This is a genomic window from Clostridium sp. CM74B_53 (assembly GCF_036318045.1).
Classification (GTDB): Bacteria; Bacillota; Clostridia; order Lachnospirales; family Lachnospiraceae; genus Pilosibacter.
Window position 1 is genome coordinate 1 of sequence record NZ_JAWQDE010000013.1, and the last position, 92,806, is coordinate 92,806.

The window sequence follows — 92,806 nt, forward strand, 5'->3', positions numbered from 1 at the left end:
CCAGGATCAAACTCTCATGTTAAAGTGTTTGTATCCAGGTTCAAAATTTAGCTTGGCTAATTTTTAAACCGTTCTACTGTTTTGTTAGGTTTTGTTCTGAATGTTCTCATTCATGGTCTAAACCAAAAGACCATTTTATAAGAATTTTCAGGGTTTTACATACTGTTCAGTTTTCAAGGAACTTTGTTTTTGTTGCTCTCTGTTCTTCAGCAGCAACTCATTCATTCTATCATACCGTTTCCGGTTTGTCAAGAACTTTTTTCATCTTTTTTTGAAATTCTTTTTTGAAGATTTTCAATCAGATGAACGGAGAAAGAGGGATTTGAACCCTCGCGCCGGTTTCCCGACCTACACCCTTAGCAGGGGCGCCTCTTCGGCCTCTTGAGTATTTCTCCTTATTACCGTAGCTAATTATCATTTATTAAGTTTGTCGGGCGAACTCGCCAGACGCAGGATTTATTATACAAGCTCTGTTTCTTTTTGTCAACAACTTTTTTCCATCTTTTTTATTATTTTTTACTGCATGTTTTTCCTGCGTTCTGTGTTCGCAGAGAATATTCTCAGATCAGCAGCTGCACAACTGATCTGAATGGGCTTGTACTCCTATATTATGTAAGTGCAGCCTGAAGCTTATTCATCTTCCAAACAGAAAGAAGCTCAGAAATTGATCCTGCACACAGCAATCTCCGGGAAAACTACCCGAAAATTCCCCTCTGCAGGATCATGCTGCAGTTCTGAGCTTCTGATCCATCTGCTATTTCATATTATTTCTGATATTCTTTGATCGCAGTCTCATACAGATTATTGCCCTGGGAGTCGATCACGACTACCACCGGGAAATCTTCCACTTCCAGTTTCCGGATTGCCTCGGTCCCGAGATCATCATAGGCGACTACCTCGGATTTTTTGATGCGCTGGGATAAAAGAGCCCCTGCGCCGCCGATCGCTGCGAAATAGACCGAACCATTTCTTACGATGGCGTCGATCACAGCCTGGCTTCTCTTTCCCTTTCCGATCATGGCGCCCAGACCAAGATCTAAAAGTTTCGGTGCGTACTTATCCATACGGCTTGCCGTTGTCGGTCCTGCAGATCCGATCGGCCGTCCCTCTCTTGCCGGGGATGGTCCCATATAGTAGATTACATTTCCCTGCATCTCGATCGGAAGACTTTCCCCCGCATCCAGAGCCTCCTGCATTCTTTTATGTGCCGCATCTCTCGCCGTGTAAATGGTTCCCGTAAGAGTCACGTAGTCTCCGGCCCGGAGAGACAATGCGTCTTCTTTCTTAATTGGTACACTGATCTGTCTGTCCATGGTTTCCTCCGATCCTCTTATTAAATAACGCGATGCGCATGCCTGTTCACATGACAGCAGATATTCACTGCCAAAGGAAGTCCTGCAATATGCGTCGGATATGTCTCGATATTGACGGCCATGGCAGTCACGCGGCCGCCAAGACCTCCCGGTCCGATCCCGAGACCGTTGATCTTCTCCAGCATCTCTTTTTCCAGGTCACGGACATAGGCCACCGGAGATTCTTCTTCCAGATTTCTCGTCAGGGCATGTTTCGCCATCAGGGCACACTTTTCAAACGTGCCGCCGATGCCGACTCCCACCACCATCGGAGGACAGGCATTCGGTCCTGCATCGCGGACAGCCTCCAGGATCTTCTCTTTTACTCCCTCAATGCCGTCCGCAGGCTTTAACATGAACACACGGCTCATATTTTCGCTTCCGAATCCTTTTGGTGCCACTGTAATATCCACCTGGTCCCCATCGACGATCTCATAATGAATGATCGCTGGTGTATTGTCTTTTGTATTCACGCGGTCGATCGGATCACGAACGACGGATTTTCTCAGATATCCGTCCACGTATCCCTGGCGGACGCCTTCATCGATGGCATCCGTCAGATTTCCCCCTTCAATATGTACTTCCTGGCCGACTTTGATGAAAACGACGGCCATCCCCGTATCCTGACAGATCGGGATCATGTCTCTCCCGGCAATCTCCAGATTCTCCTGAAGCTGGTTTAAGATCTGCTTTCCAAGAGGGGATTCTTCCCGCTTTACACTCTCATCAAATACTTTTTTCATGTCATCCGAAAGGAAATGATTCGCCTCAATGCACATTTCCCGGATATTTTTTGTGATCTCACTCGCCTGAACGGTCCTCATAGACGATTTTCCTCCCTATTACTTTTTTGGATTGATCGCCATCGGACGGATTCCTTCCGGGATCGGCGGAATATATCCCTCCGCGCCGACGCGTCTTCTTAATTCTTTTTTCGCCTCTTCGATAAGCTCCGGTTTTTCCAGCATGTCAATGACAGTTCCCGCCATGACCTTTCCGGCAAACTGCATGCCTTTGTGTGCAATGGAAGATTTGCCTTGGGAAACCATCTGCCAGGAATGGCCCGGTGTTCCTGCTGCCTCCGTCACAGCGTTGATCTGCGCCGTCGGGCATACCCAGCTCACGTCACCAACGTCTGTAGATCCCTTTAAACACTCCTCCGTATCCATAAGCGGAACGATGAAGTCGTTGAGCACATCATCCGCATGAGGTGCCAGGAACTGTTCCACAGCCGCTTTTCTCGATTTTTCATATCTTACAAGAACATCCTGGATGTCCACATGATTTCCGCCGAACGTCTCGCCGATCTTTCTCGCGAATTCGATCTCCTCAGCAGTGTACGGTTCTCTTTCGATCTCCTCCAGGTTCTTCTGCATGATCTCCTCCATGACCGTGTTGTCCACGAGATTTGAGCATGCTTTTACGAACTGGAGCTCCATTTTTGTTCCCGTCATGAGAGCCGCACCTCTCGCGATATCGTTGACGCGCTCGTAGATCTCCTTCACCTGGCTGTTCTTCGGCGCACGGATCAGATAGAGGACCTCACTGTACGGCTGAACGACATTCGGAGAATATCCGCCTGTGTTGGTGATCGCATAGTGAATGCGTGCTTCCTGGATGATATGCTCTCTTAAATACTGCACACCTGTGTTCATAAGCTCCACAGCGTCAAGTGCGCTTCTTCCAAGCTCCGGGCATGCCGCCGCATGGGATGCCTGTCCGTAGAAACGGTAGATGATCTGATAGTTCGCAAGGGAACTTCCGACAGAAACCACATTTTTATCGCCCGGATGCCATGTCACCGCAAAATCCAGGTTGTCAAACACGCCGTCTCTCGCCATAAAGCTCTTTCCGGATCCGCCTTCCTCGCCCGGACAGCCAAAGAAGATCACGGTTCCCTCTTTCCCGTTCTTCTCCAGATACTCTTTTACCGCGATTGCAGCCGCTACAGAGCCTGTTCCGAGAAGATTGTGGCCGCAGCCATGTCCCGGTGCGCCATCGACCAGTGCGGTCTTTTCCAGGCTCTCAGACTCCTGGCTGAGGCCTGACAGAGCGTCAAACTCACCGAGAATGCCCACTACCGGCTTTCCTGATCCGTAGGTACCGGAAAACGCGGTCGCGATCCCCGCAAGATTTCTCTCCACCCTGAATCCTTCTTTTTCAAGAAGTTCACACAATACGTCCGTGGAATGGAATTCCTGGAACGCAGTCTCCGGCTGGTCCCAGATCCTGTCACTGGCTTCACACACCGGTCCACGCTCTCTGTCAACTGCTTTTAATGCCTCTGCTTTTGTAATTCCCATCGCCGCATCCTCCTATGTTCATTGTTAAATAATGTTTAAAAAAATACAGGAACCCGGTATATCCAGATTCCTGTATCCAATCACTCCAGAGTCAGAAATCCTGCTTACGGCCGGGAAATGATCTCACAACCGTTTTTTCTATTCATGAGCATGATCACTCTGTGATTTCTCCGTCCTCATTTTCCTCAGATTCCGGATCTTCCACATTTTCGTCCTCCTCATCCTGGCGGCTGCTTTCACGCACTTTCGCGATGGAAGCAACGCGGACATTGGAGTCGGCATCAATGCTCATCAGTTTTACGCCGGATGTGTTTCTGCCGATCACGGAGATATCGTCAACACCCATGCGGATCAGAATTCCTTCATTGGTGATCAGCATGATGTCTCTTCCATCGTCGAGCAGTTTCATTCCGACAAGATTTCCTGTCTTTTCTGTCACATTATAGCAGAGAAGTCCCTTACCGCCGCGCAGCTGCAGCTTAAATTCAGAGATTCCCGTTCTCTTTCCGTATCCCTTTTCCGATACAACGAGCATGTACTCGCCCTGGCTTGCCATCTGCATGCCGACAACTTCATCGCCCTCATCGAGCTTCATGCCGATCACGCCATAGGAAACACGGCCGGTAATTCTCGCATCCGTTTCCTTGAAGCGGATGGACATACCGAATTTTGTAGCGAGGAAGATATCCTCGGTATTATCTGTCACTTTTACCTCGATCAGCTCATCACCTTCACGGAGCAGGATCGCCTGGAGACCCGTCTTTCTCATGTTGCTGTACTCGCGCATCGGGGTCTTCTTTACCATACCGTTCTTTGTGGCCATGAAGAGGTACTTGTCATCATCGATCTCACGCATCGGGATCGCCGCTGTGACCTTTTCTCCTGTCTGAAGCTGTAAAAGGTTTACGATCGCCGTTCCGCGGGCTGTTCTGCCTGCCTCGGGGATCTCGTACGCCTTGATCCGGTAGCAGCGTCCCATGTTCGTAAAGAACATGATGTAGTGATGGTTCGTGGTCATGAGAAGATCCTCGATGAAGTCCTCATCGATCGTCTGCATTCCCTTGATCCCCTTGCCGCCGCGGTTCTGGCTCTTGAAATTGTCCACGGACATTCTCTTGATGTAGCCGAGATTTGTCATGGCAATAACAGTGTCATCATCGGAGATCAGATCTTCCACGGACATATCATCGTCGAAGCCGATCTTTGTCCGTCTGTCATCCCCGTACTTCTCGGATATCACAAGGATCTCTTTTTTGATCACACCTAATAATTTATTTTCATCAGCCAGGATTGCGCGCAATTCCGCGATCTTTGCCTCCAGTTCTTTATATTCATTCTCAAGCTTCTCGCGTTCCAGACCTGTGAGAGCACGCAGACGCATGTCAACGATCGCCTGTGCCTGCGGGTCCGTGAGCTCAAAGCGCTCCATGAGTTCCCGCTTCGCCTCAGCGACATTCGCGGAACCGCGGATGATCTTTATCACTTCGTCAATGTGGTCCAGAGCCTTTAATAAGCCCTCTAAGATATGGGCACGCTCTTCCGCCTTATTTAAGTCGTACTTCGTTCTTCTGGTCACAACGTCCTTCTGGTGGTCCAGATAGTACTCCAGCATCTGAAGGAGGTTCAGGACCTTCGGCTCATTGTTTACCAGCGCCAGCATGATCACGCCGAAGGAATCCTGCAGCTGTGTATGCTTTAAGAGCTGGTTTAAGAGGACATTCGCATTTACATCTCTCCGAAGCTCGATGTTGATGCGGATTCCCTCACGGTTGGATTCATCGGTGATGCCGGTGATGCCGTCGATCTTCTTTGTCTTTACAAGCTCCGCCATCTTCTCGATCAGTCTTGCCTTATTGACAAGGTACGGAAGCTCTGTGACGATGATATGGCTCTTTCCGTTCGGTGCGGTCTCGATATTTGTCACGGCGCGGACTCTAATCTTTCCGCGTCCGGTCCGGTACGCCTCCTCGATTCCTCTTGTTCCGAGGATCTCAGCTCCTGTCGGGAAATCCGGTCCCTTGATGATCTGTAAGATCTCCTCCAGGGAGGTCTGTCTTCCTTCCTCCACCTGGTTGTCGATGATCTTTACTACTGCCGCAATGACTTCCCGAAGGTTGTGCGGCGGGATATTTGTCGCCATTCCGACTGCGATACCGGTTCCGCCGTTTACAAGAAGGTTCGGGAATCTGGACGGCAATACGGTCGGCTCTTTCTCGGTCTCATCGAAGTTCGGGATAAAGTCAACGGTATCTTTATAGATGTCCGCCAGCATCTCAACGGAGATCTTGCTGAGTCTCGCCTCGGTGTATCGCATGGCAGCGGCACCGTCGCCATCGATCGAACCAAAGTTTCCGTGTCCGTCTACGAGCATGTAGCGCATGGACCATTTCTGAGCCATGTTTACCAATGCTCCGTAGATGGAGCTGTCTCCGTGCGGATGATATTTACCCATGGTATCGCCGACGATACGGGCGCTCTTTCTGTGGGGCTTATCCGGACCGTTGTTCAATTCCGCCATGGAGTAGAGGACACGTCTCTGTACCGGTTTTAAGCCGTCACGGACATCCGGGAGCGCTCGCGACGCGATAACGCTCATGGCATAGTCGATGTACGACTTTTCCATGGTCTTCTTTAAGTCTATTTCATGAATCTTGTCAAAAATATTCGGTTCCATTCTTTCCTCCAATGCAGCCTGCGCTGCGCCTTAAACCTGCGTAAACTGCGCCGCCTGACGTTCCGGAAGGATTTTATCTCTTTCCGGAGCGCCCTGCTGCCGCATTAAATGTCAAGAGTTCCGTACTTCGCGTTCTGTTCGATGAACTCACGGCGCGGCTCTACCTGATCTCCCATGAGTGTCGTGAAGGTGAGATCGATCTCCGATGTCATCTCCTCGTTCATGGTCACACGTAAAAGAATTCGGTGTTCCGGATCCATGGTCGTCTCCCAGAGCTGCTCCGCGTCCATCTCACCAAGTCCTTTGTAACGCTGGATCTTGTTGTTCTGGTCACGTCCGATCTCTTTTAAGATGTTGTTTAACTCCTCATCGCTGTACGCATACCATACCCGCTTGTTTTTCTCGATCTTATAGAGCGGCGGCTGTGCCAGATAAACGTAGCCCTGTTTGATGAGCTCCGGCATGAACCGGTAGATAAAGGTTAAAAGCAGGGTGCTGATATGGGCACCGTCCACATCGGCATCAGTCATGATGATGATCTTGTGGTAGCGGAGCTTCGAGATATCGAAATCCTCATGAATTCCGGTACCGAACGCCGTGATCATGGATTTGATCTCCGCATTTCCGTAGATCCTGTCGAGTCTCGCCTTCTCCACGTTTAAGATCTTTCCGCGGAGCGGCAGGATCGCCTGGGTGCTCTTATTTCTCGCGTCCTTCGCGGAACCGCCGGCGGAATCTCCCTCAACGATGTAGATCTCGCATTCCTCCGGGTGTTTGCTGGAGCAGTCTGCAAGTTTTCCCGGAAGTGATAAACCGTCAAGAACGGTCTTTCTTCTCGTTAAATCTCTCGCTTTTCTCGCCGCTGCGCGCGCACGCTGGGCAAGAACGGATTTCTCGATGATCGTCTTTGCGACGGACGGATTCTGCTCAAGGAAGTAGGTGAGCTGTTCCGATACCACGCTGTCCACAGCGCCTCTCGCCTCACTGTTTCCGAGTTTCTGCTTCGTCTGTCCCTCAAACTGCGGCTCCTCGATCTTGACACTGATGATGGCCGTCAGACCTTCACGGATATCCTCACCGGTAAGAGCCGGCTCGCTGTCCTTAAGAAGCTTGTTCTTTCTTCCGTAGTCGTTGAATGTCTTGGTCAGGGCATTTCTGAAACCGGTCAGGTGGGTTCCGCCCTCCGGTGTGTTGATGTTGTTTACAAAGCTGTAGATATTCTCCGTGTAGGAATCGTTGTGCTGCATGGCAACCTCCACCAGCACGTTGTCCTTCTTGCCCTCGCAGTAGATGACCGTGTCATACAGCGGCACATTGCTGCGGTTTAAATAGCTGACAAATTCCTTGATCCCGCCTTCATAGTGGAATACCTTTTCCTTCTTGTCCTCGCGGTCATCCCGTAAAATGATCTTTAAGTTCTTTGTCAGGAATGCCGTCTCGCGGAGACGGATCTTTAAGGTGTCATAGTCATAGACCGTCTCCTCAAAGATCTCCTTGTCCGGGAGGAAGGAAACCTTGGTACCGTGTTTGTCAGCCGGACAGTCGCCAACGATCTTTAACGGATACATCGTTTTTCCGCGCTCATAGCGCTGCTTGTAGATCTTTCCTCCGTGGTAGACTTCAACCTCAAGCCACTCCGACAGCGCGTTTACAACGGATGCACCTACGCCGTGCAGACCGCCGGATACCTTGTATCCCCCGCCGCCGAACTTACCGCCGGCATGAAGGATCGTAAATACGACTTCAACTGCAGGCAGTCCTGCTTTTTTCTGGATATCGACCGGGATTCCACGTCCGTCATCAATGACCGTGATCGAATTATCCGCGTTGATCTGCACATCAATGGTGTCGCAGTATCCTGCCAGGGCCTCATCCACTGCGTTATCCACGATCTCATATACCAGATGGTGAAGTCCCCTCGAAGACGTACTTCCAATGTACATTCCCGGTCTTTTTCTTACAGCCTCAAGTCCCTCCAGAATCTGGATTTGATCTGCATTATATTCTGCGCTCATGAAGTTCCTCCTTTAGTCTTCGCTCTCTACCGTTCCTTCAACAATCTTAAAAATCTTGTCCATCCGGAATTTGCTGTTTACAAACTCATCCAACCCTGTACAGGTGATCAGGGTCTGGATGTGGGTAATTTCTGAAAGTAAATGTTCCTGTCTCTTGCTGTCAAGTTCAGAAAGGACATCATCCAGTAAAAGCACCGGGTAATCCTTTACGATCTTTTTCACCAGCTCGATCTCCGCAAGTTTTAAAGAAAGAGCTGCCGTTCTCTGCTGTCCCTGGGAGCCGAAACGTCTGATGTCTGTTCCGTTCACGATGAAATTCAGGTCATCGCGGTGCGGTCCTGTCAGGGTCTGCCTCTGTTTGATCTCCTGAAACTGGTTCTTTGCGAGCTGTTCCCTGAAATTCTCCGCCGTCACATTCGGCTCATAGGCGATGGAAAGTGTTTCCTTTCCGCCGGACAGTCCGGCATGGATCCCGGCGATCAGGGGATTCAGCTCTTTTATAAACTCGGAACGCATAATTATTAATTCGGCACCATACTTTAAGAGCTGCTCGTCCCACATGGGGAGCGTGTCTTTTAAAGACGTATTGTAGTCTATGTCTTTTAATAGTTTATTTCGTTGTATAACCGTTTTGTTATACTGTACCAAATTGTAGACATAGAGCTTATTCAGCTGGCAAAGTTCCAGGTCGACGAAGCGTCTCCGCTCGGCAGGTCCGTTCTTGATGATATTCAGATCTTCCGGTGAAAAGAAGATCACATTGACGATCCCGAAAAGTTCGCTTGCCTTTTTGATCGGAACGCCATTGACTGCGACCCCTTTTGCCTTATTTTTTTTCAGATGCATATCGATCCGGTAGGGAATTCCATCCCGGCGGACCATCATTTTGATATGGGATTCATCTGCACCGAACCTGATGATCTCTTTATCTTTGCTGCCCCGATGCGATTTTGTTGTGCTGCACACATAGACTGCCTCCAGGATATTCGTCTTTCCCTGGGCATTATCTCCATAAAGAACGTTCGTTCCTTTATGAAAATCGATATGTAAATGACTGTAATTTCTGTAATCTGACAGCTCGATGGATTCTATGAACATGAAAAAATCCTTACTTTTCTACCTTAAATGTCTTTCCGTCATAGGAAACAGTATCTCCAGGGTAAAGTTTTTTGCCGCGCTGGGTCTCAACTTCCCCATTTACTTTTACAAGTCCGTCCTGGATCACAAACTTTGCGTCCACTCCGGAGCCAACAAGACCGGCAAGTTTTAATGCCTGTCCCAGCTTGATAAATTCATCTTTTAAGTGAATACTTTCCATTTTTCTCCTTTTTTATTCCGGTTTTTTGAAAAACCAGCCCGAAACTCCGGATTTTTCCGGAATTTCGGGAAAATTTCATCTGTTTTTAGATCGCAGCCGCGTTAAAGTTTACCGGAAGGATCAGATAAATATAATTTTCTTCCTCATCTTTGATGAAACACGGAGATTTTGCGTTCATCATATAGAGAGTTACTTCCTCATCATCGATGATGCGGAGTGCATCACTTAAGAATTTCGGGTTGAATCCGATCATCAGATCCTGGCCTGTCTTATGGATCAGGATCTCCGCATTCATCGTACCGAAACTGGAATTTAATTTCAGGCTCATTTTTGAATCTTCGATGTTCAAAATGATCGGTTTTTTATCATTTTCGCGGATCAGAATGATGGCTCTCTCAATGCTGTCGAGAAAATCTTTCTTATTCAGAGTCACTTTTGTGGCATAATCACTGGAAAGCATCTGATCTACTTTGAAATATTCGCCCTCGATCAGGCGGGAAACAACGATCGTATCATCAAATTCGAAGAGAATATGGTTCGCTCCGAAGAAGATCTGGACCTCTTTTTCGTTGTCTCCGGTCAGAATTTTACTGATTTCATTCAAAGTTTTTCCCGGAACGATGACTTTTGTGCTTTCATATTCATCTTTTAATACAATTTTGCGAATTGCCATACGATGACCATCGAGAGAAACAACTCTTAATGTATCGCCGTTTACCTCAAAAAGCTCACCTGTCATCATCTTGTTGCTGTCATTGACAGAGATGGAGAAGATGGTCTGGCGGATCACTTCTTTTAAGGAAAACTGGGAGAGTGTAATGTTTTTATTTCTCTCAATATACGGAAGATAGGAGAATTCCTCACCATCTTTTCCCTGAATTTTGAATACAGAGTTCTCACAGGCGATCACAGTATTGAATTTTTCGTCAGATTCGATCGTTACAAGGGAATCTGAATCAGATAATTTTCTTGCAATTTCAGAAAAAAGCTTTGCATCCAGTGCAATTTTACCTTTTTCAAGGATATCACCTTCAACTTTTGTCTCAATGCCGAGCTCCATATCGTTAGCTGTCAGTTTGATCTCATCTGTAGATGCATCAATCAGGATGCACTCTAAGATCGGCATCGTTGTTTTTGACGGAACTGCCTTGAGAACAATATTGATACCGTTTAAAAGAGCGGTCTTCTGGAATGTCAGTTTCATAGTTGTTGATAACTTCCTTTCTTGAGAAACGTTCATAAGATAAAGAAATATATAAAAGATATTCGTCTTAACAGTAGTAGGGGGTGTGAATTTGTTAATAAGGGGAAAAAGCCCTGTGAAACACTGAAAAAAACGCTGTGAAAACCATTGTGGGTAACTAAAAAAATCCGGAAGGACAACCGAAGAGTTTTCCACAAGCAAAAATCCGGAAAAATTATCCGATTTTTATCCACAAATTTTCAACGGGATTTCCACGAAAAAATCCACAAAGCTGTTTTGCGCATTCAAAGTTACAGTTCACACGCCTACTGCGGGTTGATCTTTTTCTTTAAAATATCGATCGTATTCTTTAAATTCTCATCAGTCTTTAATTCACTGGCGATCTTTTTCGTTCCATGAATGATCGTCGTGTGATCACGACCGCCGAGAGCTTTTCCGATATTCTGGAGAGACTCATTTGTCATATCACCGCACAGATACATGACGATCTGGCGAGGAAATACGAGTTCCTTGCTTCGTTTCTGACCGATGAGATCGAGAGGAGTGATGCCGAAATGCTCAGAAACTACATTAATAATGAGCTGCGGCGTCACTTCACGGGCTGCATTCGGAGAGATCAGATCTTTCAATGCTTCCTCGGCAAGCTCAAGATTGATCTCCTTATTATTTAATTTGCTGGAAGCGACGATCTTTGTGAGCGCACCTTCCAGTTCACGGATGTTGGATTTTACATTGGTAGCGATATATTTGATGATCTCGTTGTCAATGTTGTATCCTTCCAGTTCTTCTTTTTTCCGAAGGATCGCCATCCGGGTCTCATAGTCCGGCGGCTGGATATCTACGGTAAGTCCCCATTCGAAACGGGAACGAAGACGGTCTTCGAGTGTTTCGATTTCTCTCGGAGGACGGTCGGAAGAAATAATGATCTGCTTTTTTGCCTCATAGAGGGCATTGAATGTATGGAAAAATTCTTCCTGGGTACTTTCTTTGCCGATGATGAACTGGATATCATCGATCAGAAGAACATCATTATTTCTGTATTTTTCACGGAATTCCGTGGTGGAAACATTGTTTTTGTTACGGATCGCGTCGATCAGTTCGTTCGTAAATTTTTCGGAAGTCACGTACAGGATCTTTGCGCTCGGGTTATTTTTTAAGATGAAATGGGCAACGGAATGCATTAAGTGTGTTTTTCCGAGTCCCACGCCTCCATAAATAAATAACGGGTTATAGATCTCGCCCGGAGATTCCGCAACAGCCAGGGATGCAGCATGGGCAAGATTGTTGTTTTTTCCGACTACGAAGGTATCAAATGTGTAGCGCGGATTTAAGTTTGCGTTCTGAAGAGCAAGCTGACTGACCGTATTATTGTTCACGTTGATCAGACGATTCTCTTTTTCCGGTTCCTTCACGTCAGATTTCAGTTTGAAATCCAGTTTACACTGAAAACCTGTGATCTCCTCGATCGTAATTGTCAACAGGAATTCATATTTCTTTTTCACATAGCTGATGAAGGCAGAATCCGGCACCAGGATCGTGAGGATATCTTTATCCACAGAATCCGGGATCAGCGGCAGCAGCCATGTGCGGTAGGACACCTCTGAAATATCGTGTTCTTCTTTGATATTTAAAAGGATTTCGTCCCATTTAGCTTTGATTTCTTCCAGCATATTCATACTCCTAAACATGTGTATAACGATGTGCATAGCTGTGGAAAAGGTGGGGACCTGTCCACAAAAGCACATAAACCCAATCTAATCTTATTCTAACGTAAAAGAGGATAATTTTCAATGTCAAATGTGAAAATCCACAACTTTTCCAATAAGTTATCCACAACTTATCCACGATTTGGGGATAAGTTGATAATTGCGGGTGGAAAACATGTGAATACCCACATAACAAGATGTACGCCAGGAACGGACACGAAAAATACAACAGGTTGTGTCCGCGAAGGATGGACAGGTCGGGCAGAGAGGCTGAAATCAGGCGGGCAGCAGGAGAGATGCTGAGAAAAATTTCTTTTGTGTATAGGAAGAAAAAATGCAGGGCACGGAATACCGGGAGAAGAAATCTGTAAAATGGAAAAATTGGAAAATGCAGGAAAACAGTTTGACTCTGAGACGATGACACGGTATAATGCAAGTCGTGACTATATTGCATTGTATCTCGCAAGAGAACAGTAGCAGGAGGAATTGAAAAATGAAAATTGAAAAGAAAGTTCTGGACATGTCCCTCGCCGGGATCTTTACCGCGATCATCATCGCCATGTCGGTCGTACCGTTTCTCGGTTACATCCCGTTAGGCTTTATGAATGCGACGATCATTCACGTCCCGGTCATCATCGGAGCGATCATTCTCGGACCGAAGTACGGCGCTTACTTAGGACTGGTATTTGGTGTGACCAGCCTCGTAAAAGCGACCATTACCCCTGGTGTGACCTCCTTCGTATTCAGTCCGTTCGTTACGATCGGCGGATACAGCGGAAACATGTGGAGCGCCGTGATCGCGATCGTGCCGCGTGTATGCATCGGCATCGTTGCTTATTATGTATATAAGCTGATCATGAAGGTCGCTCACGGGATCAAAGGCAGCCAGACCGTTGCCCTCTGGGTGGCTGGTATTGCAGGAGGTATGACAAACACACTGCTTGTCATGAATGGAATCTACATCTTCTTCGGACAGAGCTATGCCGCAGCGTCCAACAAAGCAGTCGAGCACATCTACGATGTGATCCTCGGGATCATCCTCGGATTTGGAGTTCCGGAGGCGATCGTTGCCGGTATTCTTACAACAGCGATCACGAAGGTCCTGTTTAAGATCATGAAAAACAACGGCTGATCGTGAGCCGGAAGAGTGTGCATCGCAGCAAATAGAGAGCTGCAGCTTCTATATAATAATGAAGAGATACTAAATATAGTGACATAAAATCGAAACATACATTTTATGGGGGATGGCGAAAAGCTGTCCCCCTTTTTGGATGACGGAGAGAGAAAGACGGGCGTTTGTATGAGGACTCTCCGGAAAGCCGGAATGTGGATAACAGGCGAAAAAATTACAAAGATATGAGTCGGAAATCCCCATGATTTAAGGATTTTTTTGAAATTTGGTCTTGACGAAGGACGGCAATTTTTATATAATCGATACGATGCTTCAATATGTCTTAGTTTATATGTACATGAGAAGGTACTTGAATTTATAGTAAGAGGAGGTGCCGGGTTTATGAAGATGACATTTCAGCCGAAGAACACTCAGAGAAAAAGAGTTCATGGTTTCAGAGCGAGAATGGCAACAGCAGGTGGCAGAAAAGTTTTAGCTGCCAGAAGAGCAAAAGGTAGAGCTAGATTATCTGCTTAATGAACCAAGAGAGTATCCGGAAGTTTAGGAAAACTTTTGGATACTCTTTTTTGTTATTCAGAGAGGTATTGAATGAAAAGGTTCAATTCGTTAAAGAAAAATCAGGACTTCCAGACGGTTTACCGCGGTGGAAAGTCCTACGCAAACAAATATCTGGTCATGTACGTGATGGATTCGGGACGGGAGGACACGAGGATCGGCATTTCCGCCAGCAAAAAGGTTGGAAACAGCGTCGTGAGACATCGGTTCGCGAGACTTGTCCGTGAAAGTTTCCGGTTAAATAAGGACATATTAGAAGACGGCAAAGACATCATCGTTGTCGCGCGGGTCGCGGCAAAAGACAAAAATTTCGACAAGATTGAGAGTGCATTTCTGCACTTATGCGGGCTTCATAACATTTTAAAAGAATCGAAGTGAGTGGTTTATGAAATGGGTACTGATTGGTCTGATCAAGATTTACAGGAAGTTTATCTCTCCCTGTATCGGCCCTCACTGTATTTATACGCCGACCTGCTCCCAGTACGCCATGGAAGCGATCAAGAAATACGGCGCTATAAAAGGTACTTATCTTGCTTGCAGGCGGATTCTGCGATGTCACCCGTTTGCAAAAGGCGGTTATGATCCAGTCCCGTAGAAAACCCCAGGAGGTAAGATATGGTTTTGACGAAGGCTGGTTCCATTCTGGGACCGATCGCGACTGTCCTTGGCTATGTCATGGACATCCTCTTCAGATTTACAAGCAGCTTCGGCGTGTTTAATGTAGGTCTGTGCATCATTCTGTTTACGATCGTAATGAAAACACTGATGATACCGCTGACGATCAAACAGCAGAAAACCACAAAACTCATGTCTGTCATGAATCCGGAGATCCAGGCGATCCAGAAGAAGTATAAAGGAAAGTCGGATCAGGAGTCCATGCAGCGTCAGAACGTGGAGATCCAGGCTGTTTACGAGAAGTACGGCACAAGCATGACAGGCGGATGCCTTCCGCTGCTGATCCAGATGCCGATCCTTCTTGCACTGTACCGTGTCATCTACAATATTCCGGCATACGTTCCGTCTGTCCGCGTTTATTTCGACAACGTTGTCACTCCGTTGATGGGACAGGCTGACTATGCTCAGAAGTTACAGGAAATCACAAATATCGCAACCGCCTGCGGCGGAAAATTAGACAAGTTTGATTTCACAAATGCAAACCGTCTTGTAGACATGCTCTATAAATTCTCCACATCCCAGTGGGGAGAGCTTCAGGCACTGTTCCCGGCAATCTCTGATGTGATCGGCCAGAATGCTGCTGTTGTCGAGAGAATGAACACGTTCCTCGGTTTAAATATGGCAGAGGCGCCGGGCTGGGTACCGTCCTTCGCATGGATCATCCCGGTTCTTGCGGCAGTGTCCCAGTGGTTCAGCACAAAGCTCATGAGCGGAAATCAGCCGTCCACATCCGCAGATGCAGAGAATCCGATGGCCCAGTCCATGAAGACTATGACAACGACAATGCCGTTATTCTCCGCGTTCATCTGTATCACGATGCCGGCAGGTCTTGGCATCTACTGGATCGCGACCAGCGTTGTTACAATTATCCAGCAGCTCATCGTCAACGCGTACATGGATAAAGTAAATATCGACGATATGATCGCAAAGAACCTGGAAAAGGTAAATAAGAAACGTGCAAAACAGGGACTTCCGCCGGCTAAGGTAACTCAGAACGCTACAGCATCCTTAAAGGCGATCAAGGCTGAGGAGGAGAAAGAGAAAGTAGCTGAGGAAGTTAAGAAGGAAAAGATCGCGAAACAGATCGAGGAGTCCAGCAAGTACTACAACACCAACGCGAAACCGGGAAGTCTCGCTTCCAAAGCAGCGATGGTCCAGAAGTACAATGAGGCACATGACAAGCGAAAATAATAAGGGGGTTCTGTTATGGAAATGATTACAGTGACTGCGAAAACTGTGGAAGATGCAATCACACAGGCATCCCTGCAGCTCGGTGTGAGCAGTGATCGGATTCAGTATGAGGTCGTTGAAAAAGGAAGTGCCGGAGTTCTTGGCGGACTCTTTGGTTCCAAGCCGGCAGTGATCCGCGCGAAGAAGATCGAGACCGTTGACGATAAGGCCGTAGATTTCCTGAATTCCGTTTTCGACGCAATGGGCCTTGCCGTTGATGTGGAAGTGAAAATGAATGAAGAGGAAAAGGAGATGGATGTCAACCTGACCGGCGAGGAGATGGGACTTCTCATCGGCAAGAGAGGACAGACACTCGATTCCCTTCAGTATATTGTAAGCCTTGTTGTAAATAAGGAATCTGAGGACTACTTAAGAGTCAAGCTGGATACCGAAAATTACAGAGAGAGAAGAAAAGAAACACTGGAGACTCTCGCAAAGAATATTGCTTACAAAGTAAAACGGACAAGACGTCCGGTTTCCTTAGAGCCGATGAACCCGTACGAAAGACGGATCATTCACTCTGCACTTCAGAACGATAAATACGTATTCACAAAGAGCGAAGGTGAGGATCCGTTCCGTCATGTTGTGATCGCATTAAAGAAGGAAGAGCGCAGGGAGAGAAGACCGAGATACGAGAGACGCGAGAGAACATCCGCTTACGAAAATACTCGTCGTGAGCAGGAATAAAACAAGCATATCGGAATGAAAGAGGGGTTGCCTATGGCAGCCCCTTTGTGCTATGATAGGGTGACAAATTGTGTGAATTCCCGTGCATTTTGGAAACCGAATTGCGGCAGGATCAGATGATAGAAGTTCTGCTTCCAAAATGTGCGGAACAGGAAAAATTGCGATGCTGTCTGTCTGGAATATGAAACAGGCAGCAGGAATATCAGGATGGAGATTATGGAATATACAGATACGATTGCAGCGATCGCGACGGCGATGGGAAATTCCGGGATCGGGATCGTGCGGATCAGCGGTGAGAATGCGGTGGAAATTGCGGAAAAAGTGTTCCGCGCCCCGGGAAAGAAGAAGCTCTCGGAAGCTGCGAGTCACACGATTCATTACGGATATGTTTATGATGGAGATGAGACGATCGATGAGGTCCTTCTGATGCTCATGAGAGGACCGAGAAGCTATACGGCGGAAGATACCGTTGAGATCGACTGTCATGGCGGAATGCTCGTCACAAGACGGATCCTGGAGACAGTCTTAAAGGCGGGAGCGAGACTTGCCGAGCCGGGAGAATTTACAAAACGCGCCTTCTTGAACGGCAGGATCGATCTCTCACAGGCGGAGGCCGTCATCGACGTGATCAACGCGAAAAATGAATATGCGCTGCAGTCGTCTGTCAGCCAGCTTCGCGGAAGCGTGTCGAAGGAGATCCATGAGATCCGGGATCAGATCATCTACGAGATCGCCTTTATCGAATCGGCGCTCGATGACCCGGAGCATATTTCCCTGGACGGATACGGGGAGAAGCTCCTCGGCGTGGTCCTTTCCGTGAAGAAAAAACTGGAAAAACTGATCCGCTCCTCCTCAAACGGACGTGTGGTCTCAGAGGGCGTGAAGACGGTTATCCTGGGGAAGCCGAATGCCGGAAAATCGTCGCTGATGAACGTTTTAGTCGGTGAGGACCGCGCGATCGTGACGGATGTGGCAGGAACCACGAGAGATATTCTGGAGGAACATATCTACCTTCAGGGGATCAGCTTAAATGTTGTGGATACGGCCGGGATCCGGGACACGGAGGATGTGGTCGAAAAGATCGGTGTCTCCCGCGCGATGGAAGAGGCAAAGAAGGCCGATCTGATCATCTACGTCGTGGATGGATCGAGAGAGCTGGATGAGAATGATTATCAGATCATGGACTTCATAAATGACCGGAAAGCCGTTGTCCTCTTAAATAAGAGCGACCTGGAACCGGTCGTGTCCGCGAAAGAAGTGGAAGAGCGGTCGGGACATAAGGTGATCGGGATCTCCGCAAAGGAGGAGACCGGAATTGACCTTCTGGAAGAGGAGATAAAGGCTTTATTCTATGAAGGTGAGATCGACTTCAACGACCAGGTCATGATCACGAATGTACGCCATGTGAGGGCTCTAAAGGATGCTTTTGATAGCATGTCCATGGTTGAGAAAAGTATTGAGAACGGCATGCCGGAGGATTTCTATTCGATCGATCTGATGGATGCGTATGAGAAGCTGGGACTCATCGTCGGGGAATCCGTGGAGGATGATCTGGTGAACGAGATCTTCAGCAAATTCTGTATGGGAAAATAGAAAAGAGGAAATAAAATGCCGGTAGTAGAGGAGACATATGATATTGTAGTTGTCGGTGCGGGCCATGCGGGATGCGAGGCGGCACTTGCGGCAGCGAGACTTGGATTTGAGACGATCATGTTCACGGTCAGCGTGGACAGCATCGCTCTGATGCCGTGCAACCCGAACGTCGGAGGAAGTTCCAAGGGACATCTTGTCCGTGAGCTGGATGCCCTCGGCGGAGAGATGGGAAAAAATATCGATAAAACATTTATCCAGTCAAAGATGTTAAACGAGTCAAAGGGGCCGGCGGTCCATTCCCTGCGCGCCCAGGCGGATAAGCAGGAGTATACGAGATCCATGCGCCGCGTCCTTGAAAACACGGACCACCTGACGATCCGCCAGGCCGAGGTGGCTGAGATCCTGACGGAGGAGATCCCGGGAGAATACGGGACCTTTAAAGAGGAACACGGAGAAAACGGGCAGCAGGAGAGCAGCTATCCGGTGAAAAAGAGGATCATCGGCGTGAAAACGTATTCCGGCGCGATCTATAAGTGCCGCGCGGTCGTTCTTGCAACCGGCGTATATCTCCGCGCGAGATGCATCTACGGGGATGTCAGCAATCCGACAGGACCGAACGGTCTGCAGGCGGCCAACCATCTGACAGACTCCTTAAAGGCAAACGGGATCGAGATGTACCGCTTTAAGACAGGAACTCCGGCGAGAGCAGATAAGAGAAGTATCGATTTTTCGAAGATGGAAGAGCAGTTCGGAGACAAGCGCGTCGTTCCGTTCTCCTTCTCCACGGATCCGGAGTCGGTGCAGAAAGACCAGATTTCCTGCTGGCTGACCTACACAAATGAGAAGACTCATGAGATCATCCGGAACAACCTGGACCGTTCGCCGTTATTCTCCGGTGCGATCGAAGGAACGGGACCGAGATACTGCCCGTCGATCGAGGATAAGGTTGTAAAATTCCCGGATAAGGAGCGCCATCAGGTGTTCGTAGAGCCGGAGGGACTCTACACGAACGAGATGTATCTCGGCGGAATGTCGAGTTCTCTTCCGGAGGATGTCCAGTATGCGATGTACCGGACTGTTCCGGGGCTTGAAAATGTCAAAATTGTTCGAAATGCATATGCAATTGAGTATGATTGCATCAACCCGAGACAGTTAAAAGCGTCTCTCGAATTTAAAAATATCGATGGATTATTCTCCGGCGGCCAGTTTAACGGAAGCTCCGGATACGAGGAAGCTGCCGTTCAGGGCTTCATGGCCGGCGTCAACGCGGCGAGAAAGCTGCAGGAGAAGAGTGCAGTGGTCCTTGACCGTTCCCAGGCGTATATCGGGGTTCTGATCGATGATCTTGTCACGAAAGAGAACCATGAGCCGTACCGTATGATGACATCGAGAGCAGAATATCGTCTGCTCCTTCGCCAGGACAATGCGGACCTCAGACTTCGTGGGATCGGACATGAGATCGGCCTTGTGTCGGATGAGCAGTATGAATACGTGGTATGGAAAGAAAAAGCCATCGAGGAGGAGATCGCCCGTCTGGAAAAGGCGACGATCGGAGCGAACGAGAAAGTTCAGAAGTTCCTTGAGGCACATGGAAGTACAACATTAAAATCCGGAAGCACACTCGCAGAACTCATTAAGAGACCGGAACTGAATTATGAGATGCTGGCGGAACTCGACGAGAAGAGACCGGAACTTCCGGCTGATGTGCGGGAACAAGTTGATATAAATCTGAAATATGACGGATATATCCGCAGACAGAAGCAGCAGGTAGCTCAGTTCAAGAAGCTGGAAGGAAGAAAAATCCCGGCGGATCTCGACTATACGACGGTGAACAGCCTTCGAAGAGAGGCAGTCCAGAAACTGAATCTCTACAAACCTGAGAATATCGGCCAGGCGTCCAGAATTTCCGGTGTGTCTCCGGCTGATATTTCCGTGCTGATGGTACATCTGGAGCAGATGGGGAGAAAGTAATAACATGACAGATGAATTTGTAAAATTATTGGATCAGGGCTGCGTGGATCTCGGAGTGACGCTTTCGGATCAGCAGAAAGAGCAGTTTTTCAAGTATTATGAGATGCTGATCGAGAAGAATAAAGTGATGAATCTCACGGCGATCACGGAGCTTTCAGATGTGATCACAAAGCATTTCGTGGACAGTCTGCTCCTTGTTCTTGCTGCACCTGAGCTTGGATTAAAACTGGATGCGTCATCGAAATACAGCTGTATCGATGTGGGAACCGGAGCGGGATTTCCGGGAATCCCGTTAAAGATCGCATTTCCTGGCCTTAAGATCACACTCTTGGATTCCTTAAATAAGAGAGTCGGATTCTTAAATGAAGTGATCGAGGCACTGGGACTTACTGATATCACAGCAGTCCACGGCCGCGCCGAGGATTACGGCCGCGACCCGAAATACAGGGAACAGTTTGATCTCTGCGTATCCCGCGCGGTTGCGAATATGTCCACACTTTCCGAATACTGCATTCCGTTCGTGAAAAAAGGCGGCTATTTTATTCCGTATAAATCGGGGAAAGCTGACGAGGAGATCGAACAGGCGAAATCTGCGGTAAAAAAACTCGGCGGAGAACTGAAAGAAGTGATCGTAAAAGTTCTTCCGGAGACAGATGTGGAACGCACCTTTGTCCCGGTCAAGAAGATGGCAGTCACTGCAAAGAAATATCCGAGAAAGGCGGGACTTCCGGGGAAGGAACCGTTGAAGTAACGATTATTGATAAAAAACAAGCGCTGATCCTGATTTACACAGGACCGGCGCTTTGTTTTTATTTATGGGCAGGAATGTTTCACGTGAAACATTTGGGATATTTTTGATAAATGTCATCAGTTGAAAAACATCTGAATGATCGAGCTGACCTCCTCTGGCTTTTCAATCTGCGGAAGATGTTTTGTGTTGGCAATCGTGCTGGACTCGATCGCTGGGTTGCACTTCGTATATTCTTTTGTGATCAGATCGATATCCGGCTCCGCTTCACCGCCGAGAATATAGATGCTGTTGTCGATCTTTTCCAGAGTTTTTGTGATGTTACATTTCGTGTAATTACACTGGACGCTGGCGTAGACAGACTTCGGAGAGTCGCCAAGATGGGCGGACTCATAATATTTGTCGAGGTTGTGCGGATTTACATCGTACGGATTGTAGAAGTAGTTCTCGGAGAATGTTTTGGAGATGATACTTCTCGCAGATGCAAAATTGTAGAGCAGAGTTCCGACGATCGGGAGATCGAGGATCAACTTGTAACATTTTGCAGATTTTCCCGGTATATGGCAGCAGGAGAGGAGTGAGTCCGGATTGATGAACATCATCTGCTCAAAGAGATCCGGATTGTATCCGCAGGCCATTGTTGCGATCGGAGCGGAGGCACCGGTAGCGACAATATTTGTGCGGCGACCGATCTCAGACTTCACGAAATCGTTTAACAACTGCACATAGAGGAAGTTTGTATAAGTCAGGTTCGGTTTTTCGGAACGGCCACAGCCTAAAAGGTCGATCGTGTAAATGGTGTAATGTTCTTTTAAAAGCGGGATCAAAGAATCCCATTCACAGCCGCTGGATGCATGAGTCAGATCATGAACGAGAAGAAGTGGTTTTCCTGTTCCAGTCTTTGTATAGTAAATATTGCCAAGTCTCCAGCGATAGCAGCGTGGCTCCGGCTGAGCCAGAAGATTTCTTGAAACCGCGGACATCTTGATGTATTTGTTGATCAGCGCTGTTCCGACAGCCGCACCGGCAGAGAGAAGAACAGCAGTGATGATTCTGTTTTTTACTTTCATAGTTCACCTCGAAATTGGATGATGGAATATCGAATAGAAACAGGAACTTTTGCGAGAGAAGAGCAGTGAATTCATACCGCTTTCCCGGGCTGTTCCATGGGTATATTATAATATAATTGGTGGGGAGATACAACAGGCGAAAGTATGAAATGTTTCTGAAGAAAATTGGCAGTTGTCTGAGAGAAAGATTTCAGATTAAAAGGCGGTAGTAGGAAGATTGGTGATATATTGGACTTAGGATAACAAGCGGGAATCCTCGGTTATTCAATTGCCGATGTAGTTCACAGAGGAATATCGAAATGAGGGAAAAAAGTTGTGCTTGATGGGAAATACATGGAAAGAAAATGGCGATGTTCCACGTGAAACATCAGAGCGAAAAAATCGGAAGAGCAGATTGTTTCACATGAAACATTTTAATAAAAAACGAGTTGAGAGCGAAATATAATGTTCCATGTGAAACATCTAAAAGAAAACGTATATGAACAAGAAAACCGGTTTATGTGAAAAACGGAAGATGGAAAGTGTTAGTAAACGTATATATAGAGCGGAAATGTTCCACGTGAAACATCTGAGAGAAAATGCACATGAAAAAGAAAATGGTTTACGGATAAGTACAAAAAGAAAACATTGATGGGAAGAAAAATTGTTCCACGTGAAACATTTAAGAAAAGACACTGAAGTTTTGTAAAAGTATGAAAGAAGCTTAGAAAAGTACTATAAGAGAAAAATGAAAGAAAAGCACTAAAAATAAATGGATAAGCCATGATACTTTATGTGAGACATGGAGCATCAAAAAGTAAACATAGAAATAAGATCTTGAACGCAGATAAGCATTCCCCCGCTTCAAGTGCGCGGAGCACTAAGCGGTGGGTGAGTGGGATGCTTATGTCAGTGGGAGTTGAAAGCTCCCACTGACAGATCGCGAAGCGACTGCGTTCAGAGCAAGTAGCGAAGCGGATTGCGAATGTCCGCTTTACAAGAAAAAGGAAAGCGAGCTGTAAATTGCAGTATATGTTTCACGTGAAACATATACTGCGATGGATACGTTATAAACATTGTATAACAAAGCACTAACGCACGATCAGAAGCTGTGCGGCTATGCCTTGTAGGAATTGCAAAAATGTTTCACGTGAAACATTTTTAATTTTATAGGGTAAATCAATAGGAAAATAGGGAAAATTGTGTTATACTAAGTTTCGCTAAAGTTTTGAATATAAATAGTAACGATAAAAATAGGTAGAGCTGACCTGCGGAAAGGATAGAGGTATGGGACGTATTATTGCAATTACAAATCAAAAGGGTGGTGTCGGAAAGACGACAACCGCGATCAATTTGTCGGCCTGCCTGGCTGAAGCAGGACAGAGAGTGCTGACTGTGGACTTTGATCCGCAGGGAAATACAACAAGCGGACTTGGATTGGAAAAAGGAAATATTGACAATACTGTATATGAACTCCTGATGGGAGAATGCACGGTGGAAGAGTGCATCAATCCGAGCGTTCAGGAACGTCTTGATGTAATGCCATCGGATGTGGATCTTGCAGGAGCGGAGATCGAACTCCTTGATATGGAGGAAAAGGAATGCATCCTGAAGAAAAATCTGGAGCTATTAAATGGTAAGTATGATTTTATCATTATCGACTGCCCGCCGTCTCTGAACCTTCTGACGATCAATGCGTTGACAGCAGCCAATACGGTACTTGTCCCGATCCAATGTGAATATTATGCACTGGAAGGATTAAGCCAGGTGTTGAAAACAGTAAATCTTGTTCAGAAAAAACTAAATCCGGCGCTGGAAGTAGAGGGCGTTGTATTTACGATGTATGACTCGAGAACAAATCTGTCTCTGGAAGTCGTAGAGAATGTAAAAGAACATCTGAATGAAAATATCTACAAGACGATCATTCCGAGAAACGTCAGACTGGCGGAGGCACCGAGCTATGGTATGCCGATCAATCTCTATGACAGCCGGTCATCAGGCGCGGAGAGCTACAGACTTTTAGCAGCGGAAGTCATCAGCAGAGGAGAAGAGATATAATGGCAAAGCGTGGATTAGGAAAGGGACTTGGCGCTTTTTTTGGAGAAGAGGTTGCAAATACGAAAGAAACTTCTGGAGAAAAAGTAAGCAGAAGTGAAAGAAAAGAACAGTTAATGGGAAAAACGGCTGAGAAAAAGCCGGAAAATACAGCTAAGAATACAGAAAAAAGAGGGATAGCCGGAAACAGAGAGGCGGGAAAGAGTAGCGTGGTGAAGGACCAGGAAAACCAGGGAAAGAATAAAAATGGTGTTTCCGGAAATGCGCCGTCCGCAAACGGACAGAAGGCAAATGAACCAATCATCATCGAAAAGATCGTAGAAAAACCGGTAGAAAAGATCGTTGAGAAGATCGTCGAGAAACCAGTCGAGAAGATCGTAGAAAAGATCGTCGAGAAGCCAGTTGAAAAAATCGTTGAGAAAGTGGTTGAAAAGCCGGTTGAGAAGATCGTAGAAAAACCTGTCGAGCAGACCTTAAAACTCAATCTGATCGAGCCGAACAGCGAGCAGCCGCGAAAGAATTTTGACGAAGAAAGTCTTCAGGAACTGGCTGATTCCATCAAACAGTATGGAATTCTACAGCCGCTGATCGTCCAGAAAAAGGGTAGTCACTACGAGATCATCGCCGGTGAGCGCCGCTGGCGCGCGGCAAAGCTTGCAGGGATCACGGATGTTCCGGTACTGATCCGCGAGTATGACAAACAGCAGACGATGGAGATCGCCCTGATCGAGAATGTCCAGCGTGCGGATTTAAACCCGATCGAGGAAGCACAGGCTTTCCAACAGCTGATCCAGGAGTTTCATCTGACTCAGGAGGAGATCGCGAATCGCGTTTCCAAGAACCGTGCGACGATCACAAACAGCATGCGTCTGTTGAAACTTGATTCCAGAGTGCAGGATATGCTGGCGGAAGGAAAAATTTCCAGCGGACATGCGAGAGCACTTTTAGGACTTGAGGACAGAGAACGTCAGTACCAGGTTGCAGTGAAGATCGTTGAAGAGAAATTAAGCGTCCGTGACGTGGAAAAACTTGTCAAGATGATGAACCGCCCGCCGAAGGAAAAGAAACCGGAAAAAGGACCGGATATTGATCTGATCTACCGTCAGGTTGAGGACAAATTAAAATCCATCATGGGAACCAAGGTTGTCATCAATCAGAAGGATAAAAATAAGGGAAGGATCGAGATCGAGTATTACTCCCAGGAAGAGCTAGAGAGACTGATCGAACTCATGGAATCTTTAAAATCATAAAAGCACAGACATAAACGGAAGGACAGAAAACAGAATATGGAAAACAGTATGTTATACAATCTTCCCATTGATCCAATGGCGCTGATCGTAGGATTTTCAATCCTGTCAGTGGCGTTGCTGATCGTGGTGATCATCTGTATTGTGAAGCTCAATAAACTGTACCGCAGATATGACATGTTCATGCGCGGAAAAGACGCGGAGACACTGGAAGATACGATCATGGACATCATGGACGAGATGGAAGAACTTCAGGAAAAAGACCGGGTGAGTCGGGATGCGATGAAGCAGCTTTCAAAGCAGATCAAGTCCTCATTCCAGAAATTCGGATACGTCAAGTACAACGCGTTTAAGGGCATGGGCGGAAATCTGAGCTTTGTCATCGCAATGCTGGATAACAACAACAGCGGTTTCGTACTGGACGTCGTTCACAGCCGTGAAGGCTGCTATATCTACTTAAAAGAGGTAGAGGAAGGAGCGACGGAAGTTCTCCTCGGCGGAGAGGAACAGGAGGCGCTGGAGCAGGCCCTGGGATATGTAAAACGTCCGACGATGGATGAACGGATCGCCCAGAAAGAGAAGGCTGCAGCCGGAAAGAAGAAAGAGAGAAAAGGTGGTTCCGGTGAGCAGGATATCGAGGTTCCGAGCAGCGAGCGGAAGAAGAGCGAGCGCATGAAAGAGCTGCGAAGACGTCAGGCAGAGCGCCGTGAAGATGAAGAAGAACGTGTAAAACGGTATGCGGACGCATACGATGTGGAAGAGGTCGAGATCCAGACAGATACCATCGAGGATTACGATGCACTGCCGGACGATCCCGATGGCGAGGATAAAGGAGATTATTGATCCATATGCATAAATTTTTACGTGCAGCTGGTTTCAGCATGTATACAAAGAAAAAAGATATTGAAAAGCTTCTGGATCTGCTGGAACGGCAGCCGTCGATGACGAAGTGTGTCCAGGTCGATGAGGACAGCAATGTCTGCGAAATGCGGACGGAAGTGGCCCCGGGACTTGGCATCTCGATCGTCGGGGAACTGAATGATGATGGAGACTTCGAGCGGGAATTTTACTTCCCGTATCTGGAGAGCAACATTGTCGGATCAACGGAAGAGTGTTCAGTCCAGCGGCATACGGAGAAAGAGACATACTCCGGAATGGTGGACGAGAATAAAGTCGGCATTACACTGATCTTTTATATCCAGAATTTCCTGGAATTCCGGGAAAAAATGCTGGATAAAGAGCATCACTCAAAGATCGGATCCGTCTGCTTTTCCGGTATGTCCATCGGAGGAAAGATCCTTCTTCCGATCAAAAAAAGTCAGAAACAGATCCAGAAGGCGAAGGTTGCAGCAAAAGACCGCAGCAGTCTGATCGAGGCAGCAAAGAACGGGGACGAGGAAGCGATGGAGACGCTGACGATCGAGGATATTGATCTCTACTCACAGATTTCCAGAAGAGCGATGAAAGAGGATCTCTACTCCATTATCGACTCCTGCTTTATGCCGTGCGGCGTGGAGTGTGATCAGTATTCTATTATTGGAGAAATTAAAGAAGTTGAGAAAATACGAAATATTTATACAAAAGAAGAAATTTATCGCATGAAGATCGAGAGCCACGACCTGGAGTTTGTGATCTGTATCAACAGTAAAGATCTCTTAGGCGAACCCCAACCCGGACGCCGGTTCAAAGGGCAGATCTGGATGCAGGGAACCTTAAAGCTGGAACCGTATCGTGCGAAACAGAGTCAAAAATAGGAAAGTTTTCTAGGCAGCAGAAAGAGCTTTGTATGACCTTATTTTAACTAACAACAGCAAGAATTCTCCCACCTCTATAGGTGGTAAGATGAATTGCCAATGGAAAACTTAATGGCAGTGGTGGGCGGAGAGAAATCGGTATCCCCCACTGACACGAAGCAAATCACAGTCAGTCTCCGTTAAATTACCGACTGTGGATTGAAACAATGAAATAAAACCTGAAGAAATATTTCTCTAAAAGTTGCGATTCCTTGACTTTCCGGCTTCTGTTTGGTAAGATATATATCGTAGTTTTTTAGACTGCATGTCTCTGTAGCTCAGTAGTATAGAGCGTTCGTCTCCTAAGGTTGCGTTACAACGGTCACCTCAAAAAAACTAAATAAGGGATTGCAGTTCGACCTTGGTCGGGCTATAATCATATATCAGACACGTCCATATAGCTCAGCTGGATAGAGCACACGCCTCCTAAGGTTGTGCTCTACCAGCTGCCTTACGGGGAAAAGTGATCGTTGCCAGTCTCAATTTAATATAAGTCTCTGTAGCTCAGCAGGATAGAGCGTTCGCCTCCTAAGCGAAAGGCCGTGGGTTCGAATCCCGCCAGGGACGCCAGCAAACACGCCGAAAACCTTTGATTTATCAGGGTTTTCGGCTTTTCTTATTTCTGCGGCTTTTGTGGCTTTTTTGCAAAAAACCTTGGTTTGCTAACATTTGCTAACGAGATTTGGCCTTTTGCTAAGAAAGGCGGTAAGTCAGAGGTTCGATTTTTACCAAAGGAACTTGCAAACATTTGTTAGCAGAAATTAGAGGAAGTTGCAAACAAAATCGCGAATTTGCTAACATCGCTCAAAAATGCTTTCAGAACCTTGCTAACAAAAAAAGTGTTTGGTCAACTGTGCAAAGTGGTTCAAACGAAGAAAACCTCTCACAAAGTGAGAGGCGTTCTTCTAAGGGAGGGACTTTATAAAGCTTTTGCCAGCTGCTTGAGCAGTGCGGCAGTTTCGGGATTTTTAAGCAGTTCCAGTATCTTCGCTGCATCACTTTCATCACTTTCAGTGACGGCAGTATCCGCAGTTTCTGGCTCTGTATCTTCAACGGGATCAGGAGTCTTAGAGGAATAAAATGCTTCCTCCAATCGCTGAGCGTTTATGCAGCGATCCTCGTCGATGATGTGAGAATAGACATCTGCAACCATTTTTACCTGAGCATGACCGGAGTCGCCCTGGACGGATTTCATATCGCCGCCATTGAGTTTCAGCTTGTAGGTGATGCTGGAGTGGCGGAGAGAATGGAATACAACATGAGGCAGTCCGTTTTCTTTGATAAGTTTATTGAAAGCACGGTTAATCACCTGGCTTTCCATCGGACGGCCATTGCTGGAGCAAAAGACCAGGTTATTGTCGATGTATTCGTCTCCAAACAGATCCATCAGCTCGTCGATTTCTTTTTTTCTCTCTACCAGCATATAGGCAACTGTTTTCGGCAGGTACACACGGCGAATACTGGTTTTGGTTTTAGGCTCTTTCAGGACCAGAGCAGTATGGGTACTGGCTATGCAAGGTGGAAACTTCTTAATAACACCTTTGTCGCTCAAATCGTCTAATGCACCTCGTGTAACCCGTTGCAGCTCTTTGTTGACGAATATATAAGCTGAACCATTTTCTATGCTCTGTGGTGCAATATCAATACAGTCCCAGGTAAGGCCCAGCATTTCGCCAATGCGTAAGGAGCAGGAGAACGCCAGATTTAAGGCAAGGGAGAGGATAGGATCATCACAGACTTCCATAGCCTTGCTCAGAGTTTCGGCAGTCCATATATCCCGTTCTTTATGTTCTTCTTTGGGAAGTGTCGCATTCAGGACAGGGTTACGGCTGATTAGTTCCCAACGCACCGCCTGATTAAAGGCACTGCGAAGTAGCTTGTGAATTTCTCTTACTGTATGCGGGGTCAGATATTCGCTTGTGGGTTTGCGGTTGTTGACGCTTACCGTTTTCACAGAGAGCAGATCGCGGTAATACTTATCCATCATCCTTGGAGTGATGTCGGATAGTAACATATCTCCGATAATAGGAGTTATGTAGTTTCTCGCCAGGCCACGGCGGCTTTCATATGTTGACATTGCCCAGGTATTTACACCATAGATGGACATATATTCATCGAGCAGATCGTTCAGGGTCTTTGCCGTAGGAATAAAGAAGGTTCCAGAGTCCTGCTCATACTCAATTTGCTTTTTTCGTTTTTTTGCTTCTGCATTTGTGCTGAAGGTTTCCCAACGCTGTCTGCGTTTTCCGTTTTCATCTGTGTAATCATACACCACAGAATATTTGCTTTTACGCTTCACGATAGATGCCATTTTCATTGCTCCTTTCTGAGATTTTCACATAATGAGTTTGCTTTTGATACCAGGCTTCAAAACTGCTGGTAATGATACGAATTCTTCGATCAATCAAGGTCGTCTCAAAATAGCCCCTTTTAACAAGGTCATAAGCTGTGCCAGATTTCAGCCCCAAAAGATCCGCCATTTCCGGTACTGACATCGTAGTATGCCGCCATTTCTCTCCGGGCGGTGTACCATCCACTTTTTTATAGTGGAACTGGCCGGCATACCAATCTTCAAAGCTATCCAGCATAACTCTCATTCGTCCGGCCACTTGAATTGTTTTGAAATAGTTCTTTTTAACCAACCAGTAGGATTCTACTTTACCAAGCCCAAGCATTTTGCCCATCTCTGGTACAGACATACTGGTCTTTACTCTTTGTTTCTGCATGGCTTTTGCCTCCTTTATAAAGTTTTTCTTGCTATGGCCTCATTGTAAGAGAAAGCAGAAAAAAAGTTAAGGATGTCGATTTGGAGATCGGCATCCTTGACAAATCATTCATCTGTGTGATCCAGCCAGTCATCAAAGCTCTTTTTGGAAATGCGGATATGACCGCCGACTCTGACGCTGTGGAATACACCTTGTTTTACCAGATTATATGCTGTGGGACGACTGATACCCAGAATGTCCTGAATCTCATCGACCGTATAGGTCCTTTTGTCATAGCTGACAGGATTTTGTTCATTAAAGCGGTTCAATTCCGCAATTCTTGCTTCAAACATAAAAACGCCTCCTTTATCCGGTAAGTGGCCTTATGGAGCCTCCATTTCCTCCGGAATATGAATATCTAAACTAACTTGCAGAGCATCATCAATCGCTCTCATTTCTTCGCGAGATACGCGCCCAATGTACGATAAAACACGCCTTTTATCAATCGTTTTGATTTGCTCCAGCAGAACAACAGATTTCAGTCCAAGCTCTGGAACGCTCTCCAGTGCATAGTGTGTGGGCAGCTCCTTTTTCTTAATCCATTTACTGGTGAGCGGAGCCACGATCAAAGTGGGGCAGAAAAAATTCCCCACATTGTTTTGAAGAACCAGGACAGGACGAGTGCCGCCTTGCTCTGAGCCAAAATAAGGGTTCAAATTGGCATAATATAAATCCCCACGCTTATAAATCCAATCTTCTTTCATGTTCATCCTCCTATGTTTTGAGATTTGATTATGTAAGAAGGAGGCCCTGCAAATTACAGAGTCTCCTTCAATTTAGCGCCTGTTTTATCCCTTACTTGTCCACGACACCCCAGGGATTTGGGTAATCATTAAGCCGCAGGTGGCTGGCCCGCTTCTCAGGAATTTCACCTCACTTCGTTTAGTCTTACCCATGGCCTGCGACGGTTATTATCACGCTCGGACTATGGCTATAAGAGAGCTCCCCTCTTTGTTATGCCATGACCGGATGCCATCCGATGTATTCCAGCCTGATATATTTCTGATAAACCGCAAAATCATCTATACAGCAAAATGGGTTGGCCTGTTATGTTAGTGGCAGCTCTCAGAAAATATACCGCTGATGTAGCGGCTATTACGCCCAAAGAGGATCAAACTTAATGATTCGTATATGAGGTTGTCAAGGTGCAAGTGAAAGGATTTCCCTCTCACTTGCTACTGCCATTTTTTTTAGAAATCTATAACCAACTTTTTTATTTTTTCTTCAATTTTTTTCAGACGCTTATGAGCTGCGGGCTGACTAATGCCATATCTTTTGGCTAATTGCAGTGTACTTGGCTTTTCCATGCCGTAATAATCCAAGATAAAAGAGCGTTCTTTCTGACTCAGCTTCTGCAAGGCACGGTGCAGATCGGCCATAAGAAGATTACAAATTGCTTGTTCCGCAGTATCAACAGATTCATCCACAAACAAATCTGTATCCTGATAACCTTCCTCTGTGCCGTCACGATCTCCCACATGGGAAGCTGGGAATATAGAGCGACTTTTCTCATGTTCCTGGAGATAGCGGCTGTGGCGGTCCTCCTGCTGGTATTTTTCAAAATCTTTGCGAGAACATTCCATGATAATGCGGTCATCTTCATCACGGAACATTTTGACTGTTTCAACAAAATAGCGCCCAGTAAAGCAACCATTGCGGCGTGCCTTACTGAACGCTGAAAAACTGATTTCCTCCCATTCCTGTGGGCTGCTATTTTTCCAAATGAATACTCTCGTCATATCCTTTCCTCCGTTCAAATTCTTGGTAGTCAGCGAATTTGAACGGTGTCATGGATATTTTGCTATGTACGCCTCCCAGCGCATACCGGCCTCCTAATACCGGGCAAAGAAAAAGGCCGGAAGTGTTTTCACCTCCAGCCAATGTTCCTGCCGCCATATTGCAGCAGGAATGAAAAAAGCCCGGTTAATGCCGGGCCTTATGTAAAAAAGTATTCAATTTAGCGCATTCCTGCCACTATACCAAGTATAGCAGGTCGGAAGTCGGAAGGGAGTAGGGATTAGGTCGGGGATTTGTCGGGATTTAGTCGGAATTTAGTCGGGGCAGCTCCTCCAGGACTTCTGGAATAGAATATCCAAACAAGCAAACAGAAAATAAATAGATGGCTTCTCGTTTTCGGTCATAAAAGACACTGCGCTCTATATTTAGTTCTTCCAGCAATTCTTTCTCTGTACTGTTGAACCGATAGATGAATTGCTTAGTCAATATTTCATAGTAAAGTTCACCTCGATCCGGATACCGTTTCAGACGAAGGAGTGCACGGTCAATAATATTGACCAGCATTTGATTTTGAACAAGGCAGCAAACTTTTTCTTCAAAGGCTTGCAGTTCAATATCTGGTGCAAAATTTTCAAGATAGCAGAGGCCAGACTCTATATCTTGTTCTCCCATAATCCAAGCAGTTTCTTGTAATTCTTCTGCCCGTTCACTCAGCACCCAGACTACATCACGGTAAATCTTTAGAATCAGCTTACTTCTATGAAACGCAGCGTCGCTGTTAAGCCCCAAAGCTGTTAGCCTGCTGTTACATTTTTGGATTGTTGTACTTTCTTTTCTCATGGAATATCCCTCCTTGTTCGCAATATTGCGAACATATTAGGCACAAAATAGCATAGCGGAGGAGAGTGAGAGAGGGCAGTGCCTCCCTCTATTTCTCCCTTTGGTTATATCAGGTTCCTGGATTTTAGACGAATCTGCATTGCTTGCTTGGAAACCTCAAAAATATTTGCCATTTCTGCAATGAGCTGTTCATCTGTCCGTCCTATTCTAAGCCGATAAAAACATTTTTTGATCTGCGGTAAAGGCATCAGCAGAGCAGAGGCCAGAGTGTCTGCCTGACGCTCAATTATGCCATGACTTTCGTCGGAAGAAACATTTCCGTTATACGCAGCAACATCTCCTGTACCGGAGTATAACTTCTTATGCAGTACCCAATGAGCCAGCTCATGGGCACAGGTAAAACGGAGCCGTCCCAATTTTGACGGATCACAAAGCCGTTCATCAATTAAGATTGTACCGGCTCTTACTGCAATCATTCGATACTGTCTCTGTATCTGGTCATATAAGACAACAGCACCGTCATCGAAAATGGTTTCCCCTAATATCTTTGGGTTTTTTCTTAGTGTATGAAACTCCAGGATTAGGTCAAACTTTGTCTCGATGATGGTTTCGATTGGCACAGGACATGGTTGCCCGGATAGCAGAGAGGGATCATATTCCATCAAGATTTTTCGCCCTACCGCTTCGATTGCTTCTGTACGGATTTGTGGAATTGACAAAGCTCTCCCCCCTATCGTTTACGCTCCTTTAGCATTTTCATAAATGTCTGCCATTCTTCATCGGTAGCGTCTACTTCTTTTGCCACACGCAAGGCTGCCCGAACAATATCTTTTTCCATGATATAGTCTGGCAAATCAGCAGATACTGTATTGCGTGATTTTGCGGCCAGATCCAAAAGCAACTCATGTTCTGATTTATCCAAATTCAGAAAGGCGGAGATGCGTTCCACAAAATCTCCATTGGGAGCAGGACGGCGGCTCTGTTCAATGTCACACAGATAGCCGTAAGCAATATTCAAATGCTTGGCTGTATCGCGTAAATTGAATTTGTGCGCCTTGCGTTTCTCGGCTATAAATGATCCAAAAGTTATATTGCCCACAGCATTCACCTCTCATTTGTTCGACGAACTGCGAACATCTTGCTTATATTGTATATCGAACAACTGTTCAGTTCAAGGGTAAAAATTGAATTTGAAAAGAGGTGTTAAAAATCAATAACACCTCTTTCATGCTATATAAATTGCCGAGCGATTTGCTGCATTTCTGTAATGCACTCTTTGGGGGATAGAATCTTTATTTTCCCCTTGAATTTGAATATCCAGCCATAAAAAGTTCCACTGGGGTTCACTTCAATTTTTGCTGTGAAGTGCGCGTCATCATATCTCTCAACAGGGGCATCTTCTCCATAATGATCTATGATTATACGCATCAGTTCGTTTTCACATAGCAGGGTTACTTCCTTCGATGACTCTGATGTAAACATATCCACCATTTTGTTTGTATAGGAGGCTACATCAAATCCCTCTATCGGCATAAAGCAAGTTTCAAGATTTTCTATGCTTGTTAGACGATCTACACGGAAGTGAGCAATTTTCTGATGCTTCAGAGAAAATCCAATCAGATAATAGTGGTCATTTTTCCATTCAAGCGCATAAGGATTTACGACATAATAATATCCATCATGCTTCAAGATTTTCTTTTTTTCCTGAGTATATTCATAGTATTGGAACCGAATTTGCTGATGGTTTCCAATCGCTGTTTGGATATTATCAATGATATAGTAAACCTTTTCATTATGCGGTTTGACACGGCTGGATAAAGCAGCAAATTTTTGAAGCTGCTCTGCCTGATGTGTGCTGGTCAGACGGCATAATTTCTGTACCAGTTCCTCGGATTTCTTGGCAGAAATGATCTTCGAGGAAGCTACTGCATCTGTCAGCATTTTCAGTTCTGGATACTCAAACAGGCGGCTTCCCATAAAATATTGGTTTTGGGTACTCTTGACCACCACAATATCAATCCCTGCATCAATCAGCGCATTGGTATCCGCGTAAACAGTCTGCCGCACTGCCTGAATTCCTTTTCCATTCAGATGGGCAATGATGTCAGATACTGTGGCGGGATGGTTTTCATCGGTCCGCTCATAGAGAAACCGGAGTAATTCCAGTATCCGTATATTTGTTGAATTCTGCATACTTCACCTCCTCAATTCTTAAAATGGCCTATTTTGTATGGTGTCCAGTCCCAAAAACCAGGAACAGGGCAACAGAACAGAGAAGCAGGCCAATCCAATTTCGATCCATAATCAGCTTGATTACCGTCAGAAACAACAGTCCGCCAATCAGAAGCACAACGCCGTTCATTTATCGGCCTCCGGAAGCGTAGTTTCCCATGTTAATGTCCAGCACCCCTCTGGGTGGCTGGATCAGGGCGTCCTCATACTGGCACTTCCACTGAATCTCCCGGCACATCTGGCCATCCGCCACGCCGTCTATGGTTTCCCCATCCTGAATGGGGTTATCATGCTCCAAAATATAGGACACCACATTGTAGGCGTGGTTTACCACCCAATTTGGGTTCATGTCGTGGAAGTGGTACTGGAGGTCGGGCAGGAACAGGGTGCTCATGCCCACCGTGTCGATGAGCATATCCTCAGTGCCCTCAATATTAAAGAAGCGGACATTGACGCCAAAGCGGATGAAACGATCCGAGCCTTCAATCTGGTGAGAACGCACATCCTCCGCCAGAAACAGTTTGCCGCAGCTCTGGAAATAGAATGCCTCACAGGTGGGGTACAGCTCCGCCAGAGCCTCCAGAAAGTCGGCGTCCAGGTTGGCACGCTCCAGCGCCGGAAGTGCCGCAGCCAGCATATCGGTGGCTACCACCTGATATTTGCACTCCCGGAAGATCCGCTCCCGGTTCTCCTGGCAGTCCCACATCTGGCTCATGAGAAAGGCGTCAAAGCCTTTTCCCTTGAACTTGTCGCATTTCATCACCATCAGCTGCACCGGGCATTTTCCGTCCTTGAATTCTGCAATATGCTCCTGTGCGGCAAAGCCGGCCATTTTCTTATCATAACAGAAGCACTCTGTTGATCCGATATGCTTCTCCATTACGGCAGTCATTTTTGCTTTATCCGGCATTTCTACCGGCTCTTTGAACAGCATCTGAATGAGATAGGGGCCACCGGGCTGGGGGCCTTTTTTGTCATCCAGGTTTTGCTGGAATACTTTATTGCTCATTTGGTTTCCACCTCCTGACAAATTCTCTTTAATAATCAAGCAGGATGGGCACCTGCTGTTCCTCGGCAAACCGCATGGCCCGCCAGAACATGGAGAAGGCGAACTTGGCAAGGGATTGGGTGTCATACTGGGTGTGTTCCGGTATGTCTGCCTTGCTATACTGTCCATCTGAGTCTACGGTTCCGTCTACCGGGTATCCCTCCGTGTCTGCCCAGCCAAGGATGGTATCCTCATCGGCCTGCCATGCCAGCTGGTTCAGCTTTTCCAGCTCCTTCCGCAGTCCGCCCAAGGTGGCGATAGCGACGGTGTCATCGGTGGGCAGAGGGCCTTGGAACAGAAAGCTGTCGGTGAGGGGAAGCCACCAAGTCACGCCCCGAAACAGGGACCACACCCGCTCCTCGTCCGATGCAAGACGGGCGACCAGAGGATGCTCCCCGAAGTTCCAGTCCTTCTCCACAGTGGAAGGCACCGGCTCATTGTATGTATGGCAGGCGGCCACCAGCAGCATAGCGCCGAAGGCATCCCAATCCGGCTTGTCGGTGTAATAGGGCTTCTCATTATCCTCCGGCCAGGGGGCGTAGGGGGGCTGATCTGGCTGAGAAATGGCGCTCAAGATCTGATCCCGCCAGTTCTCCACCGCTGCCTGGACCTCTGCCGTGGACATTTCTTCCTCTTTATCAGCAGGTTCTCCATCCGGCGTGATCCGGTTAAAGGCGTATCCGTTTTCCTCCGCCCACTGCTGAACAACAGTTTTCCAGTTGTGAGAATAGTACCGGGTCAATGTTCCGGCGTAGATGTCAAGTCCCATAAGTTTTTCTCCTTTTTTGTCTATATCATTTCATACAGCAGGGCAGCGTCGCCCTGCACCAGCTCCAGGTGGGAGCGCAGCGTTTCAAGTCCGCTTTGCACCGCCTCGGCGGGCAGATCCCAGTCAGGGGCAATTTCAGCGGCCAGCTTCGGGAGGTCCTGCTCGCGCAGAGCTGCCAGCACATTAGACGCCATCTCTCCCTCCAGCAGAGCGCAGTCCAGGGTGTCCTCCGTCTGGGGAGCAGGAAAACGGACATCCAGATCCAGCTCGCTCTCACACCAGTCCCAGATGGCCATATAGACCGCGCCGGAGCAGTCGCCGCCCGACAGTTCCTGCCGCTGGCCGTCTTTGAGAAGATAAAAGAATGCGATCTGTGACATGGTGATTCCTCCTCACCGAAATTATGTTTCCTCTAACGAATCGATTATTTCCTGTAATTCAAAAAGAGCATCTTCTGCCTGGCGTCCTGTTTCCTCGCTCCAATACCGATTTCCACCAGCCAGCTGGTCAATCAGATTGAACATAGCAACTGCATCGGGAATAGGGATCGCTCCTGTTGCCTTCCATGCTGGTTGATTTTCAAGAAGATAGGCTTTTATTTTTCCAAACAACTGCACCTGAAATGTGTTATTACAACGCAGTTCTACCAAAAAACCGTCTTCACCTTGGACAATATCCGAAAAATTCATGCTGCACAATTCTCCTAACCCTCGTTATTCTCTGTCCATCAGCCCTTCGGCCTGCAACCGGATCACATAGAAAGCCCGCACCCAGTCCAGTTCCTGCTCCATGGAGTCCTCCAAAGCCAGCAGGCGGCGCTTGCCAAGCCTGCGATCCAGAAGGGCAAAGATACGGACAAGGGGATTCTCGCTGACAAGGCTTTTCTCGATGCTCTGGTTGTCAAAGATCCCAAACGCCTCATAGAACACCTTTTGGTCAAAGGTGCCCTGCTCCAGCGCATAGGCATGAGCCTGATTGATGGCCTCTTTTGCGGAGTCGTGATCTTTCAGCGTGGTGGAGCGCAAGTGATGAAATTTCGTCCACACATTTTCAAAATAGGTGTAGTAGTTGCTCCGCAGCACTTCCACGCCGTCCACACGAATGGCGGCCCGGCCCTCATGGTCGGCGCTTTTGCTGTAACTGGTGGCAAAATACTGGATGTGGCCCCGGAGTGCCGAGCACAGGTAGTCATTCTCCAATTTGTTCCGGATTCCACTCCAAGTGGATACTCTACTGTTTGACATAGGTGTTGTTTCCTTTCTGCTGATTCCTACTGCTTTTGGAGATACTCCCGGAAGCATTCGATGAACTCCCGATTCCGCTTAGGGACATCGAACCCCTTCCGATGGGGGAAGAACCCCTCCTGTTCCACATCGTCCAGCAGCTTGGGCAGATTGGAAAACCGGGCAAAGAATGGTAGTGCATAGTCCTGGATCTGCCCGGAAATTTCCTGGATAGAGCGTTCCCGCTCCAGCAGAGTAGATACCTCATAGCGGGGGAAGTCATCATACCGGTGGGTCAGCCGGGCGATGGAGGTACCCACGATACCATCATAGGTTTCCTCCGTCCCTTCCTGCTCACTGCGCCACTGGGCAATCACCGAGGAACTCACATCGAAGAAGGCAGTAAAAGTGGTGGAGCCAAAGCGGATGGAGGGGGAAAAGTAAAAGGAGAACACAAAGATGCCGTCTTTTTTGTAGATGTCATTTTTGCTCTTGCGGTATTTGTAGCCCAGCGGGATCAAAGGCTCCGCGATCCGCTCACAGGTATAGACGAAGATCTCACGGGGCTTGGTTCCCTTGGGAAAATCCTTCTTCTCCATGTTGCCACCTCAATCAAAATCCATCCAGACCAGGTGCTTTCCACAGTGGAGGCACTGGAACAGATAGCATTGCAGATGCCCGCCATTGACGGATTCCCGGATCATTCCCTTCTGCTCCTCGTCCCACATTGGATCGTCCAGCACATCCTCCAGCACACCCAGCGTCCGCAGTTCTCTGGCACCCACATGGCCCAAATAGGCGCAATAGTCACCACAATGGGCGCGCCAGTATTCCTGCTGCCAGCCGGAGTAGCCGGGGGTGCGGTGGATCAGCTCGTCCAGCTTCTCCGGATCGTCTACACCATCGTCCACAGAGAAATCATCTTGAAAACTACCGTCATATTTCCGGGCTGCTTCGCCGTTGGCGATGCACTCTGGGCACAGATATGCAATATCCTCCACTGAAAAGAACGGATTGGTATAGAAAATATGGGTCGTCTTGCCACAGCAGTCGCAGACAACGCCGTCTGTGGATTCCTCAAAAGCCCCAGTTTCCAGAGGGTTTGGGTGATACCGGAAGGCGGGCAGGCCCAGCTGGGCCTGCCGTTCCTTCTCTTTCTGCTTTTCCTCCGGCGTTTTGGGCTTGGGGAGAGCATAATGATTGCCCCAGTTGTCCGCATAGTCCTTCAGCGTGCCCAGCCGCTTGAGGGTCTTTTTATCGGAACGATTTCCGATTTGGCAGAGCAGTTCATAGGCATCCTTTTTGAAGTCCAGTAGATCATACACATCCACCAGCACTTCTTTGGCCTGCTGATCCTCACTCTGCTCAAGTTCTTCCTTGAAGGTATATAGAGCGCGGACACTGTCCGGACCTTCATTGGTCGCAACAAACTGTTTTTTTAGTTCGATATAGGTTTTTTGATATTCTGTCATTGGTCGCACCTCCCATCAATCCCACCAGAAATACCAGACGGTGGACTGCCACAGAACATCTGCCAAGGAGCCAATGCTTCCATCCTCATTCTGATCCAGATCTGGGCAGAAACCATATTGCTCCACAGCCACCTCCATAGCTCTTTCCTTGGAAATCGGAGTTGGAAGTTCAAACTCCAATTCATCGTGGCTCATGGCGGCAGGGATGGCACCATGTTGCTCGAACCAGTATTTCGCCACTGCCATCAGGTCCGGTGTGTCGGGACACTCATTCCAATTTCCAAAGGGCAGGTAGGCGAAGATCTCCCAGGGGTTCTTTACCGGAATTTTAGCCAGAATGAGCGGATATGTCATTCCGGTATCATCGTTCCAATAGTTTGCGAAGCGGTCGTTGGGTTCTCCGCCCTCCATCTCGCCCAAGACTTCCTCATCCCAGTCCAGATCATCGTCCTCGGCTTCTTCCTTGCGCTGGCCGGTCAATTCCTCCAAAATCGCCTTTCCGTCCTTGATGGGAGCGGAGAGCAACTTCTTCCGGTACTCCGTTACGGTTTTGAGGTCAAATTCATAGAAGTCCGCATCATGCTCCGGGTCAGTGTTCATCACCAGACACTCCAACAGCGTTTCATCATCCGCCTGGATAAGCACGGGAACAAAGCCCTCCCGTACCCCCAGCCGCCGGGCGTAGCTGTATGCCGACATGATGGGGTCATCATCTGCCATGGATGGGAAATAGGTACACTCGCAGTCCAGATACTCCATGATGGCATGAGCCACTTCGGAAGGCTCCAGCGTGTCCTCGTCGAAGTCCTGTTCCTGCCAGTTGGCGAAGCGTTCCTCAATCACTTGAACCATGGCCTGATAGTATTTCTCATCAAATGGGATGAATAAGTATGCCTCCTGTTGAAATTCATTGGAGTGGTATCGGGACGGACCAAAATATTTCAGGGCATAGTCATCAATGTCGGCAGGATAATAGGGCGCATCATTTTCTCCATAGTAATAATGGGCAAAGGCACGGCCTTTCTGATTGAACAGAGCCGAGAATAGACAGCCGAACAGCTCCTCCCGGATGAATGTTCGTAGGTCTGTGTTGCCTGGATCGGCTTTGACCTGATTTACCACTTCGCCATGCTCCGCCAGGAATTTCCCGCCCATCAGGTCATGCTCCATGCACCAGCGCAAATAAATCGCCATGTGGTTGTAGGCGTTGATGGGGTCAATGGGAAGCTCCTTCTCCTCAATGCTCTCAATATGATAGGAAGCATCGTCCATCTCACCGTCAAAATCATCATTGGAAAGGGTGCCACGGGTGATTGCATCCTGGCGGGTGGGGTTCACCACAAAGCTGATCCCCGCCATCTTGTCCAGCAGAGCGTCTACATCATGTTCCAGTTTATAGTCCAACTCGTCCTCATAAAGCGGAATGACCTGATAGAAGTTGACCTCCTCGCCGCCCGGCAGAGTGCAGACCTCGCTGCCATCCTCCGTACCCTGGGGACCGATCAGGGTAGCAGTACACAGTTTGGTGTTGTCTGCAAATGGTTCCCGGTTCTCCACTGTATGACCATGCCCCAACCAGCTGTCACAGTTGATGGGCAGACGGGCCAAGGATTTCAGCAGGCGGATGGGCCAGTACCACTTTTCGTCTTTCATGGACTCCTGATCCAGCTTCCAGTCCGCAGGCAGCGCGATAGCCAGCTCCGCCCGCTCCAGCTTGTATTCCGCCAGTTCCTCCGGCACATTCATCCGGTGAGCGCCCATGCCCATGGTGACCAGGGTGTAATAGTCTCGCTCCTCAGTGGGCGGCACCATGCAGATGTCCACATGGATGTCCGGGGAAACGATCTCGTGGAATACATTCTCAAACTTGCCGAAATACTGCTGGATGTGTCCCTCGACGGCCTCCATCTCCTCCTCGGTGTAGACTTCGGGATTACTGAATTCTTCCTCATTCTGCGTGTCCTCATTGTCTGAGTGGTCGCAGCTGTCATCCTCCGGATCTCCCTTTATAGGCTCGTAACCGATCTTCAGGGTCATCTGTTCCTCTGGCAGAGAGACACCGGGGCTGCGGGTGATGGTGTGCTTATCGTCCGCAGAAAAACCGATGGTCTCGCCGTCTTGCAGCGTCACATCACACGCCAGCACATAGGAGGCAAGACTTGCCAAAAAGTCCCGTAGTTCCTCCGGCTCAGCGTCGGTGTTCAACACCTCCATTTCCTCCTTGCCAAACACATCCATGCCGTAGGTGTAGCCGTTTAGGCCCCCCTCGCTCCAGTACAGGCCGAACCAAACCCAGTTGAAGATGGGCAGTTCGTCCTTTTTGAGCATATCGGCAAGGCCCTCATAGAAACGAGGCTCAAATACCACGCCGCTGGTGTAGACACCGGTGGCGTATTTCTGCTTGCAGCACACTGCCATCGCCTTGGTGAACAGCTTACCTCGTTCCAGCAGTTTTTCCTCCTCGCCCAACACAGCCACCATGATATGGGCCTTGTGCGCTTTGGCCACTTCTACGGCCTCTGGCCACATATAGTTGTTTTCGGCGTTGATCTCTGCTTCATTGTCCGGGATGTGACCGTGGAATAGTGTCACAATCAGCATCATATTGCCGACCCGCATTACCACAGCGTCATCGCTGTTCTCAACATCTTCGTCGCCCTCATCCGGCTCCTCATCTACGATACCCCATTCTTCCCGCAGATCTCGAATCAACTGCTCCTTGTCCCACTCTGCTTTGGAGAGGAGCACAGATCCGGCAAAGGAACCCTTATGGTCGGTTTCCTCCTCGTCGGCGTCATCCTCAAGATCCTCTGCATCTTCATCCGGATCATAGAGGGATTCATGCTCCAGTCCGCGGATAAATTCCTCAAAGCTGTCTGCCAGATGGGTAATTTTATAGTCATTTTCCTGATCCACATGGACTACCGCAGGCTCTCCCTGAGGGCCGCAAGCCCGGTAGTCCAGGAAAATCATATCGTGTCCGGCGCTTGGACAGTCGCAGATGGCCACACCGATGGCAGGATACTCCCACTCAGCGATCATAAACTGGCTGCCCAGCTCTCCACAGAGGGAGCAGCTCTTTTCCCGTCCGATTCCGAAAATGCCGGTGATGGCCACATGATCATCTGACCAACAGGTAGGCTCATCGCAGGGATAGCAGGTGTTCACCGGAATGCCGCCGTTGTGCTGCTTCATCAGCCAAATGTAGGCGGCGGGCAGCTTGTAGCCCAGTTCCTCCTCCACGCTGGCAATCAGCTCATCGGAAGGCGGATCACTGACATATTCTTTCAGTGCATACCAATTATCATCCCAGAAGTTGGTGAGGTCAAAGCCCTCAAATGGAGTATCACCGGGCACGAATTTGGCCTTCTTCTTCCGGCTGCGCTGGCGTTTCCGAATCTCCGCCTTACACTCCCGAATTACCGCCGGAGCATTTTCATCCTCCGGGTCCAACTCTGCCCACCGCTGGGCGTAGGGAATGGCCTTTTCCTCCTGACCATAGAGATACTGATAGCCGTAGGCCATCCGCATATTCCACTCCGCCTTGTCCTGGCCTTCCTCCCGGACGGACTCCAGCACCTCGATGGCGCGGCACAGGGCCTTGTCTCCCTTATAGCGAGGGGTGCCCTCGTCATGGTCCCCGATAATGGCGTAGTTTTCCAGCGCCCGTGCCAAGGCGTAGGCGGTGCGATAGTTCCTCCAGTCCTCCGGGATGGCATTCAGTGCCTGGATACAGCGGGTGTACTCGTCTTCGTCGTTCCACTGCTCCAACTGAGCGAAGAATGCTTCGGCGTTCTGTTGGGTATAAGGAATATAGTCCATGCCCGTCAGCGCCTCGTCCAACTCGTCATCCTGATTCTCAGTTTCTGACCCAGCATCTTGTTGCTTTAGGGGTACAGAACCGGCTTCACGGCGGAAGGTGTGGAAGATGGCCCATGGGATGTCCGTGCCTTCAAAGAACTCTTTCGCCATGTTCAGCGCCTCTTGGATGTCCCAGGCGATGAAGTCCACATAGCCACAGTAGAGGCCGGTAGCCCCGCCGGTGAGAGTGAGCACTTCCGAACCATCCCCGCCGGTGAGCACTTCCTCCAGTTTGTCCCGGAAGTCGAAAATTTTCTGACTGCCTTCCTCCTCCCGCAGGGTATCCAGGGGATAGCAGAAGAAGCCCGCCACCGCGCCGTCGGCATGGAGATCGTCCATAAAATCATTGTCGGCATTCAGATAGCCGTTGATGAGCGGCACACAGCAGGTGGAACCGGCCATTACATCCAGCCGCCAATCGGCGTCCGGGTCCTGTTTGGGTTCCATTTTGTAACCAAGGTAGCTCTCCAGATAGGCTTCCGGGTCGGTGGAGAGCTCCAGGCCCTGCTCCCGCAGTTTGTCGGGCAGCTGGGACAGGAGGAAGGACGGCTCTGCCTTGGGTTCCTCCAGCACATCAAAGCTGTCTATGTATCTCATGTGGGAGATCTCGCCCAGCACTTGGTCGGTGAGGGTAGTGAGCATCCACCAGGCCCGGCCTTCTTCCTCTTGAAGCTTAGGCAGCAGCTTTTCACAGTAAGCGGAGATGGCAAAGCTGTTTTCACCCTGTTCCTCCAGCCAGATCTGCACATCATCCCCGGAAATCTCCCAGCCATCATTGGTTCGCAGACCGATGTTTTGAACAGGTTGACGGCCCACCAGGATGTTCCAGTGCTCCAGCACCTCTTTCGGAGCGTGCTTCTGGAAGTAGACCAGCTCAAACAGTTTGACTTTGTCGCCCTCTGGGGTGAGGATCAGTTCATGCTTTTCGCCGCCCACGCCCAGCTCAAAGGAGATTTCATCAAAGGCCAGATTCAGGGTTTCCTCCATTTGGGCCACGAGTTCTGCACCGCGGGTGTGATCCTTGTCGTCATCCATCATCTGGCGCAATTCTGCTTCCATCTCGGCAAAGGTTTCCCACCAGTTCTCTGTCCGATCCCGGAAGCACTCCCAGAACTGCGGCAGAGAAATACCCTGCTTGCACCGGTCGATAAACTCTTTGGTGTCATCGTCACCAGGGCGGACTTCCAATGCCTTTTCAAAATATCGCAGAGCCCGGCCCTCCTGATCCAGATAAAAGTAGGAGTAACCCATGCGGAAGTTCCAGTAATAATCGTCCTCGAAGTATTCCTCATGGGGCTTTAGCAGAGCGAGGGCCTTTTTGAGCATTTCTTTGCAAGTTGGCTTATGTGGGTCTGCCAGATTGTTATAGGCACGGGCTAACTCACTGTCCATCTCAGGGGTACGCTCCTCGGCGGGGATGGCCTCCAGCGCATCAATAATTTTATGTTGTTTGCTCTCCTCATGCCACTTCTGGCACTGCTTCAAAATGTCCATATCAGGGTCCTCCTCGTCCTCATCCGGTTTCCAGTCTTTGATCTGCTGGAACACACCGTTCTCATCCCGCTCAAAGGCGCAGGGGGCGGGGGTGTTCAGCAGAGAAATGATGTCGGGATCGTCGTTGCAAATTGTGTTCAGCTTGTAAATCCCGGCATTGTTGGGGTCGTCCATGTACTCATCGCTCTCGTCACCGGCAGTGAAGCGCCAGCCGCTGTCCCAGTTACCGTCTGGAATCTCACGATAGCAGTAACCCACCTTGCGGCCCTCCACCGTGATGCGGTTGGTGGCGATACAGCCATCGGCACCCTCCCAGTCAGCAAGCAGATGTTTCACATCCTCCGCTTTCACCTGGTAGTTGCGGTTGCGGCCAGCGGCCTCGTACAGTTCCTTCCGCAGCGCCTCCACATGATGTGCCATCTCCTGAATCTCCTCGTCGTCCATCATTTCATGGAGGTCATAGGTCAGGGGGGATTGGGCAAAGTCCGCCAGGGCCTTGTCCATGGCCTCGTGCTCCTCCGGCGTAGCAGTGATGCGGATACGGCGGATGGGGGTGTTGTACTCGTCCAGATCCTGAAGGTTTACACTGCCACTGACGCTGCACTCCAGCAGGATGGCGGCCAGGTCGGTGACCACATCAATGGCGAAGTGGAAGTCCATTTCCACGCCATCGGAATGTGTAAACTCCAGGTACTCCACGGTTTGGCGAAAGTCCCAGTTCTGCTTGTCCAGACCGATCTTGGCGAAAATCTCGCTGAGGGGGATCTCCTCCTTTTTCTGATCCTCTAAAAATGCCACAAGGTTCAGACTGTCATCGGAACCGCCAATAAAGTTGCCCCAGTATTTTTTGATATACATTTGTCGTGCCTCCTGTTCTGAATCCAGTCGATCAATGAGCTGATTCAAGTGTTCCAACCACGCAGGAGCGATCTCTCCGCTATCCTCGTTCTTCCAAAGATCCATAATCTCACGGATGCCGTCCTCGTCCGGCACCTCGTTTTTTATGTCGGTGAGCTGCCGCAGCAGGAAAGCAAGGGCTTCTTTGGATGCTGTGAAACCGGTGACTTTATCCCATATAGCTTCTTCATGATCGTAGTCCAGCTTGCCGTTATCCTTCCATTGGAAATACAGCTCCGCCAGAGCCATCGCAGTATTGTCAAAGAGGAAGTCGATTTGTGAAAAGTCAGATCCCAGCATGACTTCCTCTTTCATCAGTTCAATCATCTCGCCCAGATCCATTACCGGATGCTCCGGTACATATTCATTTTTGAGGATGTCCAGTACATCCAGCCCTTCGTCACGCTCTAATGCTTTTATGCCCCATACTCCCATGTCGGCACCTCTCTTTCTTTATTTCGTATCAAGCTTCTATTGTCAATCATGGTTCTCCACCCGGATAATGGGCCGGTAGAAGTCATAATCTCCGTTTAGTTCCTTGTCCTCCTGCACTTCCGGCTTACAGTGGGGCGAACAGGGTAGGAAACCGAGAAATGGGCCCAGCCCGCCGCAGATATTGCACCCGCCGTCACCGCCGCAGGTGGTAAGTCTATCAGCCTGCACCACTTCCCGCATATAGGGGTCGTAGGCGATGGACAGGCCGAAGAAGTTGGGTTCCTCCATATCATAGGGCCGGTTCTCATCCTCATCCATGTCCTCAAACCAGCGTAGACGCATGGAGTAGTCTAACCCATCTCCCCATGGGAACAGGGTCCGACATCCGCCGCCGCACAGGTAGGCCCACTCGTCCGCCGTGGGCAGCGAAAGCCCCTGCTTTTCCAGCCCGGTAAGAAGTTCATCGTAGTCTGTGCGGTTATAGATCCAGGTCTGAAATCCATCTTCCGTCCGTTCTATGCGGGCCGACTGGTGCAAGGTAAGACTGCTGCTGTCACTCCAGGCAAAGTCACGGAACTCCTTCAGCCAGTCAGGGTGGGCGGTCAGCCTGGGATCGTCCATCTTGACTGACTCCCAGCAGAGTTCCTCCAGCTCCCGGCCCACCAGCATGGGGCCAATGGCCGCTTGCCGGACGAGAGCCATGCTCTCTCCGATGAGTTCCGCCGGGTTCTGCTCCATTTCCCATTCTCGGAACAGATACTCCAATTCCTCCCGGCTCTCCTGATTCAGTCCCTCGGCAAACTGCTCCCAGCCCAGGGTGACGGTATCGCCGGGGACAAAGACGAACTCCCGACCATCTTTCTTGAAGATGCCGGTGGTGCAGTTCTGGCCCCAGCGGTCAAAGGTATGTAGACCGAGAAAGGTCATATCATAACGAGCAGCCAGGCTCTCCATCAGCACCTGCTTCTCGATGTTTTCCATTTGATTGAATTGGGTGCGGAATAGTCTTTTGTTCATAACAAGTCCTCCTACAGCCTATCCAGGTTTTCCTGTAAATCGCCCTGCATCAAGTGCTGGGCAATGGCTTGGTTCAGTGCCTTATGGGGGTGATAGGCTGCCTGCTCTACATCGTGCAGGCACTCCTCCATCAATGCCTCCGGAGAAATGCCTTCCCGTTTGCCATAAAGATGGCCGAAGGCATAGCACACGGACTTGAGAAAGTCGAAAATATAGTCGTGATTTCCACGCATACTGGGCAGGTCGTTGAACGAGCCCATACCTCCGTATGCCCGAAGATGGTGGGCAACCTCCCGCCGCTGGTTCCAGTCCTGAATGTCCCGCTCCAACCAGTCGATCCAGTTTTGGAACTCTGGATGGTCTGCCAGAAGGATGGAGCGCAGACAGGTCAGAGCCTCGGTATAAATATCAGACTGTTTCATTGGCCATCGCTCCCCCAAATACCTCCATAGAGCACACCATCTTTTCCAAGGAACAACATCCGGCTGCGAAGCAGGCTGCACTGCTCCACAGCGACCTTGTTTCCGTCACAGGTGGGAATAGCCTCCTGTTTTTTCCCAAGGTGATCACCATGAGCGGTAAGGAAGTAGAATTTATCCCGTTGCTGGTATCCGCCTTGAAACAGGAAGGTATTGCCGGACGGGGCAACAGAAAAAGCTCCGCTTCCTTCGATTGGCAGTTCAAATACAAAGTCCTCTTTGAAGTTCGTCCGCACCAGCCGGAATTCATCGTAATAATAAAACCACAGGTTTTCTTCTTCGTCCAGGCTGATGGCGTAGCAGTCATAGATGGAATAGTTCTCATTCTTCCAGAGAGGAGTTCCCTCCGATGTCCATGCAATCAGGCCGCAAGCACCCAAAGGTTCATCCCAACCGTAATTACCAAATACACCTTCGTCAAAGTAGCTGGTAATGATGGTGCCATCTTTTTTTACCACACAGTCTTGAATGCCATCCCCCAGGCAGAAACGGGACAGCACAGCTCCGTCCCGGCTGACGATCCAGGCGTTCTGGTCGGGGCCGTTTTCCCGATAGGCGCATCTTGCCCCCAGCAGGAGGAAGTGATCACCTGCGGGCCGCAAATAATGAAACTGGAACTTCAAGAGGCCAAGAGGAAACAGCGTCGTTTCCAGCACCCGCTGTTCCGCCCAATCCAGCTGGATTTCCACTGCGGTATAGGTGGAAGGAGTGCTGAGCCAGTCCTTACCCTGTGTTTCGGACGGCTGTTCCATGAGAAGATAGACTTTTCCATCCCTTGCCGTGAAAAAGTCTGTCACTTCTGTGCCCTCCAGATGTTTTTCCCGGCGCAGCTGGTCCAGGTCAATGATGGAGAACAACGGCAGATTTTTGGCTTTTATAGGTTTGTTCATAGTGTCTCCTCCTGCCTACTTTAACGCTCCATCATAGGTGTGGCTTTCCCAGGCGGCCTCAAATTCCGCCTGCTCTATGACGCAGGCGTGGAACTCCTCACCCCAGACATGGGCGTTCAATTCCTCCACGGTGGGGATCGGCGTGATCTCGATGGCGCCGTCGTAAAGGTCAGGGATATTGCGGGTGCGGCCATCTGCAAAGATGTCAATGGAGCGGAGGGCCAGCCGCTCATTTTCTGTATCCACTTCATAGAGGATCACCGACGATTCTCCCTCCGGTGCGTCCTCCCAAAAAAGCTTGATGTACTCCATCATTCCATTTCCCTCATTTGAACCAATGCCACCCCGTCATGGTGCCGGTTACCTCATCTATCTGTATTGCAATATCATAATTGCCGCGACAGCCCAGCAAGGCCGCGAGATGATCGTTTTCCATAATCAAATCATAAAACTCAACCGCTATGTCTTGGAATTCCTTCGGAATTTCCAGTGCAGAGAAGAAATCCACTGATTGAGCATTTTGGAAAAATTCAATGGCCGTTTTACTGCATTTTACTATAATCCCTGTTTGAGTGGTCAAATCTTTCATGCTTTCGCAACCTCGCTCATGTTCAGATACATCCCCATCGTTTTTTCATTGTCACAGGCCGCCCGGATCATTTTGGACAGCAGCATCAAATCGTCGATGTATTGGGAGTACACGCAGAACACATCCTCGTCAGAGTCGAAGTGAAACAGATCCACGCCGCTGTTATTTTCCTCGAACTCCTGGATCACGCCCCGGACCAGCCGCTCCCAGTCTCCGCTGCTTCCAGTCAGTCCCAGCCGACGGAATACTTCCGTCCGGAATCCATTGTTGATTTTCAGCAGAAGGGAGAGCGCATAGGGGGGGGTGGGGAATGAGAAAGAATGGCGCAATCTGCTCCGGCTTCACCCAGATTTTGAAGGGCGGACGCGGGTCAGGTATCCAGGGCAAGATTTCCCATTCGTCCTCCGGCCGGTTTCCGTATTGGCAAAGGTCTTTCATAGTGTTCTCCTTTGTTCTGTCACATTTTTAATCCTGCTCTCGATAACTGGCTTCAATGTCAATGAACCGCACATACACGGCGCAGATTTTGCCCTTGGCGTCATACCCGAAGTAGACAGGATAGTAACCATCCCCCCAGCCGGAGGCAAAGATGGGCAGGTTGCAGTCCGTGCCCGGCACTGTCCAGTTGAGCCAGTCGCCGCAGTCCCCCTGATATTTGGGGTAGGCTTTGGCGTTTTCTTCCAGAAGATCGCAGAACAGGTCGTTGTAGGGGTCGATGTCCGGGTCTTCTTCTAAACGCTTGGCCCAGTATGCCTTGAAGGCCGCCTGGGTCTGGATGTCCGCGACACAGCCCATCCCGGCGTCTACGCCAAAGCCAAAATACTCGTCCTCTCCCAGTTCCTCGTCCAGATCCTCGTTGCCCACCATGCCCAGCTCATAGCGGACAAGCTTTTCCTGAGAAACCTCCACCTTGACGCAGGCATAGCGGTCGCCGTATTGTTCGCTGGGCACCACGCAGATTTTTACGGGATAAGTTCCGGCGGGGATCGTTTGAAGGAACGGCAGAGTGTCCTCCAGTTCCACCAGCGGATCACAGGCGAAAATCTGCCCGGTGGGGAAATGGACGGTGCCGATGTCCAGCACATCCACCGCCATGTTCCCAATCACTTTCTCTGTGAAATGGGCCTCCAAGTCATCTTTACAGGTCAATTTATCCTTGATTGCTTCGTATTTGTTCAGCCATTCAGTTGTAGGCATATCAGTTTCCTCCTGTTGATTCTGTTTCTTGATGTACACACTCTTTGAGCCGTCCCAATAGCAGTTCACACACCGGCCATCCTGAAAATGATGGTCACAATTCGGGTAGCCATAGAGAACATGGGCACATTCTGGCACAGCCCCATCATCTGTGAGGAGCCTTTGAAAAACAGGCTTCCGCACTCATCACAAAGGGCCAGTTCTTTTTCTGCCATAGGGTTCACCAGTCCCGTTCCCGGATGGCCTCCTCGGTGTCAATGGGGATGCCAAACCACTCCAGAATGTAGGCCACGGTTGCCGCAATACATTCCCGCGCCACCGTTTCGATCTCGCTGTCGTTCTCGTCAAACTCCTCCTGGAGATCATTGATGCCGCAGACCGCCTCGTCCAGCGTTTCCTGCACCACTTCGGTGTCGGTTTCGCCACTCTCCAGCAGGGCGATGACCTTCTGAAGCTCGTCCTTTACCTTGTCCACCAGAAAAGCAGGATAGTAATCGTCCTGATACATCTCGTCCAGCAGCTTGTAATTGGGGTCAAATGCTTTCATAGGGATTGCTCCTTTCCTCGTGTATGTCAGTCACGCTCAGCTCTCATGTGTGATACAGAAAATCTCCTTGTTCAAATCAAAGTAGATTACCATCAGTTCGTCGGTAATCTCCGGGTTAAAGGACAGATCCAGAATGAAAACTTGCTGGTTCATCTCGCTATCCACCAGACTGCCGAACCGCTTGAGCTTCAAAAAGTCAACCATCTCAGCAAAGGACAGTTTGGCTGGGTCGGTTCCCGGAAAAAGTTCCGCCACAATATCCGGGCCTACATCGTCCCGATGGAACTCCATGAAAAATGTCACAACGCTATGGTAGCGGCTGTCCTCGTCTGCCAGCGCCGCTTTGATGGCGGCTTTGGCCTTCTCCGCCAATTTCTCCGCCTCATCCAGCATTTCTCCCACCGCATCCATGACAGCAGGATCGCCGGTCAGTTCTTCCTCTACATCGAAGATAAAGGGTAGTCCCGATTCCTCGGGAAAGTTGAAGATTTCCTCACCGGGTGTATATGTAAAATCAATGCGTTTACAATTCAGTTTCATAGATATACCTCTTATTTCAATTTCAGCACAAATCCCCAGATACTCACCACAATCAGGAGAACACCCAACAGAAAGAACACCACCCGCCGGTATCCTCTGCTGTGGCGGTGGGCATCCCGCGTACCAGTGGGGTCGCAGAGCCAGTTCCAGTTGCGGGTCGCTCCAATTAAAATCACGGCCCCGATGAGCACCGAGGCAATATACCAATGCTCTTGCAAAAATACTGTGATCTGTTCGCTGTTCATTTACATATAACCCCCTTTTCATCATCGGGAGTTTCCCGCCGAATAAATTCCTCCCGTTCTTTCAAATCTATTTCCAAGGCTTTTTCCTCCTCAAGATATTCCTCGCAGTCCCGAACCAGCTTTTGGGCGGCTGGGTCATCCGGGGCCAGGGCCAGCCAGCATTTTGCGTATTCATAGGCGGTGGCTGCGGAGCGGTACGCCATCAGGCAGGAATAGCCCATCCGGGAGTTCCAGTAAGGGTCGTTTTCTCCCTGGGTGCGAACGGACTCCAGCAGTCGGATGGCGTACTGGATGAGATTTCCGTCCACTTCACTGTCGGTTCCGTGCTCTCCATGATCTCCCAGGACCGCCAGATTGCTGTAAGCCCGACTCAGCTTGACGGTCAGCAGATAGCCCCGCTTCTGTTCCGGGATGGCTTCAATGGCCCGGATACACCGGGAATACTCGTCCTTCTTATTCCATTGCTCAAGCTGCTCCAGCAGCTTTGCTTCTTCTGCCTGATTCATCATTTCACCGCCTTTTCTGTGTCATGCTTTGCCTTTTTTGAAGTGTCCACTGCCTCGCCAGGTGTTGACCACACAGGTGAAGATCTGGCCGCAGTGCTTGCACCTAATCATGTGAGCCATAATTTCGTCTGCCCAGCCATCCTCTGTCTTTACCTTCTCCAGTGGGCAGGTGGATTCCTCTTGCATCAGTTCAAATTCCCCCTCCGACACCAACTGCTGAATGTAAGCAATACAGGCCAGATAGTCCTTTGGGGCGTCAAATTTTCTCCATGTTTGAATGTTTCGGCAGTGCTCGCACATAGTGGACGCCTCCTTACGCAAATACCTGCTGGTATTTCTCTTTTCATACTGTGCGACTTTTTCAGGTCTGCTGGTGCTGCATGGATACGATCTGGCAGTCCGAGCAGAACTCCACATAGAGCGTGCCCTCCGCACAGTCAAACACCGTATCCCACTGGATTTGGGCCAGATACTTCATGGGCTTGCCGCAGTGAGGACAGGTAGTATATTCCGCGTCCTGCACCCAATTGGCAAAGCCGCCGATGGTATTCACATCCTGGCAGGCCGCACCGTAAAACAGGGGCACAGGCGCTTCGCCCAGCACAAAGGGATTTTCCGTGAGGGCCTTGTACTCCTCGGGACTGACATAGCAATCCGTCTTCTCCGTGCCGTCAAAGAGTTCGGAGGGAAAGACCTCCACGCCGCCATCCAGAGCGAACCGGTTGAGGGCGGGGCCTTTGAGGAATCCCACGCAGCTGGGGCAGCAGGTGGCAGTCAGGATACCATCCAGCCCCAGGAACCGGAGCCGCTCATCCCGGCCATCCAGCACCAAAATATCCACCATCCGCCCGCCGCAGTGGGGACAGGTGTCCTCCCGTGCTCGGCCAATGCGGACGGGAGATTTCTCGCCAGTGGTTCCCTTGACCATAGGATAGCAGGTATCGAAGCCCAGTCGGATTCTCTGGCCCTCCTTGTCGAAGGTCCAGCCTCCGATCTGCGCATAGCTGGATGGATCTACATAGAGACCCTTACGCCAGGGCCGGGGATTTCGCTCCAGCTCCAGCAGAGTCTCCATTGCCTTGTCATCTCCTTGCATAGCAAGGCAACTCATCAGGTTGGAGGCCGCGCTGGAATATTCTGCGGACAACAGCGCATGGATCAGACCATCCCGCACATCGGCGGGAGCATGATAATAGATCTCACAGGGCCAGAACACCTCTGCGGCCAGTGCCACTCGCTGAATCTCCGGGGTGATGGCATCATGGTAGCCAAGCAGCTGCCAAAAGTCGGCGAACTCTGGGTCCTCCATATCAGCCAGCCTCTGGATGTTCTGTATCAAGTTTCTTTGTTTTTCGACAATTTGTTCCGGCATCCAGGCCAGAGCAGCTTGCCGTTCTTGCTCGCACTTACATTTCCAACACAATCCCTCATAACCCAATGGGGTTCCACAGCTGGGGCAGGTATATTTCAGACTCATGTTCTCATACTCTTTTCAGACAATAAAAAAGCCCCACGCCGCACTGTCATAAAGACAGGCTGACGCAGGACATGAAGAAGCCGCATTGAAGGAGCCACATCCACCAGCAGATGTAGTTTCTTCAACAACCAAAATATTTTTTTCGTATCTTAAAGCAGCAAATTGCTGTTCAATATATTTGTTCATAGCGGCACCATTTGTTCTGAGCATAGTTTTATATTTTATTATATCACAGCACTCCTTCAATGAAAATATTTTGTTGGAAATGCCAATGAAAAATTTTTGTGAATTTGTTAAGTCGTAGGGGTTGTTATTTCCATAGTATCTGGATGGATCAGAGTGATTGCTTTTCCGTTTCGTAAGGCATAGTTGACTGTCTGTGCTGTGCCTGAGCGCAGCTTTTTCTGATTATCAAACACACCGATGATGTACTCTGCATGATCGACCATATAATAATTTCTTTTTTTATAACTGGAAACATCCGCAGGATGTGAAATAACAATCGAATCGTTTGCGTTTTGGATCAGCTTTTTCAATCTATGTCTACTCTGATCCGGCCATTTAGAGTCATAGCCGATGAAGGGAATTACAACGATAATTTTAATATCCTCGTATCCTGTTTGTGCTCTCAATGTTAGAAGCTGTTCTCCACCCCACATATCCACACCAAGAGCACCGCCGACAAAAAAAGTACGGACAAATTTCTCGTCATGGAGTATGCGAAACTGCTCCAGGAGACATTCTTTCAGCTTTTGGCATAGAGGATCTTCCTCATTATATCCAAAGCAAAATCTTGTTGGTCTGTGGCCGGTAATGGCACAGGCATACTGATTCATACAAATCACCCTTGATAACTGCCTTGATTACGCATATAAAGCAAAAATAACGCAAATAATAATGCGTATAAAGGTTATATTACAAAATTATAACACAACACATACGAAGTATCAAGAATGGCTTTCTGCTATGCTAAAAGAGCAGAGAGGTGAGCGTATGGACGAAGAATTTATCCGCAATCGAATCACAGAATTACGATTGAAAAAAGGCGTTTCAGAATATCAGATGAGCATGGAGTTAGGGCAGAACAGAAGCTATATTCAGGCAATTTCTTCCGGGCGTTCTATGCCGTCTATGAAGCAGTTTCTCAACATTTGTGAGTATTTTGAAATTACGCCGCTTCAATTTTTTGATGCACAGGAGAATAACCCTCAGCTTATCAAGAAGGCTTTGGACGGAATGAGAAAGATGTCAGATGACGATCTGATTATGCTGATTGGTTTTATAAGTCGCTTAAACACAGAAAACTAACGATAGGAGGCAGTAAGCGTCCCGTCGTTAGTTTTTTCATTTTATGCGCAGCATATTGTGGCAAGCAATGCTTGTGGCTATCCATTTCGCCACAAACTGCTTGTTGAGGTCAGTGCCCCCAAGCCCCTTTGAACACAGAATTTCATTCTGTGGCTGCGCGTTCTGCGAACGCTTTTGACCAGGACCAGCTTATCGCTGGCCGTGGTCTTTTTCTTTTTCAACATCCTGTTCTACCTCCATTTTCAGCACCCGATCCACATTGGCCTTTGCCGTTAAAAGCTCCCGCATTTCCTCACGGGAACGCCGGTACTCGGCATAGGTCTTTTTCTTTTCTTCCAGCAATTTCGCATACTCCGTCTGCAACTCTTTGACCTTGGGTAACTTCTTGACTCCCATTTCATCAAAGGCATTCTTAGCAGCCTGGTGGAGCAGAATTTCTTCCTCATGTTCTTCCCGGAATTTCTTAGAATATCCTGCCTTGCGGTATGCCACATAGACCTCACGGGTCTTGGCATAATTTACGATGTGCGTACGCAAAACAGCAATCTCTGCCATGCGCTTTTCTGCCGCTTTGATCTGTGCCGAAAGTTCATTGTGATGTGCCGTGGCAGCCGCAGCCTTTTCTTCCAAAACCGCATACTCCAGCAGATTGTTCTCTGACAGGTAATTCATGGTCTGTGCCATTTGCTTCAGATTGAAAACCTTAGCCCATCGAGCATAGCCAGCACCTTTTCCTGCCTGCAATTTTGCTTGAATGTCCACCAGCAGATTGACCTTCGGCAGCTCTGCCTGTGCGACCACTTTCTTTCGTGGGGTATGCGTTTTCTTCCCAGAGAGAACTGCCTGCAAATCTTCCAATCCATATCCTTCGCCCAGGCTGTCCATTCGGGCGGCTTTCTCCCAACCAGGGAGCTTCAGGCGATATGATTTTCCGCGCTTTGATACCTCACAGCAGGACTCTTGCAGCAGCCTCAGCAGCTCCTCAAAGTCAGCAGGACTTTGTGATAATGCATTATCAATCGCCACACGAAGCAGCTCTCGGTGAGAGGGCTTTGCCTGATCGCCCAGCCATTTGTTATAGCTCTTTCCGTGAGGTTTCGGGTTCTCTACAATAGACAGTCCGTTTTCAATGCAGATGGTGTCGCTCAACTGACGGACCGCCTTGGTGCTGCCCCAAAAGTTTCGGAATTTCCGGTCATATTCTAAGCTGACCGATGACCAGATAATGTGATTGTGAATGTGCGATTTGTCTATATGAGTGCAGACCACAAAGGCATGATTGCCCTTGGTAAAACGCTTGGCAAAATCCACACCCAGCCGGTTCGCTTCTTCCGGAGTGATCTCACCGGGGCGGAACGACTGGCGCACATGATAGGCAATCACATCATCCGCACCTCGCACTCGTCCGGTAGCGGCAATGTACTGCCGCTTTGCCAGAAGAAACTCTGCATCCGCAGTCCGGCTGTCACACGCATAGCCGGTAATGAGTCTGCCGTTATCTGTTTTCTTTGGGTTGGCCACATAGTCGATGATGTCACTGATCGCCCGACTTTCTGTGCGGCCCTTGCCGACATGAAGCGGCATGATTCTCGTGGTTGCCATAGGTCAGACCTCCTTCCCGAAAAGAAAACGGCCTGCCATAGCAGACCGCTTTCACTATTCTATAAAACTTTCTTCATCGAAAAAATTGAACTCATCATCTTCTAAGTGTCTTGGTGGAAATCTCATTTCATATTGCTCTTGCGCCAATGCACGGACATCAGGCCGCCTATCCTTTAGTCGATTTTTCAGCCAGGGCAACTGTTCTTTCGATAGCCTCCATGGAAGATTCAAAAGACGATTCAGTGTCATCAGTTCAGCCTGCTTTTCTGCTGGTAGCGAAGCACAGGATTTACAAATGTGGGATGCATGACCTTTGCCTGAAAATTTTTCGTTGGCTTTGTATTCACCACAAACTTTACAATAGTGTCCATGCTTTTTCATAAGCTGATGCCCTTCTCGCAAAGAACATATAACCTGCGAATTGCTTTCATAATCACATTCCATTCCAAATCAGAAGCATAAGAAAACTTTTTGCGGTATGCCTCCCAAAGTTTTTGCATAACCGAATCATTTTCCACTTCGTCAAAAACTTCTTCAGCCCGGTTAAGATACTTCTCCGATCCCCGTTTATGAGCAGTTGCCAGAAGCGCATCATGTAAAATTTTCGGGTTCAGCGTGGTTCCATGCAGCTGTTCTAAAATGTAAATATCGTAGAAATCTCTCATGCGGGTATTGGTTGTGGTTCTGGTAATAATGGTTTCCAGTTTTTCTGCCAGCACAGTTTCTAAATTATAAGCCCAAATATCAATGGAGCGATCTTCCAGCATAAGTTTGAATGAATACCGAACCTCTCTTGGAGTGATTGCATCTCCCGTAGAAATATCAATTTTCAAAGGGGTCACTACACCATCGAATGTTGTACTCATGCTGACACGAATCCCCGGATACTCTGCTTCATCCATAATCTCCGAAATACTTTTCAGCTGAAATTTAACACCATCATCAATCGGAACAGTTACGATTGATGAAATTAGATTCTCAATATCCTCCACATTAACATTAGCTCCTTTTATGGTTGCATCCAAATCCATCGTAGAGCGGGCATCCAATCCAACCATAGCCGCTACCAACATACCACCCTTCAAGATAAACTTATCACGATACTCAGAAAGAGAAATACGCTCCAAAAAACGCTCCATCATGTAGTTCCTCATTAAAATCTGAGCATCTGCGGATTTTTCTCTGGAAAGGTTTCGTATTAAATCTTTAAGCTGCCTTGCTGTTTTTATCATAAAAGTACCTCCAAATACTGTCGTAAAATTTTTTCCACCTTGAACATCCCAGCATATTGCATTAAAGCTCGCAGGTTCTTATCTTTTCTACGGGCATACGCTTTCAGTGCTCCCTGAAAGGTCTGAATTTCAATTCTGCTACGGCTTCTGAGCAAATCACAGATCGTTCGCTCCATATCATAAACCGGAACAGTATGCCCGAACGGAGTTTTCGCTGTTGTAAGTCCTACATCATGTAAGTCTGCTTTAATCGTAAAAACTTGAATGCCTTCTGCTTTCATTTTGCTTGGATTGCATCCAGTTTTGACCGTAACTGTATATTCTATTGGTTCACGGTCTGTCAGATCGTGAAAAAATAAAGCTGTTTCATGTGAAAATACTGCTTGTTCAAATCGCAAATGAAGCAGATACATGGCATCCACCCAGGAATCTTTGGACAGATAAATCCCATGTGCGACTCTATCCAAATCTCGTGAACGCACATAATCATAAAATACCGGCTTTGAAATTCCAGAAGATACGACCTGCGATGTTCGCAGCATTCCTTCTTGTTCTGTTAGCATCTGATCCAGCTGTTCAAATTGTCCCATCATATCACTTCCTTTCGCACTAATATTATACGCAATATTAGTTCAAAAGTAAAGTCGTGGATATATAGTTTCTCTTTCCAAATTTAACAGACGGTGTTTGGCATTTTGTGGCTTTTCGTATTTTTTATCCATAAACCCAATCCTGAATGGCAAATTTCAAACTCTGCACCTTACCCATCAGCCAGATTGCAGCCAGCGGCAGCCCCATAGGGCTAATCAAAAATGCCACAACCAGCAAAATCACACCATTCTGCGGGGAATAGGTAATAAGCACAGCCACGCCAAGCAGAGCAATTACAGTGCTGAGCAGACCAAGCACCAGACCGGATATGTAGATCAGCCCCGTGCAGAGCCAGACAAAAAGCGTCAGCACCAAAATGACCGGTGCAGTTATAATCATCAAAAGTCCTTTCAAAATCTTCATGTCATTTCCTCCTTGCAGCGTTCTTGGTATCTTTTCTAATCATATTATCCGGCATGGGCAGGCAAAAGACAAGGATACCGGCAAAAAGAAAAAGCGGAGGGAGGTGCGGCGAAGAAACGCCGTTCCTCCCTCCGCAGATGGAGTATCTATCCCTGTTATAAAAGTTTGGAAAGCTGGGTAAGGATTTCCTCTACGCCCTCCCATAACTGTTCCTGCCGCTGGGATATATCCTCCAAGTCAGCATCATAAACCCGCCCAGTCTCATGCACTTTACGGGTCAGCTGGTTTAAGTTGTTGCTGCTTCGGCGCATCAGGGAAACAAGCTCCTTCAGCTCCGGTAGCTCCAGCTTGACTACATACCCATCCAGCGCCATTTTTCTTAGATAGGCTTCACGGTTGGAGGTTCCAAACTGAGACATTTTTTGCTCAATCACAGCAAGCTCCTCCGCTGAAACTCTAAAGTTTAATTGCATATCCCGCTTACGCTTTGCCATAGTTATCGCTCCGGCTCCCGTTTCTTCGGGGCGGCAGGCTTATGGGCAGGCAGCTCCTGTTTGAGCTTATCCCGTACTGAGGGGCGGGACGGTTGCAGTTTTTCTCCCTGAGTACGGCTACGCTGCTGTTCTTCTCGCACCAGATCAATAAAGCCATCCAGCACAGCAGGGTGGCTGTTCAGGACATAACCACAACGGACGGTTTCGGGGTTCTCGTTGGGAATGGTCTTAGCCCATTCCTTATTGCGTCGGGAGTAACGCCCATCCCAGTCCTGAAGCTGGACCGTGTTAGACAGAACCATGGACACACGCTCCATGCCATAGGTCTCGATCACACCCTTTGCCGCATCGTGGCTGAGATACATTCCGTCGAAGTGCTCCCGCACCGCCGCTTCAATAGACTCCTTGCATTGGCGATTTACATTGTTGGAAGCTCGGTACTGCTCCAGCTCCCCATGTTCTCTCGCATAGGCAGCTGAATGGGGATAGATCGGTGTTGTTCGCAGTTCCTCTTTAGCTCTGCACACATCGTCGGCACGGCTTTCAATGCTGTCCCGGATCACACCCATATAGCCGGTCTCCAGCTTTTCAAAATAGCGGTACACATCCGTCAATGGAGAGGGAGATTCCAAAAGCGCCTGAGCCTGGGTGTCGGTCAACTCCAGTTCCTCCATTGCCATCACGATGTCCTCGCGGATGGTGTACTCATAGGCATGGTTTAAGACTTCTTCCGGGGGCTGGCTTTTCAGCCAGTCCCGGAACTTGTCCTGTTCGGCAGCCATCTTTTCATAAAGAGCTGTATTCAGATCGTTAGTATTCATGTTATCGCACCTCCTCATGCTGTTTTGGTTTCTTGTCTGTACTGCGGGGTTGCACCGGGCGTTTTAGGTTATCCAGCACCGAAGGCCGTGTGCTTTTGGCAACAACAGACTCGGTGTGTGCCTGCCCCTTTCCGTCGATGTTGAGCAGGGTATCCAACTCCACCAGACGGGCGTTTTTGCTTGTCAGTTCTTCTTCATAAAGGAATGGCTTTCCGACTTCCTCTTTTGCGGCAGCCTGCTGCTGATAGAGGTTATCCAGCTGTGCCTTTGCCGCCTCCAGACGCTGGGGCATCTGAGTGAGAGCATTGTCGATACGGGTAAGATTTCCGCGAGGATCTGTACCAAGGGTTGCCCGGTGGGTCATCTGTCCTTTCAGCAGGAGCGTATACTCCTGTTTCCAAGCGGAAAATTCCACGGACATGGCATAACCCCGGTAGTTGCCGATCTGCACCGGATCGGAGGTTTTGACCTCCTTGCAGGCATCCAAAAGGGCTGCACCGGCGTTCTCCTTATCGGTCAGCAGGTCTCCACGAATCTCCATACCAGCAAAACCGTCCTCCGGGTGCGGGTGAGCTGTCAAAACCTCCAGATCGGATTCAAAGCCCTTGATAAAACCTTTGTGCTTTTCAATCTCCTCCGGGAAGTATTTGAGCAGCTGGTCCTCCAGACGATATTGCTTGCTCTGGTGGTCGGCTTTCATCAGCTTCAGGCGGGATACCTCCACATCCAAATCCATACGCTCCTTGATGCGGGGATCTCCGGCACACAGAGCCTTGATCTCGGCAAAACTGAGGGCTGTTTCATCCACATCATCGCAGGAACGCACCGGCGATTTAGAAGTCATGATCTGACTGATGAATTTCTGCTTGTTCTCCACTGTCTGCCAGAGGTATGCGTCAAAGGTTCCCTCGGTCACATAGCGGTACACATGAACAAGGGGGTTCTGGTTGCCCTGACGCTCGATACGCCCCTTTCTCTGGGCAAGGTCTCCGGGTCTCCACGGACAATCCAGATCATGAAGTGCCACCAGACGGTCCTGCACATTGGTGCCTGCGCCCATCTTGGCGGTGCTGCCCAAAAGGACACGAACCTGACCGGTACGGACTTTAGAGAACAGCTCCTTTTTCCGCACTTCGGTATTGGCTTCATGGATAAAAGCGATCTGGTCGGCAGGCATCCCCTGAGCAATGAGTTTCTGACGAATATCGTCATATACCGTAAAGGTCGGTTCCTGTTCCGGCAGAGGCACAGCGCCTTCCAATGCGTGAAGCAGTGGATTATCCAGCGTTTTCGCCGCCTTGCTTGCAGGAGCTTTTGCCTGCGGTGTAGAAATGTCGCAGAACACCAGCTGGGTCAGCTTGTCCGTTTCGCCGTCCCGCCAGATCTGCATGATGTTGTCCACGCACTGATTGACCTTTGTGCCGGGTTCGTCCGGCAGCATTTGGTTGACGATCCTCTGGTCCAGCCCCAGCTTACGACCATCCGAGGTAATCTTGAGCATGTTATCCTGGGACGGGTCAACAGTTCCGCTGTGTACCAGCGATGCACGCTCCGAAAGGGCCTTGACCATTTCCTGCTGATGTTCGGTGGGCTGCGCCACAACATTGTGGTATTCCACCTCCGGGGTAGGCAGATTCAGTTGGTCGGCGGTCTTAATGTCGGCCACTTCTTTGAACAGGTTCATCAGCTCCGGCAGGTTAAAGAACTTGGAAAACCTTGTCCTTGCCCGGTAGCCTGTGCCTTCCGGTGCAAGCTCCAATGCTGTGACGGTCTCCCCAAATCGGGAAGCCCAGCAGTCGAAGTGGGTCATGTTCAGCTCTTGCAGGCGTTCATACTGGAGGTAACGCTGCATGGTGTAAAGCTCGGTCATGGAGTTGCTGACCGGGGTTCCGGTTGCAAAGATAACGCCACGGTTTCCGGTAATCTCGTCCATATAGCGGCACTTGGCAAACATATCGGAGGATTTCTGCGCGTCCGATGTGGAAAGACCAGCTACATTCCGCATTTTTGTGTATAGAAACAGGTTTTTATAGTTGTGGGCCTCGTCCACAAACAAACGGTCCACACCCAGCTGCTCAAAAGTCACCACATCGTCTTTTCGTCCCTCGGCTTGCAGCTTTTCCAGTCTGGCTTCCAGAGACTTTCTGGTACGCTCCAGCTGTTTAACGGTAAAACGCTCGCCGCCGCTGGCCTGTACCTCTGCAATCCCCTCGGTGATCTCGTCGATCTGCTCATAGAGAAGCCGTTCCTGACGCTCCCGGCTGATGGGGATACGCTCAAACTGGCTGTGTCCCATGATAATGGCATCATAATCACCCGTCGCAATACGAGCGCAGAACTTCTTTCGGTTATGGGTCTCAAAGTCCTTTTTTGTGGTGACTAAGATATTGGCGGAAGGATAGAGACGCAGAAACTCCGACGCCCACTGCTCGGTCAGATGGTTTGGAACCACAAAGAGAGATTTCTGGCACAGTCCCAGGCGTTTGGCTTCCATCGAAGCAGCTACCATCTCAAAAGTTTTGCCTGCGCCTACTTCATGTGCCAACAGGGTATTTCCTCCATACAGCACATGGGCGATGGCGCTTTTCTGGTGTTCCCGCAGGGTAATGGCCGGGTTCATGCCCCCAAAAGTGATATGGCTGCCATCATACTCGCGGGGACGGGTAGCGTTCATTTCTTCGTTGTACTGGCGCACCAAAGTCTGGCGGCGCTCCGGGTCTCTCCAGATCCAGGCCCTAAAGGCTTCCCGGATAGCTTGCTGTTTTTGGGCAGCCAGGGTGGTCTCCTTGGCGTTTAGTACGCGGCGCTCTTTTCCGTCTGCGTCCTCTATGGTGTCATAGATACGGACATCCCGCAGGTTTAAGGAATCCTCCAGAATCTTGTAGGCGTTGGCGCGGCTGGTTCCGTAGGTGGTATAAGCTGCCACATCGTTGTAGGATACAGAAGATTTCCCCTTGATCTGCCATTCAGCAGTAAAGGAGGAATAGTTGACCTCAATGCTGCGCTGGAGATAAAACGGGGTGTTGAAGGTCTCGTACATAAACTGCTGGATGTACTCCTTGTCAATCCAGGTAGCGCCCAGACGCACCTCAATTTCCGACGCATCCAGGTCTTTGGGCTGGGCGGCGGTAAGAGCTTCCACATTGACTGCAAAAGAAGGGTCCTGCTGTGCCGCCCGCTGCGCCTGACGCAGTTTGCGGCGTACATTGCCGGAAAGGTATTCATCAGCAGTCACATAATGGGGTGTGCCGTCCTGTTCCAGCTGTCCCGGCACACGGAAGATCACGCCTTGCAGTTCTCCGGCCAGTGCTTCTTTTGTTTTTCCGGTAAGCCGACTCATATAGCTCATATCTACGCAGGCTTTTTCCGAGATGGACACCGCCAGTGCTTCGCTTGCCGTATCCACAGTAGCCACTGCCTGATGGGGCTTGATGGTCCGTTTGGTGAACATGTCCGCCTTGCGCTCCAGCTTTCCGTCCTCGTCGATAACTTCCAGCGCACAGAGCAGGTAATAGGAAGAATCATCTGCATAGGCCAGCCGGTTTGCACGGTCGTTGATGAGACCGTATTTGGCAGAAAAGCTGTCATAGAGTCGGTTCAGTTCCGCCTGTTTTTGGGTAATGATGCTGTCTGGAACCGCTGCATCCATCTGAAGGTCGATCAGTTCCTGCACACAATCACGCAGTCCCACAAGACCTTTTACGCGGGCTTCTGCTGTGGTGTTGAGGTCAGGGCGGACCATGCGGCTGTTTTCCCGGTAGTACACCTGCCCGTCTACAATGGCATAGGAATAGTTCTTCACATTAGGATCGGCAGGAATGGAGGTGTCAATGGCTTCGCCTTCGCCCAGTTCCGGCAGCTCTGCCTCCTGATAAGTGCCATGAATGTACTTCACAGCATCATGCAGCTGGTCAGAAAGCTTCAGTCCCTCGATGGGGTTCACGGTGTAGTCCATACCATGTGCAGTGCTTACCGGCTCCTGTCTGCCCAGCACCATTTCCGGGTGGTCGATAAAATACCGGTTGATGGCAAACCCGTCCTCCGTCTGTCCGGTCTGGGTCCATTCCGGCACGATGTCCAGCGGGCGGTCCCGCTTTTGGAGGAAGATGATGTCCGATACCACCTCGGCACCGGCATTCTTTTTGAACGCGTCATTAGGCAGACGGATAGCTCCCAGCAGCTCAGCACGCTGGGCAAGATAGCGGCGCACGGTGGAATCCTTGGCGTCCATAGTATAGCGGGAGGTTACAAAAGCTACCACGCCGCCGGGACGCACCTGGTCCAGTGCTTTGGCGAAAAAGTAGTTGTGAATACTGAAATTCAGCTTGTTGTAGGCTTTGTCATTGACCTGATACTGACCGAAAGGTACATTGCCGATGGCAAGGTCAAAGAAGTCACGCCTATCGGTGGTCTCAAAGCCGCCTACTGTGATGTCCGCCTTGGGATAGAGCTGCTTTGCGATGCGCCCGGAAACCGGGTCCAGCTCCACACCGTACAGACGGCTGTTTCGCATTTTCTCCGGCAGCATACCAAAGAAATTGCCCACACCCATAGACGGCTCCAGAATATTTCCGGTCTCAAATCCCATACGGTCCACCGCTTCATAGATGGCCTGAATGACCGTAGGGCTGGTGTAATGGGCGTTGAGGGTAGAGCTTCTGGCGGCGGCATATTCCTCTGGGGTCAGCAGTTCTTTTAGCTGGGCATACTCTAAAGCCCATGCCGGTTTCTCCGGGTCAAACGCATCAGAGAGACCGCCCCAGCCCACATATCGAGAAAGAACCTCCTGCTGTTCGGGGCTTGCCTGCTGTCCGGCAGCTTCCAGCTCTTTCAGCAAACGAATCGCATTGACATTTGCCTGGAACTTGGCTTTCGGACCGCCTTCGCCCAAATGCTCATCGGTAATGCGGAAGTTTTTTGCATTGCGGCGCATGTTAGCCTTATATTCCTCATAAGATGCTTCCTCGGCAGCTTTGGCATTGGGAAAGGTCTGCCACTGGCCATTGACCTGAATGGAAACCGGGTGTTCGTCCAGCACTTCCTCAAAGGTTTTCTCCGGCTCTGTCACAGGCGCTGGTGGCTCCGGCTCCTCGATATGCAGTCGTTCCACCACCACATCATAAGGCAGATTGTTCTTATCGCCCGGATAGACGGCCATGGTCTCGGAATGGAAGGTCGGGGATTCGGTAGCCGGTTGGGGCTGTTCCTGTCCCAAACCGTCCTGCTGACGGGCGTACATCCCGCGCAGCAAAGGTGCAACCTCATCCCAGCGGAAATACAGCATAACCAGACGCTTTTCCTCTGCATCCATGACTTCCAGCTCTATGCCCTGTGCCGTGGTACGGTAATCGGCAATATCGCCAGTCTCCAGATTCAGTGTCTCGATCTCACCGGAATAGGCTCTGCTCAGCCAGTAGGCGATCTCGCTGTTGCTCCTGCCGGATTGCAGCAGCGTGGAAATCTGCTTTTTATCCGCTTCATCCATCAGTCCATGAGCCAATACATCCCGCAAGTCCTGATCTGCCTTGTCCGGGTCAATAGGAAGAAACTCGGTATAGTAAGCATTGCGGCGGTCTGCCCGAAGCAGCTGCTCGAACTGTTCTTTGCGCTCTGCCCGGTAGATGGGATATACCATCCCGGTGGGCAGAAGCTGTACGGTGTCCTCCCGCAGCTCTGTGATCTGATAGGCGTCATCCTCGATATACACGGTATCGCCCACGGCATAGACCGGGGCGGCTGGGTCATAGGAGGTTCTTTGCGGAATTGGGCGGCGAACTGCGTCATATTCCTCATCGGAAATGGAAACTTCGGAAGTCTGCTCTGTCTCGGCATCTGCGATCTGCTCTGCATCTGACATCACCTGTTGGATAAACGGGGCATTGTCCAGTTTTTCCGGGTCTGTCACCTGTCCGTTGACGATCCCTCTTTCTTCCAGAGCTTCCCGGATGGCGATGGGGTCGATGTTGTCAAAACGGTTCTGTTCTTCTTCGGTATAGAACCGGTCCTCCTGAATGAGCTGGGCAATCCGGCGCTGTACCTTCGGCCAGGGCAGCTGCGTTTCCTCCGGGCTGCCGGCACGGACAACGAACAGGCTGTTGCTGTTACTGCCGCCGTATTCCTGAGCCAGCCATGCGGCGGTATCTTTTTCTCTTGCATGGTCTTTCATATAGCGGACAACAGCGTGTTTACTCTCGATATTGCCGTTCCATGCACAAAGGGCAGTATCAATATCTTCCTGAGAAAGAGGGCGCAGAAGCTCATGGAGCTTTGGATAGGTCTCGTCGATCACTTCCCGGTGTAAACGCTGACGGAACTCCGGCACATCCGAATAGAGTCGGATCAGCTCCATATCCTTAGAACCAAGGACTGCACGGCGCACAGCGGCATTACCCTCGATGACAGCATTTTCACGGTCGGAATGACCGCAGGCATTTCGATATGCCACATCCTCAGATATGGCGGCAGTCACCACAGGCTTATACTGCTCAAACTGCTCCCGAAGGGTAGGCTTTGGCGTTTCTTCCTCTATCTCCGGCTGCCGGGCATGAATGGCATCTTCTTCTGCCAGATCCTTTTCAGCCTGGATCTTGTCATACTGCGCTTGTTCCTGTTCGGTAAGATAGCGGCCTTTCTGGACAAGTGAGGTAATGCGCTTGGCAACCTTTTCCCAGTTCAAGTGAACATCCGGGCAGTCCTGCTTTTTATAGTGCAGTCCTTTCCCATCATGATCTTCGCCGCTGTGTGTTGCGCCGGACAGGGCATGAGAGCGTCCGCCAATGCCATACTCGTCTTTAAGGAATCTCACTTTCTCCTTATCCGTATGGTTTGCCATGAAGAACGCATAGATACGGCTTTTTCCTCCGGCGAAACTGCTTCCGCCGGTCATGGCGGTGTCGATCTCATCCTCGGTAATAAAGTGCTGGACGGTTGGCACTTTGGAAAGCTCTGAAGAAAAGGTCCTGCGGGGCAGGTCAAGGTCCTTCAGGTTCTCCCAGATCTTCCTCGGTCTATGATAGTGAAAACGCAACAGGTCACGGTCCTGCTGATAGGCAGTCCAGAAGGCAGCGTATTCTTCCTTGAGGGTCTGGCGGAAAGCCGGGTCACTCAGCTGCTCCGTCAGGCGGCGGGTCTCCTCCGGGAAACCATTGCCTTTGATCTCTGACAGGCAGGACAAATATCCGGCTTCTCTGGCACCCTCACTGAGATCGTGATACAGATACCAGAGCTTTTCTGCAAGGAGGGAGCGTTCATAGCCTGCCGCTTCTGCAAGCTCCACATTGGAGGCAAACTGACCACTTTCCAAAAGCTCCCCGATACGCTCTGCGGCGCTCTCCCAGGAAATGACCTGGGCAGACCTGTCATAACGGACAGACTTCCCATGGGAAAGATGGATACCATCCTCGGCATACCATGCGCTCACACTGCCAAGGCCATTGCCGCCGTGGTACAGCGTTTTCAGTATCTCGGTAATCTCAGCGGTGGTTTTCTGCTTTTCAAAGGCTGCAACCACACGCTCCCTTTGACGGTCTGTGTTGCCGCCCAAACGCAGCACATGGTCGATGTCATTTTGGGCAAAAGAAAAAGCAGAGGATGTATGCGCTACATTCTCTGCTTCATCTATGGATTGGATCTGTTCCGCTTCGGAGAGGAACAGGTTTAGGGTCAGCTGTTGATAAGCTCCGCCATCAGGATTTCCTCGGCCTGAGCTTTGCAGGTGTTCATCAGCCCCACCCACTTCATGGGATCGCTGGCTTTCAGTTCCTCGGTGGCTCCCGCTTCCTTCGCCAGCTGGGGCATCATCTGCTCCAGTCTGCTCTGGGCGGTCTCGTCGATCTCCAGAAGGTGCGGGTACAGCTTCTCGCTCAGCAACATCTGGTTGTAGAGGATGGGACGATGTTCCTTCAGGTAGGTTTTCCTCATCCTGCCGTACTTGCCCAGGGGTTTCGACCGCTGCTGGCTCAGCTTCAGGTCGGGAATCAGATAGTCTCCGTTCTGGATATAGGTCATGGGATTGTTCATCTTGCTTGCTCCTTTCTTGGTTGGCTTCGCGCTCTGCATTTCGGACGGTAACGCCGATCTGCCGCAGCACCTGCTGGTTAATCTGGCTGACTGCTGTTCCAAGCGCCCCGATAGTTGCCGGGGTATTGAAATCAAAGATCGCCATGAAATCTTCGTGGTCGAAGTAGCGTTCCGGTTCCAGTCCACAGCGGGACATCAAAGCATAAGTGATACTGACGGTGGCTGCTGCTTTGAACTGTACTCCGATGTTAAACTCATCATATTCCTCCAAAAAGGAACCGTCAACGATATAGAAGAAGTCCTGCTGATGCTCCGTCCAGTATTCCTCAGCCAGTTTTCCGGCTACCTCAGTGAGCTGTCCGGCAAGGTCATCACCGGAAACATCATAGGTGCGCTCAAGCATGGCCTGCACCGAATCCAAATGGCGCTCCTCCAGCTGCCACAGCCAGGGAGTGCGGGAATGTTCACGGGTTCCGGTGTCGGAAATATCAAAGACATAACGCAGGCGGGGCCTGTCCCCGGAATCGTCCACCAGAGCGATTCCCTTGGAACCGCGCCTTACATACCGGCCCATCTTTTCATTCCACAAATCGTACTCCGCACAGGCAGTGGCGTCCGGTCGCTGGGCGTAGATCATCAGCTGTTCATGGAACGGGTATTTGTAAAGTCGGGAAGCAGTGGTGAGAAACCCTGCCCATTCCTGCCAGCTCCCCGTGAGCTGCGCTGCCACCTTGTCCGCCATCTGTGCATATAGTTCAGCTTTGGTTGGCATAGTGTTCTGTCCTCCTTTCGGTTTTTGGGTAAAAGATGGGGTAGCATATTGCCACCCCATCCCTGCGATTATGGTGTTTACTGGTCAAAATCCGGGTACAATTCCAGCTCGGCAAACTCGGCATCACTCATGGCTTGGAGCTTGCCCAGTGCGCTGTCTGTCAACTCCCGCAGCTCGGTTTCCTCCGGGGCCAGCTCGCCGCGCATCTCACGCAGGCTGTCGATCAGTCCGGTGCGGCTGCCGGTATTGTAAATGCACATCAGGTTCATTTCCTCAAAAGTAAAGTTTCCCATATCAAATCTCCCTTTCCGCACTCTTTTTGGGTGCTGTCTTTTTGTGTTCCGCTTTGGGCTGGCTTTTCAGCTGATCCACAACGGATTTTTTCTTATCCCGTTCCTCCCGATGAACGGCATCAGCCAAGTCCATAAGGGAGATAGGCTGACCGCTTCGAGCCTGCTGTTCCAGCTCTGCCACCGTAGGCTCTTTTGCGCCATTGTTGATGATACCGTCGATCATGCCGTAATCGTCCTCCACGGCCATCTCTGCATTTTTCAGCGGATTTTCCGGCAGGAATCCGAGGATCTGGGTAAAACCAACACTGTCACAGTAATGACAGGATACCTTACCGTCCTGCTTGATCGCAACGATGTCACTGACACTCATAGAAGGACTGTGAAAATCCGCCGGCTTTTGCAGATTAAACTGCTCATATAGTTTTTCCAGCTGCTCCGGTACCGTGCCAGACTCCCTCAGCGGAGCTGTGTAAATGAGGTCATAATTGCTGCGGTCTATGGAAATGTCATGGGACTTTAACCAATCCAGATTCATAAAGCGCACATTCTGCGGATCGTCACGGCTCACCTGATAGATAGCAAAGCAATCTCTGTTCTGGGATAGAAATGCCTGTTCGCGTTCCTGCTGATGTTCCTGACGCTCCATGACCTTTTCGTGGAACTGAGGGCTTTTCTCCCATTCCTCACGGTCCACGCCAAAAAGACCGCCATGATCCATGATTTCCTGCGGGTCAAACACCATGCTCTCCGTATTGTCCTCATGCAGCATATAGACGGTCAAACCAGCGGCATCCAGTTCCAGCGCCCGTTCTCTGGTGACAGGGAGCATCCCATCATAGAAGTAGCCGTATTCCTGCATATCCGGTGTAGATACCTGCTCATCAGGCATAGGGTATTCATCCAGCGCCTGCTCTTGTGCTTCCGGCAGCTGAGAAGAAGCAGCCATCTGACTGGCCTCTGCCTGCATCTGCTGGTAGGCAGCTTCCTGCAAGGTCTCAATCATGGACAACGGTGCGTATTTTACCGAGTCTCTGCCCAAATCGTTGTCATCACAAATCTGGAGAACTGCCTTCATGCGGGAAAGCTCCGGCATATCCAGCTGACCACCATCCAACTCTTTCATGGACGCGGCATCGTAAAGGGTATAGTCCCAGCCGCTGTCACAGGACTGGATATGAAGATAGGTGGCATCGTCAATCAGAAACAAAGCCTCCTGCTGGTTGGCATCCGCCCCCAGCACTTCCATTTCCGGCATTGCCGCAGCCAGTTCCTTTACCGCTTTTTGCACCAGAGGATTATCACGGTAATAGTCGATTGCCTGGATGGTGTCCAGGTCAATGGTCTGGCCGGTCAAAATCGGAAAAGGTCCTTCATAGTCACTTCCGTCTTTCAGCTCAAAACCAATGCCCTTGATCCCGTTCATTCGTTCTGCCGGAATCTCCTGATAAATGCGGATTGCTTCCTCCAAAGACAGGTTATCGTGGTATTCTCCGAGGTTTGGAAATTCCATGCACTCTGCTACATAGTAGGTCAGATCGCCGGTCTGCTGTCTATCAGATACCTTAGCGGCATCTTCTGGCTGCTCTATCGGGGCGGGTTCCGGCTCTACCTTTGCATGAGGGTCGATTCCGCGCTCTTTGCAGATTTCCTTATAGTGGCGCTCAATGTCGGAGATCAAAGTGCCGGAGGTTTTGTTGATGGTCTCCAAACTGGCTCTCAGCTCTTTCAGCTCTTTGCCCTGGCTCCAGCTTGCAATATAGCCGAAGCTGTTTTCTCCGGTCTCGATGCCAAAATACTTGCAGACCGCATAGGAGATGCTTTCAGCCTCCACTTCCTCCGTGTGGCGATTTTTGATTGCCTGTTTTTCTGCGGTTGGATCTTCCTCAACTGCAAGACGCCATTCAAACTGATTTTCGTCCACATAGCGCCAATCCATATCAGAAGCAAACTGTTCAGCTTCTCTTTCTGTGGCAAAATCCAGCTTGAAATCATGCTTGGTTCCACCTTCACTCTCCAGCACAACCTTCCATGACGGTAGCATTTCATATTTTTTAGGGTCATGGAGCTTGCTGTGGGCAATCTCGTGTACTGTGGCTGAAACCGTCTGAACCTCACTCATGCCCTGACGAATGGCAATTTTCTGATGATCAGCAGAAAAATAGCCGTCCGTATCTGCGGCCATTGCTTCAAAAGTAATCGGCACCGGTGCGCTGCGGCGCAGGGCCTCCATGAATGCCTCATAATTTGGCACATTGCCGGAAAGGGATGATGCAAGCTCAGGCAAAGGTTTCCCGTCGGTCTGGCTCACATCAAAGACCTTGACCGGACGAAACATGGGGATCTCGATTTCTTTTTCCTCTGTAACGATCTTTCCGTCTTTATCCAAAATCGGAGCCTTGGTATCCGGGTCCAGCTTCTGCTCCTCGATTTTCTTCTTATACGGTGTCGGGGCAATGATGGTAATGCCATGCTCGCCCTTTTTTACATGACGCTCAAACTGGTCTTTCCACTTATTGTATCCGGCTACCAAAGTGGCATCCGGCTTCTGCATATAGATGAGCATGGTGTTGTTTACCGAATAGCGGTGAAATCGGGACATGACGGACAGATAGCGCATATACTTTTCACTCTCAAACAGTTCTTTGATGCCCTGCTCGATGCCATCTGTGATTTCCCTTAGCCGTTCTCGGTTGGTGGGTTTGTTCTCAGCCATGATTTTCAATCTCCTTTCCAAGTGTGTGATTTCTGCTGTGTGTTCTGCAATCCATGCCTTTTGTTCTTCTTCACTTTCATAAAGAAAAAGATCCAGCAGGTACTCTACATAGGCTTTCTTCTGGATTGCTTCCACAAAGCGGGGGTGCGGTTCTTCCTCCGGTGTCCTGGGAGAACGGTCGGCTTCCCATTTTTTCAGCAGATAGTAGTAATCGGACAGTACGCGATAACAGCGCTGCCGGTCCTCCCGAAACTTTTGTGCCTCGGTTTTCTGCCGGACATATCTCCTGCGGGGAGGGGCCTGACTGTCATAGATCAGGCCAAAGTCCTGTGCCAGTTTCTCTGCCGCTTCTTTTGGGGAGAGGTCAAAGAGCTTTGCGGTAAAGTCGATCACATCCCCATCTTCACCGCATCCAAAGCAGTGGAATCGCTGGTCTACCTTCATGCTGGGGTTCTTATCATCGTGAAAGGGACAGCAGGCCATGCCATTTCGCCTGACTTTTATCCCGTAAAACTCTGCCGCTTCTCTGGTGCTGATCGACTGCTTGACCGCTTCAAATACATTCTCTGCCATGTGCCTTTAACTGCCGGACTTTTTCACAGGGGGCTGGTATCCGGCGGCTTTCGCACGCTCACTGGCAGCTTTGCGACGCTCGGCGCTGTATGGCTCCCGGACTGATACACACCGCTTGGGGACGGTAAAGTTATGGGCGTCCTTTCGGGTGATCTGGTCGGGGTGCTTTTTTGCCAGCAGTTCCAGCTTCTCCATCAGACGGGGATCGTGGGTGTAGACCTCAGCCATTGGTTCGGCCTGGTTATAGAGGAGAATGGTTTCCCGTTCCACTAAAGAGAGCTTCATCGGCTGCCTCCTTTCCGCTGGTCAAATTCCAGCTTGAAGTTGGCATACTGTCCATCGTCCTCCAAAACCACAGTGGCATCGTAGGTCTTGCCGGTTTTCTCCGAATATAGCCCCGTCACACGGACACAGCCATCGTTCAGCAGCGCAGACACCACAGCTTTGGTCGGCTGTTTTTTCTTGGCAGCCCACCATTTGTTGTTTTTCCAGATTGCAAATTTGCAAGAATCATTCTGACAGAAGAAGCCTTTTTGCAGTTCTGCAACTTCACCGCCGCAGCGAGGGCATTTGCCCACCACCTCACGGGGCGGCGTGAACAGGTACTCAGTTCCCTTGATGACCTGATAAGTCCCCACCAGATCTTTCAGCATGGTGCTGATCCCGGCCAGAAACTCCTCTGGGGCAAGCTGCCCGCGCTCAATCTCTCCCAAGCGGTACTCCCACTCGGCAGTCAGAAGCGGCGATTGCAGCTGTTCCGGCAAGACTGTGATAAGGGAAACTGCATCGTGGGAAGGGAGAAGCTGCACCGTTTTCCTGCTCTTTTTTCGTTCCAGAAAACCGGCAGATACCAGCTTTTCCAAAATACCGGCACGGGTGGCCGGTGTCCCCAGACCTTTTCGCTCGGCGTCCTCCGGCATATCCTCTTTCCCGGCAGTCTCCATTGCGGACAATAGGGTGTCCTCCGTAAAGTGCTGAGGCGGACTGCTTTTGCCTTCTTTGACGATTGCCGCAGAAATCGAAAGGGTCTGTCCTTCGGTCAGATCCGGCAGAGCTTTCTCCGCGCCATCTTTTTTCGGCTCTGCATCCTTCATTTTGGCACGGTAAGCGTCCTCCAGTGCTTTCCATCCGGGATGCTTCACCGTTTTTCCTTTGGCGGTAAACTCCCCATCGGCACACGCTGCAATCACAACAGTTTCCGAATAGATATGGGGCTGGGCTACGGCGCACATCAGACGCAGGGCCACCAGCTCCAGCACCGCTTTTTCTCCCGCAGGAAGGGCAGAAAAGTCTGCATCCTTGAGATTTCTGGTAGGGATTACTGCGTGGTGATCAGTTACTTTCTTATCGTTGATGACCGTATGCGGATCACAGGTAATGGCGATTTCTTTGCAAAACGGCATGGCGTTGGCAACCAGGTTCACCAGCACCGGCAGGCTGTCTGCCATATCACCGGTCAGATAGCGGCTGTCAGTACGGGGATAGGTGCAAAGCTTCTTTTCATACAGGCTTTGCAGATAGTCCAGGGTCTGCTGGGCTGTAAATCCAAGCAGGCGGTTGGCATCTCTTTGCAGAGTAGTCAGGTCATAGAGGGCAGGCGGCTTTTCGGACTTTTCCTTGCACTCCACCTTTTTGATTGTGACATTTACACCCTGACAGGCTTCTTTCAGCTGCTCAGCAGCAGCCCTATCCGCCATGCGCTCCCCGGATACGGTAAGACCGGGCAGCTCCAGCGCCACGGTATAAAAGGGAATCGGCTTAAAGGTGTCGATCTCAGCTTCTCGCTGAACAATAAGCGCCAGCGTCGGGGACATCACGCGCCCGATGTTGAGGGTTCGGTGATACAGCACGGAAAAAAGCCTTGTCGCATTGATCCCCACCAGCCAGTCGGCCTTGGCACGGCAGAGGGCAGCATCCCGAAGTCCGTCATAGTCCGCACCGGGGCGCAGGTTTGCAAAGCCTTCCCTTATGGCGGAGTCCTCCATCGAAGAAATCCAGAGCCTTTTCATCGGCTTCTTGCAACCTGCCAGCTCATAGACGCTGCGGAAGATCATCTCGCCCTCGCGTCCGGCATCACAGGCATTTACCACTTCCGTCACATCCGGGGCATTCATCAGCTTTTTGAGAATATCAAACTGCTTTTTCTTATCTTTTCCCACCACCATCTGCCAATGTTCCGGCAGGATAGGCAGATCATCATATCGCCACTTGGCATACTTTGGGTCATAGCTGTCTGCATCTGCAAGACCGGCCAGGTGGCCCACGCACCAGCTGACACGCCAGCCGTTGCCCTCCAGATACCCGTCCTTACGGACGGTTGCACCAATCACCGCCGACAGACTCTGGGCAACCGATGGTTTTTCAGCGATTACCAATTTATACTGAGCCATGATGGTTCCTCCTCTCATTAAATCATTTGGGTGTTTTACAGCAAAATATATCTATAATGAAGTTCTTTAACTCTGATACCAGTGGTGAGAGAGTAGTAGAAGTACATCAAACAGAGAAGAAGGACGGAAACTTTTTCCGTCCTTCTGTCTGCACATGATTGTTACTTTTCAGTTTCCTCAGTTTCGTCAGCCTCAATATCTTCAACATCAGTATCAAGGACTTCTTCATCCTCGGTTTCCCATTCCTCGGAATCTTCCTCGCCATAATCATAATCGTCCAGACTGTCATTGCCCTTGGTCTTAGGCTTATTCTTAACGAGCTTCAAGTAGGCAAATACGCCACCGCCGCCCAGCAGAGCTAGCAGAAGGATCAGGGCAGCCGGGTTCAGTCCGGCAGGCTTCTCTTTTTCCGGCTCCGGTGTTTCTGCCAGAGGTTCCGGTGCTTTTCCCGTACATTTACTCTTATCAGTTACACAGACCGGGCAGGCCGTATTAACTGCCCCTGCTTCACATTTCTTCGTGCAGCTGCACACAGCTGGCGGCTCCTCTTTGGCATTTCCATCTTCCATCAGCGCCATCAGGTCCGCTTCATCCACCTGGTTCAGAAAGTGAACAGCAGTCTTTTTATCCTCGTTGGCCCTGTCGATCAGGATATAAAAATAGTTGCCTGCCTTGGTGGTAACGGTAATGAGCTGCTTGTTGCCACCAAAATCATCCACCAGAGCAGCATTGCCATCCGGGGTCAGCGGAGGTGCTTTTTCGGGTTCTTCCACCACCACATTGCTGTCATTGGTGGTATCCTCTGCCGGGGGCGGCGCTGCGCCCTGGGCAAAAGCGGGAACGGTAAAGCCCGATGCCAGAACCAGCGTCAGGCAAAGGGCTGAAAGTGTTCGGAGCAATCGTTTATTCCTCATAGCTGTTTTCCTCCTGTTCGTTGTTGTCATCCACCATACTGCCGGGAACTATGCCTCCGGACAGCATGGCGCTTAGCTGAGCCGGGGTCATACGCAGGGCGCGCACCATCTGGACAATCTCCAGATTTTCCGCCTCGGTTTTCTGTGCCTCCAGCGCCTTGAGCTTTTCCTGATACTCTGCGATCTTCTCGCGAACCTTTGTAATCTCCTGGTCAATGCGTTCAATTTTGTTCTTTGCCATCGTCTATCACTCCTTCTAATAAATCTCGGTTACCAGTTCATCAGGCCGTAGCCCTTAATGCTTTGATAATTCAGGTCATAACTCTTGATCTTGCAGGCATCGCCGGAATTTCCCTCCACGGTATAAACACGGCTGCCATCGGTGCCGACAACAATTCCCACATGGTCTGCGGAACCATCCAGATCCCAATCGAAGAAAATAGCATCACCGGGGGCGATGTTTTCATATCCTCGTGCGCCCCACTGTCCATGAGACTGGAACCACGGAACACCCTGAGACTGACAACCAGCAAAGCGTGGTTCCGTTCGACCGGATTGACCATAGCACCATGATACAAAGCAGGCACACCATTCCACACGGGAGTCAAAGCCGTACCATCTCCAATAAGGTTGTCCTCCCACATTGCCCACCTGACTTTTCGCCAGTTCCACCAGCTGCGGATTGCCGGGGCGGGTGCCATTGATAAATTCAACACCAGTCAAATCTTCAGAAACACCTGTATCGGGAGAACCGCCACCAAATAACAGCGGCTTATTGCCCATAGTCTGTCGGTAGACCTGGTACATCTCCATCTGCTCCGGAGTCAGTAGTTCTGGCGCAAGAGAGGCAATGGAACGGCTTGTTAAAGTTACATGGAGAATACGATATTCATATTCATGCTCATCACCATCTTCGTCAGTGTAAGTGCGAATCTGAATTTCTTCTCTCAGCGTAAGCTGATACTGTGCATCAAACACACGATCCAGCTCTGCCTGTGCGCTGTGGCGTGTATAGCCTTGCAAGACAGCAGAGAGAACTGCCGCCAGCTCATGGGGGTCATGGCCGATCATACCAAGGTCATAGCGATACTCGTCATACCCTGGGTGGCTGTTTTCAATGTTGTCGATTTCCTCCTGCAACTGGACTTCTCTGGCTGCATAATCTGCCTCCACTGCCAGCATTTCCGGGTCATCCGACGGATAGGTGGTGCCGGAGAGAACGGAACCGATGCTCTGCGCCATCATGGAGCAAGAGGACATGGTATTCATCAGCATACAGGTAATGAGGAACAAAACCCCTGCCATCAGGAAACCCTTCTTGTGGCGCATGACGAACGCCCCTGCCTGCTGTGCCTTTTCTTTTACCGTCCTTGCGGCTTTTCCGGTTTTGGATGCAGCCTGGGCGGTATTTCCGGCAGTCTGACCGGCGTGTTTGGCGGCGGCATACTGCTTTTTGATGGCCTGCTTTTGCTGCCAGCGGGAAAGAGGGTTGCTGGCAAACTGGGGATTTTCCTGCAAAGATTTCTGGTACAGAACATTTACATTTGCCTTTTCCAGTTGACGCTCTGCCTGGGCTGCTTTGCGGTACGGCTTCAGCTTGTGGCTGCGATAGCCTTCCCGGACCAGCCTAACGCCGGTCTCTGCGCTTTCCTCAGACTTGTGGGCGCTCTCCACGCCCACATTGTCCTGTTCCGTTTCACGGATTTCCTTATGGAGTTTCCCCAGCACCGCATCTCCCGGAGCATCCCGGACCGCATGGGACAGCTTGGAGGGCGGTTTTTTCTTGTCCTCCAGCACCAGTTTGGTGGTCACTTTGCCGGTCTTAGGGTCCACCGTCTTTTGCCGCACCTGCTTTTTGGGGATTTTCGCCTGCGCCCTGTCTGCTTTGGCGGCGGCCCGGTCAGCCTTGCGGATGGGCTTTTCCAGCGCCGGGTCAGCGCGTTCCTCGTCTGTAAAGTGCAGGCGCGGTTCCTTACGCATACCAGCCACCCGCCATCAGGTCATCCAGCAGCACACAGGTTTCCGCATATACCGGAATCTGAATGGTTTCTGCCGGAAAGACCGTTGTGGACAGGAAAAGCGCCATCAGGGTTCCTCTTGCCATGTCCCGATCCTGAATTGGGCTGCCCATAAACAGCTTGGGAACATCCGGTATGCCCTCTGTCCAGATATGGTGAATCCGGGTAAATCCAGCATAGCCCTTGGGCGTGAGACTTTTTGCTGTCTTTTCCTGCTCATAGCAGTAATGGACGGCGGCGCGAAGCAGTTCCACCATCTGCTCACAGCCGCTGACAGCGGCCAGAAGCAGACCTGCGCCTTTTTCAATTTCTTTCTTTGTCATGCTGTTCATCCTCCTTTTTTAAGTCCAACGGTTTGGTGGTCATTATGGCATAGAGTTCGGTGTTTTTCGGGAAGTGGTCCACGAAGGGCAGGATGGTGGAGCCGTAGAACAAAAGCCCTTCACCCTCGCCGGAGTGGGTCACATAGCTAAGCTGGTGCGGGGAAATGCCCAGCTGCTTGGCGAGAATCTGCCGGTCCCCGCCAGCCTGGTTGAGCATATACACGAAGTCGGAGTTTTCAAAGATGTTCTCTACCTCGCGGCTGCTCAAAAGGTCTTTGACATTCTGGGTGATACCTGTCGGAATACCGCCCCATTTACGGAATCGCTTCCAGATTTCCACCGTATAGGCAGCGGTCTGTTCCTCTTTCAGCAGCAGGTGCATTTCGTCGATGTAGTAACGGGTGGATTTGTGGGCGGCACGGTTGATGGTAACGCGGTTCCACACCTGATCCTGTACCACCAGCATCCCGATTTTCTTCAGCTGCTTGCCCAGCTCCTTGATGTCATAGCAGACAATGCGGTTATTGATGTCCACATTGCTCTGGTGATTGAACACATTGAGGGAGCCGGTTACATAGATTTCAAGGGCCGTGGCGATATACTGGGCTTCCTTTTCCTCCTGTGAACGGAGCAGGTTATATAGGTCCTCCAGTATGGGCATATTCTCCGGGCGCGGGTCATTGAGGTAGGTCTGATAGACCAGACGCACACAACGGTCGATGATGGTTTTCTGCACCGGCTGCAATCCGTCCTTACCGCCCACGATCAGCTCACACAAGCTGAGGATAAAGTCAGACTTGAGGGACAGCGGGCTTTCATCATCCGAATAGTCCAGGTTCAGATCCATCGGATTGATGTAGTTGGTTGAGGTAGGCGAGATCTTGATGACCTGCCCATGCAGACGATCCACCAGAGGTGCGTACTCCGCTTCCGGGTCACAGATGATGACATCATCATTGGTAAGCAAAAAGCAGTTGGCAATCTCACGCTTGGCGCTGAAAGACTTACCGGAACCCGGCGTACCCAAAATCAAGCCGTTGGGGTTTTTCAGCAGCTTTCTATCCACCATGATGAGGTTGTTGGACAGGGCATTGATGCCGTAGTACAGGGCTTCCTTGCCGTTCTGGAATAATTCCTGTGTGGTGAATGGTACAAAGATAGCCGTAGAACTGGTGGTCAGCCCTCGCTGAATCTCGATCTGATTGAGTCCCAGGGGCAGACAGCTCATCAGCCCTTCTTCCTGCTGGAAGTCCAGTCTGGTCAGCTGGCAGTTATACTTCTGGGCAATAGAGCCTGCCTGAAAGATGTTGTTGCCAAGCTGACGGGGGGTGTCCGCTGTGTTCAGCACCAAAAAGGAGACCAGGAACATTCTCTCGTTTCGGCTCTGCAAATCCTGCAACAGCTTTTTCGCTTCGCTGCCGTAGGTGGCAAGGTCAGAAGGAATGATGTCCATGTCGTATCCGGCGCGGACTGCTTTTTTCTGTTCCTCAATCTTACTGCGGTCCAGATCGGTAATCTTACGCTTTACCGTTTTGATGGCTTTCACCTGATCCACCGACTGAATGTGCATACTCACAATGAGCGAGCTTTCCATATCCAGAAAATCAGCCAGCAGACGGTCATTCAGCTCTGGGGCTAAAATCTGCAAAAAAGAAACAGCCCCGTATTTCTTGCCCATACGGAACTGCTTGCCGGTGCGGAACTCAAAGGAGCTTGGTGCAATAAAATCTTTCGTGGACAGGCCGGAAGGAGCCAGCCAGTCCCATTCAAACTGAAACGGGAGCTGTTCATCCATGTGGAATACCGCATGAAGCTGGGAAAGCCTTTCCTTACCGTCCAATGTTCTGGCGGCTACACCAAGACGCTTGAAGTTATTGAGTATATCGGTCTCAATACGCTCCAGACGGGGCTTGGCGGCTTTGATGCTGTCAGCGTTGATACCAAAGGTCAGGTATTTGGTCTTGATGAGACCGTTGTTGCCTCTGACCAGCTGATTTTGCAGCATCGTGGTATATTCCTCACGGATACTGTCAAAGGCATCCCCCTGGGGCGGAATGGAAATGGAGTTGGCAAAGGTCTCCTCCGATGCAGCAAGGTTCAAAAAAGACAGCTGGAAGTGAATCGAGCTGTCGAAATAATTGAGGAAATCACACCAGCCCTCAAAGATCGCGGTCTTATCTTCATTTTGGGAGAGCTGATAGTTGATGTCCTGAAACTGAATGGTCTTTGTGTAGTGGCTGTCCGATACGCGGCAGATCCCGTCCGGCCACATTCGTTCATAGGGGATACTGTCCTGTGCCGATTTTCCTTTTTTGTCCGTGCGGTTGGCGCGGGCAATGGCCGCTTCGATCTGCTTCTTATCGGCGCGGGACAGCTTTTTCTTTGTCTTTACCGGATGCACGGTCTTTTCTTCCGGTTTTCCCAGCAGACGGCGCAGCCAGCTTTTCATTGCGGTGAACAATGTCATACACCTCCTTATCGAGCATTTCCTGCCGCTTTAATACGGCATAAAAGTTATTGGTCTGGTAGGGACGCTGCTTGGGACGGATCACAGCTACTTTGAGGATGTTGCCGACGATCTTTTCCAGGGGCTGTCCATGCTTTTCATACATTGCCAGCAGGAAGAAGGGCATCATGACCAGCATCATACACATGGCAGCCATGCTGTTTCCCGCAGGCTCACGGAGCCACAAGAACAGCGGTACACCTACAAGCGCCCCGGCGGTAAAGCAGACCAGCTGCCTTCGTGTCAGATTGAACATGACCTTGGTTTTGACTTTGGTTAAATCTTTGGGTACGGGTACATAAGCCATATTATCCACCTCCTTTATGGGAATGAAATAGAGCTGTCCACTTCATTTCCCCACACATCCCAACCGGGTGTGGATTGACGAGCAAACAGTTCTATGCGCGGGAGATCACCCATCAATGAGACAATGCGTTCTCTGGCTTCCTGCGGTTTTTTTGAATGTTCTTCAATGTGAGAGACAATGACCTGATGAACAGCTGCGTTTATACGCTTGGGATGTCCTTTCGTTGCGAGGATACAAAGTTCCACATTGGAGCGCGTCCAATATCCCATTCCCCAGAACAAGCTATCTGCCTTTCGATTTTGCTTTACCCAAACAAAGCCGACGGTTTTATAGGTAAATCCCCATGCCTTCAGAACTGAGAGACCTTCCAGTAAACATGGAATCGTGACCCATAAAAACAAGGCACAGTCTTTATCCGCCAAGTTGCCTACTGGCAGCGCACAAATATCCTCGATACTCATGGTCGGATAGTGACTTTCTGCACTGCGTCCCAATCCTTTCTTGGAATATACTTTGTAGTTCCATGGCGGGTCTGCGTAAATGATTTGATATTTTTTCATACAGAACCCTCCTTTAGTGCGCCTGAAAGACTGATTTTGCGAGACTGCCGGTTTTGAACAGCGTAAAGCACAGCAGTACGGTGTAGCCCACGCAGCTCCAGATTGCCATGATGATGTCATCTTCCAGAGCGATGTTCTGCACCAGCACAGCATAAATTGCCACGCAGACGATAATGAGAAACGCCTGAAAGCCCAGCGCCAGCAGGGATCGGAGGTAATTCTGTCCCATACCGCCCCATTCTTTACCCATCATTGCAGCCATTGGAACGGGAGCCACCGAAGTCACAAGGTAGATTTCGATCATACGGCCATAAATAACGATAAAGATACAGATATATAACGCCCACATAGTAATGCCAATAAAGAGGGATTGGAACCACAGTCCGAACAGCGGTCCCAGATCCATTTCCATCAGCCTCGGTTCCAGATCGGTCATAACTGAGGAAATGTCAATGGACGCATCCGAATTGATAACCCCTGCCGCCTGCGCCACTACGCTCTGCGCCATATCAAAGACGCCCATCACGATATTCCATGTATTTGTGACAATGAGGATGGCAGCGGCTGATTTGAACACCCACTTGAAAATCATCCAGGTGTCCACATCATGCAGGTTGTTCTTGTCTGCGATCATCTGGATCAGGTCTACGGTCATCACGATAGCCAGGATCACGCCTGCAATCGGCACCATGATGGAGTTGGACAGATTCTCAATCATGCTGAAAATACTGCCATTCCATCCCTGTGGGGTCTGGCCTACCTGTACGGATATATCCGCGACCTGCTGGTTTACACTGTCAAACATCCCCGAAAGGTTGCTCATAATGCCGCCCACCAGCATTTCTTTCAGCCAATTTGTCAGGGCTTCAAGTAAGAAATCCATACGGTGTCAACCTCCTTTCCGCCGCCCCCGCAAAACTGCGGGAGCGGCAAGGATTTCATACGGAGACGCTTAGACAGAGAAAAGCCCGGAGAGCAGAGGTACAAGGACCATGCCTACCACGGCTACACCAGCACCGGCCATGAGCTGTTTTATCCCCAATTAGGTGTAAAACTCTGCTCGATGGCGGGCGGCGGCGTACAAAAAATCTATATGGTGTTTTTAAGAGAACCGTCCCGGCGGGGCAGGTCAGGCAGTGACCTGTTCCACCTCCGGGATGGGTTTGAGATTAAAATGAATTTCGATAGAAATGTGTCTTGTTTTATCTTCGTCAATGCGCTCATGCACGACGATTTCTTTGATTAAGCGGTTAAGGGTGGCTGCGTCCAGCTCTGTGAGGTTGGCGTATTCCTGAATGGCTTCCACCCATTGTTTTGCGTCATTGGCAAGCTGGACTTCATCGGACAGCCGCTTTCTGCCTTCGGACACTCTGGTTTTAAGCTCCGTCTGCTCGGTCTGTGTCTTTTCCAGCATGGTGTTGAAGTTCTGCTCACTGATACGCCCTGCAATCATATCCTCATAAAGCCGCATGACCATTTTGTCCAGAACCTCAATCCGTTCCTCGTCCCTTGTAAGGGAGCGTTCCATTGCTTCCCGCTGTTCCCGCTGCTCGGCTTCACAGGTATTGGTCAGGCGGTCGGCAACCGCTTCCCCGTCCATCAGGGCAGCTCTGGCACATTCCCGTATTTTCCGCAGCACATGGCTGTAAAGGGTGTCATAATCAATCCGGTGCTGGGTGCAGTGGTTCTTTCCAAAGGCATTGTAGGTCTTGCAGGAGTATATCCGCTGGGGATGTTTTGCGTTTGTGTAGCGTACCGTCAGCGACTTCCCACACTCGCCGCATTTTAGCAGTCCGGCAAACAGGCTGATTTCATTGGTCTGCCCCGGACGCTGGCGGGATTTCAGCTTGTTCTGCACAATGTCAAAACTCATGCGGTCAATCAGCGGTTCATGCTGTCCCTCCACCACAATCCAGTCCTCCGGCTTCTTTTCCCCAATCGTGCCGATTTTGAAGCGGTAGTCTTTTTTCTGGGAAGCAATCGCCCCGGTGTAGACGGGATTCATCAAAAGGTCTTTGATAACGGAGAAGTCCCACATATACCGCCCGTTTTCCGGGTCTTTCTTTTCCCATTTGGTACGGGTATTGCGAAGCCCCCGTTCCCGGTTCCACCATGTGGGGCAGGGGATTTTTTCTTCCTCCAGCCGTCTGCGGATATAGTTCGGACCATGACCGTTCATGGCATATCCGAAAATCAGCCGCACAATCGGGGCGGTTTCCTCGTCAATGAGCAGATGGTTTTTGTCCTCCGGGTCTTTCCGATACCCAAACGGGGCAAGACACCCGGTAAACTGTCCTTTCTGCGCTTTCAGAAGATAAGAGGAATGGACTTTCTTGGAAATATCCTTGCTGTACATCTCGTTCAGGATATTTTTGAACGGGGCGATGTCGTTGTTATCCCGCAGGGTGTCGATACCATCATTCATGGCGATATAGCGGACACCGTTTCTTGGGAAAAAGTCCTCAATCAAATGCCCGGTTTGCAGATAGTTCCGCCCCAGTCGGCTGAGGTCTTTCGTGATAACAAGGTTGATTTGCCTGCGCTCAATGGCTCTCAACATCCTCTGTAAATCAGGACGCTCCATGTTAAGACCTGTGAAGCCATCGTCCTGATAGACTGCCACAACCTCCCATCCCTGCTTTTCGCAGTATTTTTCCAGCATATCACGCTGGTTTGCGATACTGGCACTTTCGCCTTGCAGGTCATCGTCCTTTGACAGCCTGCAATAGACCGCTGCACGATAGCCCCCGGCAAGTGCCTTTCCGATTGTTCTATATTCCATTTCGTTCATCATAGCCATTTACCCACACAATCCAGACGGTATCTGGCTCTTTTGAACCTCATCTTCATTATAGCTCATATCTTTCTTTTTAGCAAGATATTCTTTCACATTTGTTTTTCCGTATTTCTGGGAAATCAGGCTGACGAACACATCGGTTGCGTCCAGCTCCCCGTCAAACACTGTTGTAACATGAATCTCTGTTTTGTTTTTTGCCATAGGCAGTTATCCTCCATACATGAAAATAGCCAGACAGAGGGTGTCGGCAACGAAGTCCGGCAACGGGCTTCAAAAGACCTTGCAAACAATCTCAATCTGGCGGTGGTTACTATTTATACTTTTCTTTTATTTTTCTGTTGTTTTGGTTGTCATAGGGGAGAAAATCCCGGAAATAAGGGATTTTCCCCGGCAACCGGCTCGGCAACGGGATAGCAATAGGGGGTGCAACGGGCTGTCATTTTCAGAATGGAAGCTCCATCTGTTCTGTGACCTCCACAAAACCGTCCATCGTTTTTTCAGACGGGTTGCCGGAATCCGTTGCCGGGTTTTCACGCTCCCAGCCCTTTTGTCTGCCATATTCGGAAAACATTCTTGGGTTCGGGAAGTACCGCCAGCCAGTAATGCACTGGTTCATAATCTCGTTGATTTCCCGGATTTCCCATTGCTTCGGCTCGTCAAAGGTGTGGTTCAAGGCTTCCTTGTAAAGCTGCTTGGAGCAGACCATGCTCCCGGTGTACTTATCAAGATACGCCTGTATCATTCCGGCTTTGGTGTCCTCCGGCATAAAATCCCGCTGGTGTTCTTTGAGATACCGCTGCATGGCGGGGCTGAAAGCCAGCTTGAACCTGCCGCTTCGGTAAATCTCCATCGCTTCCGCCCACATCTGCCCGATATAGGCTCTGGAAGCAGCTTCGTCCTCCAAAATGTGAACCTCGGCTTGCTCCGGGTACACCATGACGGGGATAAAGCGGCGGTTGCCGGAACGGTCAAGGGGAAGAAAATCAAGGGCATTGGAAGTGCCGCCAAACACGCATTGTCTGGGGCGGTCTGCCGGATGGGTTTCATAGGGTATCTTGTAAACCTCTTTCTGCCGACTTAAAAATGACTTGATTTCCTCAATGCTCTTGGCGTTGGCGGTTGCCATCATTTCCGACATTTCGATAATCCAGTGACCTTGCAGCTTGCGGTAAACATTGTCATCGTCCAGCTTCCGCAAATCATCGGAGAACCACTCGTCCCGGACTGCCAGCAGACGGAAGAAGGTGGACTTGCCAGCCCCCTGACCGCCGACCAGACAGAGCATGATTTCAAACTTGCACCCCGGCTGAAAGGCTCGTGAGACTGCACCCAGCAGGAACAGCTTCAACGCTTCATAGGTGTAATCGTCTGCGTCAGCCCCCAGAAAGTGCCGCAGGCAGAAGCGGATTCGCTCTGTACCGTCCCACACAAGTGTATTGAGGTAGTCCCGGATGGGGTGGTACTTGTTTTCATTCGCCACAATCCCGATGGCGTTATCAATCTTTTTCTCATTGGTAAGCCCGTAGGTTTCTTCCAGATAAAGAAGCAGATACTTCATATCCGTATCATTCAGAGCGGTGCTGTCCCTGTGGAAACCGATGGGTTTTATGATGTCCTTGCGGTCGGTCAGGATGTTGTATGCGATAGCCCCGGAAAGCAGCGGGTCACGCTGGAATACGGTCAGGCAGTTCCGTATGCTCTGACGGACACCGCCTTTCTCGGTGGTTTCCAGCCCCGCCTTGATTTCCTCAACGCTCTGAGGCGGCTGCATGGCGTTCATGGTATTTTTTAGTTCTTGCTGCGTCTGCGGCTGCAAGCTCTGCCATTCGCTGTTCAAGCTGTATCACATCCTTTCCATAGTCCGTAATCAAAGCCGCTTTTTCCTCCGTCTCCCCGAACAGCAGCACATCCAGCAGATATTCCACATGGGCTTGCTTTTGTAAGGCTTCCGCAAACCGGGGATGAAAGGCTTCCTCCGGGGAGTGCGGGGCGTAGTCCTTTCTCCATGCCCGGAGCAGGTGGAGATAATCAGAAAGAATACGGAAGCAGCGGTTCTTTGCTTCCTGAAACTGTTCCTCCGGGGATTTCTGCCGGGGCTTGGGCTTTTTCGCCTTTCCCGGCGGTTTCCAGTCCTCATAGGAAAGCCCGAAGTCCTGTGCCAGTTGTACGGCGGCTTCTTTCTTTCCCAGCCCATACAGGGCGGCGGCAAAATCAATCACATCCCCATCCGCACCGCAGCCGAAGCAGTGGTAACGCCTATCCAGCTTCATGCTTGGGTTTTTATCGTTATGGAACGGGCAGCAAGCCATTCCGTTCCGACCTACATGGATTCCATAATGCTCCGCAGCCTGTCTGGTTGTGACGGACTGCTTCACAGCTTCAAATACATTCAAATCTATCCCTCCTTAAAAAGAAAAAAGCACCTGACATTCTCTGCTTGAAAATGGCAAGTGCCTGTTAAAGTTCCATATCATGTTGTCTGTGTTTCGTCTGCGCCGGGGCGGTTCTTTGGACTTTTTTCTCGTCCGCCTTATCCTGCAAGGCTTCTTTGATGGGCTGCTTCCTGGGCGGCTCTTTGCTTTCCTCTGTGCCGGGTGTGGCTTTCCGTACCCAGTAGCGGATGTCCCGCAGCTTCTTCAAATCCTCCTGTACCTCGGTCAGCGGTACTTTCAGCTCTGCGATTTCGCTAAGAAGCGTTTCATGCTCCTGTTGTAACTCATTTTTCGTTTTATCCTTATCGTCCGGGTGCTTGGCAAGATAGGCGGCGGCTTTCGCATACCGGGCAACCTCCGGGTGTTCCTGTTTGAATTTCTCCTTTGTTTTCTTGAAAAATATCTTCTGGTACTTCTCATAGACAGGCTTACATTCCTTGCAGTCTGTCCGGCTGGAAAGAATCCCGTCAATCACTTTGCTGCGGGCTTCCTTTGGCTTCATCTGACTGCGGTAATCTGCGGCTGATTTCCCGGAAGATTCCAGAAATGCTTCTAAGTCCTCCACAGTGGAAAGCCCCTTTTGCCGGAGATAAGACAGGGCTTCGCTGACTGCCTTTAAGTCCTGTGAAGTCCCCCGGTTCTGTCCAGCCCTTGTCCAGTCCTTCCGTTCTTCCTTTCGTATCTCCATATATTTCATCAGCAGATTGGGAAGAAGTGTCGCTTCCTCCGCCGCTTTTTGTGCAAGCAGCTCTTTCCGTTTTTCTCCCAGCTCGGTAATCCAGCCTTTGAGATTTTGGATAAGCTGCCGGATGGACTTCATCAGGCGGTTGGCGGCTCTGATTTCCCGGTTCAGGTTTCCGATATTCGTCTGGATACCACGCTTTTCCATCTGCCGGACAGCAGCACCCTCATGGACAGTGGGAATTATATCAAGCCCCTGTCTGGCATAGGAACGCAAGTCCACACGCTCCGGGCGGTCATTGGCTTCCAGATAGCGGTTCTGGATGACCTCCCATTCATGCCGCCAGATTTCACAATACTTCTGGTCGTTCCAGTCAACCGTATCCTCCTTGTGGCTTTTCCATCTGCCGGATGGCAGCTTTATCCGTTCCCCATTCTCGTCAAGGTCATAAACCTTACGACTCTTGGGAAGCCATTTCCCATGTTCGTCCATTGCCCGCATGGTCAGCAGGACATGGGCGTGGGGATTATGTCCCGGCGGATGAGGGTCATGGATGGCAAAATCAGCAATCATGCCTTTGGAAACAAACTGCTTCTGGCAAAACTCCCGGACAAGGACAGCGTACTGGTCGGGCGGTATCTCTCTGGGGATGGTAAGCACCCACCGCCTTGCAAGCTGGGAGTTCCATTGCTTCTCCACCGCTTCGGCGGCGTTCCATAAGGTATTGCGGTCTGCATATTCCTGTGGGGCATTAGGTGGGAGCAGGATTTCATTGTGGACGATGCCACGCTTTTCCGGGTAGTGCTTCACTTGCTGGTCGTATTCACAGAACAGCTTTTCGCCGCTTTGGTAAGCAGCGGCGGCAACCGCAGACTGTCGCTGGCTGCGCTGTACAATCGTGATTTCGTTGTGTGGACAGGGCATTTCGTGTCCCTCCTTTCTATGCTTGGTGGATGGGGTGGCGTTTTACCACCTCATTTTGAGCAGAAAAAAAGCAGGAGACCTTTTTTCAGATTTCCTGCTCGGTGTGCCGCTGTGTGGGCGGCGGGTATTTAGTTGTAAAAGTTCGGGGCAAGTTGACCTGATGAGTGGATGATAAATAGAAAATTTGCAAAGACTATTGACATTTTTCCAAAATATTTTTCAGCTGAGCAGTCAACACATCTTCTTGACCGAGAAGCTCATCTTTTTCATATACAATGGTATTCCACAGATTGCTGAGTTCTGCGGAAATTTCAGGGCTATCACAAAATTCGTGTGCCACCCAAATATTGCTGGCTATCATTTCTGGTGCGCCATCAATGGATAGACCTTTATCTTCGATTGTGTCAATCGCACGAGAAATATATTTATCAAATTGTGCTGCTCGACTTTCTGTATGTGACTTGTCGCTCACATAGTGTCCAATAAAAAAGGAAATTGCAAATCCAGCGATGATGAACACGATAGTCAATGCTGTACCTATTCTTTTCATACTTCCAACTCCTTTGTCAAATTCAGGAACTATTTTTATTGCTTCCTATCCAGTAACATCCTGCTCCGATTACCGCTGATAAAAATTCAATTCCTTTCAAATACATATCGTAGTTTGTATATCCGATAATTGGACCAGATAAAACATAAATTATAACAAACACAATAACTGTAACTATTGCTCTCTTAGCAGTGTCCTTCACTTTTATTCCCTCCATAACTTCGACATTGTTGCTATGAAATTTTCTTTTCATCATTTCTTGGTGGTCGGACATGATATAACATTTCTTTTTCACAAGCACCAAATTTTGAGAAATTGGATTTCGCTTCTTTTAGTGTTATTCCATGATTAGAGTCGCTTGGTTCGTTATCAGAAGCAATGAACGGGTCATTCTCCCAAAAACAAACGGGACAGATATATCCACAATCTTCATTTGCCGGAACATTATAAGTAAAATATCCACAACATGGACATCGGTATTTTCCCATTTTGTATTTTAGCCTCCATTAAAATTCTACTTTTCTATTCCTGCATCATCTCTTTGTTCAAAAACGATCCACTTTTCATTCATAAATATTTCTATGGTATCATCTGAACCATATTGATATTCAAACCCTGTTCCAAAGTTAGATTGATCATTTTGGGTTGGTATTTCAGAACCATCAACAGTTGAAATAATCTTACCGTCCATTACTCCACACCGACCATCTAATGTACTTTCTTTTCCAGTGTCATAATAAAGCTTATTATTTACCATGACCATAGGAATTATATCCCATTGAAGTCCAGTGGAATTTTGTTCAGATATGTTATTTTCAACTTGAAAAAACTCCTGCTTTGTTCCAATAATATCTTCATAACTGCTTTGAATTACAGTGACTTCCAGACAATCCCCCTTATTTTCAATTTCTGCTTTTATATCATTTCCCCTGTCATCTTTACCGCTAAATTCAAGAATCCCAGTCTCAGAATTATAAATTCCAACTGCGTTTTCAACATAAAGTAAATGTGTAATGCCATATTCGAGGATATTATATGTTCCGTCATCTTCCTTTTTAATTCTTAGAATTTCATCATATTCATTACTGTAATAGCCTTCTTCCGGCATTAAAAAATTTGTAGTATCATTATCGGGCAAAAGCCTATTAGCATAATTATTAAGAGCTTCACAAGGTTCATATTTGCATTTATAACCAATACCATCAATGATGATAAATGGATTGAATTCGGTAATTTTCACTTGGGAACCGTCTGCCAACGATAGAGTGAAAACAGCCCCTTGTCCGGCATATTCTGTATATGAGTTGTCCTTATTATAAATAACTACTTCTTTGAGATATGATACTAATTCCTCTGTTTCTACTATTTGAACTGTTGTATCAGGAGGCGATAACCGAACATTCGCCGAAGTAATGTCTGTTGCTTCTAAATCTTTGAATGGTCTATGACCAGAAAACAAAAAAATGCTACTAATGCCTATGCCAATCAGACATATCAGCGCAATTAACAGAACCTTTTTATGCTTCATTTGTTTTCCTCCTTTGCCTCCAATTTTACTTTTTTCTTTTCAAGTAGAAGAATATTGCTGCTACCAACAATATAACACCTATCACAATAAACATGCTAACCGAAGAACTATTTAACTTTGTTGCAACAAAAACCGATGTAGGACCATCTACACCTCCAATTACAGAAATCGCATTGTTATTTATCTTCAATGCAGCACCTATAATAACAAATATCAATCCAACAATACCTGCAACAATTACTAATATTTTTTTCATTGGTTAATCTCCTTTACTTATTTTTTCTTTTTTTAATAATCCCTAAAATAAAGATAATTAGTGCCGGAAGTACAAAATATAGAGCATTTACCAAAATCCAAATATCAAAAGGAGCTGAAGTTAATGTGCTTGAATATTTCCCATAGTCAAAAATCGTCTTTATAATGAAGCATACAATTAAAACCAAACTTATAACATTGCACCATTTTGAAATCCTATTATCCATGTATTTTCATCTCCTCGTTATAAATTATCCTACCCACTGCGACTTTAAATCTATGCTTCTTATTGCCAAACTGCGATAGAAAAAGAAGTGTCAGGGTATTGTCTCATTGTTTGGTCAAAAAACAAGATGTCTTTATCAGAATATATCTCAATATACATCTCGGTTCCGTAGTGACAACTCCAAATATCGCATAATTCGTTTTTTACATTGATGGTAAAATATTTTGTCATTTTATTATAAATTTCCTTATCAGCAGGATTTTCTTCCATCAACTCTAATAATAACTCATCTACAAAAGCGCCTTTGATAGATATTTCGTTGCCATCCGCTATTGCTTTGCCATACCGTTTTACTTGTAAAATTTCTTCCGTTTCCTCTTTCCAACATCGTATCTCAAAATTATCCCCCACTTTGATGAAATGATGAATAATTGTTTTCCACCATTCCGACGACACAGTGTTGTCTACCATTTGTATGTTAAATTTCATTATAACAAATCACCGTCCTCTTTCCCCAAATCTGTTACTGGCTACTGACTTCATTATACTGTATTGCCTATTGAAAAGATAGCGTATTTTATGAAACTTGTCGGCTGGGAACAGCTTGCAACGCAAGATGTCCCCAGATGGCAAGTCCACAAAAGGGTAGCTGGCGGCAGCCAGCGCAGGGGAAGCGTAGCGTCCCCTGTTTGATTTGGAGCAGACCATGACTGCGGAAAATCATAGCCCTCCGGCGAGGAGCCTTCGGAGAACGCAATGCACCAACCTCTGGGTGGTGTATAATTGCGCCCTTAGTAAACTAAGGGGTTTCCGGCTTCTCCCGTTCCAGCAGTTTTTTCAACAGTTCCTGCGTGTCCTGCCTGTGAAAAATGAGTTTCAACAACAGCATGACATCATCATCTGTCAGGTGTTCCGGCTCTTGCAGAAAACTTTCCAGCATACCGCCACGGGTACAGAGCCGGTGCGTCCGTTCCTTTCGGGTAAGCTGCTTCAACTGGTGCTGCAATGCCTTTTCATCATTGATAGCTTTCCGCAGTTTCTTTTCGCTTTTCTCCAGCTCCCGGTTGAGCTTTTCCAGCTTTGAGGTATCAGGCAAGGGCAGCGTCCTCCTTTCCCGGTATCAGCACATAAATCCTATTCGGTTCTCCAACGCCCTGACGCACTCGCATGATAAGTCCGGCGGTTTCCAGTTCATTCAGAGAACGCTTGACCGTCATAGGGCTGCGGGACAGGACTGCGGCAATGGCTGTGACAGGGAAGCAGACAAACAGGATTCCGTTCTCGTCCTCCTGCCCTTTGGACAGCATAGCGTCCAGCATCCGGCAGTACATGACCTTTGCGGTGCTGCTGACTGGAAATCCCGTCAACGCTCTGGGAAAGGGCATACAGGGCGGCAGTGGTGTGTCTATCGTCATAAATTCAAAATTCATTCGGTGTGTTCCTCCTTTTTCTTTGCTCGTTTGGATAAATAACGGGGGCAGTCAACCACAACTGCCCGGAAGCTCTGCTTGCACCCATGCTGGCATTTCCGGCATAATTCGTTGTAAGTGACACGCCCCCGGTCATTGAGGTAAAAGGAAAGCTCATGCTTCCTCTTTTTACTCATTCTCGGCATATTGCACTTCCTTCCGTTTTAGTGTATGGTTTCGGGGCGATTTTTGGCAAAATTACGGTCATAGAGCCGCTTAAAATCTCCCGAAGTATCAGCGATAGGGTAGACTGTCCCCCTATCAGATTGTCGTGTTTCGGTATCATTTCGGTGTCAGTCCGCCAGTTCTCCCCGGTGTCGTTCCTCCCCTGAATCTCACAGCGGCGTATCGCTCCCGTTGGTACGCTCGTTTCGGTCAGAGTTCCTCCACATCCCTGCCAAAAGTCATGGCGCTACATCGCCGGGGAAGCATATCCCACACAGGCTGGTCATTCGATTGGAATAATCCATCGATGAACTACCTGTATCATAGAACATTTTTGTGCCCTGTGCCGTAT

93 protein-coding genes, 2 tRNA genes and 1 pseudogene are annotated in these 92,806 nt (G+C 49.3%); 16 read left to right on the top strand and 80 right to left on the bottom strand.

What is annotated here, in order from left to right; genetic code table 11:
- Nucleotides 1-307 precede the first annotated feature (307 nt).
- From V2546_RS11280 to dnaA, 10 genes are all read right to left on the bottom strand, one after another.
- A tRNA-Ser gene (locus tag V2546_RS11280) sits at nt 308-395 on the bottom strand.
- Nucleotides 396-764: 369 nt separating this feature from the next.
- Entirely contained in the window at nt 765-1,313 is a 549-nt protein-coding gene (locus tag V2546_RS11285; RefSeq protein ID WP_118322280.1) for a Fe-S-containing hydro-lyase, read from the bottom strand.
- Between the two features lie 20 nt (nt 1,314-1,333).
- Entirely contained in the window at nt 1,334-2,176 is an 843-nt protein-coding gene (locus V2546_RS11290) for a fumarate hydratase (protein ID WP_118533381.1), read from the bottom strand.
- Between the two features lie 18 nt (nt 2,177-2,194).
- Entirely contained in the window at nt 2,195-3,655 is a 1,461-nt protein-coding gene (locus tag V2546_RS11295) for a M20 family metallopeptidase (protein WP_329752362.1), read from the bottom strand.
- Nucleotides 3,656-3,809: 154 nt separating this feature from the next.
- Entirely contained in the window at nt 3,810-6,329 is a 2,520-nt protein-coding gene (gyrA, locus tag V2546_RS11300) for a DNA gyrase subunit A (RefSeq protein WP_118533379.1), read from the bottom strand.
- A gap of 104 nt (nt 6,330-6,433) precedes the next feature.
- Complete coding sequence (gene gyrB, locus V2546_RS11305) at nt 6,434-8,344, bottom strand: DNA topoisomerase (ATP-hydrolyzing) subunit B (protein ID WP_118322277.1); 1,911 nt, start codon at nt 8,342-8,344, stop codon at nt 6,434-6,436.
- A gap of 12 nt (nt 8,345-8,356) precedes the next feature.
- On the bottom strand, nt 8,357-9,442 hold the full coding sequence (gene recF, locus V2546_RS11310; RefSeq protein ID WP_329752363.1) for a DNA replication/repair protein RecF: 1,086 nt from the start codon (nt 9,440-9,442) through the stop codon (nt 8,357-8,359).
- Nucleotides 9,443-9,452: 10 nt separating this feature from the next.
- Nucleotides 9,453-9,662 carry an RNA-binding S4 domain-containing protein gene (locus V2546_RS11315; RefSeq protein WP_118297697.1) on the bottom strand — a complete coding sequence of 70 codons (210 nt, stop codon included), beginning with the start codon at nt 9,660-9,662 and terminating at the stop codon, nt 9,453-9,455.
- An 85-nt stretch (nt 9,663-9,747) separates the two neighbouring features.
- Entirely contained in the window at nt 9,748-10,866 is a 1,119-nt protein-coding gene (dnaN, locus tag V2546_RS11320; protein WP_118297696.1) for a DNA polymerase III subunit beta, read from the bottom strand.
- A 305-nt stretch (nt 10,867-11,171) separates the two neighbouring features.
- Nucleotides 11,172-12,536 (bottom strand): chromosomal replication initiator protein DnaA, encoded by a 1,365-nt coding sequence (gene dnaA, locus V2546_RS11325; protein ID WP_118297695.1) that lies wholly within the window; start codon nt 12,534-12,536, stop codon nt 11,172-11,174.
- A 529-nt stretch (nt 12,537-13,065) separates the two neighbouring features.
- Here dnaA and V2546_RS11330 point away from each other — a divergent pair.
- The 9 genes from V2546_RS11330 (at nt 13,066) to rsmG (ending at nt 21,166) form a co-directional block, all read left to right on the top strand.
- On the top strand, nt 13,066-13,704 hold the full coding sequence (locus V2546_RS11330; protein WP_118533375.1) for an ECF transporter S component: 639 nt from the start codon (nt 13,066-13,068) through the stop codon (nt 13,702-13,704).
- Nucleotides 13,705-14,085: 381 nt separating this feature from the next.
- Nucleotides 14,086-14,220, top strand: coding sequence for a 50S ribosomal protein L34 (gene rpmH / locus V2546_RS11335; RefSeq protein WP_015552758.1), 135 nt, complete (start codon nt 14,086-14,088; stop codon nt 14,218-14,220).
- Between the two features lie 72 nt (nt 14,221-14,292).
- Nucleotides 14,293-14,637 carry a ribonuclease P protein component gene (gene rnpA, locus V2546_RS11340; RefSeq protein ID WP_118297693.1) on the top strand — a complete coding sequence of 115 codons (345 nt, stop codon included), beginning with the start codon at nt 14,293-14,295 and terminating at the stop codon, nt 14,635-14,637.
- 7 nt (nt 14,638-14,644) lie between these two features.
- Entirely contained in the window at nt 14,645-14,854 is a 210-nt protein-coding gene (gene yidD, locus V2546_RS11345; protein ID WP_118297692.1) for a membrane protein insertion efficiency factor YidD, read from the top strand.
- A gap of 20 nt (nt 14,855-14,874) precedes the next feature.
- On the top strand, nt 14,875-16,125 hold the full coding sequence (locus tag V2546_RS11350; protein WP_118533373.1) for a YidC/Oxa1 family membrane protein insertase: 1,251 nt from the start codon (nt 14,875-14,877) through the stop codon (nt 16,123-16,125).
- A gap of 15 nt (nt 16,126-16,140) precedes the next feature.
- Entirely contained in the window at nt 16,141-16,851 is a 711-nt protein-coding gene (gene jag, locus V2546_RS11355; protein ID WP_329752364.1) for an RNA-binding cell elongation regulator Jag/EloR, read from the top strand.
- 216 nt (nt 16,852-17,067) lie between these two features.
- A complete protein-coding gene (mnmE, locus tag V2546_RS11360; protein WP_329752365.1) occupies nt 17,068-18,444 on the top strand; it encodes a tRNA uridine-5-carboxymethylaminomethyl(34) synthesis GTPase MnmE in 1,377 nt (458 codons plus the stop codon).
- 15 nt (nt 18,445-18,459) lie between these two features.
- Nucleotides 18,460-20,415, top strand: a complete 1,956-nt coding sequence (gene mnmG, locus V2546_RS11365) for a tRNA uridine-5-carboxymethylaminomethyl(34) synthesis enzyme MnmG (RefSeq protein ID WP_118728622.1) — start codon at nt 18,460-18,462, stop codon at nt 20,413-20,415.
- 4 nt (nt 20,416-20,419) lie between these two features.
- Nucleotides 20,420-21,166 carry a 16S rRNA (guanine(527)-N(7))-methyltransferase RsmG gene (gene rsmG / locus V2546_RS11370; protein WP_215702789.1) on the top strand — a complete coding sequence of 249 codons (747 nt, stop codon included), beginning with the start codon at nt 20,420-20,422 and terminating at the stop codon, nt 21,164-21,166.
- A 116-nt stretch (nt 21,167-21,282) separates the two neighbouring features.
- Here the strand turns inward: rsmG and V2546_RS11375 are convergent, their stop codons facing one another.
- Nucleotides 21,283-22,233 (bottom strand): alpha/beta fold hydrolase, encoded by a 951-nt coding sequence (locus tag V2546_RS11375; RefSeq protein ID WP_215702790.1) that lies wholly within the window; start codon nt 22,231-22,233, stop codon nt 21,283-21,285.
- Nucleotides 22,234-23,499: 1,266 nt separating this feature from the next.
- Between V2546_RS11375 and V2546_RS11380 the strand changes: the two genes are divergently transcribed.
- The 5 genes from V2546_RS11380 (at nt 23,500) to V2546_RS11400 (ending at nt 27,877) form a co-directional block, all read left to right on the top strand.
- Nucleotides 23,500-24,270 carry a ParA family protein gene (locus V2546_RS11380; RefSeq protein WP_118322272.1) on the top strand — a complete coding sequence of 257 codons (771 nt, stop codon included), beginning with the start codon at nt 23,500-23,502 and terminating at the stop codon, nt 24,268-24,270.
- Complete coding sequence (locus V2546_RS11385; RefSeq protein WP_486463583.1) at nt 24,270-25,517, top strand: ParB/RepB/Spo0J family partition protein; 1,248 nt, start codon at nt 24,270-24,272, stop codon at nt 25,515-25,517. The genes V2546_RS11380 and V2546_RS11385 overlap by 1 nt, the downstream gene beginning before the upstream one ends.
- A 48-nt stretch (nt 25,518-25,565) precedes the next feature.
- Nucleotides 25,566-26,357, top strand: a complete 792-nt coding sequence (locus V2546_RS15740; RefSeq protein WP_486463584.1) for a DUF4446 family protein — start codon at nt 25,566-25,568, stop codon at nt 26,355-26,357.
- A 5-nt stretch (nt 26,358-26,362) separates the two neighbouring features.
- Complete coding sequence (locus V2546_RS11395) at nt 26,363-27,268, top strand: DUF3881 family protein (protein ID WP_118533355.1); 906 nt, start codon at nt 26,363-26,365, stop codon at nt 27,266-27,268.
- A 532-nt stretch (nt 27,269-27,800) separates the two neighbouring features.
- Nucleotides 27,801-27,877 (top strand) — tRNA-Arg (locus tag V2546_RS11400).
- Nucleotides 27,878-28,226: 349 nt separating this feature from the next.
- On the opposite strand, the gene V2546_RS11405 is transcribed toward V2546_RS11400, so the two are convergent.
- The 33 genes from V2546_RS11405 to V2546_RS11560 all read right to left on the bottom strand — a co-directional run bounded on the left by V2546_RS11405 (nt 28,227) and on the right by V2546_RS11560 (nt 54,403).
- Nucleotides 28,227-29,618, bottom strand: coding sequence for a tyrosine-type recombinase/integrase (locus V2546_RS11405; RefSeq protein WP_002589007.1), 1,392 nt, complete (start codon nt 29,616-29,618; stop codon nt 28,227-28,229).
- Nucleotides 29,596-30,033 (bottom strand): helix-turn-helix domain-containing protein, encoded by a 438-nt coding sequence (locus V2546_RS11410; protein WP_002569113.1) that lies wholly within the window; start codon nt 30,031-30,033, stop codon nt 29,596-29,598. Before V2546_RS11410 ends, V2546_RS11405 begins: the two co-directional genes overlap by 23 nt.
- 104 nt (nt 30,034-30,137) lie before the next feature.
- The gene (locus V2546_RS11415) at nt 30,138-30,365 is read right to left on the bottom strand and encodes a helix-turn-helix domain-containing protein (RefSeq protein ID WP_002589006.1); all 228 of its coding nucleotides are present in this window, start codon (nt 30,363-30,365) and stop codon (nt 30,138-30,140) included.
- Nucleotides 30,366-30,395: 30 nt separating this feature from the next.
- Nucleotides 30,396-30,776 carry a type II toxin-antitoxin system PemK/MazF family toxin gene (locus V2546_RS11420; protein WP_002569115.1) on the bottom strand — a complete coding sequence of 127 codons (381 nt, stop codon included), beginning with the start codon at nt 30,774-30,776 and terminating at the stop codon, nt 30,396-30,398.
- Nucleotides 30,777-31,262: 486 nt separating this feature from the next.
- Nucleotides 31,263-31,811: a sigma-70 family RNA polymerase sigma factor gene (locus V2546_RS11425; RefSeq protein WP_025529385.1), complete on the bottom strand. Its 549-nt coding sequence runs from the start codon at nt 31,809-31,811 to the stop codon at nt 31,263-31,265.
- 301 nt (nt 31,812-32,112) lie between these two features.
- Nucleotides 32,113-32,649 carry a hypothetical protein gene (locus tag V2546_RS11430; RefSeq protein WP_002569117.1) on the bottom strand — a complete coding sequence of 179 codons (537 nt, stop codon included), beginning with the start codon at nt 32,647-32,649 and terminating at the stop codon, nt 32,113-32,115.
- 104 nt (nt 32,650-32,753) lie between these two features.
- Nucleotides 32,754-33,311: an ImmA/IrrE family metallo-endopeptidase gene (locus V2546_RS11435; RefSeq protein WP_008982545.1), complete on the bottom strand. Its 558-nt coding sequence runs from the start codon at nt 33,309-33,311 to the stop codon at nt 32,754-32,756.
- A 68-nt stretch (nt 33,312-33,379) separates the two neighbouring features.
- Nucleotides 33,380-33,748, bottom strand: coding sequence for a helix-turn-helix domain-containing protein (locus tag V2546_RS11440; RefSeq protein WP_002569119.1), 369 nt, complete (start codon nt 33,746-33,748; stop codon nt 33,380-33,382).
- Nucleotides 33,749-33,879: 131 nt separating this feature from the next.
- Nucleotides 33,880-34,842, bottom strand: coding sequence for a helix-turn-helix transcriptional regulator (locus V2546_RS11445; protein ID WP_025529384.1), 963 nt, complete (start codon nt 34,840-34,842; stop codon nt 33,880-33,882).
- A 169-nt stretch (nt 34,843-35,011) separates the two neighbouring features.
- Complete coding sequence (locus V2546_RS11450; RefSeq protein WP_329752367.1) at nt 35,012-35,890, bottom strand: DUF4261 domain-containing protein; 879 nt, start codon at nt 35,888-35,890, stop codon at nt 35,012-35,014.
- 28 nt (nt 35,891-35,918) lie between these two features.
- The gene (locus V2546_RS11455) at nt 35,919-36,698 is read right to left on the bottom strand and encodes a hypothetical protein (RefSeq protein ID WP_329752368.1); all 780 of its coding nucleotides are present in this window, start codon (nt 36,696-36,698) and stop codon (nt 35,919-35,921) included.
- A gap of 20 nt (nt 36,699-36,718) precedes the next feature.
- The gene (locus V2546_RS11460; protein WP_118041387.1) at nt 36,719-37,078 is read right to left on the bottom strand and encodes a hypothetical protein; all 360 of its coding nucleotides are present in this window, start codon (nt 37,076-37,078) and stop codon (nt 36,719-36,721) included.
- A gap of 21 nt (nt 37,079-37,099) precedes the next feature.
- The gene (locus V2546_RS11465; RefSeq protein WP_329752369.1) at nt 37,100-37,387 is read right to left on the bottom strand and encodes a hypothetical protein; all 288 of its coding nucleotides are present in this window, start codon (nt 37,385-37,387) and stop codon (nt 37,100-37,102) included.
- A gap of 24 nt (nt 37,388-37,411) precedes the next feature.
- Nucleotides 37,412-37,942 carry an SF0329 family protein gene (locus tag V2546_RS11470; RefSeq protein ID WP_329752370.1) on the bottom strand — a complete coding sequence of 177 codons (531 nt, stop codon included), beginning with the start codon at nt 37,940-37,942 and terminating at the stop codon, nt 37,412-37,414.
- 26 nt (nt 37,943-37,968) lie between these two features.
- The gene (locus tag V2546_RS11475) at nt 37,969-38,520 is read right to left on the bottom strand and encodes a DUF4304 domain-containing protein (RefSeq protein WP_329752372.1); all 552 of its coding nucleotides are present in this window, start codon (nt 38,518-38,520) and stop codon (nt 37,969-37,971) included.
- 9 nt (nt 38,521-38,529) lie between these two features.
- On the bottom strand, nt 38,530-39,393 hold the full coding sequence (locus tag V2546_RS11480; RefSeq protein ID WP_329752373.1) for a CbrC family protein: 864 nt from the start codon (nt 39,391-39,393) through the stop codon (nt 38,530-38,532).
- A 15-nt stretch (nt 39,394-39,408) separates the two neighbouring features.
- Nucleotides 39,409-45,606: an immunity protein Imm33 domain-containing protein gene (locus V2546_RS11485; RefSeq protein ID WP_486463587.1), complete on the bottom strand. Its 6,198-nt coding sequence runs from the start codon at nt 45,604-45,606 to the stop codon at nt 39,409-39,411.
- Between the two features lie 516 nt (nt 45,607-46,122).
- Entirely contained in the window at nt 46,123-47,097 is a 975-nt protein-coding gene (locus tag V2546_RS11490; RefSeq protein WP_117623995.1) for a hypothetical protein, read from the bottom strand.
- An 11-nt stretch (nt 47,098-47,108) separates the two neighbouring features.
- Nucleotides 47,109-47,519 carry a DUF6966 domain-containing protein gene (locus V2546_RS11495; RefSeq protein WP_002588992.1) on the bottom strand — a complete coding sequence of 137 codons (411 nt, stop codon included), beginning with the start codon at nt 47,517-47,519 and terminating at the stop codon, nt 47,109-47,111.
- Nucleotides 47,516-48,466 (bottom strand): hypothetical protein, encoded by a 951-nt coding sequence (locus V2546_RS11500; protein ID WP_006773008.1) that lies wholly within the window; start codon nt 48,464-48,466, stop codon nt 47,516-47,518. The genes V2546_RS11495 and V2546_RS11500 overlap by 4 nt, the downstream gene beginning before the upstream one ends.
- Before the next feature lie 15 nt (nt 48,467-48,481).
- Nucleotides 48,482-48,781 carry a DUF6881 domain-containing protein gene (locus V2546_RS11505; RefSeq protein WP_329752375.1) on the bottom strand — a complete coding sequence of 100 codons (300 nt, stop codon included), beginning with the start codon at nt 48,779-48,781 and terminating at the stop codon, nt 48,482-48,484.
- Nucleotides 48,782-48,791: 10 nt separating this feature from the next.
- Nucleotides 48,792-49,055, bottom strand: a complete 264-nt coding sequence (locus V2546_RS11510) for a hypothetical protein (protein ID WP_006773010.1) — start codon at nt 49,053-49,055, stop codon at nt 48,792-48,794.
- Complete coding sequence (locus V2546_RS11515; protein WP_486463585.1) at nt 49,052-49,384, bottom strand: Imm51 family immunity protein; 333 nt, start codon at nt 49,382-49,384, stop codon at nt 49,052-49,054. Before V2546_RS11515 ends, V2546_RS11510 begins: the two co-directional genes overlap by 4 nt.
- A gap of 136 nt (nt 49,385-49,520) precedes the next feature.
- The gene (locus V2546_RS11520; RefSeq protein ID WP_015563523.1) at nt 49,521-50,252 is read right to left on the bottom strand and encodes a DUF4241 domain-containing protein; all 732 of its coding nucleotides are present in this window, start codon (nt 50,250-50,252) and stop codon (nt 49,521-49,523) included.
- Between the two features lie 65 nt (nt 50,253-50,317).
- The gene (locus V2546_RS15745; protein WP_006059601.1) at nt 50,318-50,467 is read right to left on the bottom strand and encodes a hypothetical protein; all 150 of its coding nucleotides are present in this window, start codon (nt 50,465-50,467) and stop codon (nt 50,318-50,320) included.
- 5 nt (nt 50,468-50,472) lie between these two features.
- Nucleotides 50,473-50,799 carry a DUF5713 family protein gene (locus V2546_RS11525; RefSeq protein WP_002588986.1) on the bottom strand — a complete coding sequence of 109 codons (327 nt, stop codon included), beginning with the start codon at nt 50,797-50,799 and terminating at the stop codon, nt 50,473-50,475.
- A 36-nt stretch (nt 50,800-50,835) separates the two neighbouring features.
- A complete protein-coding gene (locus tag V2546_RS11530; protein ID WP_002588985.1) occupies nt 50,836-51,339 on the bottom strand; it encodes a DUF2004 domain-containing protein in 504 nt (167 codons plus the stop codon).
- Between the two features lie 11 nt (nt 51,340-51,350).
- Nucleotides 51,351-51,584, bottom strand: a complete 234-nt coding sequence (locus V2546_RS11535) for an immunity 17 family protein (protein WP_015563522.1) — start codon at nt 51,582-51,584, stop codon at nt 51,351-51,353.
- Entirely contained in the window at nt 51,581-52,093 is a 513-nt protein-coding gene (locus V2546_RS11540) for a hypothetical protein (protein WP_329752376.1), read from the bottom strand. Before V2546_RS11540 ends, V2546_RS11535 begins: the two co-directional genes overlap by 4 nt.
- 18 nt (nt 52,094-52,111) lie before the next feature.
- The gene (locus V2546_RS11545) at nt 52,112-52,390 is read right to left on the bottom strand and encodes a hypothetical protein (protein WP_118553543.1); all 279 of its coding nucleotides are present in this window, start codon (nt 52,388-52,390) and stop codon (nt 52,112-52,114) included.
- Nucleotides 52,391-52,451: 61 nt separating this feature from the next.
- On the bottom strand, nt 52,452-53,567 hold the full coding sequence (locus V2546_RS11550) for a hypothetical protein (protein ID WP_329752377.1): 1,116 nt from the start codon (nt 53,565-53,567) through the stop codon (nt 52,452-52,454).
- 15 nt (nt 53,568-53,582) lie between these two features.
- Nucleotides 53,583-53,753 carry a hypothetical protein gene (locus tag V2546_RS11555; protein ID WP_187358205.1) on the bottom strand — a complete coding sequence of 57 codons (171 nt, stop codon included), beginning with the start codon at nt 53,751-53,753 and terminating at the stop codon, nt 53,583-53,585.
- Between the two features lie 107 nt (nt 53,754-53,860).
- A complete protein-coding gene (locus V2546_RS11560; RefSeq protein ID WP_158388287.1) occupies nt 53,861-54,403 on the bottom strand; it encodes an SLOG family protein in 543 nt (180 codons plus the stop codon).
- Between the two features lie 130 nt (nt 54,404-54,533).
- On the opposite strand from V2546_RS11560, the gene V2546_RS11565 reads away from it, so the two are divergent.
- Nucleotides 54,534-54,875: a helix-turn-helix domain-containing protein gene (locus tag V2546_RS11565; RefSeq protein ID WP_008723376.1), complete on the top strand. Its 342-nt coding sequence runs from the start codon at nt 54,534-54,536 to the stop codon at nt 54,873-54,875.
- 189 nt (nt 54,876-55,064) lie between these two features.
- On the opposite strand, the gene V2546_RS11570 is transcribed toward V2546_RS11565, so the two are convergent.
- The 9 genes from V2546_RS11570 to V2546_RS11610 form a co-directional block, all read right to left on the bottom strand.
- Complete coding sequence (locus V2546_RS11570) at nt 55,065-56,477, bottom strand: relaxase/mobilization nuclease domain-containing protein (RefSeq protein WP_329752379.1); 1,413 nt, start codon at nt 56,475-56,477, stop codon at nt 55,065-55,067.
- A gap of 54 nt (nt 56,478-56,531) precedes the next feature.
- The gene (locus V2546_RS11575) at nt 56,532-56,858 is read right to left on the bottom strand and encodes a hypothetical protein (RefSeq protein ID WP_100932253.1); all 327 of its coding nucleotides are present in this window, start codon (nt 56,856-56,858) and stop codon (nt 56,532-56,534) included.
- The gene (locus V2546_RS11580; protein ID WP_100932254.1) at nt 56,855-57,709 is read right to left on the bottom strand and encodes a nucleotidyl transferase AbiEii/AbiGii toxin family protein; all 855 of its coding nucleotides are present in this window, start codon (nt 57,707-57,709) and stop codon (nt 56,855-56,857) included. The genes V2546_RS11575 and V2546_RS11580 overlap by 4 nt, the downstream gene beginning before the upstream one ends.
- Nucleotides 57,706-58,299, bottom strand: coding sequence for a type IV toxin-antitoxin system AbiEi family antitoxin domain-containing protein (locus V2546_RS11585; protein ID WP_425474077.1), 594 nt, complete (start codon nt 58,297-58,299; stop codon nt 57,706-57,708). The genes V2546_RS11580 and V2546_RS11585 overlap by 4 nt, the downstream gene beginning before the upstream one ends.
- Before the next feature lie 124 nt (nt 58,300-58,423).
- Nucleotides 58,424-58,723, bottom strand: coding sequence for a CD1845 family protein (locus V2546_RS11590; RefSeq protein WP_100932255.1), 300 nt, complete (start codon nt 58,721-58,723; stop codon nt 58,424-58,426).
- A 155-nt stretch (nt 58,724-58,878) separates the two neighbouring features.
- Complete coding sequence (locus V2546_RS11595; protein WP_425516119.1) at nt 58,879-59,223, bottom strand: plasmid mobilization protein; 345 nt, start codon at nt 59,221-59,223, stop codon at nt 58,879-58,881.
- The gene (locus V2546_RS11600) at nt 59,220-60,038 is read right to left on the bottom strand and encodes a DUF3849 domain-containing protein (protein ID WP_329752380.1); all 819 of its coding nucleotides are present in this window, start codon (nt 60,036-60,038) and stop codon (nt 59,220-59,222) included. Before V2546_RS11600 ends, V2546_RS11595 begins: the two co-directional genes overlap by 4 nt.
- 1 nt (nt 60,039) lies before the next feature.
- Entirely contained in the window at nt 60,040-67,590 is a 7,551-nt protein-coding gene (locus tag V2546_RS11605; protein WP_486463586.1) for an SNF2-related protein, read from the bottom strand.
- A 110-nt stretch (nt 67,591-67,700) separates the two neighbouring features.
- Entirely contained in the window at nt 67,701-68,057 is a 357-nt protein-coding gene (locus V2546_RS11610; protein WP_117802002.1) for a TnpV protein, read from the bottom strand.
- On the opposite strand from V2546_RS11610, the gene V2546_RS11615 reads away from it, so the two are divergent.
- On the top strand, nt 68,044-68,811 hold the full coding sequence (locus V2546_RS11615; RefSeq protein ID WP_329752383.1) for a hypothetical protein: 768 nt from the start codon (nt 68,044-68,046) through the stop codon (nt 68,809-68,811). The two genes, V2546_RS11610 and V2546_RS11615, sit on opposite strands and share 14 nt — an antisense overlap.
- A gap of 95 nt (nt 68,812-68,906) precedes the next feature.
- On the opposite strand, the gene V2546_RS11620 is transcribed toward V2546_RS11615, so the two are convergent.
- The 27 genes and pseudogenes from V2546_RS11620 to V2546_RS11750 form a co-directional block, all read right to left on the bottom strand.
- Complete coding sequence (locus tag V2546_RS11620) at nt 68,907-69,122, bottom strand: transposon-transfer assisting family protein (protein WP_002576226.1); 216 nt, start codon at nt 69,120-69,122, stop codon at nt 68,907-68,909.
- Between the two features lies 1 nt (nt 69,123).
- Nucleotides 69,124-72,408, bottom strand: coding sequence for a YodL domain-containing protein (locus tag V2546_RS11625; protein WP_329752388.1), 3,285 nt, complete (start codon nt 72,406-72,408; stop codon nt 69,124-69,126).
- 6 nt (nt 72,409-72,414) lie between these two features.
- Nucleotides 72,415-72,693 carry a hypothetical protein gene (locus V2546_RS11630; protein WP_004798047.1) on the bottom strand — a complete coding sequence of 93 codons (279 nt, stop codon included), beginning with the start codon at nt 72,691-72,693 and terminating at the stop codon, nt 72,415-72,417.
- Complete coding sequence (locus V2546_RS11635; RefSeq protein WP_329752389.1) at nt 72,690-74,798, bottom strand: DNA topoisomerase 3; 2,109 nt, start codon at nt 74,796-74,798, stop codon at nt 72,690-72,692. Before V2546_RS11635 ends, V2546_RS11630 begins: the two co-directional genes overlap by 4 nt.
- Nucleotides 74,799-74,959: 161 nt before the next feature.
- Nucleotides 74,960-75,712 carry a CD1107 family mobile element protein gene (locus V2546_RS11640; protein WP_329752390.1) on the bottom strand — a complete coding sequence of 251 codons (753 nt, stop codon included), beginning with the start codon at nt 75,710-75,712 and terminating at the stop codon, nt 74,960-74,962.
- Nucleotides 75,702-75,953, bottom strand: a complete 252-nt coding sequence (locus tag V2546_RS11645; RefSeq protein ID WP_100932261.1) for a DUF4315 family protein — start codon at nt 75,951-75,953, stop codon at nt 75,702-75,704. Before V2546_RS11645 ends, V2546_RS11640 begins: the two co-directional genes overlap by 11 nt.
- A gap of 29 nt (nt 75,954-75,982) precedes the next feature.
- Entirely contained in the window at nt 75,983-77,692 is a 1,710-nt protein-coding gene (locus V2546_RS11650) for a CHAP domain-containing protein (protein WP_329752391.1), read from the bottom strand.
- Nucleotides 77,685-78,053, bottom strand: coding sequence for a hypothetical protein (locus V2546_RS11655; protein ID WP_178720160.1), 369 nt, complete (start codon nt 78,051-78,053; stop codon nt 77,685-77,687). The genes V2546_RS11650 and V2546_RS11655 overlap by 8 nt, the downstream gene beginning before the upstream one ends.
- A complete protein-coding gene (locus V2546_RS11660) occupies nt 78,034-80,454 on the bottom strand; it encodes a VirB4-like conjugal transfer ATPase, CD1110 family (protein ID WP_329752402.1) in 2,421 nt (806 codons plus the stop codon). Before V2546_RS11660 ends, V2546_RS11655 begins: the two co-directional genes overlap by 20 nt.
- Nucleotides 80,411-80,866 (bottom strand): PrgI family protein, encoded by a 456-nt coding sequence (locus tag V2546_RS11665; protein ID WP_002589059.1) that lies wholly within the window; start codon nt 80,864-80,866, stop codon nt 80,411-80,413. The genes V2546_RS11660 and V2546_RS11665 overlap by 44 nt, the downstream gene beginning before the upstream one ends.
- A 14-nt stretch (nt 80,867-80,880) precedes the next feature.
- On the bottom strand, nt 80,881-81,426 hold the full coding sequence (locus V2546_RS11670) for an MT-A70 family methyltransferase (protein ID WP_002589060.1): 546 nt from the start codon (nt 81,424-81,426) through the stop codon (nt 80,881-80,883).
- 13 nt (nt 81,427-81,439) lie between these two features.
- Nucleotides 81,440-82,309 (bottom strand): VirB6/TrbL-like conjugal transfer protein, CD1112 family, encoded by an 870-nt coding sequence (locus tag V2546_RS11675; protein WP_024724981.1) that lies wholly within the window; start codon nt 82,307-82,309, stop codon nt 81,440-81,442.
- 69 nt (nt 82,310-82,378) lie between these two features.
- Nucleotides 82,379-82,465, bottom strand: a pseudogene (locus V2546_RS11680) (Maff2 family mobile element protein); the annotation flags it as partial.
- Nucleotides 82,466-82,555: 90 nt separating this feature from the next.
- On the bottom strand, nt 82,556-84,226 hold the full coding sequence (locus V2546_RS11685) for a recombinase family protein (RefSeq protein ID WP_106999805.1): 1,671 nt from the start codon (nt 84,224-84,226) through the stop codon (nt 82,556-82,558).
- The gene (locus tag V2546_RS11690) at nt 84,227-84,424 is read right to left on the bottom strand and encodes a hypothetical protein (protein WP_329752394.1); all 198 of its coding nucleotides are present in this window, start codon (nt 84,422-84,424) and stop codon (nt 84,227-84,229) included.
- A 241-nt stretch (nt 84,425-84,665) separates the two neighbouring features.
- Entirely contained in the window at nt 84,666-86,003 is a 1,338-nt protein-coding gene (locus V2546_RS11695) for a virulence-associated E family protein (protein ID WP_106999803.1), read from the bottom strand.
- Nucleotides 85,972-86,616, bottom strand: a complete 645-nt coding sequence (locus tag V2546_RS11700) for a CHC2 zinc finger domain-containing protein (protein WP_106999802.1) — start codon at nt 86,614-86,616, stop codon at nt 85,972-85,974. Before V2546_RS11700 ends, V2546_RS11695 begins: the two co-directional genes overlap by 32 nt.
- 64 nt (nt 86,617-86,680) lie before the next feature.
- Nucleotides 86,681-88,261: a MobQ family relaxase gene (mobQ, locus tag V2546_RS11705; protein ID WP_329752395.1), complete on the bottom strand. Its 1,581-nt coding sequence runs from the start codon at nt 88,259-88,261 to the stop codon at nt 86,681-86,683.
- A gap of 193 nt (nt 88,262-88,454) precedes the next feature.
- Nucleotides 88,455-88,811 (bottom strand): hypothetical protein, encoded by a 357-nt coding sequence (locus tag V2546_RS11710; RefSeq protein ID WP_106999800.1) that lies wholly within the window; start codon nt 88,809-88,811, stop codon nt 88,455-88,457.
- 22 nt (nt 88,812-88,833) lie between these two features.
- Nucleotides 88,834-89,013: a hypothetical protein gene (locus tag V2546_RS11715; RefSeq protein WP_233430140.1), complete on the bottom strand. Its 180-nt coding sequence runs from the start codon at nt 89,011-89,013 to the stop codon at nt 88,834-88,836.
- Between the two features lie 31 nt (nt 89,014-89,044).
- On the bottom strand, nt 89,045-89,299 hold the full coding sequence (locus V2546_RS11720) for a CPCC family cysteine-rich protein (RefSeq protein ID WP_106999799.1): 255 nt from the start codon (nt 89,297-89,299) through the stop codon (nt 89,045-89,047).
- Nucleotides 89,300-89,325: 26 nt separating this feature from the next.
- The gene (locus V2546_RS11725; RefSeq protein WP_233430139.1) at nt 89,326-90,339 is read right to left on the bottom strand and encodes a hypothetical protein; all 1,014 of its coding nucleotides are present in this window, start codon (nt 90,337-90,339) and stop codon (nt 89,326-89,328) included.
- 25 nt (nt 90,340-90,364) lie between these two features.
- Entirely contained in the window at nt 90,365-90,595 is a 231-nt protein-coding gene (locus V2546_RS11730; protein ID WP_106999798.1) for an LPXTG cell wall anchor domain-containing protein, read from the bottom strand.
- A 285-nt stretch (nt 90,596-90,880) separates the two neighbouring features.
- Nucleotides 90,881-91,309 carry a hypothetical protein gene (locus V2546_RS11735; protein WP_106999796.1) on the bottom strand — a complete coding sequence of 143 codons (429 nt, stop codon included), beginning with the start codon at nt 91,307-91,309 and terminating at the stop codon, nt 90,881-90,883.
- A 310-nt stretch (nt 91,310-91,619) separates the two neighbouring features.
- Nucleotides 91,620-91,916: a DUF3847 domain-containing protein gene (locus tag V2546_RS11740; protein ID WP_118689245.1), complete on the bottom strand. Its 297-nt coding sequence runs from the start codon at nt 91,914-91,916 to the stop codon at nt 91,620-91,622.
- Nucleotides 91,909-92,250, bottom strand: coding sequence for a DeoR family transcriptional regulator (locus V2546_RS11745; protein WP_003020305.1), 342 nt, complete (start codon nt 92,248-92,250; stop codon nt 91,909-91,911). The genes V2546_RS11740 and V2546_RS11745 overlap by 8 nt, the downstream gene beginning before the upstream one ends.
- A complete protein-coding gene (locus V2546_RS11750; RefSeq protein WP_025544156.1) occupies nt 92,247-92,435 on the bottom strand; it encodes a hypothetical protein in 189 nt (62 codons plus the stop codon). Before V2546_RS11750 ends, V2546_RS11745 begins: the two co-directional genes overlap by 4 nt.
- Between the last annotated feature and the right edge of the window lie 371 nt (nt 92,436-92,806).

Bases quoted from the DNA above. Each gene is read 5' to 3' on its own strand.
- V2546_RS11575 (WP_100932253.1), bottom strand. From the start codon at position 56,858: ATGAAAAAGCATGGACACTATTGTAAAGTTTGTGGTGAATACAAAGCC.
- V2546_RS11685 (WP_106999805.1), bottom strand. From the start codon at position 84,226: ATGGCTATGATGAACGAAATGGAATATAGAACAATCGGAAAGGCACTT.
- V2546_RS11720 (WP_106999799.1), bottom strand. From the start codon at position 89,299: ATGGGAAAATACCGATGTCCATGTTGTGGATATTTTACTTATAATGTT.
- V2546_RS11730 (WP_106999798.1), bottom strand. From the start codon at position 90,595: ATGAAAAAAATATTAGTAATTGTTGCAGGTATTGTTGGATTGATATTT.
- V2546_RS11450 (WP_329752367.1), bottom strand. From the start codon at position 35,890: ATGAGCAATAAAGTATTCCAGCAAAACCTGGATGACAAAAAAGGCCCC.
- mobQ (WP_329752395.1), bottom strand. From the start codon at position 88,261: ATGCCCTGTCCACACAACGAAATCACGATTGTACAGCGCAGCCAGCGA.
- V2546_RS11735 (WP_106999796.1), bottom strand. From the start codon at position 91,309: ATGAAATTTAACATACAAATGGTAGACAACACTGTGTCGTCGGAATGG.
- V2546_RS11710 (WP_106999800.1), bottom strand. From the start codon at position 88,811: ATGAAAAGAATAGGTACAGCATTGACTATCGTGTTCATCATCGCTGGA.
- V2546_RS11690 (WP_329752394.1), bottom strand. From the start codon at position 84,424: ATGGCAAAAAACAAAACAGAGATTCATGTTACAACAGTGTTTGACGGG.
- V2546_RS11380 (WP_118322272.1), top strand. From the start codon at position 23,500: ATGGGACGTATTATTGCAATTACAAATCAAAAGGGTGGTGTCGGAAAG.
- V2546_RS11475 (WP_329752372.1), bottom strand. From the start codon at position 38,520: ATGGAGAAGAAGGATTTTCCCAAGGGAACCAAGCCCCGTGAGATCTTC.
- V2546_RS11540 (WP_329752376.1), bottom strand. From the start codon at position 52,093: ATGATGAATCAGGCAGAAGAAGCAAAGCTGCTGGAGCAGCTTGAGCAA.
- V2546_RS11480 (WP_329752373.1), bottom strand. From the start codon at position 39,393: ATGACAGAATATCAAAAAACCTATATCGAACTAAAAAAACAGTTTGTT.
- V2546_RS11505 (WP_329752375.1), bottom strand. From the start codon at position 48,781: ATGATGGAGTACATCAAGCTTTTTTGGGAGGACGCACCGGAGGGAGAA.
- V2546_RS11655 (WP_178720160.1), bottom strand. From the start codon at position 78,053: ATGACAAAGAAAGAAATTGAAAAAGGCGCAGGTCTGCTTCTGGCCGCT.
- V2546_RS11435 (WP_008982545.1), bottom strand. From the start codon at position 33,311: ATGGAATATGATCCCTCTCTGCTATCCGGGCAACCATGTCCTGTGCCA.
- V2546_RS11285 (WP_118322280.1), bottom strand. From the start codon at position 1,313: ATGGACAGACAGATCAGTGTACCAATTAAGAAAGAAGACGCATTGTCT.
- V2546_RS11295 (WP_329752362.1), bottom strand. From the start codon at position 3,655: ATGGGAATTACAAAAGCAGAGGCATTAAAAGCAGTTGACAGAGAGCGT.
- V2546_RS11635 (WP_329752389.1), bottom strand. From the start codon at position 74,798: ATGGCTCAGTATAAATTGGTAATCGCTGAAAAACCATCGGTTGCCCAG.
- V2546_RS11290 (WP_118533381.1), bottom strand. From the start codon at position 2,176: ATGAGGACCGTTCAGGCGAGTGAGATCACAAAAAATATCCGGGAAATG.
- V2546_RS11630 (WP_004798047.1), bottom strand. From the start codon at position 72,693: ATGAAGCTCTCTTTAGTGGAACGGGAAACCATTCTCCTCTATAACCAG.
- V2546_RS11695 (WP_106999803.1), bottom strand. From the start codon at position 86,003: ATGAACGCCATGCAGCCGCCTCAGAGCGTTGAGGAAATCAAGGCGGGG.
- dnaN (WP_118297696.1), bottom strand. From the start codon at position 10,866: ATGAAACTGACATTCCAGAAGACCGCTCTTTTAAACGGTATCAATATT.
- V2546_RS11535 (WP_015563522.1), bottom strand. From the start codon at position 51,584: ATGAACAGCGAACAGATCACAGTATTTTTGCAAGAGCATTGGTATATT.
- V2546_RS11615 (WP_329752383.1), top strand. From the start codon at position 68,044: ATGGGATTGTTCATCTTGCTTGCTCCTTTCTTGGTTGGCTTCGCGCTC.
- V2546_RS11565 (WP_008723376.1), top strand. From the start codon at position 54,534: ATGCTAAAAGAGCAGAGAGGTGAGCGTATGGACGAAGAATTTATCCGC.
- V2546_RS11725 (WP_233430139.1), bottom strand. From the start codon at position 90,339: ATGAAGCATAAAAAGGTTCTGTTAATTGCGCTGATATGTCTGATTGGC.
- mnmG (WP_118728622.1), top strand. From the start codon at position 18,460: ATGCCGGTAGTAGAGGAGACATATGATATTGTAGTTGTCGGTGCGGGC.
- V2546_RS11585 (WP_425474077.1), bottom strand. From the start codon at position 58,299: ATGGGACAATTTGAACAGCTGGATCAGATGCTAACAGAACAAGAAGGA.
- V2546_RS11600 (WP_329752380.1), bottom strand. From the start codon at position 60,038: ATGAATACTAACGATCTGAATACAGCTCTTTATGAAAAGATGGCTGCC.
- V2546_RS11490 (WP_117623995.1), bottom strand. From the start codon at position 47,097: ATGAACAAAAGACTATTCCGCACCCAATTCAATCAAATGGAAAACATC.
- V2546_RS11580 (WP_100932254.1), bottom strand. From the start codon at position 57,709: ATGATAAAAACAGCAAGGCAGCTTAAAGATTTAATACGAAACCTTTCC.
- V2546_RS11675 (WP_024724981.1), bottom strand. From the start codon at position 82,309: ATGGATTTCTTACTTGAAGCCCTGACAAATTGGCTGAAAGAAATGCTG.
- V2546_RS11430 (WP_002569117.1), bottom strand. From the start codon at position 32,649: ATGAGAAAAGAAAGTACAACAATCCAAAAATGTAACAGCAGGCTAACA.
- V2546_RS11385 (WP_486463583.1), top strand. From the start codon at position 24,270: ATGGCAAAGCGTGGATTAGGAAAGGGACTTGGCGCTTTTTTTGGAGAA.
- yidD (WP_118297692.1), top strand. From the start codon at position 14,645: ATGAAATGGGTACTGATTGGTCTGATCAAGATTTACAGGAAGTTTATC.
- jag (WP_329752364.1), top strand. From the start codon at position 16,141: ATGGAAATGATTACAGTGACTGCGAAAACTGTGGAAGATGCAATCACA.
- mnmE (WP_329752365.1), top strand. From the start codon at position 17,068: ATGGAATATACAGATACGATTGCAGCGATCGCGACGGCGATGGGAAAT.
- gyrA (WP_118533379.1), bottom strand. From the start codon at position 6,329: ATGGAACCGAATATTTTTGACAAGATTCATGAAATAGACTTAAAGAAG.
- V2546_RS11530 (WP_002588985.1), bottom strand. From the start codon at position 51,339: ATGAAACTGAATTGTAAACGCATTGATTTTACATATACACCCGGTGAG.
- V2546_RS15745 (WP_006059601.1), bottom strand. From the start codon at position 50,467: ATGGCAGAAAAAGAACTGGCCCTTTGTGATGAGTGCGGAAGCCTGTTT.
- V2546_RS11650 (WP_329752391.1), bottom strand. From the start codon at position 77,692: ATGCGTAAGGAACCGCGCCTGCACTTTACAGACGAGGAACGCGCTGAC.
- V2546_RS11445 (WP_025529384.1), bottom strand. From the start codon at position 34,842: ATGCAGAATTCAACAAATATACGGATACTGGAATTACTCCGGTTTCTC.
- V2546_RS11520 (WP_015563523.1), bottom strand. From the start codon at position 50,252: ATGCCTACAACTGAATGGCTGAACAAATACGAAGCAATCAAGGATAAA.
- recF (WP_329752363.1), bottom strand. From the start codon at position 9,442: ATGTTCATAGAATCCATCGAGCTGTCAGATTACAGAAATTACAGTCAT.
- dnaA (WP_118297695.1), bottom strand. From the start codon at position 12,536: ATGCTGGAAGAAATCAAAGCTAAATGGGACGAAATCCTTTTAAATATC.
- rnpA (WP_118297693.1), top strand. From the start codon at position 14,293: ATGAAAAGGTTCAATTCGTTAAAGAAAAATCAGGACTTCCAGACGGTT.
- V2546_RS11640 (WP_329752390.1), bottom strand. From the start codon at position 75,712: ATGAGGAATAAACGATTGCTCCGAACACTTTCAGCCCTTTGCCTGACG.
- V2546_RS11455 (WP_329752368.1), bottom strand. From the start codon at position 36,698: ATGGGACTTGACATCTACGCCGGAACATTGACCCGGTACTATTCTCAC.
- rpmH (WP_015552758.1), top strand. From the start codon at position 14,086: ATGAAGATGACATTTCAGCCGAAGAACACTCAGAGAAAAAGAGTTCAT.
- V2546_RS11525 (WP_002588986.1), bottom strand. From the start codon at position 50,799: ATGAAAGCATTTGACCCCAATTACAAGCTGCTGGACGAGATGTATCAG.
- V2546_RS11560 (WP_158388287.1), bottom strand. From the start codon at position 54,403: ATGAATCAGTATGCCTGTGCCATTACCGGCCACAGACCAACAAGATTT.
- V2546_RS11470 (WP_329752370.1), bottom strand. From the start codon at position 37,942: ATGTCAAACAGTAGAGTATCCACTTGGAGTGGAATCCGGAACAAATTG.
- V2546_RS11510 (WP_006773010.1), bottom strand. From the start codon at position 49,055: ATGAAAGATTTGACCACTCAAACAGGGATTATAGTAAAATGCAGTAAA.
- V2546_RS11405 (WP_002589007.1), bottom strand. From the start codon at position 29,618: ATGGCATCTATCGTGAAGCGTAAAAGCAAATATTCTGTGGTGTATGAT.
- V2546_RS15740 (WP_486463584.1), top strand. From the start codon at position 25,566: ATGTTATACAATCTTCCCATTGATCCAATGGCGCTGATCGTAGGATTT.
- V2546_RS11395 (WP_118533355.1), top strand. From the start codon at position 26,363: ATGCATAAATTTTTACGTGCAGCTGGTTTCAGCATGTATACAAAGAAA.
- V2546_RS11465 (WP_329752369.1), bottom strand. From the start codon at position 37,387: ATGAATTTTTCGGATATTGTCCAAGGTGAAGACGGTTTTTTGGTAGAA.
- V2546_RS11645 (WP_100932261.1), bottom strand. From the start codon at position 75,953: ATGGCAAAGAACAAAATTGAACGCATTGACCAGGAGATTACAAAGGTT.
- V2546_RS11555 (WP_187358205.1), bottom strand. From the start codon at position 53,753: ATGAACAAATATATTGAACAGCAATTTGCTGCTTTAAGATACGAAAAA.
- V2546_RS11330 (WP_118533375.1), top strand. From the start codon at position 13,066: ATGAAAATTGAAAAGAAAGTTCTGGACATGTCCCTCGCCGGGATCTTT.
- V2546_RS11620 (WP_002576226.1), bottom strand. From the start codon at position 69,122: ATGGGAAACTTTACTTTTGAGGAAATGAACCTGATGTGCATTTACAAT.
- V2546_RS11545 (WP_118553543.1), bottom strand. From the start codon at position 52,390: ATGTGCGAGCACTGCCGAAACATTCAAACATGGAGAAAATTTGACGCC.
- V2546_RS11745 (WP_003020305.1), bottom strand. From the start codon at position 92,250: ATGAATTTTGAATTTATGACGATAGACACACCACTGCCGCCCTGTATG.
- V2546_RS11375 (WP_215702790.1), bottom strand. From the start codon at position 22,233: ATGAAAGTAAAAAACAGAATCATCACTGCTGTTCTTCTCTCTGCCGGT.
- V2546_RS11495 (WP_002588992.1), bottom strand. From the start codon at position 47,519: ATGAAACAGTCTGATATTTATACCGAGGCTCTGACCTGTCTGCGCTCC.
- V2546_RS11500 (WP_006773008.1), bottom strand. From the start codon at position 48,466: ATGAACAAACCTATAAAAGCCAAAAATCTGCCGTTGTTCTCCATCATT.
- V2546_RS11610 (WP_117802002.1), bottom strand. From the start codon at position 68,057: ATGAACAATCCCATGACCTATATCCAGAACGGAGACTATCTGATTCCC.
- V2546_RS11485 (WP_486463587.1), bottom strand. From the start codon at position 45,606: ATGTATATCAAAAAATACTGGGGCAACTTTATTGGCGGTTCCGATGAC.
- V2546_RS11410 (WP_002569113.1), bottom strand. From the start codon at position 30,033: ATGCAGAAACAAAGAGTAAAGACCAGTATGTCTGTACCAGAGATGGGC.
- V2546_RS11315 (WP_118297697.1), bottom strand. From the start codon at position 9,662: ATGGAAAGTATTCACTTAAAAGATGAATTTATCAAGCTGGGACAGGCA.
- V2546_RS11750 (WP_025544156.1), bottom strand. From the start codon at position 92,435: ATGCCGAGAATGAGTAAAAAGAGGAAGCATGAGCTTTCCTTTTACCTC.
- V2546_RS11665 (WP_002589059.1), bottom strand. From the start codon at position 80,866: ATGGCTTATGTACCCGTACCCAAAGATTTAACCAAAGTCAAAACCAAG.
- V2546_RS11625 (WP_329752388.1), bottom strand. From the start codon at position 72,408: ATGGCAGAGAATGTATTTGAAGCGGTCAAGCAGTCGATCAGCACCAGA.
- V2546_RS11425 (WP_025529385.1), bottom strand. From the start codon at position 31,811: ATGACGAGAGTATTCATTTGGAAAAATAGCAGCCCACAGGAATGGGAG.
- V2546_RS11460 (WP_118041387.1), bottom strand. From the start codon at position 37,078: ATGTCACAGATCGCATTCTTTTATCTTCTCAAAGACGGCCAGCGGCAG.
- V2546_RS11570 (WP_329752379.1), bottom strand. From the start codon at position 56,477: ATGGCAACCACGAGAATCATGCCGCTTCATGTCGGCAAGGGCCGCACA.
- V2546_RS11420 (WP_002569115.1), bottom strand. From the start codon at position 30,776: ATGAAAGAAGATTGGATTTATAAGCGTGGGGATTTATATTATGCCAAT.
- V2546_RS11350 (WP_118533373.1), top strand. From the start codon at position 14,875: ATGGTTTTGACGAAGGCTGGTTCCATTCTGGGACCGATCGCGACTGTC.
- rsmG (WP_215702789.1), top strand. From the start codon at position 20,420: ATGACAGATGAATTTGTAAAATTATTGGATCAGGGCTGCGTGGATCTC.
- V2546_RS11590 (WP_100932255.1), bottom strand. From the start codon at position 58,723: ATGAAGATTTTGAAAGGACTTTTGATGATTATAACTGCACCGGTCATT.
- V2546_RS11550 (WP_329752377.1), bottom strand. From the start codon at position 53,567: ATGAGTCTGAAATATACCTGCCCCAGCTGTGGAACCCCATTGGGTTAT.
- gyrB (WP_118322277.1), bottom strand. From the start codon at position 8,344: ATGAGCGCAGAATATAATGCAGATCAAATCCAGATTCTGGAGGGACTT.
- V2546_RS11415 (WP_002589006.1), bottom strand. From the start codon at position 30,365: ATGTTTGAAGCAAGAATTGCGGAATTGAACCGCTTTAATGAACAAAAT.
- V2546_RS11670 (WP_002589060.1), bottom strand. From the start codon at position 81,426: ATGAAAAAATATCAAATCATTTACGCAGACCCGCCATGGAACTACAAA.